113 protein-coding genes and 1 other annotated feature (2 of these 114 running past the window's edge) are annotated in these 115,343 nt (G+C 27.6%); of the genes, 16 read left to right on the top strand and 97 right to left on the bottom strand.

Annotation, left to right across the window (positions count from 1 at the left end; genetic code table 11):
- From BTM21_RS08950 to BTM21_RS08990, 9 genes are all read right to left on the bottom strand, one after another.
- Window positions 1–260: the start of an ABC-2 transporter permease gene (locus BTM21_RS08950; protein WP_161493083.1), read on the bottom strand. It extends 388 nt beyond the left edge of the window; 260 of the gene's 648 nt are visible here — the first part of the coding sequence; the start codon lies at window positions 258–260; its stop codon lies off the left edge, out of view.
- Window positions 253–1,092, bottom strand: coding sequence for an ABC transporter ATP-binding protein (locus BTM21_RS08955; protein ID WP_021875031.1), 840 nt, complete (start codon window positions 1,090–1,092; stop codon window positions 253–255). Before BTM21_RS08955 ends, BTM21_RS08950 begins: the two co-directional genes overlap by 8 nt.
- Before the next feature lie 2 nt (window positions 1,093–1,094).
- Window positions 1,095–1,469: a GntR family transcriptional regulator gene (locus tag BTM21_RS08960; RefSeq protein ID WP_021875030.1), complete on the bottom strand. Its 375-nt coding sequence runs from the start codon at window positions 1,467–1,469 to the stop codon at window positions 1,095–1,097.
- A 106-nt stretch (window positions 1,470–1,575) separates the two neighbouring features.
- A complete protein-coding gene (locus BTM21_RS08965; protein WP_021875029.1) occupies window positions 1,576–2,016 on the bottom strand; it encodes a GNAT family N-acetyltransferase in 441 nt (146 codons plus the stop codon).
- Between the two features lie 75 nt (window positions 2,017–2,091).
- A complete protein-coding gene (locus BTM21_RS08970) occupies window positions 2,092–2,298 on the bottom strand; it encodes a heavy-metal-associated domain-containing protein (protein WP_021875028.1) in 207 nt (68 codons plus the stop codon).
- Between the two features lie 42 nt (window positions 2,299–2,340).
- Window positions 2,341–4,776, bottom strand: a complete 2,436-nt coding sequence (locus tag BTM21_RS08975; protein WP_079481169.1) for a heavy metal translocating P-type ATPase — start codon at window positions 4,774–4,776, stop codon at window positions 2,341–2,343.
- 35 nt (window positions 4,777–4,811) lie between these two features.
- A complete protein-coding gene (locus tag BTM21_RS08980; protein WP_021875026.1) occupies window positions 4,812–5,078 on the bottom strand; it encodes a metal-sensing transcriptional repressor in 267 nt (88 codons plus the stop codon).
- A gap of 121 nt (window positions 5,079–5,199) precedes the next feature.
- A complete protein-coding gene (locus BTM21_RS08985) occupies window positions 5,200–6,513 on the bottom strand; it encodes a sodium-dependent transporter (RefSeq protein ID WP_021875025.1) in 1,314 nt (437 codons plus the stop codon).
- Between the two features lie 367 nt (window positions 6,514–6,880).
- On the bottom strand, window positions 6,881–7,063 hold the full coding sequence (locus tag BTM21_RS08990; RefSeq protein WP_021875023.1) for a hypothetical protein: 183 nt from the start codon (window positions 7,061–7,063) through the stop codon (window positions 6,881–6,883).
- 185 nt (window positions 7,064–7,248) lie between these two features.
- Here BTM21_RS08990 and BTM21_RS13790 point away from each other — a divergent pair, with 185 nt between their 5' ends.
- Window positions 7,249–7,395, top strand: a complete 147-nt coding sequence (locus tag BTM21_RS13790) for a hypothetical protein (protein ID WP_021875022.1) — start codon at window positions 7,249–7,251, stop codon at window positions 7,393–7,395.
- A 52-nt stretch (window positions 7,396–7,447) separates the two neighbouring features.
- On the opposite strand, the gene BTM21_RS08995 is transcribed toward BTM21_RS13790, so the two are convergent.
- The 3 genes from BTM21_RS08995 to BTM21_RS09005 form a co-directional block, all read right to left on the bottom strand.
- The gene (locus BTM21_RS08995) at window positions 7,448–9,187 is read right to left on the bottom strand and encodes an oleate hydratase (protein WP_021875021.1); all 1,740 of its coding nucleotides are present in this window, start codon (window positions 9,185–9,187) and stop codon (window positions 7,448–7,450) included.
- 159 nt (window positions 9,188–9,346) lie between these two features.
- Entirely contained in the window at window positions 9,347–10,408 is a 1,062-nt protein-coding gene (locus BTM21_RS09000) for a hypothetical protein (protein WP_079481168.1), read from the bottom strand.
- Window positions 10,409–10,473: 65 nt separating this feature from the next.
- Window positions 10,474–11,163, bottom strand: a complete 690-nt coding sequence (locus BTM21_RS09005) for an early set domain-containing protein (RefSeq protein WP_021875019.1) — start codon at window positions 11,161–11,163, stop codon at window positions 10,474–10,476.
- A 225-nt stretch (window positions 11,164–11,388) separates the two neighbouring features.
- Between BTM21_RS09005 and BTM21_RS09010 the strand changes: the two genes are divergently transcribed.
- Window positions 11,389–11,949, top strand: a complete 561-nt coding sequence (locus tag BTM21_RS09010) for a class IV adenylate cyclase (protein ID WP_021875018.1) — start codon at window positions 11,389–11,391, stop codon at window positions 11,947–11,949.
- A 44-nt stretch (window positions 11,950–11,993) separates the two neighbouring features.
- Here BTM21_RS09010 and BTM21_RS09015 read toward each other — a convergent pair whose 3' ends face one another.
- The 7 genes from BTM21_RS09015 to pheA all read right to left on the bottom strand — a co-directional run bounded on the left by BTM21_RS09015 (window position 11,994) and on the right by pheA (window position 19,069).
- The gene (locus tag BTM21_RS09015) at window positions 11,994–13,385 is read right to left on the bottom strand and encodes a hypothetical protein (protein WP_079481167.1); all 1,392 of its coding nucleotides are present in this window, start codon (window positions 13,383–13,385) and stop codon (window positions 11,994–11,996) included.
- A 169-nt stretch (window positions 13,386–13,554) separates the two neighbouring features.
- The gene (locus BTM21_RS09020) at window positions 13,555–14,970 is read right to left on the bottom strand and encodes a spore germination protein (RefSeq protein ID WP_021875016.1); all 1,416 of its coding nucleotides are present in this window, start codon (window positions 14,968–14,970) and stop codon (window positions 13,555–13,557) included.
- 127 nt (window positions 14,971–15,097) lie between these two features.
- On the bottom strand, window positions 15,098–16,111 hold the full coding sequence (gene aroF, locus BTM21_RS09025; RefSeq protein WP_079481166.1) for a 3-deoxy-7-phosphoheptulonate synthase: 1,014 nt from the start codon (window positions 16,109–16,111) through the stop codon (window positions 15,098–15,100).
- 15 nt (window positions 16,112–16,126) lie between these two features.
- Window positions 16,127–16,552, bottom strand: coding sequence for a type II 3-dehydroquinate dehydratase (aroQ, locus tag BTM21_RS09030; protein ID WP_079481165.1), 426 nt, complete (start codon window positions 16,550–16,552; stop codon window positions 16,127–16,129).
- A gap of 23 nt (window positions 16,553–16,575) precedes the next feature.
- Complete coding sequence (locus tag BTM21_RS09035; RefSeq protein ID WP_079481164.1) at window positions 16,576–17,070, bottom strand: shikimate kinase; 495 nt, start codon at window positions 17,068–17,070, stop codon at window positions 16,576–16,578.
- 13 nt (window positions 17,071–17,083) lie between these two features.
- Window positions 17,084–17,890 carry a shikimate dehydrogenase gene (gene aroE / locus BTM21_RS09040; protein ID WP_021875012.1) on the bottom strand — a complete coding sequence of 269 codons (807 nt, stop codon included), beginning with the start codon at window positions 17,888–17,890 and terminating at the stop codon, window positions 17,084–17,086.
- A gap of 51 nt (window positions 17,891–17,941) precedes the next feature.
- Window positions 17,942–19,069, bottom strand: coding sequence for a prephenate dehydratase (pheA, locus tag BTM21_RS09045; protein WP_021875011.1), 1,128 nt, complete (start codon window positions 19,067–19,069; stop codon window positions 17,942–17,944).
- A 178-nt stretch (window positions 19,070–19,247) separates the two neighbouring features.
- Here pheA and BTM21_RS09050 point away from each other — a divergent pair, with 178 nt between their 5' ends.
- On the top strand, window positions 19,248–20,687 hold the full coding sequence (locus tag BTM21_RS09050; protein WP_079481036.1) for a DDE-type integrase/transposase/recombinase: 1,440 nt from the start codon (window positions 19,248–19,250) through the stop codon (window positions 20,685–20,687).
- 150 nt (window positions 20,688–20,837) lie between these two features.
- Here BTM21_RS09050 and aroC read toward each other — a convergent pair whose 3' ends face one another.
- From aroC to BTM21_RS09105, 11 genes are all read right to left on the bottom strand, one after another.
- On the bottom strand, window positions 20,838–21,917 hold the full coding sequence (aroC, locus tag BTM21_RS09055; RefSeq protein ID WP_079481163.1) for a chorismate synthase: 1,080 nt from the start codon (window positions 21,915–21,917) through the stop codon (window positions 20,838–20,840).
- A complete protein-coding gene (aroA, locus tag BTM21_RS09060) occupies window positions 21,895–23,190 on the bottom strand; it encodes a 3-phosphoshikimate 1-carboxyvinyltransferase (RefSeq protein WP_096145413.1) in 1,296 nt (431 codons plus the stop codon). Before aroA ends, aroC begins: the two co-directional genes overlap by 23 nt.
- Window positions 23,191–23,227: 37 nt before the next feature.
- Entirely contained in the window at window positions 23,228–24,274 is a 1,047-nt protein-coding gene (aroB, locus tag BTM21_RS09065; protein WP_021875009.1) for a 3-dehydroquinate synthase, read from the bottom strand.
- A 261-nt stretch (window positions 24,275–24,535) separates the two neighbouring features.
- Window positions 24,536–25,963, bottom strand: a complete 1,428-nt coding sequence (gene cls / locus BTM21_RS09070; RefSeq protein ID WP_021875008.1) for a cardiolipin synthase — start codon at window positions 25,961–25,963, stop codon at window positions 24,536–24,538.
- Window positions 25,964–26,106: 143 nt separating this feature from the next.
- Window positions 26,107–26,649: an NADH peroxidase gene (locus BTM21_RS09075; protein ID WP_079481162.1), complete on the bottom strand. Its 543-nt coding sequence runs from the start codon at window positions 26,647–26,649 to the stop codon at window positions 26,107–26,109.
- 228 nt (window positions 26,650–26,877) lie between these two features.
- A complete protein-coding gene (locus tag BTM21_RS09080) occupies window positions 26,878–27,270 on the bottom strand; it encodes an arsenate reductase ArsC (protein WP_021875006.1) in 393 nt (130 codons plus the stop codon).
- Between the two features lie 75 nt (window positions 27,271–27,345).
- Window positions 27,346–27,888: an NADH peroxidase gene (locus BTM21_RS09085; RefSeq protein ID WP_079481161.1), complete on the bottom strand. Its 543-nt coding sequence runs from the start codon at window positions 27,886–27,888 to the stop codon at window positions 27,346–27,348.
- A 287-nt stretch (window positions 27,889–28,175) separates the two neighbouring features.
- Entirely contained in the window at window positions 28,176–29,009 is an 834-nt protein-coding gene (locus tag BTM21_RS09090; protein WP_021875004.1) for a deoxyribonuclease IV, read from the bottom strand.
- Between the two features lie 150 nt (window positions 29,010–29,159).
- The gene (locus tag BTM21_RS09095) at window positions 29,160–29,522 is read right to left on the bottom strand and encodes a YccF domain-containing protein (RefSeq protein WP_021875003.1); all 363 of its coding nucleotides are present in this window, start codon (window positions 29,520–29,522) and stop codon (window positions 29,160–29,162) included.
- A gap of 76 nt (window positions 29,523–29,598) precedes the next feature.
- Window positions 29,599–30,372, bottom strand: coding sequence for a TMEM164-related integral membrane acyltransferase (locus BTM21_RS09100; RefSeq protein ID WP_079481160.1), 774 nt, complete (start codon window positions 30,370–30,372; stop codon window positions 29,599–29,601).
- A gap of 137 nt (window positions 30,373–30,509) precedes the next feature.
- Window positions 30,510–30,869, bottom strand: a complete 360-nt coding sequence (locus BTM21_RS09105) for a CoA-binding protein (protein WP_021875001.1) — start codon at window positions 30,867–30,869, stop codon at window positions 30,510–30,512.
- A gap of 149 nt (window positions 30,870–31,018) precedes the next feature.
- On the opposite strand from BTM21_RS09105, the gene BTM21_RS09110 reads away from it, so the two are divergent.
- On the top strand, window positions 31,019–31,531 hold the full coding sequence (locus BTM21_RS09110; protein WP_021875000.1) for a hypothetical protein: 513 nt from the start codon (window positions 31,019–31,021) through the stop codon (window positions 31,529–31,531).
- A gap of 41 nt (window positions 31,532–31,572) precedes the next feature.
- Here BTM21_RS09110 and BTM21_RS09115 read toward each other — a convergent pair whose 3' ends face one another.
- A complete protein-coding gene (locus tag BTM21_RS09115) occupies window positions 31,573–33,018 on the bottom strand; it encodes a bifunctional metallophosphatase/5'-nucleotidase (RefSeq protein WP_021874999.1) in 1,446 nt (481 codons plus the stop codon).
- 11 nt (window positions 33,019–33,029) lie between these two features.
- Entirely contained in the window at window positions 33,030–33,380 is a 351-nt protein-coding gene (locus tag BTM21_RS09120; RefSeq protein WP_021874998.1) for a DsrE family protein, read from the bottom strand.
- A gap of 152 nt (window positions 33,381–33,532) precedes the next feature.
- Window positions 33,533–33,760: a binding site (T-box leader), on the top strand.
- Between the two features lie 50 nt (window positions 33,761–33,810).
- On the opposite strand from BTM21_RS09120, the gene leuS reads away from it, so the two are divergent.
- Window positions 33,811–36,261, top strand: a complete 2,451-nt coding sequence (leuS, locus tag BTM21_RS09125) for a leucine--tRNA ligase (RefSeq protein WP_021874997.1) — start codon at window positions 33,811–33,813, stop codon at window positions 36,259–36,261.
- 65 nt (window positions 36,262–36,326) lie between these two features.
- Here leuS and BTM21_RS09130 read toward each other — a convergent pair whose 3' ends face one another.
- Together BTM21_RS09130 and BTM21_RS09135 are read right to left on the bottom strand one after the other, a co-directional pair.
- A complete protein-coding gene (locus tag BTM21_RS09130; RefSeq protein ID WP_021874996.1) occupies window positions 36,327–37,031 on the bottom strand; it encodes a TIGR01906 family membrane protein in 705 nt (234 codons plus the stop codon).
- Between the two features lie 43 nt (window positions 37,032–37,074).
- Window positions 37,075–37,815: a polyamine aminopropyltransferase gene (locus tag BTM21_RS09135; RefSeq protein WP_021874995.1), complete on the bottom strand. Its 741-nt coding sequence runs from the start codon at window positions 37,813–37,815 to the stop codon at window positions 37,075–37,077.
- A 250-nt stretch (window positions 37,816–38,065) separates the two neighbouring features.
- Between BTM21_RS09135 and BTM21_RS09140 the strand changes: the two genes are divergently transcribed.
- Window positions 38,066–38,398 (top strand): HesB-like protein, encoded by a 333-nt coding sequence (locus BTM21_RS09140; protein WP_021874994.1) that lies wholly within the window; start codon window positions 38,066–38,068, stop codon window positions 38,396–38,398.
- 39 nt (window positions 38,399–38,437) lie between these two features.
- On the opposite strand, the gene BTM21_RS09145 is transcribed toward BTM21_RS09140, so the two are convergent.
- The 15 genes from BTM21_RS09145 to yjbM form a co-directional block, all read right to left on the bottom strand.
- Window positions 38,438–39,307, bottom strand: coding sequence for a methionyl aminopeptidase (locus BTM21_RS09145; RefSeq protein ID WP_021874993.1), 870 nt, complete (start codon window positions 39,305–39,307; stop codon window positions 38,438–38,440).
- A gap of 80 nt (window positions 39,308–39,387) precedes the next feature.
- Window positions 39,388–40,236: a MurR/RpiR family transcriptional regulator gene (locus BTM21_RS09150; RefSeq protein WP_079481159.1), complete on the bottom strand. Its 849-nt coding sequence runs from the start codon at window positions 40,234–40,236 to the stop codon at window positions 39,388–39,390.
- Window positions 40,237–40,276: 40 nt separating this feature from the next.
- On the bottom strand, window positions 40,277–41,179 hold the full coding sequence (locus tag BTM21_RS09155) for an ROK family protein (RefSeq protein ID WP_021874991.1): 903 nt from the start codon (window positions 41,177–41,179) through the stop codon (window positions 40,277–40,279).
- Window positions 41,180–41,244: 65 nt separating this feature from the next.
- Complete coding sequence (locus BTM21_RS09160; RefSeq protein ID WP_021874990.1) at window positions 41,245–41,697, bottom strand: NanQ anomerase/TabA/YiaL family protein; 453 nt, start codon at window positions 41,695–41,697, stop codon at window positions 41,245–41,247.
- 18 nt (window positions 41,698–41,715) lie between these two features.
- The gene (locus tag BTM21_RS09165) at window positions 41,716–43,212 is read right to left on the bottom strand and encodes a sodium:solute symporter family protein (RefSeq protein ID WP_021874989.1); all 1,497 of its coding nucleotides are present in this window, start codon (window positions 43,210–43,212) and stop codon (window positions 41,716–41,718) included.
- Between the two features lie 39 nt (window positions 43,213–43,251).
- A complete protein-coding gene (locus BTM21_RS09170; RefSeq protein WP_021874988.1) occupies window positions 43,252–44,121 on the bottom strand; it encodes an N-acetylneuraminate lyase in 870 nt (289 codons plus the stop codon).
- A 65-nt stretch (window positions 44,122–44,186) separates the two neighbouring features.
- Complete coding sequence (locus BTM21_RS09175) at window positions 44,187–44,858, bottom strand: N-acetylmannosamine-6-phosphate 2-epimerase (RefSeq protein WP_021874987.1); 672 nt, start codon at window positions 44,856–44,858, stop codon at window positions 44,187–44,189.
- Window positions 44,859–45,312: 454 nt separating this feature from the next.
- Window positions 45,313–46,116 carry a MurR/RpiR family transcriptional regulator gene (locus BTM21_RS09180; RefSeq protein WP_021874986.1) on the bottom strand — a complete coding sequence of 268 codons (804 nt, stop codon included), beginning with the start codon at window positions 46,114–46,116 and terminating at the stop codon, window positions 45,313–45,315.
- Window positions 46,117–46,242: 126 nt separating this feature from the next.
- Window positions 46,243–46,887, bottom strand: a complete 645-nt coding sequence (locus tag BTM21_RS09185; protein ID WP_021874985.1) for an N-acetylmannosamine-6-phosphate 2-epimerase — start codon at window positions 46,885–46,887, stop codon at window positions 46,243–46,245.
- A gap of 66 nt (window positions 46,888–46,953) precedes the next feature.
- Window positions 46,954–48,444 (bottom strand): PTS transporter subunit EIIC, encoded by a 1,491-nt coding sequence (locus BTM21_RS09190; RefSeq protein ID WP_096145414.1) that lies wholly within the window; start codon window positions 48,442–48,444, stop codon window positions 46,954–46,956.
- Window positions 48,445–48,749: 305 nt separating this feature from the next.
- On the bottom strand, window positions 48,750–49,400 hold the full coding sequence (locus BTM21_RS09195) for a hypothetical protein (RefSeq protein WP_079481157.1): 651 nt from the start codon (window positions 49,398–49,400) through the stop codon (window positions 48,750–48,752).
- Window positions 49,401–49,492: 92 nt separating this feature from the next.
- Window positions 49,493–50,830 (bottom strand): vWA domain-containing protein, encoded by a 1,338-nt coding sequence (locus BTM21_RS09200; RefSeq protein WP_021874981.1) that lies wholly within the window; start codon window positions 50,828–50,830, stop codon window positions 49,493–49,495.
- Window positions 50,831–50,862: 32 nt separating this feature from the next.
- On the bottom strand, window positions 50,863–51,948 hold the full coding sequence (locus BTM21_RS09205) for an AAA family ATPase (RefSeq protein WP_021874980.1): 1,086 nt from the start codon (window positions 51,946–51,948) through the stop codon (window positions 50,863–50,865).
- 27 nt (window positions 51,949–51,975) lie between these two features.
- Window positions 51,976–52,749, bottom strand: coding sequence for a hypothetical protein (locus tag BTM21_RS09210; RefSeq protein WP_079481156.1), 774 nt, complete (start codon window positions 52,747–52,749; stop codon window positions 51,976–51,978).
- A gap of 204 nt (window positions 52,750–52,953) precedes the next feature.
- Complete coding sequence (gene yjbM / locus BTM21_RS09215; protein WP_021874978.1) at window positions 52,954–53,748, bottom strand: GTP diphosphokinase; 795 nt, start codon at window positions 53,746–53,748, stop codon at window positions 52,954–52,956.
- 221 nt (window positions 53,749–53,969) lie between these two features.
- Here yjbM and BTM21_RS09220 point away from each other — a divergent pair, with 221 nt between their 5' ends.
- Together BTM21_RS09220 and BTM21_RS09225 are read left to right on the top strand one after the other, a co-directional pair.
- Complete coding sequence (locus BTM21_RS09220) at window positions 53,970–54,740, top strand: DUF2225 domain-containing protein (RefSeq protein WP_079481155.1); 771 nt, start codon at window positions 53,970–53,972, stop codon at window positions 54,738–54,740.
- Window positions 54,737–55,705 carry a methyl-accepting chemotaxis protein gene (locus BTM21_RS09225; protein ID WP_079481154.1) on the top strand — a complete coding sequence of 323 codons (969 nt, stop codon included), beginning with the start codon at window positions 54,737–54,739 and terminating at the stop codon, window positions 55,703–55,705. The genes BTM21_RS09220 and BTM21_RS09225 overlap by 4 nt, the downstream gene beginning before the upstream one ends.
- Window positions 55,706–55,760: 55 nt before the next feature.
- Here the strand turns inward: BTM21_RS09225 and BTM21_RS09230 are convergent, their stop codons facing one another.
- The 18 genes from BTM21_RS09230 to BTM21_RS09305 form a co-directional block, all read right to left on the bottom strand.
- Window positions 55,761–56,714, bottom strand: coding sequence for a beta-channel forming cytolysin (locus BTM21_RS09230; RefSeq protein WP_021874975.1), 954 nt, complete (start codon window positions 56,712–56,714; stop codon window positions 55,761–55,763).
- A gap of 220 nt (window positions 56,715–56,934) precedes the next feature.
- On the bottom strand, window positions 56,935–57,231 hold the full coding sequence (locus tag BTM21_RS13965) for a sensor histidine kinase (RefSeq protein ID WP_341429551.1): 297 nt from the start codon (window positions 57,229–57,231) through the stop codon (window positions 56,935–56,937).
- Window positions 57,201–57,530 (bottom strand): sensor histidine kinase, encoded by a 330-nt coding sequence (locus BTM21_RS13970; RefSeq protein ID WP_242969943.1) that lies wholly within the window; start codon window positions 57,528–57,530, stop codon window positions 57,201–57,203. The genes BTM21_RS13965 and BTM21_RS13970 overlap by 31 nt, the downstream gene beginning before the upstream one ends.
- Window positions 57,531–57,616: 86 nt before the next feature.
- Window positions 57,617–57,835: a hypothetical protein gene (locus BTM21_RS13975; protein WP_242969944.1), complete on the bottom strand. Its 219-nt coding sequence runs from the start codon at window positions 57,833–57,835 to the stop codon at window positions 57,617–57,619.
- A 25-nt stretch (window positions 57,836–57,860) separates the two neighbouring features.
- Window positions 57,861–58,610: an ABC transporter permease gene (locus BTM21_RS09240; RefSeq protein WP_079481153.1), complete on the bottom strand. Its 750-nt coding sequence runs from the start codon at window positions 58,608–58,610 to the stop codon at window positions 57,861–57,863.
- A complete protein-coding gene (locus tag BTM21_RS09245) occupies window positions 58,603–59,526 on the bottom strand; it encodes an ATP-binding cassette domain-containing protein (RefSeq protein ID WP_021874972.1) in 924 nt (307 codons plus the stop codon). The genes BTM21_RS09240 and BTM21_RS09245 overlap by 8 nt, the downstream gene beginning before the upstream one ends.
- A gap of 91 nt (window positions 59,527–59,617) precedes the next feature.
- The gene (locus tag BTM21_RS09250) at window positions 59,618–60,316 is read right to left on the bottom strand and encodes a response regulator transcription factor (protein ID WP_079481152.1); all 699 of its coding nucleotides are present in this window, start codon (window positions 60,314–60,316) and stop codon (window positions 59,618–59,620) included.
- A 139-nt stretch (window positions 60,317–60,455) separates the two neighbouring features.
- Entirely contained in the window at window positions 60,456–62,906 is a 2,451-nt protein-coding gene (locus BTM21_RS09255; RefSeq protein WP_079481151.1) for a CoA-disulfide reductase, read from the bottom strand.
- A 144-nt stretch (window positions 62,907–63,050) separates the two neighbouring features.
- The gene (locus BTM21_RS09260) at window positions 63,051–63,329 is read right to left on the bottom strand and encodes an ArsR/SmtB family transcription factor (protein ID WP_021874969.1); all 279 of its coding nucleotides are present in this window, start codon (window positions 63,327–63,329) and stop codon (window positions 63,051–63,053) included.
- Between the two features lie 130 nt (window positions 63,330–63,459).
- Window positions 63,460–64,254, bottom strand: a complete 795-nt coding sequence (locus BTM21_RS09265; RefSeq protein WP_079481150.1) for a histidinol-phosphatase HisJ family protein — start codon at window positions 64,252–64,254, stop codon at window positions 63,460–63,462.
- 99 nt (window positions 64,255–64,353) lie between these two features.
- Entirely contained in the window at window positions 64,354–65,043 is a 690-nt protein-coding gene (locus tag BTM21_RS09270) for a metallophosphoesterase (RefSeq protein ID WP_021874967.1), read from the bottom strand.
- An 8-nt stretch (window positions 65,044–65,051) separates the two neighbouring features.
- Entirely contained in the window at window positions 65,052–65,315 is a 264-nt protein-coding gene (locus BTM21_RS09275; protein WP_021874966.1) for an EscU/YscU/HrcU family type III secretion system export apparatus switch protein, read from the bottom strand.
- Window positions 65,316–65,361: 46 nt separating this feature from the next.
- Window positions 65,362–67,425 (bottom strand): hypothetical protein, encoded by a 2,064-nt coding sequence (locus tag BTM21_RS13705; RefSeq protein WP_096145415.1) that lies wholly within the window; start codon window positions 67,423–67,425, stop codon window positions 65,362–65,364.
- Window positions 67,426–67,623: 198 nt separating this feature from the next.
- Window positions 67,624–68,844 carry a tyrosine--tRNA ligase gene (gene tyrS, locus BTM21_RS09285; protein ID WP_079481149.1) on the bottom strand — a complete coding sequence of 407 codons (1,221 nt, stop codon included), beginning with the start codon at window positions 68,842–68,844 and terminating at the stop codon, window positions 67,624–67,626.
- Between the two features lie 204 nt (window positions 68,845–69,048).
- A complete protein-coding gene (locus BTM21_RS09290; protein ID WP_021874963.1) occupies window positions 69,049–69,462 on the bottom strand; it encodes a hypothetical protein in 414 nt (137 codons plus the stop codon).
- Between the two features lie 17 nt (window positions 69,463–69,479).
- Window positions 69,480–70,628 (bottom strand): AlbA family DNA-binding domain-containing protein, encoded by a 1,149-nt coding sequence (locus BTM21_RS09295; protein ID WP_021874962.1) that lies wholly within the window; start codon window positions 70,626–70,628, stop codon window positions 69,480–69,482.
- Window positions 70,629–70,760: 132 nt separating this feature from the next.
- Window positions 70,761–71,879 (bottom strand): Ger(x)C family spore germination protein, encoded by a 1,119-nt coding sequence (locus BTM21_RS09300; protein WP_079481148.1) that lies wholly within the window; start codon window positions 71,877–71,879, stop codon window positions 70,761–70,763.
- Window positions 71,857–73,290, bottom strand: a complete 1,434-nt coding sequence (locus tag BTM21_RS09305) for a spore germination protein (protein WP_021874960.1) — start codon at window positions 73,288–73,290, stop codon at window positions 71,857–71,859. The genes BTM21_RS09300 and BTM21_RS09305 overlap by 23 nt, the downstream gene beginning before the upstream one ends.
- A 104-nt stretch (window positions 73,291–73,394) precedes the next feature.
- Here BTM21_RS09305 and BTM21_RS09310 point away from each other — a divergent pair, with 104 nt between their 5' ends.
- The 5 genes from BTM21_RS09310 (at window position 73,395) to BTM21_RS09330 (ending at window position 77,459) form a co-directional block, all read left to right on the top strand.
- Window positions 73,395–74,486 carry an endospore germination permease gene (locus tag BTM21_RS09310; protein WP_021874959.1) on the top strand — a complete coding sequence of 364 codons (1,092 nt, stop codon included), beginning with the start codon at window positions 73,395–73,397 and terminating at the stop codon, window positions 74,484–74,486.
- 203 nt (window positions 74,487–74,689) lie between these two features.
- Complete coding sequence (locus BTM21_RS09315; RefSeq protein WP_008677523.1) at window positions 74,690–74,845, top strand: zinc-ribbon domain-containing protein; 156 nt, start codon at window positions 74,690–74,692, stop codon at window positions 74,843–74,845.
- A gap of 125 nt (window positions 74,846–74,970) precedes the next feature.
- Complete coding sequence (locus BTM21_RS09320; RefSeq protein WP_079481147.1) at window positions 74,971–75,150, top strand: hypothetical protein; 180 nt, start codon at window positions 74,971–74,973, stop codon at window positions 75,148–75,150.
- A gap of 137 nt (window positions 75,151–75,287) precedes the next feature.
- Window positions 75,288–76,298 (top strand): tryptophan--tRNA ligase, encoded by a 1,011-nt coding sequence (gene trpS / locus BTM21_RS09325; RefSeq protein WP_021874957.1) that lies wholly within the window; start codon window positions 75,288–75,290, stop codon window positions 76,296–76,298.
- 222 nt (window positions 76,299–76,520) lie between these two features.
- On the top strand, window positions 76,521–77,459 hold the full coding sequence (locus BTM21_RS09330; protein ID WP_021874956.1) for a 5'-nucleotidase, lipoprotein e(P4) family: 939 nt from the start codon (window positions 76,521–76,523) through the stop codon (window positions 77,457–77,459).
- Window positions 77,460–77,561: 102 nt separating this feature from the next.
- On the opposite strand, the gene BTM21_RS09335 is transcribed toward BTM21_RS09330, so the two are convergent.
- The 28 genes from BTM21_RS09335 to galE form a co-directional block, all read right to left on the bottom strand.
- The gene (locus BTM21_RS09335) at window positions 77,562–78,671 is read right to left on the bottom strand and encodes an ABC transporter ATP-binding protein (RefSeq protein WP_021874955.1); all 1,110 of its coding nucleotides are present in this window, start codon (window positions 78,669–78,671) and stop codon (window positions 77,562–77,564) included.
- 183 nt (window positions 78,672–78,854) lie between these two features.
- Entirely contained in the window at window positions 78,855–79,724 is an 870-nt protein-coding gene (galU, locus tag BTM21_RS09340; RefSeq protein ID WP_021874954.1) for a UTP--glucose-1-phosphate uridylyltransferase GalU, read from the bottom strand.
- 158 nt (window positions 79,725–79,882) lie between these two features.
- Complete coding sequence (locus BTM21_RS09345) at window positions 79,883–80,710, bottom strand: LicD family protein (protein ID WP_021874953.1); 828 nt, start codon at window positions 80,708–80,710, stop codon at window positions 79,883–79,885.
- A gap of 51 nt (window positions 80,711–80,761) precedes the next feature.
- Window positions 80,762–81,313 (bottom strand): hypothetical protein, encoded by a 552-nt coding sequence (locus BTM21_RS09350; protein WP_021874952.1) that lies wholly within the window; start codon window positions 81,311–81,313, stop codon window positions 80,762–80,764.
- A gap of 66 nt (window positions 81,314–81,379) precedes the next feature.
- A complete protein-coding gene (locus BTM21_RS09355) occupies window positions 81,380–82,375 on the bottom strand; it encodes a glycosyltransferase family 2 protein (RefSeq protein ID WP_021874951.1) in 996 nt (331 codons plus the stop codon).
- 64 nt (window positions 82,376–82,439) lie between these two features.
- The gene (locus BTM21_RS09360; RefSeq protein ID WP_021874950.1) at window positions 82,440–83,549 is read right to left on the bottom strand and encodes a glycosyltransferase family 4 protein; all 1,110 of its coding nucleotides are present in this window, start codon (window positions 83,547–83,549) and stop codon (window positions 82,440–82,442) included.
- A 1-nt stretch (window position 83,550) separates the two neighbouring features.
- Window positions 83,551–84,906, bottom strand: a complete 1,356-nt coding sequence (locus BTM21_RS09365; protein ID WP_079481145.1) for an O-antigen ligase family protein — start codon at window positions 84,904–84,906, stop codon at window positions 83,551–83,553.
- A 42-nt stretch (window positions 84,907–84,948) separates the two neighbouring features.
- Complete coding sequence (wecB, locus tag BTM21_RS09370) at window positions 84,949–86,073, bottom strand: non-hydrolyzing UDP-N-acetylglucosamine 2-epimerase (RefSeq protein WP_079481144.1); 1,125 nt, start codon at window positions 86,071–86,073, stop codon at window positions 84,949–84,951.
- Between the two features lie 20 nt (window positions 86,074–86,093).
- The gene (locus BTM21_RS09375; RefSeq protein WP_021874947.1) at window positions 86,094–87,203 is read right to left on the bottom strand and encodes a polysaccharide biosynthesis C-terminal domain-containing protein; all 1,110 of its coding nucleotides are present in this window, start codon (window positions 87,201–87,203) and stop codon (window positions 86,094–86,096) included.
- Between the two features lie 63 nt (window positions 87,204–87,266).
- Window positions 87,267–88,322: a polysaccharide biosynthesis protein gene (locus BTM21_RS09380; RefSeq protein ID WP_021874946.1), complete on the bottom strand. Its 1,056-nt coding sequence runs from the start codon at window positions 88,320–88,322 to the stop codon at window positions 87,267–87,269.
- 37 nt (window positions 88,323–88,359) lie between these two features.
- A complete protein-coding gene (locus BTM21_RS09385; RefSeq protein WP_021874945.1) occupies window positions 88,360–89,301 on the bottom strand; it encodes a glycosyltransferase in 942 nt (313 codons plus the stop codon).
- Window position 89,302: 1 nt separating this feature from the next.
- A complete protein-coding gene (locus BTM21_RS09390; RefSeq protein WP_021874944.1) occupies window positions 89,303–90,016 on the bottom strand; it encodes an acylneuraminate cytidylyltransferase family protein in 714 nt (237 codons plus the stop codon).
- Between the two features lie 23 nt (window positions 90,017–90,039).
- Window positions 90,040–91,437: an oligosaccharide flippase family protein gene (locus tag BTM21_RS09395; RefSeq protein WP_341429552.1), complete on the bottom strand. Its 1,398-nt coding sequence runs from the start codon at window positions 91,435–91,437 to the stop codon at window positions 90,040–90,042.
- A gap of 21 nt (window positions 91,438–91,458) precedes the next feature.
- On the bottom strand, window positions 91,459–92,544 hold the full coding sequence (locus BTM21_RS09400) for a polysialyltransferase family glycosyltransferase (RefSeq protein WP_021874942.1): 1,086 nt from the start codon (window positions 92,542–92,544) through the stop codon (window positions 91,459–91,461).
- 2 nt (window positions 92,545–92,546) lie between these two features.
- Window positions 92,547–93,653, bottom strand: coding sequence for a glycosyltransferase family 4 protein (locus BTM21_RS09405; protein ID WP_079481143.1), 1,107 nt, complete (start codon window positions 93,651–93,653; stop codon window positions 92,547–92,549).
- Between the two features lie 23 nt (window positions 93,654–93,676).
- A complete protein-coding gene (locus tag BTM21_RS09410) occupies window positions 93,677–94,579 on the bottom strand; it encodes a glycosyltransferase family 4 protein (RefSeq protein ID WP_242969945.1) in 903 nt (300 codons plus the stop codon).
- Window positions 94,580–94,704: 125 nt separating this feature from the next.
- Window positions 94,705–94,881, bottom strand: a complete 177-nt coding sequence (locus BTM21_RS13980) for a hypothetical protein (protein ID WP_242969946.1) — start codon at window positions 94,879–94,881, stop codon at window positions 94,705–94,707.
- A 14-nt stretch (window positions 94,882–94,895) separates the two neighbouring features.
- Entirely contained in the window at window positions 94,896–95,495 is a 600-nt protein-coding gene (locus tag BTM21_RS09415; RefSeq protein ID WP_021874939.1) for a sugar transferase, read from the bottom strand.
- Between the two features lie 63 nt (window positions 95,496–95,558).
- A complete protein-coding gene (locus BTM21_RS09420) occupies window positions 95,559–96,701 on the bottom strand; it encodes a DegT/DnrJ/EryC1/StrS family aminotransferase (RefSeq protein WP_021874938.1) in 1,143 nt (380 codons plus the stop codon).
- A gap of 18 nt (window positions 96,702–96,719) precedes the next feature.
- Window positions 96,720–98,585: a polysaccharide biosynthesis protein gene (locus tag BTM21_RS09425; RefSeq protein ID WP_079481142.1), complete on the bottom strand. Its 1,866-nt coding sequence runs from the start codon at window positions 98,583–98,585 to the stop codon at window positions 96,720–96,722.
- A 250-nt stretch (window positions 98,586–98,835) separates the two neighbouring features.
- Window positions 98,836–100,125 carry an O-antigen ligase family protein gene (locus BTM21_RS09430; protein WP_079481141.1) on the bottom strand — a complete coding sequence of 430 codons (1,290 nt, stop codon included), beginning with the start codon at window positions 100,123–100,125 and terminating at the stop codon, window positions 98,836–98,838.
- 29 nt (window positions 100,126–100,154) lie between these two features.
- Complete coding sequence (neuC, locus tag BTM21_RS09435) at window positions 100,155–101,318, bottom strand: UDP-N-acetylglucosamine 2-epimerase (protein ID WP_165489631.1); 1,164 nt, start codon at window positions 101,316–101,318, stop codon at window positions 100,155–100,157.
- Window positions 101,315–102,313 (bottom strand): N-acetylneuraminate synthase, encoded by a 999-nt coding sequence (gene neuB / locus BTM21_RS09440; protein WP_079481140.1) that lies wholly within the window; start codon window positions 102,311–102,313, stop codon window positions 101,315–101,317. The genes neuC and neuB overlap by 4 nt, the downstream gene beginning before the upstream one ends.
- Window positions 102,310–102,945 carry an acetyltransferase gene (locus BTM21_RS09445; RefSeq protein WP_021874933.1) on the bottom strand — a complete coding sequence of 212 codons (636 nt, stop codon included), beginning with the start codon at window positions 102,943–102,945 and terminating at the stop codon, window positions 102,310–102,312. The genes neuB and BTM21_RS09445 overlap by 4 nt, the downstream gene beginning before the upstream one ends.
- Before the next feature lie 216 nt (window positions 102,946–103,161).
- The gene (locus BTM21_RS09450) at window positions 103,162–105,111 is read right to left on the bottom strand and encodes a hypothetical protein (protein WP_079481139.1); all 1,950 of its coding nucleotides are present in this window, start codon (window positions 105,109–105,111) and stop codon (window positions 103,162–103,164) included.
- Window positions 105,111–106,067, bottom strand: coding sequence for a glycosyltransferase family 2 protein (locus BTM21_RS09455; protein ID WP_021874931.1), 957 nt, complete (start codon window positions 106,065–106,067; stop codon window positions 105,111–105,113). The genes BTM21_RS09450 and BTM21_RS09455 overlap by 1 nt, the downstream gene beginning before the upstream one ends.
- 155 nt (window positions 106,068–106,222) lie before the next feature.
- Window positions 106,223–107,740, bottom strand: a complete 1,518-nt coding sequence (locus BTM21_RS09460) for a lipopolysaccharide biosynthesis protein (RefSeq protein WP_021874930.1) — start codon at window positions 107,738–107,740, stop codon at window positions 106,223–106,225.
- Between the two features lie 75 nt (window positions 107,741–107,815).
- A complete protein-coding gene (gene galE, locus BTM21_RS09465) occupies window positions 107,816–108,847 on the bottom strand; it encodes a UDP-glucose 4-epimerase GalE (RefSeq protein WP_079481138.1) in 1,032 nt (343 codons plus the stop codon).
- Window positions 108,848–109,083: 236 nt separating this feature from the next.
- Here galE and BTM21_RS09470 point away from each other — a divergent pair, with 236 nt between their 5' ends.
- From BTM21_RS09470 to brnQ, 3 genes are all read left to right on the top strand, one after another.
- Entirely contained in the window at window positions 109,084–110,070 is a 987-nt protein-coding gene (locus BTM21_RS09470; protein WP_242944833.1) for an LCP family protein, read from the top strand.
- A 12-nt stretch (window positions 110,071–110,082) separates the two neighbouring features.
- Window positions 110,083–111,033 carry an LCP family protein gene (locus BTM21_RS09475; protein ID WP_021874927.1) on the top strand — a complete coding sequence of 317 codons (951 nt, stop codon included), beginning with the start codon at window positions 110,083–110,085 and terminating at the stop codon, window positions 111,031–111,033.
- 289 nt (window positions 111,034–111,322) lie between these two features.
- Window positions 111,323–112,594: a branched-chain amino acid transport system II carrier protein gene (brnQ, locus tag BTM21_RS09480; protein ID WP_079481137.1), complete on the top strand. Its 1,272-nt coding sequence runs from the start codon at window positions 111,323–111,325 to the stop codon at window positions 112,592–112,594.
- A 42-nt stretch (window positions 112,595–112,636) separates the two neighbouring features.
- Here the strand turns inward: brnQ and BTM21_RS09485 are convergent, their stop codons facing one another.
- Together BTM21_RS09485 and BTM21_RS09490 are read right to left on the bottom strand one after the other, a co-directional pair.
- Window positions 112,637–114,865 carry a bifunctional diguanylate cyclase/phosphodiesterase gene (locus tag BTM21_RS09485; protein WP_021874925.1) on the bottom strand — a complete coding sequence of 743 codons (2,229 nt, stop codon included), beginning with the start codon at window positions 114,863–114,865 and terminating at the stop codon, window positions 112,637–112,639.
- Between the two features lie 207 nt (window positions 114,866–115,072).
- Window positions 115,073–115,343, bottom strand: the 3' portion of a protein-coding gene (locus tag BTM21_RS09490; protein ID WP_079481135.1) for a SpaA isopeptide-forming pilin-related protein. 1,877 nt of this gene lie beyond the right edge of the window; only the last 271 of its 2,148 coding nucleotides appear in the window; its start codon lies off the right edge, out of view — the gene reads right to left on this strand; it ends in the stop codon at window positions 115,073–115,075.

Here is a 115,343-nt window from a genome sequence, read left to right on the forward strand (position 1 = left end):
ATTGAAAAAATATACTTGCTATATATAACATCTTCTCTTTTTAATGGCATACTCAAAATAAACCTATCACTTTTATTTTCATAATCACAATAAAAAGTATTTACTACTATAAAGTAGGTTGTAACTATAGGTAAAAATCGTGGTATATAATAATTTATCATTGGTAATAAAATAAAACTCAAAAAAATTATTATTAATACTGATTTTACAGATATAATCCTTAATGTATTTATAAAATCCTTTTTTATTAGATTAAACATTCCCATCCCCCTTTAAATAATGATACATTATATCATCAAGAGTCACTCTTTCTGATTCCTCTATATCTTTATCAATGTTGTTAATAAAAAATCCTTCATAAAAATAAGGAGTTTTCTTTATATTAATAAAGTTTATATTCTTACTTTCTAATTCTTCCTTTGTTCCTCTAATTATCCTATACTTGTCTTTTATACTTTCCATATCCCTTGAGAAAATTAATTTCCCATTATTAATGAAAGTAATATAATCTGCTATTGAATCTAAATCAGAAGTTATATGTGTTGATAATAAAACACTTACATCGCCATCTTCTATAGCCTCCTGTAAAATATTTAGAATATCTTTTCTTACTGCTAAATCTAATCCTGCTGTTGGTTCATCTAATATTAATAACCTTGCATTATGTGATAAAGCATTCGCTAACATAAGTCGCATAGATTCTCCCTTTGACAAAGATCCTATTATAGACTTCTTACTTATATTAAATCTTTCTAAATAACCATTAAAAATACTTGAATTAAAATTTATATACATATTTGATATAAGTTTTTCGAAATCCTTTACTTTTAAATTACTATAAAAATTTAAATCATCATAAACAAAGCCTATGTTATTTTTCACCATAATTTCATCATCTAAAATAACTTTTCCATCAAATTCAATACTACCTTTATAAGGAATTAATAATCCTAAGATGCTTTTTATTAAAGTTGTTTTTCCAGAACCATTAGGCCCTATTAATCCCATAATAAATCCATCTTTTAATTCAAAAGAAATATCATCTAAAATAAAATCTCCCACTTTCTTCTTTAAACCCTCTACCCTTAACATACCTACTCTCCTTCATATAATAAATTAATAATATTAATTACGTCTTCCTTTTTAAGCTTTATTGTTCTTGCAGTTTTTATAACTTCATCAAGTTTATTTTCTATTTCCTTTAACTTTTCTTCATATATAAGTTCTTTGTTGAAATAAGAAACATAACTTCCTTTTCCGCCTACAGTTTCAATAAACCCTTGCTTTTCTAGTTCATCATAAGCTCTTTTGCTTGTAATTACACTTATATTTAAATCTTTTGCTAAAGATCTTATAGATGGAAGTTTTTCATTTGCTTTTATTTCACCCTCTATTATCCCTTGCTTTATTCCATTTACTATTTGCTCATAAATAGGTAACTTAGATGAATTACTAATTACTATTTTCATTTTTTACACTTCTCTCTTAATTTAGTTAATACTGTATATATATAGTATATACAGTATTAACATATATGGTCAAGATTTTTTCTAAAAAAAATAAAACCTAGGTGTTTTACCTAAGTTTTTTTCTCATTGTAACCATATTTTCTATACTATCAAAGCCTCTTTTTTTATAGAACCCTTCAGCCTTTTCTGATTTAGTAGTTAATAATGTAATTTCATCTATTCCTCTACTTTTTAATCTACTTGTAAATTCCTCTAGTACTATACTTCCTAATCCTTTACTTTGAATAGTTGTATCTACACAAAACTCTTTTATATTAAATTGCATTCCATTATAGTAGTATTCATGATTTCCAAGAATCACCCCTACAGGTTTATCTTCTTCATAAGCTACCATTCCATAAAACCCCTCACAATTTACCATTTGTGTTAATCTTTTTATTACAGTTTCTATAGTCCACTTATCATTCCACGGCTCTCTATTAAAAGCATTTATATATAGTTCTGTTAAAATCTCTATGTCTTCTTTTTTCATTTCTTCATATCTCATATAATTCTCTCCTCTAACCTTTAATATAATAAAAATCAGCGAGCTTTATTCTTATTAAAACTCACTGTTTTTTTATTATTCTACACTTATTACATCATATCCTTCTTCTTCTATAGCTTCTTTTAAAACTATATTATCAACTACTTCTGTTTCAATAGTTGCATACTTTCCTTCCAAGTTAACATCTACTTGTGATACTCCCTCTAAAGCTTCCAACGCTTCTTTAACATGAGCTACACAATGGTTACAACTCATTCCTTCAATTAAAATTTTCTTTTTCATAATTAACCCTCCTAATACTCTATTTTATTAACCTTTTAATATCTAAGCCTTAAATCTTCTAAGTCTTAGAGCATTTAAAAGTACTGAAACCGAACTAAAACTCATTGCAGCAGCTGCTATCATTGGATTTAATAGTGGCCCTCCAAATATATGAAGTACTCCCATAGCTACTGGTATTCCAAGTATATTATATCCAAATGCCCAACCTAAATTCTCTTTTATATTTTTTATTGTAGCCTTACTTAATTTAATAGCTGTAGGAACATCCATTAAATCACTTCTCATAAGTACTATATCTGCTGATTCTATGGCTACATCTGTACCAGAGCCTATTGCTATACCTATATCAGCTTGAACTAATGCTGGTGCGTCATTTATACCATCACCAACCATTCCTACTTTGCTACCATCATTTTGAAGTTTTTTTACTTCATTAGCTTTATCTTCTGGAAGAACTTCCGCTAAAACTATATCTATCCCAACCTCTTTTGCTATTGCTTTAGCCGTTTTCTTATTATCACCTGTAATCATAGCAACTTTTATTCCCATATTATGAAGGGTTTCTATTGCTTTTTTACTACTTGGCTTAACAGTATCTGCAACAGCTATAATTCCTGCTAAAATACCATCTATAGTTATATACATAGGTGTTTTTCCTTCATTAGCTAATCTATCTGATTTTTCTTCCATAGACACTATATCTATTTTCTTTTCTATCATTAATTTTTTGTTTCCTAAAAGGATATTTTTATTATTAATTTCAACTTCAATACCCTGTCCTGGTATTGCATTAAAAGCTTGAATTTCTTTTAATTTTAATCCTCTTTCTTCTGCTCCTTTAACTATAGCTTCTCCTAGAGGATGCTCTGACCCCTTTTCTGCACTTGCAGCCAAAGTTAGAATTTCATCTTCATTTAAATTGTTAGTTATTATATTAGTAACCTTTGGCTTACCTTCTGTTATTGTTCCTGTTTTATCAAATACTATTGTGTTTAACTTATAGGTAGTTTCTAGAGCTTCTCCACCTTTAATTAAAACACCATTTTCAGCCCCTTTACCTGTACCAACCATAATTGCTGTTGGAGTTGCTAAACCTAAAGCGCAAGGGCAAGCTATTACTAAAACTGCTATAAAAATCGTTAATGAGAATACTGTACTTTCACCAGCTATTAACCATGATACTGCTGCTAACACCGCAAGTCCTATTACTATCGGAACAAAATATGATGCTATTACATCTGCAAGCTTTGCTATTGGTGCTTTTGTACCTTGAGCTTCTTCTACTAATTTAACTATTTGTGCTAAAGCAGTATCTTTACCAACCTTTGTAGCTCTATATTTAATAAAACCTGTCTTATTTATACTAGCTCCTATTACGGTACTACCTATAGTTTTTTCTACTGGTATGCTTTCTCCTGTAAGCATAGATTCATCAATAGATGTATTTCCTTCTGTTACTTCACCATCAACTGGTAATTTTTCTCCTGGTTTAACTACAATTATGTCATTAACTATAACTTCATCTAAAGGTACTACTATTTCTTTATCATCCCTTATAATAGTCGCATTTTTAGGCGCTAATCCCATTAATGCTTTAATAGCTTGAGAAGTTTTTCCTTTTGAAATAGCCTCTAAATATTTCCCTAAAGTTATTAATGTTAAAATTACTGCTGCTGATTCGAAATATAAGTGCATGGCATAACTAGAATCACCACTAATTATTTTATATATTGCGAATATACCGTATATAAAAGCTGCTAATGTTCCCATAGAAATCAAAGAATCCATATTAGGACTTAATTTGAATAAATTTTTCAAACCTACTTTGTAGAATTTATATCCTACTATCATAACTGGCAATGTTAATGCAACTTGTATTAATGCAAAATTTAATGGATTTATCATTGGATCAATAATCCTAGGAAGATACATTCCTCCCATATGTCCCATACTTATTACTAGTAATGGTATAGTAAATATAATTGATGCTATAAATCTTATCATTAAAGCTTTTGATGGATCTATCTTTTTATTTTTTTCATTATTTAACTTTTCTTCTTCTCTAATAAGCTTGTATCCTGCTTTATCTACAACGGCTTTTATATCACCAAAACCTAACATATCTTCATTATAAGAAATAGTTAAGCTTTCTGTTGCAAAATTCACAGCCGAAAGTTCTACCCCTTCTAATTTTTTAGTAACTCTTTCTACTCTATTAGCACATGCTGAACATGTCATTCCCTCTATTTTAAAAGTTGACGTTTTTATATTCTTTTTTATTGAATATCCAGCTTTAACTATAGCTTCTTCAATTTTATCTTTTGTTAATTTATTTTCATCAAAGGATACATTTAGAGTTTCTGTTGCAAAATTTACATTTGCTTCATTAATTCCATCTAGTTTACCTAGTACTCTTTCAATTCTATTTGCACATGCTGAACATGTCATTCCTTCTATATTAAATAATTTTTTTTCCATTTCTCCTCCCTCTTTAATTAGCAATTCTATCTTACTTATTTAGAAAGTATTTTTTCTAATATTTTGTTTATCTCATCTATTTTTTCATCTCTATCATTGTTATCACAAGCTTCTTTAACACAGTGATTTAAATGACTTTTTAATATCATTAAATTAGCTTTTCTTAATAATGATTGTACTGCTAATACTTGATTTGAAACATCAATACAATATCTATCATCCTCAATCATTTTTATGATTCCTTCTAGTTGACCTTTAGCTATTTTTAATGGTTGTAATGCTTCTTTTTTATCCTTATTCACAACTTTCCTCCCCCCACCCTAGGGGGTATATTCAATTTCATTATATATCTTTATTTTCAATTGTCAATCAATTCTTAATATTTATTAGACTATGACTTTTTATACTTAACTAAGTTTATTTTTAGCCAATACCACCATAAATTACTCCTAAAATTATTATAATTATAGTAGCTGGAACAAATACATATTTACCAAATTTCATAAAATACATACCTAACTTTTTATATGCACCTTTGTTTAATCCTTCTAATGCTTTATCTGCATCTATCATATAATAAAAAACAAAGGCTGTTATTACAGCACCTATTGGCGAGAATATTATTGTTATAAAATTTGTAAACTTATCAAATATATCTCCACTTAAGCTTAAAGGAATTGCTAAAATAAATGCTACAGTAGCTATAATTATAGTAGTTTTTTTCCTATTCCATTTCTTTAATGACATTACCGCTTCTACAGGTCCTTCTAGCATTGCTATTGATGATGAAATTGATGCAAAAATAATACTTAAGAAAAATAAAGTACTTATTAAATTCCCTAAATGCATAGTTTGAAATATACTTGGTACTGTAACAAATAATAATGCAGGTCCTGCTGTAGGACTTAATCCTAAAGCAAATACTGCTGGCATAATCATAAATGCTGCTAGTAATGCTGATAATGTATCAAAAAGAGCTGTACTTATAGCACAACTAGGTATATCAAATTTATCATTTGCGTAACTACCACAAACAACCATACAACATCCTGTAAGTGATACAGTAAAAAATGCTTGTCCCATGGCCATTACCCAAGTTTTTGCTTTTAATAAATATGTCCAATCTGGTTTTAAAAGATATTTTATTCCCTCTGAAGATCCTGGTAAACTAAGAGATTTAAAAATTAAAACTATAAATATTACAAATAATAATGGAATAATTATTTTATTAATTTTCTCTATTCCTTTAGATACTCCAAAGCTAACTATTATTAATGTTATTATTACTGCTAATGCATGCCAAAATACAGTACTATTGCTATTTGTGAAAGCTGTAAAATAAGCTTCTGTATTTATATTGCTTATTTCACCTGTTAAACTTATAAAAAAATATTTTAATACCCAGCCAATAACAACTGTATAAAACATAAATATACCTGTTAACCCCAAGGTTGGTATTACTGATATTATCCTTCCCCCTTTTAGATTTTTTTCTTTAAATACTTTTCTTATAGCTCCTAATGACCCTTTTTTATATTGTCTTCCAAAAGAAAATTCAGTAATTAGTCCAACAGTCCCAAGAATAAGTACAAATAGAAAATACGGAATTAAAAATGCTGCTCCTCCATTTTCCCCAAGTTTATACGGAAACATCCATATATTCCCTAGCCCTATTGCTGCTCCAACACATGATAATACAAATCCTAATTTACTAGAAAAACTCTCTCTTTTTGCCATTATAAATTCCTCCTAGAATTTTATTTCTTATAAAATAAAAAAGCCCTATAGCATATGCTATAAAGCTTTAAACCTAGGATAATAAAAGCCTCATAGCATTACCTATGAGGCTTAATTTTACTCAATCACAAAAATCCTTAGCCATCATAGATACAAAACACTTAGTCTGTGTGGTTTGCATCTATGACATTTAATAATACAATAAACACAAACCCTATCTAAAGAAGCTAAAGAAAAAGTTATTATTCAATTTTGAATTATTTAAAACTCTTTTTATGTTCATAATATTATCTCCTGTTTGTAGATTTTTAATTATAATAACACTTCTTTTTTCTACTGTCAATATATTCCTGTTAAATTTATGATTTTACTTATTTTCTTGAATTACTTTTTTTAATTTATTTTGTACTAGCCACAATTTTTTTTGCTTTCTATTGCAAGCTACCATTTGGTTTTTATTATTTTTATTTGCATCAATTAATTTTATATAATGCTCATCAGCAATTTTTAATGCATCCTCTATTACTAAAAGTTCTTCTTTAGTAAACATACTATCCCTCCGTTAAGCAATTTATAGATAATATTATAACATAAATTTAAATATCATCATCTAATAAATCTTCACTTCATTTATTTTTCCATTTAATTCTACCATAAGAATATATTTTTTCCTTAATATTTTTAGATTATATGTAAAAACTAATACAGAAAATTTATTATTTTAGGAGGATTATTATGAATAGTAAGGGTTGTTATAATTCACATGAAAAATCATCCCCAGATCCAACATCAAATAATTATGAAAAAGAAATAAAAAATAAAACAAAAGCTAAAACCCCTTATGGAGAAGATGAACCATCTCCTCGTACAACATATAAATAATTATAAAATTATAGCCTAGAGTATAAATTTAATATTACTCTAGGCTATATTATTATCTATAAGAAGTCTTTAATGCTTCCTTTAAAATCTTAGGATCTTTTTTATATTGAGTTACAGGAATCACTTTTTTATGTTTAACATTGAAAAGAGTATAAATAGCAATTCTTGCTGCACGTACAGAATATTCTTCTGTAAACACCATATCTTCTGGAATTTCAACAAATTGACTAATCATCGCAAAGTTTGTTGACCCTTTTGGTATTACCTCTGGTCTATCACTCATTTTACGAGGTTGGAATTGAGCATCTATATAAGGCATCATACATGGAATAACATTTACTATAGTATCTTTTATTTCATCTAACTTATCTTCCATATGTAAATGATGTAAAAGTTCTATTAAGATTTCTTCACCAGTACAATCACGCATAGGTTTTTTTACGTAATCTCCAATATTATTTGTGTATAATCCATATCCCCAAAAAATTGTTGTATCTAAAGGCTGATTTTTAAAGTGTGGTTGAGCTGCCACAACTATACTCATCAACCAACTTGAATCTTTAAAGGTCATTAATGCTCCACTTCCTGGAATATTCCCTGAAAATTTCTCTATTAACTTTAATAATTTATTTCCTTTGCAAGTTACAGTAAAGCTTTCCCAATTTGTTTCTTCTGGATTTCTAAAGAAAGGTTCTGGATTACCAAGACCTATTTTCTTTTTAGCTATCTTACTCCAAAGATTACTTGATATTGGATTATCAGGTCTATATTCTGGAGGAGTATTAAAGTCTCCTAATGTTGTACTGTCAGTCATACATCCATTAGTCATTATACAAACATCTTCTTCTTTTAATTCTATAACTTTTTCGCCTTCGCTATCTTCTAAATGTATTGCTGTTACTGTTATTCCTTCTGATGGTTTAAAATCTAAATCTGTTACAGTTGCATTAATACTAAAGTCAACATTAAATTTATCTAAATATGCTTTTAATGGAAGTATAACAGATTCATATTGATTGTATGGAGTTCTAGTAACTCCTTCTAAAGTTTCAATACGAGAAAACTCAAAAATCATACGTTCCATATAACGCTTGAATTCAAATAAACTAGACCATTTTTGAAAAGCAAAAGTAGTTTGCCACATATACCAAAAATTAGTTTTAAAGAAATGTGGAGTATGCCTAAACCATTGTTCTATAGTCATATTATCTAATTTTTCTTCTGGAGTAATAATTAATTTACCAAGTGCCATACGATCTTCATTATTAAATCCCATACTAGTTACATCTTGAATTATTCCATATTTATCAACTAAACGTGCTTGTGCATGAGTTGGGTGTAAATGATCAAAGTTTAATATTTCTTCTGTAACACTTTTATTAGGATAATCTAAAGATGGGATACTTGAAAATAACTCCCAGAAATTTTCATAGGTTTCTTCATTTAACATTCGTCCCCCACGACATATAAATCCATTTTCAGCATCACCACTACCATCATTGCTTCCACCTAAAATATGCATACCTTCTATAATATGAATATTTTCACCTTTAAAATTACAATCTCTTATTAAGTAAGCAGCTCCTGCTAAAGATGCTAATCCTCCACCTATAAAATAAACTTGCTTGTCCCCGTGATCCATATAAGTAAATGGTAACGTCTCTATTTCTGCTTTGTGTTTTATCTTTTTTGTGGCTATTGTAGCTATTGTAGCTGCACTTGCTACTGCTCCTACAGCAAGTAAGATGTTCTTATTATTAATTTTTGAATTATTTTTTGGTTTATTCCTCATAAAACATGCCTCAACTTTCTGCTGATTATTAGTAATTTTTATTACTTATTCTATAGTGTTGCTATATTAAATTAATTTATACAACTTTATTTTTTATTTCCAACTAAAAAAAGACTAAAGCTAGAATAAACTAGTTTTAGTCTTAAGTTAAAAGTAATTTTATGCAAATGCTATGTCTCCAAATTCATTTCTAACTATTTCATCTGCTTCATTATAATCTCTTTTAATGTTTCCATAACCTTCTTTTATTGCATTTACACTATTTTTTATACCCTTATCTAATGAATCAATAACTTCAGTTGTAGCATCTGCTATAGTTGTTTTTAATTCACTAGCTGTATTTTTAATATCTGTTGCTATTGTTTTAACATTTTCTACTACAGCTTTACTACATGTAACTACTGTCTTTGCTGTTTCTTTACATAAATTAACTGATGATTCTACTGCTGTTATAGTCTTCTTATAATCTTCTGAAATAGATTTATATCCAGTTTTTAAAGATTCACTAATATTTTCAATACCTTCTTTTGCAGCATAGAATCCTGTTCCTATAGCTGAAGCTGTTCCTGTTACCTTCCCTATTATTCCAATTGATGGATCTGAAATAGTAAGTTTTATAGTTGCTACACTTGCACCTATTTTAGTTGCCATTTTAGTTGCTTCTTTTCCTACTGTTACAGCTGTCTTAACTCCAGTACTTACCATAGATGTTACTGAATTTTTAATTTCTAATACAGAATCCTTAAGTTGGGCGGCAGTAGTTGTAACTTGTTTTACTGTAGCTGAAATTTTCTCTGCTGTATCTGTTACCCTAGCTTCTACTGATTTAGCTAATTTCATTGTTTTTTCAGTAACTTCATTAAATGTATCCTTAATTTTAGTACTTACTTTAGAAACTGTATTTTTAACATTTTCGCTTACAGTAACAACTGTCTTCTTAACATTATCACATACAGATGTAGCAAATTTAGTAATTGCACCTCCAACCTTGTTAAATTTGCTTAATATAGATGACTTAGTATTTGCAACAGAAGTACTTACAGCATCATTATCTTTTTTATTATTAACTGATATATTGTTAATAACATCCTCCTTATACTTATCTACTTCTGTCTTAGTATTAGTAACATTTAAATTATTTTTAGTTTTCACTTCAGAATTTTTATTACTAGTACCTTGTAAATTTCCTAAATTCATTCCTACACTACATTTTGTTATCATAGTTATCTCTCCTTTTTAATAAAATTTATTTATATAAACATCTTTAATGATGTATATACCTTATTTTAATACCTGGCTTGTCCATAACTTGAATATGAATTTATTTTTCCTAAAACAAACTCATCTTCTAAAACAAATTCTCCATCTACAAATAATTTTATTGCCCACTTTCCACTTGGATAATTTCTTTTAGAATTTTGTAACTCAATCCAAAACCAAATATCTATAGGCTTATTTTCTTCTCCTTTAGGAGTAAATAAGATATTTTCTGAACTATCAAAAATTTCTCCATTTGGTGTAACCCATATAGCTGTAACAGCATGTATTCCTGTTACATTAGTAAATTGAAATCTTGTTACTACTTTTTTATCCATTGTTATATCAAAATCTTTTTTATTTATAGGCACATATTGATCATATACATTTGCTGTAATATTATATTTTTCTATGTTAACTGTATATTCAGTATTGTTATATAATCTATCATCATTCTCATTAATCATAATTACTGAATATATTTCATCATTTACATGCGGTAAATATATATTAGCTGTAGGATCATTTAATTTTAGCCTATCATTGATAATAAACTTATAGTAATGCTCTCCTGATGATAAATTTATATCTAATACCCATTTATCATTTTCTTTTTTCATTGCTCCTGAATTAACATCATAATTATTAAATGAACCTATTACTGAAACTTTATTAATAATTAAATCCCCATTATCCTTATATTCAAACCTTATATTCATATATAGCCTCCTTTTAAAATAATATTTTATTTGATTATATACTTTTATTAAAATTTTGTAAATATTTGACTTGTTTTGTTGTTTTTTTAATTTTCAAACAATATTAAGGTTTTTATTCCACATTATTAATTTATAAGCACATTAATTATCTACTTATAAATAATTAATTTTTCTCTATTATGATATAATATTTTCATATAATAATTTAATATAAAGGAGATACTTATGAAAGAATTAGAAACTAGAATAGTTGATATAGACGTTGAAGCTATAAGAAAGAAACTTACTTCATTAAATGCTAAAAAAGTTAAAGAAGAATATCAAATAAATGATATTTACGACTTCTCTGATAGAAGACTTTTAGATTCTAAAGGCTATGCAAGAATACGAACTATTGATGATAGGCTTAATAATAAAGAAGTAATTTATATGACAACAAAGAAAATGTTAAGTCAAGGAACCTTTAAAGTTATGGAAGAAAATGAAACTATAATTTTAGATAAGGAAATGGCTAAAAGAATTTTCCTTTCATTAGGCCTTGTTCTTCAAGAATCAATAAAAAAATATAGAGAAAGCTATAGCTTAAATGGCTCTTTAATAGAAATAGATATAAATGATAAAAGCTTTTGTCCTTTCCCTTACTTAGAAATCGAAACTTCCTCTGAAGAAAAACTTCAAGAGATATTAGATGTTCTAGGATATACTATTAATGATACAACTTCCAAAACAATATATGAACTTTTAGCTGAAAGAGGTATTACGCCTTCTAACGGTAAAGGACTTTAATAAAAAAAGCCCAAATAGATAAAATTCTATTTGAGCTTTTCTTTTTATGCTAGAAATATTACTGCATATATTAATGTTATAAATAATCCTACTGTAACTGGTATTAAATTTTTTCTAGCTAAATCAAAAGGAGAAACATCACAAATAGCCGCTACTGGTATTAATGCCCATGGAATTAAAGTTCCTCCCCCTATCCATATTGTACAAATTTGTCCTAGTGCTGCTAATGTTGCTGTATTTATTTCCATTGATGATGAGAAAAGCATAGCTGAAGAACCTACTAAGGATAATCCTGAAAATCCTGATCCATCAAGTCCTGTTAAAATACCAACCCCTGAAACTGTTGCTGTTGCTATTGCTTTATTTAAAGGAACTGAATTTGCAAGAGCTGTTCCTAAGTCATTAATTATGCCTTGAGAGTTCATTGGTAATGCTGCTCCAATTATATCTTGGAATCCACTACCTCCAATATAGAAAAATGTTGCAACCGGAATAACTGCTCCAAAAACTTTAAAGGCAAATTGAAATCCATCTGTTATATATGGTGTTACTTGTTGTACACTATTAAATTTAAAGCTACCAAGGAAAATTATAATTAATAGTAATAATGTTGTTCCACCTACTAAAGCTGTTGCATCTCCACCTTTTATTGAACATGAGCACATTAAAATCACATCAAATAAGTACCCTAAAAATACTAATGCAGCATAAAACCTCTTCTTTTTGTCGGTTAGCTTATTTACTGGTTTACTATCAATAATATCTTTTTTAGATTCTTTATTTTCTGATATCATTTTTTTATTTTTTATATCTCTCATAATTAAAAAGTAGGCTAAAACTGTAGTAGTTAATCCCATTACTATTTCTAATGGAATTAACGAAGCATTAAGTTCACTAATTGATATTCCTGCTGCATTTGCTGTTAGCTTAGATGCTCCTTGTATTATAATGTCACTAGATAATGCTATTCCGTGTCCAAAAAGATTCATTGCCATAGCTGTTGCTAAACTAGGTAACCCAGCCTTTTTAGCTACTGGAATCAATACTGCTCCTATAAGTGCAACTGCTGGAGAAGGCCAGAAAAACCATGAAATTATCATCATTGATATACCGATTATCCAATATGCTAATGTCTTATTTTTTATTAACTTAATTAAAGGCTTAATCATCATTTCATTTATTTCTGTTACAGAAAGTAACTTACTAAATGCAGTTATTATTGAAATTATCAAAATTACAGGTAATAACTCAACTATAGCATATGAAAACCCATTAAATACAGCCATTATTGATTGAGGTACTGATCTAGTTCCCCATGCTGCCATAGCAATTATTCCTATGATACAGATAATAGTTATATCTCTTTTTCTAAATATTGATACTAAAATTAAAATCGTAAATATTATATAAATAAAATGTATAGGGGTTAGTGTCATATTTTATGCTCCTAAGTTATTATTATTATTATAAAATATGAACTTTTTAAACTTTATGTGCTAATTTTAGAAATTCTATGACTTAACTCCATTCTATTCATTTATTTTTTCCCCATTTTTGTTTCCTTTGTTTTAAAGTAATAAAAAATAAGCTAGAAAAAATTCCAGCTTATTTTTTTGCTATTTGCTTTTTATATCTAAATATTAGCTTTTTTAAAGCCTTCCATTTAAAAGGTATTAATGGATATAAATATGGTTCCCCTAAAACAGTTTTTGTTGAAGCCATAATTATCAAGTTTATTATTATTCCTATAACAAATCCCCATGTACCAAATATACCTGTAAGTATAAGTAATAATATTCTTGTAAACTTAAATGCAAATCCTAACTCTATACTTGGTTGTGTAAAACTTGAAAGTGCCACAATTGCCATATAAAGTATAGTTTGAGATGTAAACCACCCTGTTTTTACTGTATAGTCTCCAAGTATTAATCCACCTATTATTGATAATGAAGTTCCTAAAGTACTTGGTGTATCTAAAGATGCTAATTTTATTCCATCTATAGCTATTTCTGCAATTATAAACTGAAGAAATATTGGAATATTATATGGGTCTTTAGGTAATAAAAAACTAAAATTCCCACTAAGCCAACTAGGATTATCTGTTAAAAGCACGTATACAGGTGTTAAAAATAAATTTGCAATTAACACTATATATCTTATGAATTTTAAATAATTCCCTGTAAAAACCGGCATATAATAATCATCAATAGATTGTAAAAAATCAAAAATATTTGATGGTAAAATTAATGCTGATGGTGTATTATCTATTAAAATAACTATGCTACCTTCCATCATTTGAGCCGCTACAACATCTGGTCTTTCTGTATATCTTACCTTAGGAAATGGATTAAGCCATGATTTTGAGTTTATAACTTCTACTAAACTTTGATCCCCTAAAGTTAATGCCTTTATATCAAGGTCATCTATTAGCTTTTTAAGCTTGTTTAATCTCTTTTCATCTACTTTATTTCCTAAATATCCTACTGCTATATCTGTTTTTGAAATACTCCCTATCTTATACATTTTAAAAACTAACTCAGGATCTCTTATTCTTCTTCTTATAAGAGCTGTATTAAAAACTATTGTCTCAACAAATCCATCATGGGAACCTCTTAAAACCTTTTCTTTTTCTGGTTCTTGTACTCCTCTTGCAGGATAAGTTCTGAAGTCTAATAAAACTGCTTCATTATAATTTGGTCCTAAAAGTGCTGTTTGACCTGATAAAACTGCTGTTATTATCTTATCTAAATCATTTTCCGTCTCTGCTTCAATAGAACTTAATGCTTTTTCAATTAACTCCTTAGCAGTTTTAATTGTTTGAAAATCTTCCTTTTTTAAATTATAAATATCGCGACGTACATACTCCATGTTTGTATCTTTAACAAATCCATCTAAATAATATAAGTAGAACTTAGTATTATGTACATCTATTACACGCTCTATAATATCAAAACTTTTACCTAAATTAAGTTTAACTCTAATATTATTTATATTTTCTTGCAAATTATTAGATAATATCATTAAAAATTCTCCCTTCTAGCAAAATCTTAAAGTCTATCTTATTATTTACAATATGTCATAAAATATACTTAAGCGCTATTTTACTAGAAGGATTTTTAAAACACTTTAAATTATAGTTTTTCTCATTTTATATTTTTTTACCTTCTATTGTTGCTAGAACTTTTATTTTATCCATCATCGTCTTAAATGATTCTGGTTTAATAGACTGTTGACCATCACTTAATGCACATTGAGGATTATTATGAACCTCTATCATAAGACCATCTGCCCCTGCACTAATTGCTGCCTTAGCTAATGGTTCTACTAGATACCAGTATCCAGCCGCATGACTTGGATCAACTATAACTGGAAGATGTGAAAGCTTTTTAACCATTGGAATAGCGCTTAAATCTAATGTATTTCTTGTGTAAGTTTCAAAAGTTCTTATCCCTCTTTCACATAAAATTACATTTTCATTTCCACCAGCCATTATGTACTCAGCAGACATTAACCATTCTTCTATAGTTGAAGATAATCCTCTTTTTAATAAAATAGGTTTATTAGTTTTTCCTAATTGCTTTAACAAATCGAAGTTTTGCATATTTCTTGCTCCAACTTGAATTATATCAACATCTTCTGCAAAATTATCTATATAATCTGTAGACATTATTTCTGTTACTATTGGAAGCCCTGTAGCTTTTCTCGCCTTTTTTAATAATTCAAGTCCTTCCAACTCTAATCCTTGAAAGCTATAAGGTGATGTTCTTGGCTTAAATGCTCCACCTCTTAAAAATGTTGCTCCTGATGACTTTACACTTTTAGCTATTTCTATAATTTGTTCTTCACTTTCAACTGAGCAAGGTCCCGCCATAACAGCTAAATTATTTCCACCTATTAAATTTCCATTAACATCTACTATAGTATCCTCTGGTTTAAATAATCTATTAGCTTTTTTAAAGGGTTCTTGAACTTTTAAAATTTTATCTACTCCTTGAAATCTTAAAAGTTTATCTGAATCTAAATCTCTAGCTTCTCCAACTACTCCAACTATACAGTATGTTTCTCCTTGGGATAAGTAAGTTCCTAATCCAATACTCTCAACCTCACTCTTAACCCTCTGCACCTCATCTTCTGTACATTTTGAATTCATTACAATAATCATTTGTGCCCCTCCATTTTAATTAATTAAAGCATCTATTGCCATTATATATCCATACTCTTTAAATCCACATATTTGTCCTATACATGCTGAAGCTGTTACTGATTTATGTCTAAATTCCTCTCTAGCATGAACATTTGATAAATGTACCTCTATAGTTTTTATATCAACTGCTTTTATGGCATCTAATATAGCATAACTATAGTGTGTATATGCCCCTGGATTTATTATTATTCCATCATATTTTTCATAATATGCTTTATGAATAGCGCTTACAATTTCGCCCTCAATATTACTTTGAAAAAGTGTTATTTCAACACCTCTTTTTTCTCCTTCTTCTTTAATATATTCACATATATCATTAAAGTCTTTAACCCCATATATACTCTTTTCTCTAACCCCAACCATATTTAAATTAGGTCCATTTATAACCATAATTTTCATTCAAATCACCTTCTTTAGGTTAGTTATTTAATACATTTTTTAATCTCTAAAACTACATCTTTTATAAACCCATCGTTTATTACTTTTAGATGGCTATATTCATTATAAAGCCTATATCTTTCTTCATATAATTTATATAATTTTTCTTTACCCTCTGTAAGTAATGGTCTAGTACTTGTATTTACATCCTTAAGTATATTTTCTAAAGGTCTATCAATAAATATTATTATACTATTATCTTTAAATAAATCTATATTCTTTTTTCTTTTCACTACTCCTCCACCAGAAGATATTACCGCCATCTTTTTTTTACAAAGCTCCAAACAAGCCTTGGTTTCTATATCTCTAAAGTTTTTCTCACTTACCTTAAAGATTTCCTTGATATTTTGTCCTGATATTTTTTCTATGTATTTATCCATATCATAAAAATTATAATTAAGTTCATTTGCTAAAATTTTTCCTATAGTTGTTTTTCCACATCCAGGCATTCCTATCAGTAATATGGATTTTTTGTTCATAAAGCACCCTCCTTTATTTAACATTTAGTCCATTATAAATTTTAGTTATTACTTCTTTATTTATTTTCATATTTTGCCATATTTCTTCAGCTTTAACAGCTTGACCTACAAGCATATATAAGCCACCTACTGTTACCTTATTTAAAGCTCTACCATAGCTTAAAAATTTTGTTTCTAATGGATTATATATTAAATCTACTAAAACACTAAAACCATTAATTATATCACTACTTACAGGAGATTCGTCTACCTTAGGATACATCCCAACTGGAGTAGAATTTATTAATATATCTCCCTTTATTTCTTTTAATTTTTCATATCCTATTACCTTAACTCTATTTTCTTTAAATTCGTTATTAGCTTTTGGATCTCTACTTACTATATAAATCTTGCTTATTTTATTATCTAACAAATAATGAAGAACAGCCTTAGTAGCTCCTCCATTACCTAAAATAACTGCTATCTTATTATTTATATCAATATTATGCGCATCTAACATATATCCAAAGCCATAATAATCAGTATTATACCCATAAAGCTTATTTTCTTTTAAAACTATAGTATTAATAGCACCTATTCTTAAAGCTTCCTTTGATATATTATCTAAATATTTCATAATATCTTGTTTATAAGGTATTGTAACATTTACCCCTTTTATCTTTAATACCTTTAACCCTTTAGAAAAATCTTTTAAATTCTCTCTTTCTACTTCAAAAAGCTTATATGCTCCTTCTAAATTTAATTCATCTAATATTAATTTATGTATTTTAGGAGACAAACTATGAGAAAGCTTCTCTCCTAATAATCCGTAAAACTCCATCTTAATATCTCCTCTTTAAACTACCCCAAGGGATTTAATTTTAATATTAATTTAACACTTTGATTTTTTATAACTTCCTAGAACTTTAAAATAGCCACTATTTTTTTCTATTAACTCTAAAGAACTTTTAACTTCTTTATCTTTTATATTCCCCTGAAAGTCTACATACAACAAATACTTCCATGACTCATGTTTATTAGGTCTTGACTCTATTTTAATAAGGTTTATATTATTATCTGCAAAATATCTTAAAAGTTCATATAAAGTTCCTGCTTTGTCTTCTAACGAAAATACTACTGTTACTTTATTACACCCCTTATTAACCTCTAAGTCTCTCCCTATTATAATGAACTTTGTATGATTATCCTTTTTATCATTTATTTTTTCTTTTAATATTTCTAAATTATAAATTTCAGCAGCTCTTTTGCTGGCTATTGCTGCCTTTGACTTATCTTTTAAATCTGATATTAATTTAGCGCTTATAGCTGTGTTGTGATATGGAATAAGCTTTAAATCATGATTATGACTTAAAAACTCCCTACTTTGTTCAAAGCCTTGTGGATGTGAATAAACTTCCGTTATATTCTCTATAGTTGAACCTTTAATTCCCATTAGATGTTGATCTATTTTTATACATTCTTCACCTACTATATAAAATCCGTATTCAGCTAATAAATCATAAACTCTTGTTATAGCTCCAGTACAAGAATTTTCTATTGGTAATATTCCATAATCTATTTCTTCATTTTTTAATGCTTCAAAAACTTCCTCAAACTCCTCATAGGATTTTGAATTATTGCATATACCAAAATATTTTATTAAAGCTTCTTCACTAAAGGAACCTCTTACCCCTTGGAAGCCTAATTTAACACTATCTATATCTACCTTATTGTTTAATTCCTTACTTTTTTTAAATAAAAGATTCTCTTGAAGGCTTCTACTTAGCTCCATTAAGTTATTGAAAAACTTTCTTGTTAAATCTGCATAACTCTTTTCCTTTAAAATCCCTATATTTTTTTCTATAACTTGTTTTTCTCTAGCTTCATTAAATATAGGAAGATTATTTTTCTTTTTATACTCTGCAACTCTAACTGCAATCTTCATTCGCCTTTCAAATAAATCAACTAACTCTTTGTCTATTTCATCAATTTCCTTTCGGCAAGCTTCTAACTCATTCATTATTATCTCCCCTTTATTAAATCGTTAGTGTAAAGTTTTTTACACTACTTTTCTTTTTAAATCTTTATATATCAAGGTTTCGCCAGTTTTTTTGTATAAAAAAATAACGCCCCCCTAATTTCATGTTAAAATTGAATCTCTAACCAAACAAAATCACACATGAAAGGATGTCGTTATTATGGATTCAATTATAACTTATTTAATTACTTATAATCAATATTTAATTGCCATTATCGGTCAATTACTTTTATTCATCTCAAAACATATTCCACTTAACCAGATGATATTTGATGATTCTAATAGTCCAGAATACCAAAAATTCAAAGTAGATAAGCTACCCACAATTATTAGATTTGAAAAGGTAGACTATATATTACTTTTAGCTTATTACAAACATAAATATAACAAGACCGTAAAACCCGTCCAAAGACGGAACGGGAAGTCTATCCCTAAAAAAACTAAATGTCCTAAGTGTGGTGCACCACATGAATATATATACGATAACAATGGCAGTAAAGGACAGTTTCAATGTAAAGTTTGTGGTCTTACATTTAAAGAAACTAATCACACAACTAAACCAATAGTATTTATATGTCCTTATTGCGGTGCTACGCTTACGGAACAAAAGCAACGCAAGCACTTTAAAATACATAAATGCAATAATTCTAAATGCTTATACTATCAAAGAAATCTTAAGAATCTTCCAAAGAATATTGATCCTTGTGATAAATACAAGTATAAGCTTCATTACATATATCGTGAATTTAATATTAACTTCTTTAAAATGGATCTATATCCAATATCAAAACATGCTACCGGATTTAGTTTTAAGAAGTTTAGCCCGCATATAATGGGACTATGCTTGACTTATCACGTTAATTGTAAAATGTCTACAAGACAAACAGCTCATGTTTTAAAAGAAGTTCATGGAATAAAAATTTCACATAGAACTGTTGCTAATTATGCTCTAACAGCAGCTGCTGTTATTAAGCCGTTTGTTGATACCTTTGATTACAAACCCTCTAAAATACTTTCTGCCGATGAAACTTATATAAAAGTAAAAGGCATTAAGCATTATGTCTGGATTGTAATGGATGCTTGTAAAAGGTCTATTCTAGGTTATCAAGTATCTGATACAAGAGATACTGGCCCTTGTATACTAGCAATGCGTATGGCTTTTGATAAGTTTAAAGACTTCCCTGGAAAAGCTTTAAACTTCGTTGCCGATGGTTACAGTTCATATCCGTTAGCGAAGCAACAATTTGAATTAGAAAAAAATAAAGAATTTAATCTAACTCAAGTTATCGGACTTACTAACGATGATCCAGTATCTGAAGAATTTCGTTGGGTTAAGCAAGTTGTAGAGCGTTTAAACCGTACCTTTAAATCTTCCTACAGGGGTACCTGTGGTTATGGAAGTGATGAAGGTGCTCTTTATGGCTTCTCCCTTTGGGTTGCTTATTACAACTTCTTACGCCCGCATCCTTACAATTACTGGCGTCCTTTAAACGAATTAAAGCAACTAGATGGTATTGACAATATGTCTGCAAAGTGGCAAATTCTTATCAGTCTCGGTCAACAAACCATATTACATATGCAAGAATCACAAACTTCTTGATAAATCATAAAATCAAATATTGATTAAGTTTTTGCCTCCGTTACCGAAGGTCTTTTTAGCATATTCAATTTTAAAATTTTCTTAGATATTATAAAGATATTTTTAACTATTATTCCAAATTAGCCATAAGCTATTTTTTCATACGAAACTTTACACTATCATTAAATCAACTAAAGCTATTGCTGTTACTGCTTCTATAACTGGAAGAGCCCTTTGTACTATACAAGGATCATGTCTTCCTTCTATTTTTAAAGTAGTATTTTGTTTATTTTTAATATCTATTGTTTGTTGTTCTTTTATAATAGATGGAGTTGGTTTTATAGCCACTTTAAATATTATTGGCATCCCATTTGTTATACCACCTAATATTCCTCCATTATTATTGCTTTTAGTTTTAATTTTATTTTCTTCATAATAGTATTCATCATTACATTCTGACCCATTCATATTTGCCATTTCAAATCCTTTTCCAAACTCTATTCCCTTTACAGCTGGAACTGAAAACATTAAATGAGCAAGTGTTGATTCAACAGAATCGAAAAATGGATCTCCAATTCCTGCTTCTATACCTAAAACAACACATTCTATAGTACCACCTACAGAATCTCCTTTAGCTTTTGTCTCTAAAATAACTCTTCTTATATCTTCTTCTATTTCTTTATTTATAAGAGGCACCTCAAAATTTTTAAAGTCTAATAAATCTTTTTTATCTATCTTTGCAAAGTCTAAAAAACTTTTATCTTTAATATTAGCTATAGAGTTTATATGTGCACCTATAAAAATCCCTTTCTCCTCTAATATTTGCTTACAAATAGCTCCTGCAAATACTAATGGTGCTGTTATTCTTCCTGAAAAATGCCCTCCACCTCTATAGTCATTAAAGCCCTTATATTTAATATTACCTGTATAATCTGCATGACCTGGTCTCATTAAATCTTTTAATTTACCATAATCTTTAGATTTAGTATCTCCATTTCTTATCATTGCACAAAGTGGAGTACCTGTTGTTTTACCTTCAAAATAACCACTTAATATCTCTGGTTTATCACTTTCTTTTCTAGCAGTTGATATAGAGCTTTTTCCTGGTGCTCTTCTTCCCATCTCTATCATAATTTTATCTATATCTATTTCAAAGCCAGAAGGAAGTCCATCTATGGTTATTCCTATACCTGATCCATGAGACTCTCCAAATATAGATACTTTTAAATTATTTCCCCATATTCCACTCATGTACATCTCCTCCTAACATTTTAAAGTCCTCAAAGAATTTAGGGTAAGATTTTGCTACACACTCAAAATCCTTAATTATTATAGGCTCTTTACATCTAGTAGCTGCTATTGCTAAAGTCATTGCAATTCTATGATCTTTAAAACTCCAAACTTCTACTCCTCCTTGAAGCTCCTCTTTTCCCTCTATAATTAGTCCATATTCTCTCTCTTTTATATCTGCTCCTAATTTAGATAGTTCTGATGCTACTGCCTTTAATCTATCACACTCTTTAATTCTAAGTCTTCCTGCATTAATTATTTCTGTAGTACCTTTACTTAAAGATGCCACCGCAGCTAAAATTGGAATTATATCTGGACATTGAGAACCATCTATTATAGTTGATTTTAATTCATTCTTAACTTCTCCTATTAAAGCATTCTTTTTACTTTTAAAGATTACATTCATTCTTTCTAAAATATCAACTACTTCCTTGTCTCCTTGAAGGGAGTTTAAGTCTAAATCATTAACTAATACTTCACTACCTAAAGCATCTGCTGAAAGATAAAAGGCTGCTTGTGAATAATCTCCCTCTACTTTATAATTTCTTGATTTATAATTTTGATTTCCCTTTATTATAAATTCTTTATAATTTTTATTTATAATTTCTACTCCAAAATCCTTCATACATGAAATTGTTAGGTCTATATAACCCTTTGACTCCATTTCAGTTGTTATTATTATTTTAGAATCTCCATTTAATAAAGGTAAGGTAAACAATAATCCTGTTATAAATTGAGAGCTTACATTTCCTAAAACTTCAAATTCGCCAGGCTTTAATTTGCCTTCTATTAAAAGATCTAACTCACCCTCTCTTCCAAAATACTTAATCCCTTGTTCTCTAAATATTTCAAAATAAGTTGTTAATGGCCTTTTACCTAAATTCCCCTTTCCAACGAACTTGCTCATACCATTAAATAACAAGGAAATTGGAACTAAAAATCTTAATGTTGAACCTGATTCATTACAATCTATGGTTCTAAAAGAATCTATTTTAATTCCATTTGAATAAATCCCTATAACCTCTAAGTAATCTTTATGCTTATTAATTTTAGCTCCTAAAGCTTTCATTCCTTTAATAGTTGCTATCATATCATCTGAATAATCTATATTATTAATTCTACTAACTCCATTTCCTAAGGCTGCACAGATAATAGCTCTATGGGCCATACTTTTAGATGGAGGTACTTTTATTTCACCTTTTAATTTGGAGTTACCTATTCTTAAGTTTGCCAAAATAACACCTCTTCTATATTTATTCTATAATTTAATATTAGCAGAAAAACTTATTGTCTGTTTTATAAATAAATGACTCTCCTATTTCCTTTAATAAAATTAGATTTAAAATTTTCCCTAAATTCTTCTTATCTAATGAAATTGCATCTAATATATCCTCTATATTTACATCTAATTTATAAGGAAGGTTATATTTTATTAAAATTTCTTTTATTTCTTCGCTACTACCCTTTTTAGTTATTCCTTTTTCTTCACTAATCCTAGTAATCTCATACATTCCTATAGCCACACCTTCACCATGTGTGTACTTTGTATAGTTATAGTATTGTTCTATTGCATGACCAAGAGTATGCCCAAAATTTAATAACATTCTCTCTCCCTTATCCTTTTCATCTTTTTCCACAACTATTTTCTTAATTGTGCAACAATTGTGAATTATATATTCAATATTGTTGATAACATCAGTTTTATCTTTATAGGATTTTAGTTTATTAAAAAACTCTCTGTCTTTTATACATCCATATTTTATTACTTCACCCATGCCATCTTTAAAAAATCTTTCTTCTAAAGTATTTAAAACATTAGGATCTATAATTACCGCTTTAGGATGATAGAAACTACCAACAAGATTTTTTCCTCTATCTAAATCTACTCCTACTTTACCACCTACGCTACTATCAACTTGTGCTAATAATGATGTAGGACACTGTATAAAATCAATCCCTCTTAAATAAGTAGATGCAATAAAGCCACCCAAATCTCCAATAACACCTCCACCTAGAGTTAATAATAAATCACTTCTCGTAACTTTAAAATCTAATAACTCATTATATACCCTAGGTAAAGTACGGAAGGCTTTAGTTTCTTCCCCTGGTTCTAAAGAAATTTTCTTTACTTCATATCCTTCATTTACTAAAGATTTCTTTACCTTTTCTCCATAAAATTTATCAACATTTTTATCTGTTAAAATAACAACCTTTTTACCTTTAAAAACCTTATTTACTTCTAAACCTATATAATCTATTAATCCTTTTTCTATAATTATGTTATAGCTTTTATCTTTTAAATCAACTGTTAAATTCAAAGTAACACCTCATCTTTTAAATTTCACGTCCTACTGCCTTAGCTATTGCTTTTAATTCATTAACTAAATTTCCAAGCACTCACTAATAACTCTTCTATTGTAGCAGATAAACCCCTTTTGCTTCTAACTCTTCCTTTAATTTTTTAATCTCTTCTTCTCTAGTTTTTGGTTTTAAAATAATTACCATAAACTTTGCCCCCTTTATTTATAAAAAAGTCTTATTTTATTTGATTTAAATAAAATAAGACTCTTCATTTATTTTTATAATATAGGTGATACTAACCTTATAACTGCTTCTTTTATTTTTAAACTTCTACTTCTATTTTGATACTCTTCAATAGTTACAAGTTTACAATCTTCTTCATCATTAAAGAATATAGCTTCTTGCTTTTTTGAAAATTCTTCATCATATATAACAGCATTTATTTCAAAGTTTAATTTAAAGCTTCTTATGTCTAAATTAGCTGTTCCTATACTACTTACCTTTCCGTCTGCTACTATTGTTTTTGCATGTATAAATCCTTTTTGATATCTATATATCTTAACCCCAAATTCTAATAAATCTCCAATATTTGAACTTAGCATCCATTCCATAAAGAAATGATCTGGTTCTCCTGGAACTATTATCCTTACATCTACTCCTGATAATGCTGCTATTTTTAACGCTTCCATCATAGGCTCATCCGGCACTAAATATGGCGTTTGAATATATACACTTTCCTTAGCATTATTTATTATCTTCATATAAGCATTTTTTATATATTCTTCCTTATGGTCTGGTCCTGATGATACTATTTGCATACCAACATCACCATAGGATTTTTGTTTTGGAAAATATTTTGTATAATCTTTTATTTCTTCTTCTGATGCATAATCCCAATCCAATATAAATCTCTTATTTAACTCATTTACAGCTTCACCTTGAACTCTTATATGAGTGTCTCTCCAAAAATCAAATTGTGTTCCTCTATTTATATACTCATCACCAACATTAAAGCCGCCTACATAACCCACTTCTCCATCTATAACAACAATCTTTCTATGATTTCTATAATTTATACGTACATTTAAATATGGCAAGATCCCTGGAAAAAATATAGAAAACTTTATTCCTAAGCCTTGTATATATTTTATATGTTTACTCCTTATATTTTTAGAACCCATTCCATCAACAAGTAATCTAACTTCTATACCTTCATCCACTTTCTTTTTTAGTTCATCTAATATAGTATTACCTAATCCATCCATTCTGAAAATATAATATTCTATATGTATAAACCTTTTAGCATTTCTTATGTCTTCTAAAACATCTTTAAATTTATCTTCTCCATTTATATATGTTTTTAATTTATTTCCTGTTGTATAAAGAGATCCTGAATGATTATAATTCATCTTTATAAGGTCAACATATTCTTCTCTTATTTTATGAGCTTCACTTGCTTCATTAAACTTATCTCTAAGCTCTTTTGCTTTTCTTTCATCTATAATCTTCTTTTCTCTAAATATTTTTTGCCTACTTAAATTTTGACCCAATGTTAAATAAGCAATAAACCCTATACCTGGAAGTACTGCTAATATTAAAAGCCATGCCCAAGTAGTTGTTGGTTCCTTTCTTTCAATAAAGATAAGTGATACTGAACAAATTATATTTATAATATAAATTATCGTTAATATTATGGTTATACTCATATAATTCTTTACCTTTCTAATTTTTAATTATCTTACTTATATATTACTTTAATTATTTCATTATATACACCATTTTTTATTAATGCAAATCTATAAAATTAAAAATAAAAAAAGCTCGCTATTTAAGCGAGCTTTAATATATATTAGTTAAAAAATCTCTTTAATAATCCTGCAAAAGCCATTCCATGTCTTGCTTCATCTTTGCACATTTCATGAACTGTATCATGGATTGCATCTAAGTTTAATTGCTTAGCTAATGTAGCTAAATCTTTCTTTCCTTGACATGCCCCATGTTCTGCATTTACTCTTGCTTGTAAGTTAGCTTTTGTATCTGCTTCTACCACTTCACCTATTAATTCAGCAAATTTAGCTGCATGTTCTGCTTCTTCCCAAGCTATTCTCTTATATGCTTCTGCAACTTCTGGATATCCTTCTCTATCAGCTTGTCTAGCCATTGCTAAGTACATTCCAACTTCTGTACATTCTCCCATAAAGTTAGCTTGTAATCCTTCCATTATTCTTGGATCTACGTCTTTAGCAACTCCTACTCTATGTTCATCAGCCCAAGTTAATTCTCCACTTTGTTCTATAAACTTATCAGCTCCTACTTGGCATAGTGGGCACTTTTCTGGTGCTGCATCCCCTTCATGAACATATCCACATACTGTACAAACAAATTTTTTCATAATTAAAATCCTCCCTTTATTTATATCCACATTTAATTTTAATTTTCTTTAATACATTTACTTTTAATTCTTTGTAAGATGTTTTTATTTCTCTTCACCTTACATTTATTATTATATAATAATTATTATTAGTTGTAAACACCTTTTTTAATTTTTTTATTTCTTTTTAATATAATAAAAAAATCTCCCAGTACTCTTTAAAATTACTCTAGTATTATGGAATATATTTTATTTATTCAATCGTATTGCTAACTTTTTTATCTTTTCTTCTATTATTTGAATTGTCTTTATAAATTCATCATCCGATTTTCCTGTTGGATCCTCAAGTCCCCAATCCTCTACTTCTTCTGCTGGTAAATATGGACATACAACATTACATCCCATTTTTATTACAATATCTACTTTAGGTATATCACTTAGCAATTTAGATTTTTGTGTTTTGTTCATATCAACATCATATAAATTTTTAACTATTCTTACTGCATCATGATTTATTTCTGATTTAATTTCAGTTCCAGCTGAATAACTTTCAAAAATATCTCCTGCTAATAAATTTCCTAACGCTTCTGCTATTTGTGAACGACATGAATTATGTACACATATAAATGCTACTTTCTTCATAAAAATCTTCTCCTTTATATTTACCAATATTTTTTATAGTAAAAAAGCTCGCTATTTAAGCGAGCTTAATATATCTTAATTAAAAAATCTCTTTAATAATCCTGCAAAAGCCATTCCATGTCTTGCTTCATCTTTGCACATTTCATGAACTGTATCATGGATTGCATCTAAGTTTAATTGCTTAGCTAATGTAGCTAAATCTTTCTTTCCTTGGCATGCTCCATGTTCTGCATTTACTCTTGCTTGTAAGTTAGCTTTTGTATCTGCTTCTACTACTTCACCTATTAATTCAGCAAATTTAGCTGCATGTTCTGCTTCTTCCCAAGCTATTCTCTTATATGCTTCTGCAACTTCTGGATATCCTTCTCTATCAGCTTGTCTAGCCATTGCTAAGTACATTCCAACTTCTGTACATTCTCCCATAAAGTTAGCTTGTAATCCTTCCATTATTCTTGGATCTACGTCTTTAGCAACTCCCACTCTATGTTCATCAGCCCATGCTAATTCTCCACTTTGTTCTATAAACTTGTCAGCTCCTACTTTACATAGTGGGCACTTTTCTGGTGCTGCATCCCCTTCATGAACATATCCACATACTGTACAAACAAATTTTTTCATAATTAAAATCCTCCCTTTATTTATATCCACATTTAATTTTAATTTTCTTTAATACATTTACTTTTAACTCTTTGTAAGATGTTTTATTTCCCTTCACCTTACATTTATTATTATATAATAATTATTATTAGTTGTAAAGACCTTTTTTGAAATTTCTCTTTTTAAACAATAATTATCTTAGGTTAATTATACCAAATTAATTCAAATTATTACATAATTATTTTTATTTTTTTATTCTTTTTAATATAATGTAAAAAAAAGCACCTTTTTTACAAAGATGCTTTTTATTATCTCTTATATTTACTTCTTAATAGCTTAATTTCTTCTGCATATCCATCCAACTCATTTGGAGTTTCTAAAAAGAATGGAATATTTTCTAATTTAGGATGATTTATTATTCTTGTAATAGCATCAACACCTATAAATCCTTCTCCTATTTTTTCATGTCTGTCTTTATGACTTTCAAATGGATTCTTGCTATCATTTAAATGTATTGCATATAATCTATCTAAACCTATAACTCTATCAAACTCATTTAAGACTCCATCTAAATTATTAACTATATCATATCCAGCATCATATATATGGCACGTATCTAAACATACTCCTAAATGTTCTTTTAACTCTACTCTATCTATAATTTCTGCTATTTCTTCAAAAGTTCTACCTACTTCCGTTCCTTTTCCAGACATTGTTTCTAATAAAACTTTAGTTGTTTGATCTGGTTTTAATACTGAATTAAGCATATCTACTATATATTTAATTCCAACTTCACTTCCCTGTTTTACATGACTACCTGGGTGAAAGTTATATAAATTATTCGGTAAATACTCCATTCTAGCTAAATCATCTTCCATAGTTTGTATTGCAAACTCTCTTGTTTTTTCATCTGCTGAACATGCATTTAATGTATATGGTGCATGAGCTAATATTTTAGAAAAATTATTTTCCTTCATAATTTCTAAAAGTTCCTTAATATCCTCTATATCAATTTCTTTAGCTTTTCCCCCTCTAGGATTACGAGTAAAAAATTGAAAAGTATTAGCTCCTATTTTAAGAGCTTCTATTCCCATATGTTTGAATCCCTTTGTTGTTGATAAATGAGATCCTATATTTAACATTGCTATATCCTCCCTTGTGCATTAATTTAAATATCATAATACATATTTAAATCAATTATTGCAAGATGTTTTTATTATTTAATAATTATTATCTTCAAATTCTTTATTAATTATAAAAAAAATCATAGCCCTTTGCTATGATTTTTTACATTATCTTATTTCTTTTCCAAAAGGCATTAAAGATAGTTTAGCTAATTTTAATGATTGTGCCGCAAATGGTATCCCTACTATAGTAATACATAAAGCTACTGCACTTATTAAATTAGCAATACATAACTCTAATCCACCAAAAATTAACCATATTATATTTAATAATAAACTACTATCACTATCATCTACAGTTATGACTTCTTTACCAAAAGGTGCTAATTGGAGAGATGCCATTTTAAAACATTGAAGCCCTATTGGAATTCCTATTATTGTAATGCACCAAAGAAATCCAGATGCTAACCAAGCTATAGCATTAAATAAGCCACCAAATATAATCCAAATTATATTTCCTAAACAAGACATAAAACATTCTCCTATCTTTTCTTTACAGTTTATAATATTATATACTCTTAAGTTTGTTTACTGTTTAAAGTTTTATCTATTTCATTGTTATTAAAGTTATTGAGTTTTCATCTTCTATATTTTCTTCTATTATTTCTATATTTGATAACTTCTTAATTACAATATAGCTTAATATTATAGCTACATTGAAAACCATCATAGCTATAAAGGTATATAAAAATTGTGGCATTATAGCTAATGTTATAGGTGATTTTATTAAATAGCAATAATTAGCTCCTATAACATTATCCACAAAGAATACAATTATATGATATATATTTGTGAATATTAATATTCCTTCTAAATTCTTTGCTGATAACTTTAATTCATCTACTGATAAAACATATATTACTCCCCAAATTAAAAACATATGTCCAATAAAATACGATATTTTTGTATAATGCGGAAAAGCAAAGGGATCTGTACCTGGTAATAAAAGTGCAAATACAGCTCCAAAACCTCCCCAATAAACTGCTAAAGTTTTTAATTTTTTATTATTTATTAAAAGTCCTATCGCTAAACATATAATAGAAACTCTACAATTATATAGTGGCAATCCTTCTTCTAACACTCTATAACCTGATACCACATACCATATATATAAAATAACTTGTTGCATTATTAGAGTTATTGCTATTGTATTTTTAACTCTTGTTCCCAACTTCTTATTTTCTTTCAAATCTTTTTTAAAATTTATTATTAAAATACACACTAATATAGATATCAATAATATAGATATATGTGCCACACCAAATTTTACAAACGTTTGTCCATCTGGTTGAGTCCTAAATATTTCTCTTAATAAATCCATATTTTAACATTCTCCCCCTTTATGCTCTTGTATCTATTCTCGTACTATCATCTTACTCAATAAATCCTAACTTATCAACAGTAAAATCCTTATAAATTTGTAAAAAAACAAAAAGAGATTCGGAATAATCCGAATCTTTATAGTTGAACTAAAGCACAATTTTCTATAGATGCTATCCCATTTTCTCTACAATATAATAATATTTCATCACTTTCTGCACCTGGTTGAATCAAAACATTCTTTATTCCAAGAGAATTTGCTTCTTTTAATATTTCTAATCCCAATTTTGGATTTACACATAAATCTATTGCATCTATTTTATAAGGAACTTCTGTTAATGTTTTGAACACATTCTCTCCACCCTTTGGATGAACTCCAGATACCACATAACTTTTGCTTTTAAATTTTTCTAATATTTTATATGCATACTTACTAGTATTAGTAACATCTCCAACAACTACCCAATTTTTTAACTGAATCATTTCTTTTATATTCATTAGCTTCCTCCTTAATATATTCCTTTTCAATATATAATATTATTTTTTTCTATTTTTAGCAATAATATTCTATTAACACATTATTTTTTCAGTATAAATATAGTATAATTTAAGTATACTAATTAAACCGCTTCTTAGGGGGACATAATATGAAAATTGCTTTAAAAATACTATTTTTTTTACCGACTATTATTTTTTCACTACTTATAATTCTTGATTTATTTGATTTTACTTATAAACTATTTAAACTAAAAAAATCATCTTCTAATTTAAAGTTTAAGTATATATCTAAAATTAATATCCTTAATAAAGTTTCTTTAATTTGTGGAATTATAATAGTTTTAACTACTATTCATTCTAGACATATTGATTTTTGGAGTTTAGCAGGTTTATATCTTGTAGAAACTACTTTAATAGATTCTTGTACTGTTTTTAGTGATGACTTTATTTTTATACAAAAAGTAAAAATTCCTTATACTACTATAGAAAGTCTTTTGTGCCAAAAATCTGATATTTCTAAATCAAAGAAAAGAACATTACTTATAAGAAGTGAAAACAAAAAAGAAATCACATTATTCACAAATAAAAAGAATTCAGATTTTTTAATTTCCTATCTTAAAGATAAAAATGATAAAATATCAGTTAATTTTGAACAACTTTAATAAAACCCAACAGGTAATATTCATATCTGTTGGGTTTATTTTTATATAACAACAAAGGTATTTAAGTATTCTTCTTCTATTGGTCCCTTATCTCTAAGATATCTCTTCATAGCCTCAATTGCTGTAACTTCTAATTTTTCTCTATTTTCTCCTAAATATTTAGGAACTGCTTGCTCTGTTATATAGCTTACACTATATGACTTTTCTGCGTTTAATTCTTCTCCCTCTACAAATAATTTTTGTATTCTATGACCTTTTGGATTTTCTATAAGAATATATGCTTTTATCCCAATTGCTCTTGGCATAAATCCTCCTATTTGACCAAAAGGATTTTTACTATACGTTTGTTCTATCATAGTTTCTAAAAGTTCTACTATTTCATAGCCCTTTAAGGTTACATTTATTATTTTCGGATTCATAGGAACTATATTAAACAAATCATTTACTGTTATTTTTCCTGGTACTATAGGTGTTCCATATCTCCATCCATGAGAAAAACAGATTTTATTTCCTGTTACATTAGAAATAGATTTTAATAGGAAATTATCCATAGTAGACTCCATAGATAAATCTCTATTTAATACACTATTAGTTTCTCCTACTACTACATCTAATTCCTCTTTATATGGCTCATAAGCATTTTCTATAAGAGTTTCTATTTCTTGATTTTTTTCTATATTATCTGAAATAGTAATAAGTTCATGAGTATAATCTATTACTTTTCCATCTAAAATATCTAAATCTAATCTTCCTATAAAAGAGCCATGACATCCAGATTGTATAAGTATAGTATCTCCTATTTTTATAGGAGAATTTAGTCTATTATGAGTATGACCACTTATACATATATCTACATCATTAACAGTTTGTAATATTTCATAATCTGTTGGCATTCCAAGATGTGATAATAAAACTATAACATCTACCTTATGCTTATTTTTAAGTTCTACAACTGTTTGAGGTATTTCTTTATATTCTGGTGACATATATATTCCTTGACTAAATTTTTGTGGAAAACCTTGCACTACATGTTCACAAGCCATACCAATGATACCAATTTTTAAGCCATCAATTTCTTTTATTATATATGGATCAAATAATCTCTTCTTTTTATCATATACATATGTATTAGCAGATAGCATGGGGTAATTTAATCTTCTTGAAATTTCAGCTAAATGAGATGGTGTATATGCAAAATCCCAATGAGCAGTCATTGCATCTATACCCATTTTATTCATAATAGGAATTATTGCATTTCCTTGAGTTTGAGTAGTTATAAAGGTTCCATGGAATGTATCTCCACAATCTAAAACTATAGTATTAGGATTTTCTTGTTTTATACTATCTATTACAGTTTTTATTCTTGAATATCCACCGGCTTCTTTTATATTTATACCATTAGCCTCAAAAAAAGCTTCATTGTGAGGCTTTACATGTCCATGAACATCATTTATTTGTATTATTGTAAGTCTTTTCTTTTCTGTCATTACCCTTCTCCTTATGCCTTAATATAGCAATATCCTTCTTCATGCTTTTCAGCAATGGTTGCTACTCCACATGGCACTATTTCTACAAAAGAACATAATTCCTCTTTAGTTATTGTAAGTTTCTTTAATGCATTATGACATGCCATGAATTTAACATTTTCCTTAGCTAATTCATCAAACTTTATATACATTTTAGAATTAACAGCGATTTGTTCTTTTAAATCTATTACTGCAACGCTATTAACTAATATGCCTATTTCGAAAGTCTTTCCTGATTCCTTTCCATACTTAACCATATTTTTTACATTTTCTACTGTTAACTTCCATTTACTTGGGTTATCAATGTGATATAATACTTTCATTTTTCTGTCTCCTTACTTAAGTCGTATTTTCATTTAGTATTTTCCCCCAAAAGTATATATGTATTCTTATTTTTTTAACAAAAATTTGTACCTGTTGACTTTATAAGGATAGATAATATATAATAATTTATGATTAATTAAAAATTTAATATTTTATTGCATTGAATAGGAGTAGTACTATATCCTTATATCTTTAGAGAGTTACTGTTTGGTGAAAAGTAACGATATAAATATAGGAACTTGCCTAGGAGCTTACTTGTCAAAAGCAAGTACGGGATATTCCCGTTATTTATTTAAGCGAGAAATTTTACTTAGGTATATTTATCTAGTATTTTTTCTAATAAGAGTGGTACCGCGAAATAATGTCTTTCGTCTCTTAAATAGAGATGGAGGACTTTTTTTTATAAATAAAAATATAGGAGGACTTAAAATGAGTAACTATGGAACTGCTATTGATAAAAAATGGCAAGATAAATGGGAAGAAACTAAACTTTATAAATTCGACCCTAATAAAGAAGGGGAAAAACTTTACGTATTAGAAATGTTCTCATACCCTTCAGGTAGCCAATTACATGCTGGTCACTGGTTTAACTATGGACCTGTTGATTCATGGGCTAGAATGAAGAGAATGCAAGGATATAATGTATTCCAACCAATGGGATTTGATGCTTTCGGCTTACCTGCTGAAAACTTTGCAATAAAAACTGGAATCCACCCTAAGGATTCAACTGATAAAAATATAGTAAACATGGAAAAACAATTAAAAGCTATGGGTGCTATGTTTAACTGGGAAAATGAAGTTGTAACTTGTAACCCTGATTACTATAAATGGACTCAATGGGTATTCTTAAAACTTTATGAAAAAGGCTTAGCTTATAGAAAGAAAGCCCCTGTAAATTGGTGTCCATCATGTAATACAGTTCTTGCAAATGAACAAGTTGTTGAAGGTGCTTGTGAAAGATGTTCAACAGAAGTTACAAAGAAGGATTTAACTCAATGGTTCTTAAAAATAACTGATTATGCCGATGAACTTCTTGAAAAGCTTGATACTTTAGATTGGCCTGAAAAAACTGTGGCTATGCAAAAACACTGGATTGGTAAATCTACTGGTGCTGAAGTTACTTTTAAGGTTAAAGATTCCGATCTTAAATTCGATGTTTTCACAACAAGAGTTGATACTTTAAATGGAGTTACATATGTTGTTTTAGCTCCTGAAAACCCATTAGTAGATAAACTTACTACTGCTGAAAATAAAGAATCTGTTGAAAATTATAAAGATGAAGCTAAAAAGCAATCTGATATAGAAAGACAATCTCTTTCTAGAGAAAAAACTGGTGTATTCACTGGTTCTTACGCTATTAATCCAATTAACGGAAAAGAAGTTCCTGTTTGGGTTGGTGATTATGTATTAGCAACTTACGGAACTGGTGCTGTTATGGCTGTTCCAGCTCATGATGAAAGAGACTTTGCTTTTGCTACAAAGTTTAATCTTCCAATTGAAAAAGTTATAACTAGCAAAAATGGTAAAGAAGTAGAACTTCCTTATTGTGAATATGGTGTTTTAGTAAACTCTGGTGAATTTGATGGATTAACTACAGAAGAAGCTAAAATTAAAATAGTCGAGAAATTAGCTTCAATGGAATTAGGCTCAGCTAAGGTTAACTATAGATTAAGAGATTGGTTAGTTTCAAGACAAAGATATTGGGGTGCTCCAATTCCAATGATTCATTGTGAACATTGTGGAACTGTTCCTGTACCTGAAAATCAATTACCTGTAGAGCTTCCTTACAATGTTGAGTTTGCTCCAGATGGAAAATCTCCACTTGCTAAATGTGATGAGTTCATAAACACAACTTGTCCAAAATGTGGTAAACCAGCTAAGAGAGAAGCTGATACTTTAGATACATTTGTATGTTCATCATGGTATCAATTAAGATATCCTGACAACAAGAATTCTGAAAAAGCCTTTGATAAGGATTTAGTTAATAAAATGCTTCCTGTTGATAAATATGTTGGAGGACCTGAACATGCTTGTATGCATCTTCTTTATGCAAGATTTATAACTAAAGCATTAAGAGATATGGGTTATTTAGATTTTGATGAACCATTTAAATCATTAACTCACCAAGGTTTAATATTAGGACCAGATGGATTAAAAATGAGTAAATCAAAAGGAAATACAATTTCTCCAGATGATTATATATCTGAATATGGTTCTGACGTATTTAGAATGTATTTAATGTTTGGTTTTGCATACACTGAAGGTGGTGCTTGGAGTGATGATGGTCTTAAGTCAGTTGCTAGATTTGTAGATAGAATTGAAAGATATTTAGAAATATCTAGAGAAGCTATTAATAGTTCTGAAAATAATAAAACTACAATGGATAAACCTGAAAAGGAATTAAACTTCTGGCTTCATAATGCAATTAAGGGAGTAACTGAAGATAGCGATAAAATGCAATTTAATACTGCTATTGCAAGAATGATGGAATTTGTTAATGCCTTCTCAAAATATCTTCAAGAAGATACTAAGAACTTAGAATTCTTAAAAAATACAATAAAGGATTTCTTAAAGATATTAGCACCTTTTGCTCCTCACTTTGCAGAAGAACAATGGAGTTTATTTAATCTTCCATTCTCAATCTTCAATGAAGCTTGGCCAAAGTTTGATGAAAAAGCTTTAGTTAAGGATGAAGTAGAAATAGCAATTCAAGTTAACGGTAAAATTAAAGCTAAAATAAATGTTCCAACAGATCTTAATGATGAAGGAATAAAAGAAGCTTCTTTAGCTGATGAGAAAGTAATTGCTGCTATTGATGCCAAAAATATAGTTAAAGTAATTGTTATAAAAGGAAGACTTGTAAATATAGTCGTAAAATAATAATTAAATAAAAACACTCTATATCAAATTACCTATAGTAATTAATGATATAGAGTGTTTTCTTATTATATATTAAATCTTTTTATTATTTGGTGTGGGCTTTTTATAGGTTTACTTTTTATATAAATCATCTTAAAGGCTATAACCTGAACCCCTAAAAGAACTATTATAATTATTGCATATACTAAGAATAACTCTTCTGGTAATGCATTAATTACTGGATCTGTTTTAGGATCGAAAATCCAATAATTATTATTGAAAAATAGTTTATGAAATAAAACAAATGTCTTAGAAAAATTTATTCCCATAGAAGCCATAACAAATCCAAATGTTATTAAAATTATATTTGCTGCATAATTTACTACCTTTGGAAATTCAATATTCTTAGCCAAAGCTTTTACTAACTTAAATGTTATAAATATTAATAAAGCTATTATAACTATTATATAAAGCTTCATAAAAATATTTTTAACTTCTTGAAAATGAATTTCTCCTGTTCTACTCATAGAAAAATCTTCAAATTCTAATTGTTTTATAAAAGGATTATTTAAATACTTAATCATCCCATTATAGTTAAACATTAATTTTTCTTTCGATAAACCTGTAATCTTAACTAAATTAAATTTATCTATAGCTATTTTATATACTATAGTTAAGTTTAACGTTATGATTACCGAAATTCCAACTGCAAATATACTGGTAATAAAGCTTAAAAACATATTTAAAGCAGTATTACTCCTCCTACTTCCTTGGTTCTTACTTAATTTCATTTAGTCGTCTCCCCTTAACCCCTTAACACTAAAAGATTATTAATTATTCTAATGCAATTTTAAAATCAGCTAATACATTACTTACAAGCTTTGACTCTAATTTTTTATAGCATTCTAATAAATTAGAATCTTGAAGTGCTTCAAATATATATCTACTCATTTCCATCCAGTTTTCTGGTATAAATACCCAGACTATTTCTTCATATCTACAACTTAACATAAAATGTTCCATTCCCCAAAATGAATACTCTTCTATATTATGAAGTTTATTAAAGCTTTGGTAATCTTCAACTACCTTTTTAGTTAACTTATATTCATAAATGTCAACATAAAAGAAATCAAAATCTTCTCTCTTTGCTTTAAAAGCATCTTCATGCTTAATTTTTATTTTTGGGTTTTCTTTAAAATTTTTATTATATAAGTCTATAACATCCTTATTTATCTCATAGACAATTACTTCGTCAACCTTATCCTTTTTAGCCATTTCTTGTGCTACATATCCAAGTCCAAGACCTACTACACCAACTTTCCCCTTAGCTCTTTTAATTGGCATATATGAACTTTCTATTTCAAGAGGTGTCATTCTCATCCATATGTTTTTAGGTCCATGTAATTCAAGTATATCTAAAGCTATCTCGCCTTCCTTTTCATACATATACCCTTTAATTATTCCTTTTAACCCGTCTATTTTTTTAATCTCAAAGTCACCTATTTTACCTAAATTTATTTTTTCATTATATTCTTGAATTTTTTCTATTACATAATCGCTTTCGTATGGCTTCAAAATTAACCTTTCCTTTCTGTATTATATTTTATTTTACTGCGTATAATATGGATATCACCACTTGGTATTTTTCTTTTATAAATATAATTTAATATTTATATTTATAATTATATTGGTAATAAATTGAAAACACAACACATATTTATTACAATTTTATTATATGTAGTTAATCAAAATTTTACTTGCTATTTAAAAATACTATGCTATACTAGTGATATAAATTATCAATTAAAGAATAGAAGGTGTTTGTATGGATAAAATAATAATCAGCGAAGAAGCTTACAAAGAGTTTAAAGCTTTCTTAGATGAAAATGAAATCGAAAAATACAGTATAAGAATTAACTTAGCTGGATTTGGTTGTAGCGGTCCTGCATTTAACATAACTGTTGATGAAGCTAAAGAAGGAGATATGACTGAACAAGTTAACGAAATTACTTTCATAGCTGAAGAAAAATTAGTTGAAGAGTTCGGTGGTTTCAAAATATTATCAACAGAAGAAAACGACGGTAGAGGTTTATCATTAAGACCTGTAATCGAAGTTGAAGGTGGATGTGGTTCATGCGGTGGTGGATGTCACCACTAAGAAATAAAAAAGAAGCGTTAAACGCTTCTTTTTTTATTTCTATTTTGCTAAGATTTCAATACCATCTTCTGTAACTAAAATAGTATGCTCCCATTGTGCTGAATATCCACCATCTTCTGTTATTGCAGTCCAATCATTATCTTCATCTACGAATAATTCATAACCACCTTGGTTTATCATAGGCTCTATCGTAAATACCATACCTGGTACTAAAATCATACCTTCACCTTTTTTACCAACATGACTTACAAAAGGATCTTCATGGAAGTTTATCCCTACCCCATGGCCTCCAAAATCTCTAACTACTGAATATCCATTTTTTTCAGCATGCTTTTGAATAGCTTCTCCTATATCTCCTAAAAATCCCCATGGCTTAACAGCTTCTACACCTTTTAGTAAACACTCTTTAGCTACTCTTACAAGTCTTGCATCTTCTTCTGACACATTTCCAATCATAAACATTCTAGATGCGTCTGAAAAATATCCATTATAAATAGTTGATACATCTACATTTACAATATCTCCATCTTTAAGTATTATATCTTCACTAGGTATTCCATGGCATATTTCATCATTTATTGAAGTACACACACTCTTTGGAAAACCAGAATAATTAAGTGGAGCTGGTATAGCCCCTTGTGATACAGTATAATCATGAACTATTGTATTTATTTCTTCAGTACTCATTCCTAATTTTATTTTTTCTGAAACTAAGTCTAAAACAGCATTATTTATCTTAGCACTTTCTCTTATACCTTCTATTTGTGCTTTGTTTTTTATTATATTTCTTGGAGGAACAATAAACCCTTTTGCTTGTAACCCATGTATTTTTTCTTCTATTTCCATATGGCACTTTTTATACTTAAGTCCACTTCCACACCAACATTTTTCATTTCTATCACAATTCATTCTTTTCTTCCTTTCTATTATACTTTTTCATGTATAACTTTAATTTCTTAATTATATAATAACATACTTTCCATATTTGGTTATACATTTCTTAATTGGTCTATGGCTTCAGTAGTTCTTACCTTTCTTTCTATTGCTGTAGTATCCATATCTTTAACTACTTGTGTATAAACTAAATCTATTAAATATATTTGTGCTAATTTTGATGAAACTGCTCCTGTTTCAAATATACTTTCAGCTGAAACATAAGATAGATTTATATCTGAAACGTCCTTTAATCTAGATGGTTTATCTTGTGTTATTGATATAACTTTACAACCATTTTCCTTAACTAAGTTAACAGCTTTTATTATTTCGTCTGTTTCTCCAGTATGAGATATAGCTATAACTAAATCATCTTTATTTGCTATAGATGCCATCATCATTATAGTATGACTGTCTTGGTAACTACAGCTATTAACACCTATCCTCATAAATTTATAATTTGAGTCTAATGCTATTATTCCTGAGTATCCTATTCCAAAGAAATACACCCTACTAGCTTCTTTAATATATTCTGAACAAATATGTATATCTTTAAAATTAATTAATTCGTTTGTTTGTTGTAATACATCTATATTACATTGTAATAGTTTCTTAGAGGTTTCTTCTACACTTTCATTATTATCTATATTATTATTAATAATTCTTTTTGTGCTTTTATTTGATATTTCTGTAGCTAATGTTACTTTAAAATCTTGAAATCCTAAAAACCCCATCTTTTTTGTAAATCTAGTTACAGTTGCTTCTCCTATATTATTGTCATTTGCTATTTCTGAAATAGACTTATAAATAACAGCTTCCTTATTTTCTTTAATATATTTTATAAGCTGTCTATCTGATTTTGTTACCTTAAATTCTGGAAAGTTAAGTTGCTTAAGTATATTCATTATTTTCACCCCCTTGTAATTTACCTAAAAGAATACTCTATTATACTTCTTTTAATAGTTTTTTATTTCTTTGCAATAAATTAAATAATGCTCCAAGCATCCCTGCTTCATTATCTCCCTTAGCAAATTCTAATCTTGTATTTTTATATACACTTTCTATAAGCTTTGTTTTTAAAGCATTGTCTATTCTATCTTTTAGATATTCCCTTTGAGCCATTATTCCTCCCCCAAGAACAACAACTTCTGGATTTATAACATAAACTATATTAGATACTCCTACTGCCAATATATCTACTATTTTATCTATTTCCTCTATACATATAGCATCTCCCTTTTTAGCTAAGTCAAATATAATTTTCCCATTTATATCTTTTGAATTTATATTATTTCTTTTAGCTACATTTCTAACTAATGCACTTGTTGCTGCTAATTTTTGAAATTCACCACCATTTATATTCATATAGCCAACTTCTCCTGCACTATTGCTATGACCATGTAAAACAGAATTATTTAAAATAATGCAACCGCCTATTCCTGTTCCTATGGTTAAACAAACACAAGATTTGCATCCCTTAGCAGAACCTAACCACATTTCTCCAAGACCTGCACAATTAACATCATTTTCAACTTCACATCTTATATTAAATTCCTTTTCTAATTCTTTTTTAATTTCAACTCCTATATAATTAGGAATTAAATTTGATGCATAAACTATTTTTCCTTCGTTAGGGTCAACCATTCCTGCAGTAGAAATCCCTATTCCTTTTATATCGAAGTTATTTTTATGTTTTTTAACTATAAGCTTAATTTTTTCTAATATATTTTGTCCACCCTTATACGCTTCAGTATCTATTTGGTCTTTCAAGATAAAATTTCCATTTTCCTCTAAAACTCCATATTTAATTGAAGTTCCACCTACATCTATACATATATATTTATTCATTTAAACCCACCTCTAAAAAATCCTTGTAATATATTTTAAGGGAGTATATCAATACTCCCTTATGTCTACTTAATTATAACTTTAAAAATCGCCTTTTTAATTTTTTCTTTATTATCTACTTTTATTGCAGTCATATGAGCATCTTCTGGATAACATATTAAAAAATCACCTTTAGTTAAAGTTACACAACCACTTTCTTTACCTTCTAATGGTACAAAATCATTTTTTTCTTCATATTCTTTAATATCTAAGTTATCTATTAAATTAACTGCTATTTTTTCTTTTCCATCAAACATTAGATGTATGTCAATATATTTTTTGTGAGCTTCCCAAAATCTATCTTCTTTATTTTGAGTCTCATACTCTACAACATTTACAAATACATTTTCTTCATCTATTTTATAAGTTCCTTTTTCAACCTCTGCTAATTTTTTTTCTATAGCATATTTGAAACAATCAATTATTTCTTTATCTAGAAAACTATATTTATCCATATGCTTTAAATTTCCATATATCATATAAATTTCCCTCCTTTTTTATTCAAAATATATAGTTGTTTCTTTAGCTGTTTCAAATTTACTCTTATTTACTTTTCTTTGAATTGTACTTACCACTGATCCAACTATTAATGATAATACTATTGAAATTAATGAGTATGACCATATGCTTACACTTGAAAGATTATATTTTAATATTATAACTACTACAGCTGATACTATAAATGCTGCATATGCTCCAAGGCTTGTTGCTTTTTTAGTAAAGGCTCCTAGAATAAATATTCCTGCTAATACTCCAAGTACTAAGCCCATAAAGCTATTAAACCATACATAAGCTGATTTTATTTGACCTGCTGCAAGAACCATAGATATAACAGTTGCTAATACACCTACCCCTAAAGATATATATTTAGCTATCTTTGTTTGTTTTTCAAAACTTAAATCCTTAGAAATTACTGTTTGTATGTCTAAAGTCCAGCTTGTAGCTACTGAATTTAATCCTGTTGATAATGTTGATTGTGATGCTGCGTATATTGCTGCAAGAAGTATTCCTGTTACCCCTACTGGTAATTGGAATGCTATATATGATGCAAATATTTGGTCTTGTTGTGCTGTTTGTAATAATGAAGGATTTTGATTATAAAATACATATAACGCTGTACCTATTAAATAAAATATTGTTGCAATACCTATTGATAATATTCCATTTGCATAAGTCATTTTCTTTAATTGCTTTATATCTGTTGTTGTTGTAAATCTTTGTACTATATCTTGACTTGATACATATGAAGATAATGTATTAAGTCCTGCTCCTACTAGTATTATAAATACACTATCTTTAAAAATAATTGGATCAAATAATACTTCATTTGAAGCTATAAATTTTCCTGCTGAAAGTGAATCCCATATTGCACCGAAACCACCATTAATATGAGCTACTAAATATATCAATGCAAAAGCTACTCCAAAAATCAATACCATACCTTGTATAAAATCTGTCCATAAAACTGATTTCAAACCACCTGTATATGAGTAGATTATTGCTATAACTCCCATCGCTATTATAAGGATATTTACATTTATTCCTGTAAGATTTGCTAAAACAACTGATGGTAAATACATTATTATAGACATACGTCCAATTTGATATATAATAAACATTAAAGCTCCGATAATTCTAAGTCCTTTGCTGTTATATCTTAACTCTAAATATTCATATGCTGTATCAATATCTAATCTACTATATATAGGTAAGAAATATTTTATTGTTATTGGTACTGCTATAAAAATTCCTAATTGAGCAAACCACATTATCCAAGTACCTTGGTAGGAGTTTCCTGCTAATGATAAGAATGATATTGGACTAAGTAATGTTGCAAATATAGAAACTGATGTTACCCACCAAGGAATAGTTCCATCACCTTTGAAGAACTCTTTTCCCTTCATTTCTTTCTTTGAAAATGCTAAGCCTGCAAATAATACTACTGCTAGATATACAACTAGAACTACCATATCAACCCATGTAAAACCTTGCATGTCAAATCCCCCTAAAGTTTTAATTATTATTAAAATTTACTATTTAAAATATTTGTTATATATTTCTTTAGCTTTAGCTCTCATTTCTGGAGTAGCTTCCTTCATTGGTTGTCTACAATATCCTGCTTCAACTCCAAATTCTTCTAATAATAATTTCAATGTTTGATATAATCCATTTTCTAAAACATCTGTAATAAAGTCGTTAGTTATATGTTGAATTTTTAATGCTTCTTCTATATTTCCCTTTTTAGCCTCTTCAAATATTTGTTTTGATCTCTTTCCATTTACATTAAATGTTGAACCAATAGCTCCATCAACCCCTAAAACAGTAGCTGGTAACATCATTTCATCAAATCCTGCAAATATTAATTTATTAGGGAATGTCTTACGCATTCTTTCTAATAAATAAAAATCTGCTGCTGTAAACTTAACTCCAATAATCTTATCATTTTCAAATAACTCAGCAAATTGATCTAAACTCATATTTACTCCAGTTAAGAATGGTATTGAATATATTATTAGCTTATTATCTACTGAATTTATTATTGTTTCATAATAATGTTTTATTTCTTTGAAATCGAATTTATAATAAAATGGTGTAACTGCTGAAATAGCGTTATATCCTAAATCCGTTGTAAATTTTGCAAGTTCTACAGCTTCCTTTAAGTTTACTGATCCTACTTGAGCTATTAGTTTAACTTGATCTTTTGCTTCATCCTTTGCAATTTCAAAAATTTTCTTCTTTTCTTCAGTTGAAAGCATAAAGTTTTCGCCAGTGCTTCCACCTACATACAAACCATCTACTTTACAATTATCAATATTATGTCTGATGATTTGTCTTAACCCCTTTTCATTTATGTTCCCTTCCTTGTCAAATGATACTAATAATGCTGAATAAATACCCTTCATTTTGATTCCTCCTCAATGATGTTTTGTATATATTTTAAAAATTAAATATATTCTGAATTTATTAGTTATAAGTTTTCTATTACTTTTGTAAATTTCTTAGTTATTTGTTGTGGTCTTGTTATCGCTCCACCTACAACACATGAATATGCTCCATTTTTATATGCTTCAAGCAAATCTTGTGGTGTGTTTATTCTACCTTCTCCTATAACTGGTATTTTTAATGTTTCACTTAAATCCTTTATTAATTTAAAGTCTGGTCCTTCTAATTGTCTTGAATATGGTGTGTATCCTGATAATGTTGTAGATATACAATCAACTCCTAATTTTTCAGCTTCTATAGCTTCCTCAAAAGTTGATATATCTGCCATAACTAAAACATTATGTTGATGTATATAATCAATTAAATCTTTTACATTTTCATTATTAGGTCTCTTTCTTTTAGTAACATCTAACGCTATCATTTCACATCTAGTTATTAATAGCTCGTCCACTTCCCTTTTAGTAGGAGTTATATATATTTCAGAATCATTATAATCTCTTTTAATTATTCCTATTACTGGTAAATCAGTAACCTCTTTAATTTCTAATATATCCTTTACTCCTTGAGCTCTTATACCGGATGCTCCACCTTCTTTTGCTGCTTTAGCCATTCTACCCATTATAAATGAACTATGCAAAGGTTCATTTTTTAATGCTTGGCATGAAACTATTAACTTCCCTTTAACCTTTTTTATCATAGTGTATCCCTCCAATTTAAATGGAATTTATTTTCATTTTTGTAACTTTATAATATCATGAAAAAGTTTACTTTTCAAGTTTTTAGTAAATTTATTTTAATAATTATAATTTAGTTAAAATTATTTGCCTTTAATTAACAATTTAATTGTTTACATAGATTTTTATAGCTTTATTTTCAATTTTCAGATTATTCTTTCTGAAAATTACTTTCTTTTTTAAATCTATATTAAGCATTATTTTTTATAATTAATTTTATTTTATTATATTTAAATGTTTCAGAAAAATTAGCTGATAGATATTTTAAAGGGATTTTTTTAGCTCAAATGATTTTTTCACCACTTATAGCTATTCCAGGTATTGTGAATTTTTTGTTATATGACAAAAACGAAAAAATTTATAATAAAAAATATAACCTAAAAAAGCCTCTTAAATTTAAGAAGCTTTTTTTATTGATTATACTGATTCTTTAGTTATTGCATCTATAGTTCTTTGCATCTTAGCACCTAACTTTTCTTCTTCTAAAAGTACCATTGAAATTAAATCTATTAGATACATAGCTGAAAATTGAGAGTTTATAAATCTTTTTTTATCTACAAATAAGGCATTATAAACAATGAAGTTTACATCGCCAATATTTGTAATATGACTTTCTTCAAAACTAGTTATAGAAACAACCTTAGCACCATTATTTTTTGATATCTTTAATGAATTTATAACTTCCTCTGTTTCTCCTGAAATAGATATCCCAATTACTAAATCTTTATCTGAAACTATTGAACTATTTATTATCATCATATGTGGATCTGAAACACTATAAACATTAAAGCCCATACGTAATAATCTTTGCATCATTTCAGTAGCTGTAAGTCCTGAACTTCCAACTCCATATATATATATTTTATTAGCCTTTTTTATTTCCTCCACAACTTTTAATATTTGCTCTTTAGAAATTGATTCTCTTGTTTTTTCTATAACTTTTGTATAGTAAGAATATACCTCTGATAATACTCCTTTATTTTCTGCATCATCTTTTCTTTTTAATGAGCTTAATTTTATTTTCATATCAACAAAACTATCACAAGATATTTTTTTACAGAATCTTGTTATGGTTGCTCCTGATGTCTCTGTCACCTTGGCTAATTCAGTTATATTTATGTTGTTAATCGTTTCCTTTTCTTTTAATATATAATCTGCTATATTTTTTTCCTTATCAGAAAAGCCATTATACTTTTTCTGAATTTCATATAAAATATCCACTTCTATTCCACCTCAACTTATGTTCCTATAATTATATAATAATATATTTTTAGTATCAACTTTAAATTCATAAACAATAAAAAAGGTGGAAAACTTAATTATGTTTTCCACCATTACTATTCTTTCTTAGACAGCTTTTTCTATCGCTTCTGCAAACTTCTTTGTTATTAATTGTGGTCTTGTTATAGCACCACCAACAACTACCGCAAAAGCTCCCATTTCCATTGCTTTTTGTGCTTTTTCTGGAGTATCAAAGTTACCTTCTGCTATTACTGGTTTTTTACAATCCTTAATTAAAGCTTCTAAAACTTCAAAGTTATTTAATCCTTTTGAATGCTCTGTATAACCAACTAAAGTTGTTCCTACATAATCAAAACCTATTTCTGCAGCTCTTAACCCTTCTTCTACAGTTGATATGTCTGCCATAAACTTTTGATTTGGATAAAGCTTCTTTAAAGATTTTAAAAATTCTATATCTTGATTTATTGTAGCATCTACTGCTAGTACATCTACGCCTGAATTTACTAATGCTTCAACTTCCTTCATAGTTGGTGTTATGTAAGAAATCATGCCTTCATAATCTTTCTTTATAATTCCTATTATAGGTAAATCTACTTCTTCTTTTATTGCTTTTATATCTTCAACAGTATTTGCACGAATACCTATAGCTCCACCTTGTTTTGCTGCTAATGCCATTTTACTCATTATAAATGAGCTATGTAATGGCTCATTATCTAATGCTTGGCATGATACTATTAGTCCTGAATTCATAATGTTCCTCCATAAAATTAAATTATTTATCTTAAGATATAGGAGAGCCTTTGGCTCTCCTTATATTTATTCAGCTCCAATTATTTCATTGATTCTTTGTTTAATCGGATCTGCCATAGCTCCAAATATTGCTTGTACGCCACCTTTAACTTCTAGAACTGCTGTAGCCTCTAAAGATTTGATAGCATCTTTATCAACCTTACTTACATCTTTAACTGAAACTCTAAGTCTTGTAATACAAGCATCTACGTCTTCTATATTTTCTTGACCACCTAATGCAGCTAATACTTGCACTGCAGTTTCTTTTATTGTTTCTTTTGTAACTACTTTTACTTCTTCGCCATCTTCTTCACGGCCTGGTGTCATTACATTAAATTTAGTTATTAAGAATCTAAATGTTACATAATATAATACTGCCCATACTGCTCCAACAGCTAAAACTAATATCCAATTTGTTTTTGCATTACCTTGTAATACACCAAATAATGTAAAGTCTATAATTCCACCTGAGAATGTATTACCTATTGATATGTTTAATATGTCAGCTATAAAGAATGATAATCCATCAAATATAGCATGTACTACATATAACCATGGTGCAACGAATAAGAACATAAATTCAATTGGTTCTGTTATACCAGTAACAAATGAAGTTATTGCAGCACCTAGGAATAATCCACCAACTAATTTTCTCTTTGCTTTTGGTACACAATGATACATTGCTAAACATGCAGCAGGTAAACCAAACATCATAGTTGCAAAACGTCCTGCAAAGAAACGAGTTCCTTCTGTAAATAATCCAACATGATTTGGATCTGCTAATTCTGCAAAGAATATGTTTTGAGCTCCAACAACTGTTTGACCTGCAACTGTTGCAACTCCACCTAATTCAGTCATCCAGAATAAAGGATAAATCATATGGTGTAAACCAACAGCTCCTGTTAATCTTAATAAGAACCCATAAAGGAATGTTCCAAATGCACCTAAGCTAGCAATTGCTGTACCTGCACTTGTTAACCAACCTTGGAATGTAGGCCAAATTAAGAAGAAAATACCACCAATAAATATTGCTGAGAATGAGGATACTATTGGTACAAATCTTGAACCACCAAAGAATCCTAAAACAGCTGGTAATTGAATATTATGATATCTATTATGTAAATATGCAACGATTGAACCTATAACGATTGAACCAACAACCCCTGTATCTATAGATGTTACATCTGGATTAAAAGCTCCAATCATACCTTTTATAGAAGCATTCATAACTAAGAATGCAACTGCTGCTGCTAATGCTGCAGTTCCTTTATCTTTTTTAGCTAAACCAACAGCTAAACCAATACACATAATAAGTGCTAAGTTAGCAAAAACTACATCTCCTGCTGAAGACATAATTTTGAAAATGCCTTGTAACCATGCAATATTTAAAAATGGGTACGCATTGATTGTGTTTGGGTTAGATAATGCTCCACCTATTCCTAGTAATAAACCTGCAGCTGGCAAAATAGCTATAGGCAACATAAATGATTTACCGATTTTTTGTAAGCTTTTGAACATTTTATTACTCCCCTTTATTATATCTTTAGTATTTATTTTTTCTTTTGGGAAATTCTAAGATATTTTACATAAGTATAATAACGTTTTCATAGGTTCTATAAAAAAATCTCTTAGTTTCTCCCATTGGTTTAAAATAGTTTTTATTTATTTTGAAAATTTCAAAATAATTTTCTTTTCACATAAAGAATATCACATAAAATTTATTTTGACAATACTTTTTTTAAAGAAAATAATTTTCATACCGATTAATTTTTACTTGCATAAAAAAAGCTTCACTTTAATGTGAAGCTCAAGTATTAAATAGATTAATCTATTGTAAAATCATAATTAATATATGGTTCTATTGTAGTATTTATTCCTTTAAGAACATCTATCCAATAATCTTTCTTTATAAACTTGTCCTTTTTTTTATTTTCATCATCCGTTTGTATTACAGTATCATTAAATTCTTTATAGAATTTTTCTAAATCCTTAGACATATCTTGCATTACCTTAAAATCTTCTAATATTTTATCTTTTAGAACTAATTTATTATTTAATGTTTCCATTTCTAAAGTTAAATAGCCAAATATTAAATTCTCAATTCTTTCACAAATTTCATTTGGTTTAGTATCTTCTATTTTCTTTTTACTTAATGAAATAATACTTTGATTTGAGTAATCACCATATTCAGACCATAAGTCTGTCATAGATTTTGATATAGAACTATAGTTTTTATATAATTTTAATAGTTCTTCATTAGAAATACTTCCAGATTTAATTCCTTGATCTAAGATTAATGATATGCTTTCATTTCTATGCCTTATTTGTTCTATATTATTGTATGATTGTTTTTTAGCTTCATATCTATAGCTTGAGTTTACAACGGACATATAAACGTTTACTATTAGACTTATCAATAAAACACCAACTATAAAAAGTATGCTGTTATTCTTGCTAAATTTAAAAGCTTTCATAAAACACCCCCATGCATATCTTTAGTATATCACATTTCCATAAAAAACTCTATAGTAGGTTTTCTATGGAAATTATGATTACTTTTTTCCCACTATCTAGCCCAATCGTGTTGTAACTCTCTATACATTTCTAAGCCAGTATTTCCACCTTCACCTTTTTTAGTTCTACCTGCTATTCTTTTAATTTGACCATAAGGATAGATTAATGATAAGTCCTCATCACCAGTTAACACCCAAATTGTATTAGCATTAATAGGCCTTATTTCTAATTCTCTTTCCCCTACCCCATCAGTAAAATATATAAGTACATGGTTTCTAAGATTATTTTCTTTTATATACTTAAAAACAGGTGAAAATTTTGTTGATCCTGTATTTGTTAATCTCTTTTTTATATCGCCTTTAGATTTTATTCTATACACTCTTCTAATATCATTATCACATTCAATAATAGTTATCTTATTAGATCTAGTCTTTGTTATTTCTAAAATTTCTACCATTATTTTATGTAACTCATCATCACTCATAGATGCACTTATATCTATAGCAACTAATATTTCTGGTACACTATTAGGTAAATTTCCTCTTAAGTCTAATCTTTCTGGTTGCCTTCTATTTCTTCTTGTTATAGTTTTCTTTTCCCCTGCTCTTAAAGATGGTATAAGTTTTTTCAATGCCTTTTGCCAAGATATTTCTGCTTTTTCTGTATATCCAATAATTATCTTTTCTATATCCTTTGGGGCTTTACCTTTAAAAGAATTAGTAGCAGTTTTTCTTGTCATATCTTTAATTGCATCTTTGTTTAATATAGCCTCTGCCCATACATCATGAGCTTTTGAAATATCTATAACTCTTGCAATAGAATCATTTCCTTTACTATCTATTATATGGTTTAATTTATTATTTATTGCTTTTTCTATTTCATATGCATATATTTCTGCTGGCTTGTCATCTTTTAAATCTAAGCTAAGCTCTCTATTTACTCTTTCAATTTTATATGAATCCATTGGCAAATTCTTTATAAATTGATTTATTGAAATATCTAAGGCTAAATTTACAGACATAGTCTTATATTTATTTTTAAGATTCTTTTCTAATTCATAATGATTGTACATTATATGATATATTTCATGTTTAAATAAAGCATTCATTTCTTTTTTATCATACATCAAAAAAAGTATAGGATTAAAATACATTTTAAAACCTTCCATTTGAGGTATAGTAGCTAAAGGATATGTTATATCTAAGCGTATTTCTCTTTTTATTTTAGTCATAAATTGACCAAAGAAACTATCATCTTTTTCTAACATATCAATTATCACACTCTCAACTAACGAAAAAAATCTTCTACTAAAATCACTTTTAATATCATTTTTCCCCTCAAATTCTAATGCTTCTTTTAAAAGCTCATCTCGCTTTTCATCAAAAGACATACTATCCCTCCTTTAATATATTTATAATATCTTTATTCATAAATATTAAAAAATGCATCTAAGAAGGACTCTTCTTCTAGTAAAGCTTTATATAACTCTTTACTTTCATCACTTTTTATCTCTCTCATTATTCCAAGTCTTAAATCCTTTGGATAAAGCTTTAATAACTCTCCAAACAACTTTAAGTTTTTCGATTCTTTATTATCTTCTAAATATCCTAAAGAATTTTTAGCTAATATATATAATCTTGAGTGACTTTCTCTTTGAATATCCTCTTTAAATTCAAAAGGTAAAATATTATATTCAAATAAATCCTTTGCCTTAATTAAAGGATTCTTAGTGTTCTTTATATAATTTATAAAATCTGTTGCAATACTTACTCCTACATTTCCTTTTACTACATTATAAAAAGTATCTAGTGAAATATTGCCTTTATTTTTTTGATATACTTTATAAGATTTCCCTATTCTTTCCCAACTTCTTGGACTTGCTTTTATATTTTCTCTTGAATTAGGAGTATTTAAATACTCTGGAAAAGTTGATAGAAATTCAACTATATGCTCATGAACCTTTACTTCCTTACTCATTGCCCATTTAATCCATTCTTTTATATCTGAGTCCATTTCTATCCATACAAATCTATCTTCTTGAGCTCTATCCATATCTACAACTTGATAATCACTATCTTCAAATCCTTCATATTTATTAGAAGGATTCATTGCTGCTACAATCCTTACTTCATTGTTTAAATTGTATCCATTTATCTCTCTATTTAAAATTAAGTTCATTAATTCCTGTTGAACTGCATGCTCACATCTATTAAGTTCATCTATAAATAATAATACACCTTTATATTTTAAGTTACTTAAAGCCTCTTCTACCTCTAAAAGCTTGTAATGAGTCGCATATATAGTTTTTTTATTTTCAACTATAGGTAATCCCCCTATTTCTCCTTCTTTTAAAAGATTAGCATCTATAGTTACTAAATAAAGTTCTTCTTTTTTACATAAATTTTTTACTAATGCTGTTTTACCTATACCAGCTTCCCCTATTATTAAAGGAACATCGCCTGAGGCTAAAACTAACTCTATTGTATTTATAGCTTCTGAAAATTTCATATTAATTCCTTCTTTCCTAACCTTATGCTAACTTAACTTATAATCAACTAATAAGATTTTAGCCTTTTTACTTCCGTATTCTCTAATAAAATTTATTTTATCCATTTCTAAGATTTCAAGTTCTAAAAAGTCCTTTATATATTTTTCATCTACTTTATTTGTTTTTACCTTATCAATTAAAACATCTACTACATTTTCTACATCTATAGAATCATAAACATATTTAACTATATTAATATTTTCACTAATTAATATTTTTAACTCATCTATATCATAAGAAATATAATTTATCGCTTCTTCATCTTCTTTTACTGCTTTTTTTCTTACCTCTAAACTAGGGTTTTCAATAAATCTAATTGCACCCCAATAATTATTTATAGCTGCTAACTGAACTTCTTCTGATGGATTTTTTATATATTTAATGGCATCATAATCTTTAGTAACAGCTAATAACTGTATCTCTTCTGATGGATTTTCTACAAATTGTATCGCCCACCCTTTTGTTTCTACAGCCTCTTTTATTACCTTTTCTGATGGATTTTTTATGTACTTTAATGAATTCCATAAAGCTTTTACTGAAAATATAGCAAGTTCTTCATCTAGATCCTCTATATATTCTATCGATAATGGATTATTTTCAATTGCAAGCTTTTTCATATCAAAGCTTTGATTTTGTACATACCTTATTGCCATTCCATTTTTCTTTAAGGCTTCAAATATTAATTGTTCATCCGGATTTTCAATGTATCTTATATATAAAGGATTATCACAAATCTTTTTAAAATCACTTTCTTTCAAAATTCTTCCTTCTTTCTACTTTATTTATAATTATCTTAAATATATTATACAACTTCTAATTGATAATTACTATTATTAAATATTGTATATCTTGTATAATGTATTATCTATATGAATTGATTTTTTATATAAACTTATTTTAAGTAAAATTCTATAATTTATATAAATAAAAAATGGTAACTAGAGCAAATTCTAGTTACCTTTATACTAATTTTCTTTATATTTATTAATATCTCTTTTTATTGATGCAAGTAAATTATTTAATTCCCAAACTTCTCCTTCTTCAATTAACTTATTTAAAGAAACTTGGTATCTACTTGCTTCTGCTACTTTTCCTATAGATATAAGTGTTAATATGCTACTCATTATATTGGATATTATATCGGATTTAATTTCAAATAATTTTTGTGCATCTTTAATTTCATCCTTAATATCTAACATTTGTTCATCTAATTCAAAAGCTGCATCTGCTGCCTTTTTTAATTTACCTTGTATTTCTATAGGTATTTGCTTTTTATATTTGTAATTTAATGAATGCTCAATAGTTGCCCAGAAATTCATAGCTAATGTTCTTATTTGAAATTCTGCTAAAATTTCAGTTGGTCCTTCAGCCATATTTATAGGATATTTTATAATCATATGATAACTTCTATATCCACTACCCTTTACATTTCTTACATAATCCTTTTCGTATAATATTTGCATGTCTTTTCTTCCTCGTAAAAGTTCTACTACTGTATCTATATCGTCCACGAATTGACACATTATCCTAAGACCTGCAATATCTTCCATTTCATATTTTAATCTATCTAAAGGAATTTGAAACTTATTAGCTTTTTCTAAAAGGCTTGAAACTTCTTTTACTCTTCCTGTAACAAATTCTATTGGTGAATATTCATTTTTCTTTCTATATTCTTTTCTTATACTTCTAAGTTTTACTTTTAGTTCATCTACCGCCTGCTCATAAGGCATTAAAAAACTTTTCCAATCATGAATTGCCATTTTAACTCACCCTTTTTAAATCTCACCTTATCTATTATATCAAAAAATTTAAAATGTGTAATCAAATTATATAAATTATAAGTTTTTTTATTTTTTCTGAGTATTAAGTATAAATTTTTTCATTTTTTATACGATTATTATATTTTAATATGTTATATTTTACAACGAATAATTTATATGTTATATTTTACAACGAATAATTTGTTGGAGGTGATTATTTAATGTCCAATATTTTTGATGGCTTAGAAGCTTTCGGTTTTGATAACATTAATAGTACGAATTTATTTAATTTACATAAAGACATTAACTTAAAAAATCCAGATAAAGAAATAAATCATATCTTCTTAAAGAAAGTCCATTGCCCTGTGTGTGAAAATACTTTCGGTACTCCTGCAGTTAAAGTAAATTCCCCTAGAATTTTATCTAAAGATTCTGATTTTTTCGTACGATATTATATAATAAATCCATATTTTTATGAAGTGTGGGTTTGTCCATACTGTGGTTATTCTGCTATGAAAGTAGATTTCCCCAAAATACGTAATTACCAAATAGAACTAGTTAAAGAAAAGGTTTTATCTAAATGGAAAAATAGAGAATATGGTGATATTTTTACTCCTGAAATTGCAATCGAAAGATATAAACTAGCACTTTTAAATGCTATGGTAATGGAAAGTAGAAATAGTACTAAGGCTATGATTTGTTTAAAAATAGCTTGGATGTATAGATTGCTAGAAGATTCTAATAATGAAAATACATTTCTTAATCAAGCATTAATAGGTTTTACTGAAGCCTTTAGTACTGAAGGATTTCCTCTTTATGGATTAGATAGATTTTCTACTATGTTTTTATTAGGTGAGTTATGCAGAAGACTTCGTAAAGATTCCGATGCATTACTATGGTTTTCAAAGGTTATTACATCACGAGGAGCTTCTAATAAAATAAAAGAAATGGCTCGTGACGGAAGAGATAAAATTAAGGAGGCAATACAATGACTTTACTTTCAATTTTTAAAAAGAATAATGTGGTCGAAGCTGAAAAAATCCAAGAGGATATATCTGAAAAAACAATTGATAACAAATTAGATATATCTGATAATGTTAAATCTCAAATTAAATCTTTAAGTGAAAATAGCTCTAATATTTCATCAGCTATTCAAGAATCTAGTAAATCTTTAACTAATCTTACAAATGTCACAATAAAGCAATCAGAAGAAATTAATAGCGCAACTTCTGTTTTATCAGAATTCAATTCTTATATGAACGATCTTGCTTATAATATTACAAACGTACATATATCAATACTTGATGCTGATAAGCTTGCAAATACAGGACTTAACACTTTTTCAGATTTAAATTCATCTTTAAGTTCTTTAAGAGTATCTTTTAATACAGTTACTAACACTGTAAATTCTTTAATTACAAAATTAGAATCTATAAATACTATTACAGATTCTATAAATCAAATAGCTAACCAAACTAACTTACTATCCTTAAACGCTGCTATAGAGGCAGCTAGAGCTGGTGAAGCTGGAAAAGGGTTCTCTGTAGTTGCTGCTGAAGTAAGAAAACTTGCTGAAAACTCTAAAGATTCAGTTGAAAATATTAGTAATATATTAGAAGATATTAAATCTGATATTTTAAGTGTATCTGATGCAATGAATATCAGTAATACTGCTATTGATACTCAAGATAAGACTTTAAATGGTACAAAAGATAGTTTAAATAATATTAAATCTTCTATTAGTGATTCTGTAAATGAAATTAATAGTTGTATTGTAAACCTAACCACAGCATCTTCTCAAAAAGATACTGTTATCTCTATGATGAAGGATGCGTCAACAATTTCTCAAGAACACACAGCTCTATGTGAAGAAATTGCTGCTAACATAGATATTCAAGCTAGAAATGTTGAGATATTTGATGAGTCAATTTCTAAATTAGAAAATGAACTGAATTAATTATAAATAAAAAGCTATAGACCTATTAAAGATCTATAGCTTTTTGATTTATGTATTAATATCCTGCATGCTCAACAGTATGGTTTTTCCAATTAAGTATGAAAGACTCACTTGAACTATCTATTCTAGAATTTCTATTATTTTCTCCATACCATTCAGTTCCTGACCATCTTAATCTATATTGATCATTAAAACGATTATATTCAACTTTAACTGTTGATTCTTCAGTTCCTTTTGGTGCTGTAAGAGCAATTACTACTTTAGGAGAAAAACCACCAACTATTAAAGAAGATAAATTGTTATCTGTAGTTAAATTATTTATTCCTGTATTATATAATCTATATCTCATAAATAATTGATTTCCATAGATACCATGATAAGAATCTCTATCATATCCATCTTTAGTTGCATTAAAAGCAACTTCCCAAGATGCACTATTTACACTATCTTTCATTAATAATGTTCTATAATCTGGTTGATCATATGTTACACTTCTTTGAGCAGTGTATGATCCATTTATTCCTCCCCCTGCTTTAGGGCCTTCTTTTCCATATTCAATTGATAAGCTTCCACCAATGCTATAACCCATAGTTTCCGATACTGATACTGTATCTATTTGATTAGTTGGGATACTTTTAGTTATTTTTACTCTATTATTTCTATCATAAGTTGTTAATGTTGTGTAATATTTTGATGGCCAATACATATCAGCTTGATAATACCCACCAACACGTGATAATCCTGATGGAATAAATGATCCTTCTGTTGATACAAGTGCTGTAAGTTGATTATTGTGTTGATCTTCAATAAATGTAACTGATAAGTTAGTCTTAAAGCAATTATAATCTGCATAAGCAGTATCTGAAGATGTAAAAGTCTTTACTCCTTCACTTGGTGTTTCAACTATACATGTATTTTCTTGAGCTTGTACAGCTTTATAGGAAAAAGGTAAAGTTAAGCTAAATATAGTTGTTGTTGCTAAAGCAAGCATTAATATTCTTTTTATCATATTGTCCCTCCCCATTTTATATTAATTAGTATAAACAACTCATAAACGTTTACTTATTGTTAATATTATATTAACATATTTTCAATATTTTTTGAATATATTTTTATAATCAAAGTACTTTTTTTACACTTTTATTTAATTTTTTTAATTTTTTTATTAAAATTCTTTTTATTTACATAAAAAAATGAGTATATATTCAAATATACACTCATTTTTATGGTTATAAATTCCATTTAATATTTATTATAATTTTATTTTTCTTCTTTTCTGCCCAAATTTTGTGTCCTTGTTTTTCTACTAAAGTCTTTGTTATAGCAAGACCTAATCCTGTATTTCTTCCAGTTCTCATTCTATCTACTGTAAAAAATCTATCAAATAGTTTTTTCACATCATCTTCTGTTAAATCTTTAGCCTCATTTATAAATTGAGAAATTATAAAATCGTCCTTCTTCTTTAAATATATTTCAAGACTTCCTGTTGCATGTTTTAAAATATTTTGAATAAGATTATTGAAAATTCTTTCTGTAGCTTTTTATCACCATTAACTAATTGAATATTTTCATCTATTTCAATAATTGGATTAAGATTATTTTTTTCAAATTCATCATAAAAAGCTGCTATGGTATTACAAAGCATAACACTTATATTTATTTTTTCCATATTAATTTCATATTCATTTGCTTGTAACCTTGATAAATCATAAAAACTTGAAATTAATACTTTTAAAGATTCCGCTCTCTTCTCTATTATTGATATATATTGCTTCTTTTCCTTTATTGATATGCTATCATCTTCAAGAAGCTGTATATATCCCATTATAGATGTTAACGGTGTTCTTAGGTCATGTGATATATTAGCAATCGCTTGTCTAATTTCTAAGTCTGCCTCTTTATACTTATACTCTATTTCTTTTTCTCACTTATTAATATATTTATTTCTTTTATTAATTTTTCAATATCTTTATTACATGATAAAATCCTAATGCTTTTATTAGTATCTATCTTATTAATTTCACTTAAGCTGCTAGTTAAATTTCTTATTTTACAATTTGTTAAAAATAGAAGGATTATAGTAATACAAAGTAATACTAATAGACCTCCTATTATTGTATTTTGTATCATATAATCCCTTCCTGTAAATAAAGCTTTATTTTACTTCTTGTCTATTTATTAAAATTATTCCTATAATTAAACATACTACTATATATATTATTGAAATAACTAAAGATTCACGTATAGCATTTATAGATGGATATGGCATCTCTACTTTATTTAAAGCTGTTGTTAGTAAATATGATTTTATTAAGCCTATCTTATCTGAAACACTAAAAGATAATATGTCTATAGCTTTTGGAACAAAAAGTATTGTAATGTAATATATTATTGCATATACTCCACTTTGCTTAAATAATACTATAAATATATCTCCTAATGCTATTCCAGCCATATATATAGGTATAGTTATTAAAAATCTAACTAAAAAATCTGTTGCTATCTTTTGAGTGTATCCATCTCCCTTTTTAATTAGAGAAATTGCTATAAAAAATACACCTAAGCATATTGCTGATAAAACCAAGCCTAATATTACTTGTACTATATACTTTCCTATATAAATCTTTGTTTTCGATGTATTTGATACTATAATATTTTTAAATGTTTTATCTTTATATTCTTCCTGTAAAACACTACCTAAAATCATTAAAAGCATTAATATTGCATTAAAAGCTGCTCCTGCTGAATTGTAAATAAGGTTCCTATCAATATATATAGCCCCTAACTCCCAACAATTTGCTAGTATAGGTAATAGTAAAATTGTTGCTGATAAACATCCTGCAAAAACATACATATATGGTCTTTTTTTATATTTATATAGTTCAGCTTTTATTAAATTAAGCATTTTGATTCCCCCCTACTAATTCTAAGAAATAGTCTTCTAAGCTACTTCCTGTTCTTTCTAAAGAATAAACTTTAATATCGTTCTTTACTAAATTACTGTTTACTAAATAAGGTTCATCTAAATACTTATATACTTTAATTATACCATCATTTAAAACTTCATATTCCTCACAATTTAGATCCTTCTCAAGTATTATTGAAGCTTTTTCAACATTATCAACCTTTATAGATAAACAATGTTTGCATCTTTCTTCTAGCTCTTTAGATGATATTTCTTCTATTAATTTACCATCGTTTATAAATCCATAGTGAGTTGCTAATTGAGAAAGTTCTCCTAAAATATGACTTGAAATAAGTATAGTTACATTCTTAATTTTATTTAACTCTAGTAATATTTCTCTAATGTGTTTAATCCCCATAGGATCTAACCCATTAATAGGTTCGTCTAATATTAAAAAATCTGGATTACCTAAAAGGGCTAAAGCTAATCCAAGTCTTTGCTTCATACCTAACGAGAAACCTTTAAATTTTTTCTTACTTAAATTGTCTAAACCTACTAATTTAAGAGCCTCATCTACTGATTCCTTTTCCATAATCCCTCTTTGGATTCTATAGTATTCAAGATTTTGCTTTGCAGTTAACCCTGGAAAAAAACTAGGGGTTTCTATCATAGCTCCTATTCTTGAGTGAGTTAATATTCTCTCTTTTTCTGTAGTTTTATTAAATAGCTCAATTTCACCTTCTGTAATATTAGCTAATGACAAAGCCACTCTAATTAAGGTTGTTTTACCTGCACCATTTCTTCCTACTAAACCATAGATATTCCCTTTTTTAACTGTAATATTAACATCATCTAGTACATTTGATTTTCCATACTTTTTATATAACTTTCTCGTTACAAGAATATTTTCATTCATTAATCTTTCAATCCTTTCAAATATCTTTATGTGGTTATTATAGAATATAACTAACAAGATACCTTAAAGAAAACATTAAGAAAGTATTAAGTTACTCTATAAATTTAAATCCAATTCCCCAAACTGTTTTTATATATTCATTTTCTTTATCTATAGCAGATATTTTAGATCTTATATTGCTAATATGAACATTAACTGTATTATCATCACCTAAAAACTCATCTTGCCATACATGTTCAAATATATTTGCTCTAGTAAATACTTTTTTAGGGTTACTCATAAGCAACTCCATAATTGCAAACTCCTTTGCTGTAGCTTGTATTACTTCACCTTTAACTTTTATTTCTACTTGATCTTTATCTAACTGTACTTCCTTATAAGTTAAAATATTGGCTTCCTTATTTTCATTACTTGAAAATTTAGTATATCTTCTTAATTGTGCACCAACTCTAGCTACTAATTCCTTTACATTAAAAGGTTTTGATACAAAATCATCTGCTCCTATTTCTAGTACATTTATCATATCTTCTTCATTGGCTTTAGCTGAAATAACTATTATAGGCATATTTTTTTTCATTCTAACTTCTTGTATTATTTCTTCTCCTGTCATACCTGGTAACATTAAATCTAATAGTATAATTTGAAATTCCATCATATCTAAACACATCTTAGCTTCTGTTCCAGAAAAGGCTTGTCTTACCCTATATCCTTCCTTAGTTAATATTTTATATAATAATCCATTTATATCTGCATCGTCTTCTACAATTAGAATATTTATATTATCTGTCATAATAAACCTCTCCCCCATAACTTTACGTTAATTATATAATAAAATTATAGTTTTTTATATAAATCACCATATTTTTTTAAACCTAATGCTAAAAAGGAGAGGTATAAATCCTCTCCTAAAAAAATATCTTTTAATTTAATTATATAAATAAATTTACATTTGATTCTTCCGCTTCACCTAAATAATAACCTACACCACCATAAGTTATTCCATCTATAAGTTCCTCTTTTTTTATTCCCATTACATCCATAGACATAGTGCAGGCTACTATTTCTACGCCATTATCTATTGCTGCTTGCATTAAATCTTCTAATGATTGAATATTTTTATTCTTCATAACCCCTCTAATCATTTTAGAACCCATTCCACCCATATTCATTTTTGATAAACCTAATTTTTTGCTACCTCTTGGCATCATAATTCCAAAGGCTTTTTCTATAATATTTTTAGATACCGTTACTTTTTCTGGTTTTCTTAAAATGTTTAAGCCCCAGAAGGTAAATAGCATTGTTACCTTTTTCCCCATAGTTGCAGCTCCATTAGCTATTATAAACGAAGCTATTGCCTTATCTAAATCTCCACTAAATACAACCATTGTTTGACCATTCTTCTCGCTTATATTTGAAGTTGTAATAGCTGCTTCACTAGCAGTTTGACCTAAACCTTTTTTAATTTTAGCTTCAATTATCCCCTTATTTTTATCTATATTTATTAACTGATTTCCTGTTCTTTTTGTCCATGCTGCAATATCTCTATAGAATCCTTCGTCTGATACTTTCACTTTTAATATATCACCATTATTCATATTATCCATAGTTGCTTTTACTTGCATTAAAGGCCCTGGACAAGAAAGCCCTGTAGCATTTAATTCTTTAACTACACCTGTTTCTATATCATTATTTACCATACAACTATTTCCTTTATCATTATTTTTTATTTCTTTTGCTCTATATTCATAATTTGAATAAGTTTTATATCCACCATTTAAATTTTTAACTTTAAATCCATTATGAGTTAATATTCTTCCTGCTATATACCCTCTTATTCCTACTGCACAGTAAATTAATATTTCTTTATTCTTATCTAATTTACTTATATTTTTTCTTAAGTTATTTACAGGTATATTTATAGCTCCTTTTATAGCTCCATTTATAACTTCCTCTTCATCTCTTACATCTAGAAGTATGCTCTTTTCTGGATTGAAATCCTTTAGCTCATCTATGTTGATGACATCTATTAAAGATTTACTTTGATTTTGTGCCATAAAACCAGCCATATTTGCTGGTGATTTTGCTGATAAAAATGGTGGTGCATATGCAAGTTCTAATTCTGTTAAATCATCCATAGTTCCACCAAATTTAATTGTTGTTGCTATTACATCTATAAATTTATCTACACCTTCATACCCTAATGCTTGTGCTCCTAAAATTTTCCCTTCAGCATCATATATAACTTTAATTGTTAATGGTGTTGCATTTGGATAATATCCAGCATGACTCATTGGGTGTAAATAGACCTTATTATATTTTATTCCATATTTATTTAAAGTTCTTTCATTATTTCCTGTAGATGCAGCTACCATATCAAAAACTTTTATAATAGAAGTTCCTAATGTCCCTTTATATTTTGAATTAATATTTGCTATATTGTCTGCAACTATTCTTCCTTGTCTATTTGCAGGTCCTGCTAATGGTATAAAGGTTTCATTGCCATTTACAAAATCTTTAACTGAAATAGCATCTCCAACTGCAAATACACCATCTTTATTTGTTCTCATATGCTCATCAACTTTAATGTGACCCTTTTCTCCAAGATTAATTCCTGATCCTTTTATAAATTTAGTATCTGGAGTTACCCCTATAGCTGAAACAACCATATCGCAAACTATCTCTTTTCCACTTGAAAGGTTTACTTTAATATCTACTCCACTATCATTAAAACTAGTAACTCTATCTTCTAATATTATACTTATACAATTTTCATTTAACTCTTTTTCTACTAGAGCTGAAAATTCTGAGTCTAGCGGTGCTAATATATGGGGAGCTGCTTCTATTAAAGTAACGTGAACTCCTCTTTCTTTTAAATTTTCAGCCATCTCTATGCCAATAAATCCACCACCAATGACAACGGCATTTTTAACATTTTTATTATCTACATAATGCTTTATTTTATCTATATCTGGTACATTTCTTACTGTAAAAATTTTATTACTTTCAATACCTGGTAAATTAGGTTTTATTGGTTTTGCTCCTGGTGATAAAACAAGATAATCATAATTTTCTTCATATTCACCATCAAATCTTGAATTAACTTTAACTGTCTTTTTATCTGCATCTATACTTATAACTTCACTGTTTATTCTTACGTCAATATTAAATCTTGATTTCATTTTTTCTGGTGTTTGAAGTAATAATGCATCTCTTTCCTTTATTGCTTCTCCTACATAATATGGTAAACCACAATTTGCAAAGGAAATATATTCACCTTTTTCGAAAACAACTATTTCAATATTTTCATCTAATCTTCTAAGTCTTGCTGCTGCTGAAGCTCCACCTGCAACTCCTCCAACAATTAAAACTTTTTTCTTCATCATTTTCCCTCCAATAACTTTCTTCTTATTAACATAATAATAGTTTATTTTTATTTATCTATATATTATGTTTTAACGATATAGTGTGTAAAAATATATAGTTTTAGATAAAGCTAATAAAAATATTAACTTCATCTAAAAACTTTATAAATTTAATGCTCTTAATATTTTTTCTACTCTAGAATCTGATATTTTATATACTATTTCAAGTCCATTTCTTTCGCCTTTTATAATTCCGACACTTCTTAATTTTTGTAGGTGTTGAGAGATAGTAGACTGAGGCATTTCCATACAATTTTGCATGTTACTTACGTTGCAACATCCCTTTTCTAAAAGTCCTCTAACTATACATAATCTAACTGGATGAGCTAAAACTTTCAAAAATTCTGCTACTTCTTCGTACTGTTTGTAATTATTATCCATATCCTCACTCCTTTCTCTACTCAATATCATTATATTCAAATATTACGATATAGTCACTAAAAAATCAATATTTTTATTTATTATTTTAAATGTTAAAAATGGATATTTTTATCAATATCCATTTTTACTATTATTTAATTTTATGTGCAATTGCCTTTCTTTCTTCAAAAGTATAGATATTTTCAAAACCAAAGCTCTTTAATAAATCTAAAGCTTCTCTTATTCCTTCTCCTACATCTGTAGTACAATGTGCATCTGAACCTACAGTTATTATCTCTCCACCTAATTCTTTATACATTTTTAAAGCATCAATAGAAGGCATTGTTTCATTTATTTCACTTCTTAAAGTAGATGTATTAACTTCTATTCCTTTACCTCTTGAAATTATATTTTTAAGTATTTCTTCTATAATTTCTTTATGAGTATTGAAATCATATTTTCCGTGTTTTACAAAGGCATATCTTTTCATTAAATCTATATGTGCAACTACATCTATAAATGGTGATGTAGAAATTTTATTTACCTCTTTAAAATAATCTTCATAGCTTGTCTCTTTTTCATGAGCTCTCATATATGTTGATAATCCTGTATGATCAAAATTATGAATTGACCCTAATATAAAGTCAAAGGGAATATTTGATATAGTATCTCTAAGTTCACTTTCTGTCTCATGTGGTTCACATATTTCTAAACCCGCTTTAATTATTAAGTTGTTTTTAAATATTTCTTTGCAAGTGCTTATTTCATCACTGTACTTTTTCATATTTAAAGTTCCATAAGTCTTTAACCCTTCTTTTAAAGAAAAATGATCTGTAAAGCAAATTTCATTTAACCCCTTCATTATTGCAGCTTCACATATTGAAGTTACACTATCCTTCCCATCGAAGGAATTATTTGAATGAATATGATAATCCATCATATACATATCTGTCACCATCCTATTCTTTTGTTTCTAAATTTATTTAACGTAAATTAAGTGATTCTAAGATTTTATAAGTTAATGTAAATCTTAGAATCACTTCCTTTACTCTAAAATCAGTTTCGGATCAAAATTTATATAATCACAAGATGTCATAATATATTCTATGCCATCTCTTTCTCCATTTATTACATTTCTTAATGATGGTCCATGAAGATGTCCATATATAACTTTTTCTACTCCATACTCTTTAAATAATTCAGTAAAAGCTGAATCCTCATGTTTTTCATTTGTTGGTGGATAATGTATCATAACTATAAACTTATTGTATCCTGAATTTTTTGCTGAATCTAATGATAGTCTCAGTCTTATAAGCTCTCTTTCATATATTTTTCTATCTTTTTCTGTAAATCTATCTGTTCCTGGACAAATCCAAGCTCTTGATCCACAAATAGCATAGTCTTTATATGTATAGAAGTTATTTTGAAGGAATTTTGTATTTTCATACATTTTATTTAGTTTTGTTATTCCTTGCCACCAATAATCATGATTTCCTTTTGAAATTATTTTTTTTCCTGGCAATGAATCTATAAAATCTAAATCTACTTTACTATCTTCAGCTTTCATTGACCAAGAGATATCCCCTGCAATTAAAACTAAATCCTCTTCTTTAACCTTCTCCATCCAATTTTTCTTTATTTTTTCATCATGCTGATACCATCTTTCACCAAATATATCCATTGGTTTATCTGTGGTAAAAGCAAGATGAAGATCTGAAATAGCATATAAGGCCATTAAATTACTCACCTTTCTATAATTCTATCTAAATCTGTGACATAGGCAATAATATGTGCCACTGCTTCATAAAGCTCTGATGGAATTTCTGATCCAACATCTACATTACAAAGTAAGTCTGTCAATTCCTTATTATACACTATAGGAAGATCTTTTTCCTCTGCTTTTTCAATAATCTTATCTGCAATAAACCCCATTCCACTAGCTGTAACTACTGGTGCAATAAGATTTTCTTCGTATTTTAATGCTACAGCCTTTTTTCTTTGGCTCATGTTAACACCAACCTTTTTAAGCTTTCAATAAAGTAGTTTACCCTAATTAAACCTTAATATCAATTGATGCTGTATTATTATCATTGAAAAATTCTCTACAGCTTGTTATTGATACTTCATCCTCTTTCTTGCTTACTTTAACTCCTACTGTAAAGCCTAGACTTTGAATGTTTTTTATAAGTTTTTCTTTAGCCATATCTACTACTTTTAAAGCCTTTTCTTCGCATTTTAAATCTACACTTATCTTTTTATCTAAAACCTTTATATATCCATCAACAGTACCTAAATTAATAGTTTTTACTGTAACTACTAATTTTACATTTGTACTATCTATTTTTTTACCATCTTTTCTATTATCTTTAACGATTAATTTGCATGGATAGTCTCTTTCTCTTATATTTACAGGTATATCCATATAATAATATTCTTGACTTATTTTATTAAAAAGCTTTATATCATTTATACTATTTTTTAATATATTGATTATTTTGGTGCTATTTTCATTATCACCTTTAACTTGAGATAAAACTTCTTTTATTATATTTTTACCTTCTTCACTTTTAGTAACTATTGAATCTTTTATTACTTCTTGAGAAATAGGTTTATCTTTTATTATTTCTTTTACTGCTTCTTTTACTAGAATCTCTTCTTTTGCTTGACCTACTATATCTTTATTTGATAATTCATCTTTTACTTCTACTTTAGTATTAATATCTTTATTATTAATATTTGCTTCTTCGATATTTTTACCTTCTAGTTTTATTATATCATTTAGCTTTAAAAATTCTTCTTCTGTTAATTTAATTTCTTTTCCTAAAAATGATGAAATAGTTTTATCTAAAGCTTCTTTTGTAAATTCATTTTTTGTAATATTTAAATCTTTAGTACTTTTATTATTGTCAGACTCCATACTCTTTTGTAGTGCCTTTAAAAAATCATTTCCTTTTGAGTTATTAGTTATTTCTTTAAACTCTAATAGGACATCTTCAGTGCTTAGTTTATCAAGTTTTGATGATATCTCTTTAAATTCATTAGTTGTAAATTCATTTTTTCTATTATTTAAAATTTCCTTAAGTCCTACTATAGCTGGTTCTTCACTTTTCCCTGACATTGATTTTAATATTCCAAGAATATTTATCTTACTATTAGCCTTGCTATCTTGCTTTTCATAAATCCCTTTTGCAATATTACTACTAACTTTATCTACTGAATCTTTTTCTTCATTGTTTATATTTTCAGCTCTAGGTATATTTACTTTTGTATCACTTTTGTTTTCTATACCTTTTTCAGTTATTTTAGCTTTTAAACTATCTAACTTACTATCTAAAGCTTCTCCTTTAGGAATATTTTCTTTTGTATTAACAGTATCCTCTATACCTTTCTCTGATACTTTTACATCAAAATTATCTAATTCCTTCTCTAGATTTTTAAGTATGCTCTCTAGACTTTCACCTTCTTTAAATAACTTTGTATATCCATTAATATTTTCAGTTGTAAAGTCTATATCATTTTCTAAAAATAAAAGTATATCTTCTTTAGACATATTTTTAAAAACATCTAAAAACTCTTTTAATTCTTTAGTTATAGCTTCCCCCTTAGATGAATTTTGTTCTATTCCTTTACTTTGTAAATATTTTTCTATAAATACATCTATTTCTTTTGGGTTGTCTACCATATTTTCTTTGAAATTTATAAAACTTTTAATCTTTCTTATATTATCTTTAGTTAGTGGAATATCAAACTTAAGCATTTCTTTAAGTAATGTTTCATCAGCCTTTTCTAATCCTTCTTTTGATAAAATATTAGATAGCTCTGAATCTTTCCCACTTTCACTGCTAGTATCCTGTTTAATAAGCTTTAATTTTATTTTTCCGTCTTTAAAGTCTTCTACTTGAAACTTATTAAATCCTTGATCTAAACTGTCTATATCCCCATCTATTTCAGCTTCAAATTCCCATCCATCAACTAATTTTATAGTTGCAGTATTTCCTTCGCCTTTTTTTATAACTTTACCTGAAAATTTCTCTCCTGTATTAAAAGTAAGCTTACTAGATATTTTCTTGCTGTTACTTATATTATAGGAATTATTCAAATTTAAAATCTCTGGCATACTATCACCTCCCGTAATTATATTGTTTTCATTATTTATAATATCGTAGAGAATTGATAATAATTAATAGAATTCCCTTCAATAGCCTCTACGGTTATTAAAAATAGGTTGTTTTAGCAAAATAAAAAACTGAAAAAGATATAACTTTATCTCTTTCAGTTTATTTTCATATTCTTAGCTTTATTTAATAATTAAAAATTATTCTATTACTATTTTGTTGTAATTTTTCTTTCCTCTTTTAATTAAAGCTGAACCATCTTCTAAATCTGATTCTTCAAGAGTTCTTGCTACTTCTATAACCTTAACTCCATTTAATGATAATCCACCTTGTTGAATTAATCTTCTACCTTCAGCTTTTGATGGTACTATTTTGTTTTCAGCCATTATATCTAAAATAGTTTTTCCTATAGCTTCTTTAGTTAATGTTACTGTTGGAACATTACTCATATCTACTCCACCAGCAAATAATGCTTCTGCTGCTGTTTTTGCTTTAGTTGCTTCTTCTTCTCCGTGAACTAACTTAGTTACTTCGTAAGCAAGAACTGTCTTAGCTTCATTTATAGCTGCACCTTCTAAGCTTGATAATCTTCTTACTTCATCCATTGGTAAGAATGTTAATAGTGCTAAACATTTTTCTACGTCTGCATCATCAACGTTTCTCCAGTATTGATAAAAGTCAAATGGTGATACCTTATTTGGATCAAGCCATAATGCTCCTCCAACTGTTTTACCCATTTTTTGACCTTGACTATTAGTTAATAATGTACAAGTCATAGCCATTGCTTGACCTTTTGATTTTCTTCTAACTAGCTCAACTCCAGCAATCATATTTGACCACTGATCATCTCCACCTAATTCCATCTTACAGTTATACTTTTTATTTAATACGTAGAAATCATATCCTTGCATTAGCATATAGTTAAATTCTAAGAATGAAAGGCCTTTTTCTAATCTTTGTTTAAAACATTCAGCTGAAAGCATTCTGTTTACAGAAAAATGAACTCCTACTTCTCTTAAGAAATCTACATAATTTAAGTCTAGTAACCAATCTGCATTGTTTACTAATATAGCCTTATCATCTGAGAAATCTATAAATCTTCCCATTTGCTTCTTTATTGAATCAACATTATGTTGAATTTCTTCTTTAGTAAGCATCTTTCTCATATCAGTTTTACCACTTGGATCTCCTACCATAGCAGTTCCACCACCAAGTAATGCTATTGGTCTATGACCAGCTCTTTGCATATGTGCCATAAACATCATTGCTATAAAGTGTCCAACATGTAAGCTGTCTGCTGTTGGATCAAAGCCTATATAAAAAGTTATTTTCTCCTTCTCTAGCAATTCTCTTGTTTCTTCTTCATGAGTGAATTGCTTTATGTATCCACGTTCTAATAACTCATCTAAAACACTAGCCATTTCCTTTACCTCCTAAAAATAGTTACTCTTTATAGTATAGCCATAAAAATCTATATAATCAACCTTTATTAATATCTACTAGAAAATGCTTTCATACTTATTTATAAAAATTAAGTATGAAAAATAATTAAGGAACTAAAAGCAAAATATAAACTTTCTTTGCCTTTAATTCCTCATTACTTTTTAACTAATTAAACTTTTTAATTAAGCTACATATTCTCTTATGAAATCTGGTAAATCTTCTGTATTATCACAATTTACGTTTATATATAAATTAATACTAAATTTATTGGCAAGTTCTTTTAGTTGTCCAAAGAGTTGTGTTGACTCTGAAATTGGGCAGTTAACAATATTAGATAGTCCATCAATATAAATATTTTCTATATCATAGTTTTGAGAAATAAGTCCACAAAGTAACCCATAAAAGCTTTTACAATCTTCTACTTTAAAGTCCTTTGTAGTGACAAATCGTATGCTTCTTTTTAATAATCTCATTGGTCTTGAATCATCGTCAATATAAACTGAATCACCTTTTGAATTATTCACATGGCTATTTGCAAGGTCTATTAACCTTTTTGTTTTTCCAGAACCTCTTCTTGCACAAAATACTTGTATCATTGGGAACACACTCCTTTTCAATAAAACTTTATTCCTGGTAATATTACTTTGAATGAATCATCAGCTTTAGAATTAATAAATTTAACTTTACCTTTTCCTTTAAAGGCATTCCTCATTCTTGTAAATCCTTTTCCATTATTCAAAAGTCGTTTGTTGTTATCTAAGGTCATAAGCTTTTCGTAAATCCACATATTTCTCTTATTATAATTAATTTTTTGTCCCCTTATATTTTCTTCTATCATTTGACCTGGGCTAATAATTAATATACTATTATATGAAATAACAACTTCTATAATTTTGTTTATAGATGAGTATTCTCTATATAATACTGCATTTTTTATGCCCTCTACTACTGCCTCTACTGGGTATTTACTAGGAAGTATCTCTTCTAATAATTTTTCTGACTTGTCTATCATATCCAAAAGATTACCTTGGATAACGTTTACCGAAAGTGTATCTTTGTTTATTTTATCTATTATCCTAATCATATTTTGAGGGATACAGATACTATTGTTATCAGAAAATACTAAAAGACCTCCTATAGTACATTTTTCTTCACCACTCTCCTTATCAATATAAGTTATACCTGCACTTTCTAAAAGGAACTTTTTATTGTCCTTATTTATATATATTCCTTTATTTTCAAAATATTTACTAACTATATCCATATTTAAAAATTCTATATTACTTTTAATCATAGGGCATGTCTCAATTGAAAAATCAAGACTTTCTTCAAAGGCTGCTACAAGTTCCTGTTTTCTCATTGTATCTGTAGTAGAACCCCTTCTTATATAAAAGGATCCTGTTTCTCTGATTTGATAAGGTTTTTGGTCTCCATCATATATTGTTATTATACAAATTTCTTTTTCTTCTATATTATACCTATCTACTGATATTGGAATTGGCGGTTCACAGCGTGATGATATTATTTGTTGTACTTGTTCTTCTGAAAATAAATCCGCTTTCTTAATTCCAACTATTTTCTTCGTTTTATCTTGTACACCAACAACTATATATCCTCTCCCCCCGTTTGAGTTAGCTATAGCACATATATCTTTTGCTAATTCTTTTTTACCACTCTCACAGTTTAAAGATAATTTTAGTTTAAAATCTAACTTTGTTCCTTCTTCTTTGCTTATAATGGATATTATTTTCTTTTTATCCATCCTTACCACCTCTTACACCCCTATAATATTATAATATGTTTATTTATTTTATTAGTGATTCATTGACCCTACAATAAAATAAGTAGTAATCTATATCTTTCTTTAAGATTATAAATTACTACTATTTTATAATTATAAACTATCTCTAACTATTTCTGTTCCATCTATAGTTAATTGTACATGAATTTCTAAATCTGTTATTTTCATAGGATCTTCTATTTTTTCTTTAGGGTAATTTATTTCTAGCAACCTTTCTATGTAAAATACATCTAAATCCTTCTTTTGATATTTTTTAAATATATAATCTAAGTGTCTTTTTATTTCTTCTTCCTTCTTTGCTTTTATGTAATTTAATAATTCATTATCTACCCTTAGTTTTCCTTGCGCTTCTCCTAATGATACTTTCATTTCAATATTTTTTACTAAATTTATCTTATTACCATCATACTTTAAGTCGCTTCTAGTTTTGCTTTGTAATATTTCTAGAGTTATAAAATCTTCTGGTGATTGAGGATTTGACATTTCTAACGTTCCACCTCTTACATTATCAGTTAAAAGATTATAACTTAAAGCATCTTTTAATTCTATTCTTTCTACTAAAACATCATCTTTAAAGACACATCCTCCTGATATTTCTATTTTTTTGTCTAATGCATCTTCTTTTATTTCAATAGCTCCAGTTACATTAGTGTTATTTGCCATTAATGATGTACTTAAATAATCATTTATATTTATTTGCATTGCTCTAGGATTTTTTCTATTTTTACTTACTAAATCCTCTAGATATAGCCCTAAATATTCTTCATCGCTAGATGTTACCTTTAACAAATCCTCAACATCACCAAAATAAACAAATACACTTGGTTTTATTTGAAACTCTTGATTATTATTTATTAAATCAAGATAATTTCTAATTCCACTTCTTGCTGCTTTTTCTGTAAATATATATGCTCTATTTTGACTATAATTTAATTCAAAGCTTGATGCTAAATTAATATCTTTTAAAGCTTCTAAAGCTGTTTTTCCTATACCTTTATAAATTATACGTCTTCCTTTATCTGAGCTTTCATTTGTACTTCTATAAGGCTTTATACAGTCTAAATATACTACTGCATTTCCAAAATCATCTGTATCAAAAATAATACTTGTTGAAAATGTAACCTTATTTATATCTTGATAACTAAAACAACCTCCAAGAAGTAATGGAATTAAAAGTATTATAATACATTTACTTATTTTCTTTACTTTCATCCGCCTTACCTCTCTTTATTATATTTTGAGATATTCTACTTAACTCTCCTCTTAATACAACATCTTTAAATTTATACTCATTTACACTTCCTATTGGGAATAAAAATGGATATCCTACTGTTTCTAATTCTGATAATTGCATTAATAATAACAATGCTCCACATAAGAATCCTGGAATACCAAATAAAGCTGAAAATACAACTAAAATTATTGCCCAAAAAGATACTGCTCCATATAACTTAGGTATTAAGAAGTAACTAAGAGTACTTAAAGCCACTACTATTATAGTAATTCTTGATGCTATACCTGCACCTACTACTGCATCACCTAATATAAGCGCTGAAACTATACTCATGGCTCCACCTATAGGCTGTGGCAACCTAAGTCCAGCTTCTTTTATAAATTGAAAGGCTAGCATCATAAGTATAACTTCTACAAAGGTTGGAAATGGTACTCCTGCCCTAGATACTGCAAGCCTAAACATAAATAATGATGGTATCATTGAAAAATGATAAGTTATTAATGCTACATATAACCCTGGTAATAATGCTGCTACAAAAAACGCCATCCATCTTAATATACGATTAAAATTTGTATAATACCTATTTACATAATAGTCATCTGGCATTTGAAAATTTTCTAAAAAGAAATATGGAACTGTAAGTACAAATGGTGTACCGTCAACTATTACTGCAACTCTACCTTCTAAAAGTTTTGCTGCTACTTCATCTGGTTTTTCTGTATAACCTACTGTATCAAAAAAGCTTTTTTGCCTCTTTAATGCATCTTCGATATAGTTAGTATCTAATATAAATCTTATATCTAGATTTTTCACTTTTTCTTTTATTTCATTTATTAGTTCCTTTGGAGCTACACCATCTATATAGCTTACAGCCACTGCTGTTTGTGATTTTTCGCCAACTATAATAGCTTCAAATTTTAAATTAGGATTTTTTATTCTTCTTCTAATAAGAGCTACGTTATTTACTATTAATTCATTAAAGCCTTCTCTTGGTCCCTTTAATACTGATTCAGTTTCAGGGGTTCCTACTCCTCTTACTGGAAATCCTTTTGCTTCTACATAGATAATTTCATCAAATTCATCAAATATAACTATAGGGTCTCCTGATAGCACATGTGTAATTGCATCATCTTTGTCTTTAGCTATACCTGCTGCATTTATATTTAATACATTATCTATGACTTGTTGTAATGTTGTAATCTTCCCATTACTAGGTTTAATTTCTCCAAAGCCTCTAAGTGGAAAAACTACGTTGTCACTTATTAATTCTGAATTGCATAAGTCATCTATAAATACTATGGTTGCTTTGCCTAATACAGTTTGAATACTTCTGTACTTGACATCAAAAGAGTTTTTAAGTTTCTCTTTAACATAATCTAAATTATTCATAATCATCACCTAAACATATTATCTCTAACTTTTAGGTTTAATATTCACATCTTTTGCTAATACTACCTTTAAAGGAATTAATAATTATAATCAGAGGTGGGAGAATGAATAAACTTTCTAGTAAACATTTTGTATTATTTATAATTGGAGTTACCTTTATTTCTATAAAGACTTATCCATCATTATTTATAAATATAGGAGGTAGAGATGCTTGGCTATGTGCATTAATAGCTTCTTTAGTATTTATGGCTTATGTTTATTACATAACAGGAATTTGCAAAAGCACTAATACATTTGATATTAATTTGATTTTTACCTCATCTGTATCTAAGTTTTTAGGTAATATACTATTATTTATTTTTGCTATAAATTTATTTTTATCAGCTTTAGAGTCTGCTTCTGTAGAAGCCAATGCTCTTCATTCAACATTTTTTATAGAAACTCCTGTATGGTATGCACTAATATTCTTTTTGTTGCCATCTATATTTTTGCTTAATAAAAATATAAGAACTATTATTATATTTACTTTAGTAAGTGTTGGATTTTTAGTTGTAAATTCTATTACATTTATACTACTAACTCAAGGTTATAAAAATATGGATTATGTTTTACCTGTACTTGGAAATGGCTTAAATAAAGATTTCTTTATAACTATAGCTCTGATGCTAGGTTCTTTGAGTTCTTTTGCTGTAGCAATTCCATTTATGAATTACATGATTAAAAGAGAACATGTTAAAACTCATAGCTTCTATGCTAGTTCTATTACTTCTATTATTATAGTAGTTTCAATATTAGGAATTATAACCTGCTTTGGTCCCCTTAGATCAGGTAATATATTTTATCCTGAATTTGTTTTAGGTCAAAGAATTCAAATAGGTGGTTTTTTAGAATTTGGAGAATTATTTTTCCTATTTCAAACTGTTGTAGGATTTTTTCTTAAATATCTTTTAGCTACTTATGGAATACTTCTAATATATAGCAAATTTTTCTCTAACAAAAAATTATTTATAATAATTTATACCTTTTTAATGTTTGTATTTGCAAGCTTTATAGGTAGAAGTAACTTTATATTATTTGAACTTTTAAACTACTATCAAGTAATAAACTTAATAGGATTTTTTGTAATTCCACTTATAGTATTTACTATTTATTACCTACGCTTTAAAAGTAAATGTAAAATTAAAAGCAGTAAATAAATTTAATATTTTGAATAATAATAATTTTACTCCAAATATTAAGTAAAGGATTGCATTTTTCTATAAATATGTTATAATTAATTTGATTTTAAATAATAGGCACGAGTCTAAGATAATTTCACCTTTACCCTTGAAATTCAAAAGGTTCTAAGGTCTCAAAGTTATCAAGATTGTACCCTATGAATTTTAAGGAGGATTTTAAAATGGAAGATAAGAAAATAATTTGTAAAGATTGCGGTAAGGAATTCGTATTCACAGTTGGAGAACAAGAATTCTACAAAGAAAAAGGATTCGATAACGAACCAGTAAGATGCATCGATTGCAGAAGAGCTAGAAAAGCACAAAACAACAGAAGATAGTTTCTGTTTTAAAGGTTAATCATTAATTTGATTAACCTTTTTTCTTTTTTGAATAATTTATACATAAATGAGAATACTAATTATAGCTAACTTACAAATGATAATTTTACTTACAGGAGGTTAATATGAACTTCTCAAAATGGTTACTAACAGTAATAGTATTAACTCTTTTAATGGGTTTATTATTTACATTTACTACTACAGCACTAAACATAATAATATTACTTTCCTTTCTATTTGTATTAATTGATATTTTTGTAGATAGCAATAGTTTTCATAAAGGTAAAATTAAACATAATCTATAACATTTTAAGGTATGAGAATCTAGATTATAGCTAATCTCATACCTTATTTTATATGTGTCTTTTTAGTTGACATAAAAATTTGGAAATTCTATAATTAAATTATTACGTAAAGTGCAGCGTGAAAGGAGTACTTTTATATGGAAAATAATACATCTGAAAAGAAAAAGGTTATCTTTAGTGGTATACAACCATCTGGAGATTTAACTTTAGGAAATTACTTAGGAGCTATTAAAAATTGGGTTTCTCTTCAAGATGAATTTGATTGCTATTTTTGTGTAGTTGATTTACATGCAATTACTGTTAAACAAGAACCTAAGGATTTAAGAAGAAGAACTTTAGAACTTCTTGCAATATATATTGCTTCAGGAATTGTTCCTGAAAAGAACACTTTATTTATACAATCTCATGTACCAGCTCATAGTGAATGTTCTTGGCTTTTAACTTGTAACACTTATATGGGTGAACTTGGTAGAATGACACAATATAAAGATAAATCTAAAAAATACGGTGACTCTATTGGAGCTGGACTATTTAACTATCCAGTTTTAATGGCAGCTGACATACTTTTATATAACACAGACTTAGTACCTGTAGGTCAAGATCAAAAACAACATTTAGAGCTTGCTCGTGATATTGCTAGTAGATTTAATAATACTTATAGTCCTACATTTAAAATCCCTGAGCCTTATATTCCAAAGCTAGGGGCTAAGGTTATGAGTCTTCAAGATCCTTCTAAGAAAATGTCTAAATCTGATGAGAATCCAAATTCATATATTTTAATTATGGATCCTCCTGAGGTTATTAGAAAGAAGGTTTCTAGAGCTGTTACTGATAGTATAGGAATCGTTAACTATTGTGATGAACAACCAGGCGTTAAAAATCTTATTAATATTTTATGTGCTACTAAAGGTTCTACTCCTGAAGAGCTTGTTGAATATTATAAAGGAAAAGGCTACGCTGATTTAAAGAATGATGTTGCTGAAGCTATAATTGCTGAGCTAGAACCTGTTCAAAATAAAGTAAAAGATATTCTTACAGACAAGAAATACTTAGAAGAAATCTATAAATTAGGAGCTGAAAAAGCTTCTTATAACGCAAATAAGATTCTTAGAAAGATGCAAAAAAAGATAGGATTTATTCCTAGATAATATTATTATTTTAAGAGGCTAAATTAAAAGTTTAGCTTCTTTATTTTTTATCCTAAAGTACCTCTCCCCTATTCTTAATGAATCAAATGGAATCATTGACATTTTATGTAAAAAGGAGTATCTTTAAATTAGTTCCAATCATTTATTCTTAATTACAATTACTACTTGTTTTACTTATAAAAAATAGATAATATTTTAAAATATTTAGTATGGGGGATTATTATGTTAAAAAAATATGGACATGGCTTTAAATTTTTACTTGCAACTTTTTTAATAATATCTTTTAGTACATTTGGAATAGGATGTAGTACAAAACCAAGTGACGAAAAAGAAGAAATTACAAATAATGAAGGTTCTGTTACAAATGATTGGAGAAAAGAATCTTATATAAATGGTATTCTTTATCAATTATCAGCCGAAGTTAAAGGTTTACAATATCAAGCATTTAAGCTTGCAACCTTACAGCTTGATAAAAGAATTGCTGAAAGAGAAGCTGGTATGTATAAAAAACCACTTGCTATAATTTCAGATATTGATGATACGTTAGCTTCAGACTGTAATTATATTGCTGGAATAGTAATGCAGGATGAAAAATGGGACAATGGTCCTTGGGATGGTTACTATGATTCAATTGCTTCTACTTCAAATGTTGCACTACCAGGTGCTGTTGAATTTATGAACTATGCAGCTAAAAATGGCATAGAAACATTCTATGTTACTAATAGAGAACATAATCAGCTTGATTTATCAGTAGCTCAACTTGAGCATTTAGGTTTCCCTAATGCCGATAAAGAACACGTTCAAGTTTGTAACGAAAATGGCTCTTCAGATAAAACAGAAAGAAGAGAAAATATTCTTAAGGATTATGAAGTTGTTATGTATTTAGGAGATAATATTGGTGACTTCACAGAAGATTTTGCAAGAGAATTAGGTACAGTAAATAGAAATGAACTTGCTTCTGATCCTAAATATAAAGATCTTTGGGGAGATAAATGGATAGTACTACCAAATTCAACTTATGGAAACTACGTTGGATCAGTATGGGATAACAAAAAAGATTTAACTGAAGCTGAAAAAGTTAAAGCTATTAAAGAAGTCTTAGATAATTATAGTTATACAAATACTGATAAATATGAAAAATGGTATAAACCTGTAAATTAAACTGGTTTTATATAAAAGTAGTATTTGTAGTAATGATATTTGATTTAAAGACATAAAAAAGTAAAGAGGTTTTGAGCCTCTTTACTTTTTTATGAAAAAATTTTATAAAATTGCAAGTTCATTTTCCTTATCAAAAATATGAATAGCCTTAGTATCCATTGCAAACTTAGCTGTTTGATCTGTTTGTAATGCTGTGCTTCCATTTACTCTAACTGTCATTGAAGTGCCATCTTTAGTTATATAGATATAACTTTCTGCACCCATAAGTTCTGTAACTTCAACTTTAGCTTCAAATACACCATTTGGATTTGCTGTTATATATTCTTTATCATCATACATATCTTCTGGTCTTATTCCTAATACTACAGTCTTTCCAACATATCCTTTAGCTTTAACTATTTTAGCCTTATCTTCTGGAAGTTCTATGGATTCATCTCCAAAGTTTAATGATAACTTTCCATCCTTTTCAATTACAGTTGCATCCATAAAGTTCATTTGAGGACTTCCTATAAATCCTGCAACAAACATATTAACTGGATTAGCATATATTTCTTGTGGACTCGCTACTTGTTGAACAACCCCATTCTTCATAACAACAATTCTTGTACCCATTGTCATAGCTTCTGTTTGGTCATGTGTTACATATATAAATGTAGTTTGTAACTTTTGATGAAGTTTAGCTATTTCTGTTCTCATTTGAACTCTTAGCTTAGCATCAAGGTTTGATAAAGGCTCATCCATTAAGAATACTTTAGGTTCTCTAACTATAGCTCTTCCTAAAGCAACTCTTTGTCTTTGACCTCCTGATAAAGCCTTTGGTTTTCTATCTAATAAATGTTCTATATCAAGTATTCTAGCCGCTTCTCTAACTTTAACATCTATTTCTGCCTTTGGCATTTTTCTAAGTTTTAATCCAAATGACATATTTTCATATACTGTCATATGTGGGTATAATGCATAGTTTTGGAAAACCATTGCTATATCTCTATCTGTTGGTGGTACATCATTTACTAATTTATTATCTATATATAATTCACCTTTTGATATCTCTTCTAATCCAGCAATCATTCTTAAAGTTGTTGATTTACCACAACCTGATGGTCCTACAAAAACTATAAATTCTTTATCTTCTATTTCTAAGTTAAAATCCTTAACTGCTGTAACATCTCCTGGATATATTTTATAAATGTTCTTTAATGATAAATTTGCCATTTTTCTTCCCCCTCAAATTTCCCTCTTTATTAAGATTAAAGTTCATAACTTCTAACTGTCTTTATTGTAACCCTTTTCTATTTTTCAGTCTATTCACATTATTCACAAAAACCTTTGCACTTATTTGTGCAAAATGTATATAAGTTATAAAACAAAAAGGAAGCCCTAAAGCTTCCCTTTAATTTATCTTTCCCATGGTTTTGAGTTTAAATACTCTATAAATGGTTCTCTTAATTCTTCTCTCTTTAATGCATATTCAACTGTTGCTTGTAAGAAACCTAACTTGTCTCCAACATCGTATCTTCTTCCTTCAAAGTTATATGCATACATAGCTTCATTTTCAATTAAAGTTTTTAAAGCATCTGTTAATTGAATTTCATTTCCTTTACCAGGCTTAGTACTTTCTAATATTTCAAATATTTTAGGAGTTATTATATATCTACCTAAAATAGCTACATTACTTGGTGCTTCTTCTATAGCTGGTTTTTCAACTAAGTCTTTAACTTTATATACTCTGTCTTCTATATGAATACCATTAACTATTCCATACTTATTAACATCTTCAGGATTTACTGTTTGAACTCCTAATATTGATGTTTTATATTCGCTATAACAATCCATTAATTGCTTTAAACATGGTTTTTGTGAATCTACAACATCATCTCCAAGTAATACTGCAAAAGGCTCATCCCCTACAAAGGCTTTAGCACAATAAATTGCATGACCTAATCCTCTTGGTTCCTTTTGTCTTATATAATGTATATCTACCATGTCTGATATATCTCTAACTAGTTCTAATAATTCTTCTTTATGATTTTTAGCTAGTTCCATTTCTAATTCTACAGATTTATCAAAATGGTCTTCTATACATTTTTTATTTCTTCCTGTAATGATAAGGATTTCTTCTATCCCAGATTCTATTGCTTCTTCTATTATATATTGTATAGTTGGTTTATCAACTATTGGAAGCATTTCTTTTGGTTGCGCCTTAGTTGCTGGTAAAAATCTTGTTCCTAATCCAGCCGCAGGTATAATGGCTTTTTTTACTTTCATTACTTATCCCTCGCATTCAAAATGTAGTTTTTACATAATATAAACTATATTACCATATTAACATAAACAATATATTTTTCAATATTATTTTACATATTTTGTAATAGCAAATTAGTATTTTCTCTAATTTCTTTATAATTTCTTAAAAAAAGGCTAGTCTAATTTGAGACTGCCTTTTTTTCCTCTATATAAATATCATCACTATGTGATGGTATTCTTTTATCCTCTGGTGGAAGTTCATTCCAATTTCCGTAGAATACCTCAAGAACTCTTTCAGAATTATTTGGTATAGGGAATTCTATACCTTCAAATTTTCCTGTTTTTAGTGGCATAACATCATTATAATCTAAAACTTTTTTATCAAAAACTTCTATTCCATACATTATTTTTCCAGTTTCTTCTCTATCTACTTCAAAACCTTGATAATACATTTTTTCTATTACCTTTGTGTATGAAATAAACTTATATACTATTTTGTTTACTTTACACAAAGCTATTATTGTATTTTTAGAAATATTTTTTATAAAGGGTTTCTTAAATGTTAAATCACTAAACCACTTAGTTAATATTATGAAAGTGTTTTTCTTTTGCATCTTCTCATTCCTAGGTGTATAACTATCATATGGGAATACATCTACAAATAATCCTCTAAATTCACCGTAGTTATTTACAGATTTTATTTCACTATTAAGATCTCTAATTTTAGTAAATGCATTTTGAGTTAGCTTATCTGTTTTAGGTGTTTGACATGCATATCCTTCACCTAACTCATCTTCAACTATTTCTAAAAACTTTATATAATCTTCTCTTAACATACCAACATCTAAATCATCATCCCATGGAATAAACCCTCCATGTCTCAATGCTCCTAATAAAGTTCCTGACTCTAACCAATACTTTATATTGTGTTTTTTACATACTCTATCTATTTCTATTAATATATCAAGCATTCTTAATTGTGATTCCCTTATATTAGCCTTTTTCATACCCAATCCCCCTAAGTCTTATGCTTTTTAAAATCCTATAAGTTTTTATATTTACATATCGTCTTCAGTAATATCTTTTATAAATGGTTCTTTAATCTTAAAGTCTTTATCAAATCTTAACTTATATGCATTTATATAGTCTTTTCTATTTCCCTTAACATTATCTTTTTGTTTATATTCAACCCAGAATGAGAATCTTAATCCTTTATCATCTATCTCTATTCTTAGGTTATTTGTTTCTTTTAATTTTATTTCTATTTCTTCATTTTTTATTTTTTCTACTGTTTCTTTTGCAAAAGTTTCAGGATTAATTCCTAAATACTTTATACCTTCTTCATCTAACATATTTACAAATTCATTTATTCTATCTTCTGTTACATCTTTATAGCTAAGATCTGTATATAAACACTTAACTATTTTATTACCTATCTCAAAACACTTTTCTTTTTCTTCTGCTGTTACATTTCCTACTACTTGTATTTGTCTATCCTTATCCATATTTTTTAACTTTTTACGAACTACCATCTTATATTGTATAAAAGTAAAAGATGTTATTAATACTAATAAAAGTAGGATAAGTCCTTTAAAACTTTTTCTATTCATATTTCTTCCTCCTTGACCACTAATGCTAATATATCATGCTAATATTTCATTTTCAATAATCTTAAATTAAACTTTTTCCTCAAATTTATTTCTAAATAAGGTAGCATAAACTAAATAAAGCAAATTTAATTTAAAAAGCATATATCTTACTTTAGACATTAAACTTAAATCTTTATTAAAAAGTATAAATGGTATTGTTATTTTGCTTTTATATTTTTTAATCTTTTCTAAAAAATCTCCATATCCCATTAACTTGGTATTATGTTTTTTAGAGTAAATCTTATTATAACAATAATGTGAATAACTTTCACTTAATGTTATTAGCATATATATTTTTTCTGCTTCTGAAAATTCATTATCTATATCTTTATGTATATACTCTACATTTTTAAGTAAATCCAAAGAAGCTTCTGGTCTATTTATTTTTGTTAATGATCCTGGTCTTTGTATATAATCATATAAACTTTCCTTCACGAAAGATATTTTATTGCAAAGTTTATATAATTTATATATAAAAATAGAATCTTCATATAATTGATCTGTAAATCTTAAGTTATTATCTTTAAATATAGAAGTTTTATATAGTTTCCCCCATACATATCCATTGGTTTTGTATTTTAAAAATAATTTGACTGCTTCATTTCCTGTAATAGATTCTTCCTTAGATACAATAACTTCTTCTATAGTTTCCATTTCTTCTGTGCATTTTCTAAAACCACAAATGGAAACATCTGAATTATTATTCTTTAAATTCTTATATAGCTTTTCAAACATATCTTTTTTTATTAAATCATCAGAGTCTACAAAAGCTATATATTCTGTATCACAATTTTCAATAGCCACATTTCTAGCTGAGCTTACCCCTCCATTTTCTTTGTCTATAATGGTAACTCTATTCTTAAATTTTTCTTTTATAATATCTCTTGAATTATCTTTAGAGCCATCATTTACAGCTATTATTTTTATGTCATTAGATATTGTTTGGTTACAGATGCTTTCTAAGGTTGATTCTATATATTTTTCACAATTATAAACCGGAACTACGACTGTTATTTTTTTCAATTTATATCCTCCTTGGATATGAAAATTTAAATAGAGAGTGGATATGTATCCACTCTCCACCTAATTATTCTGTAACTCTCTCATATAAATTTAAATACTCTTTAGCCATATTATTTCCGTCAAATTTCCCAACAAAGCTTTCTTCTGCTTTTTTTGCCATAGTTTTTAATTGTTGTTTATTATCTAATAGATACTTTAAACTATTATAAAGCTCTTCTGAATTTAAATCTTTTAATAATAACCCATTTTCTTTATCTTTTATAACTTCTGGAATTCCTCCTACATTAGATGCAACTACAGGGATCCCTTGTGAAATAGCTTCAAGAATAACCATAGGTAATCCTTCACTTTCTGATGGTAATGTTAATATATCAAAACGTGGCATAACATTTATGTCAGGTCTCTTAACAGCGCCCATGCAAACTACCGTATCTTCTAAGTTGTATTCTTTTATTTTTTCATGTAATGTAGACTCATCTTCTCCATCACCTACAAATACAACTTCAAAATCGTCTCTTACTTCTCTTAACTTCTTTGTAGCTTCTAAAAGATAATTCCATCCTTTTGGTCTAACTATAGCTCCAACAAATCCTATAACTGTTTTTTCTGTAGCTATTTTTTCAGCAGTAACTTTTTCTATACCATTATAAATAGTTATTACTTGCTTCGGATCTATTTCTACTTCTTTAATAGCATACTCTCTAGTTTCATTACTTACCCCAACAAATGTTATATTTTTATTTCTACTAGCCTTTGCTGAAAGTTTTCCTAATGCTAAGGATTTGCTATTTGGTATAAATTTAGCATGTATTGTGCATACTATTGGAGCCTTTATTCTTCTTATATAGTTTACCAGTCCTATAGATGCTACACTATGACCGTGAATAATTACTTTTTTATCTGGATGCTTACTCTTAATTGTCTTTAGTACCTTTTTAACAGGAAGACCAAAGATAGCAAAATATCCTGAATATCTATTTTCACATTCTACAGGAATTAACGTAACACCTAGTTTTTCTAATTCCTTCATAGCTTTTTCAGATTCCTCATGTCTATAGTAGCATACATAAACTTTTATGCCTTCACTAATTTGGTTTTTTATTAAGTTATTTACAACTGTAAAGATACCCCCAGAATAATTTATAAGGTTATGAACTACAACTAAATCTTTCATACTATACCTCAATCTTTTCTGAACTACTATAAAAACACATAGCTAATGCTATTGGAATCCAAAGTGTCTTATCTCCTGTTGCTGAATAGAATGTACCACATATTAATACACTAACTGTACCCATAAGTATAGAATATGCTATTGGATTATTATTCTTCTTTATAAAACTTCCTAATCTCTTAATAACTGTTCCAAATAATGTTAAGAATAAACCTAATGCTATAAAGCCTCCAGCTGTTAAGAAATCAAAGAATACACTATGGTTCATAAACTCCATTTTTTCTCTAAAGTTAGCTATTCCATATCCAAAAATAGGATTTTGGAATCCAAATTTTAATGCATTAGTATACAGAATAAATCTTACATCCTCTTTAATTGATCCACCAAAATCAAATAATCTTTCAAAAATAACTGAATATTTATGGAAAATTATATTCTTTATTGTTCCACCAAAAACAAGTAAGATAACAGCCATTATAGCTATAACTGTGCTTAATATTATTACCTTTTTCTTAGTAAAGTTTATTTTTCTCTTTATTTTTGTTCCCCTAAATATAAATAACATTATAAATAGTCCACCAGCTATTCCTACTAAACTTCCTCTTGAAGCTGTTTTAAGAGTATAGTTTAAGCTAATTAAGAATGGTATCAATAATATAAGTTCTTTTTTTAATAAAGTTTGAGTTCTAAACCTATATAGTAAATATGCTGCAATCATAATTACTAAGCATGTATATATTAAACCTAATGAATTAGCATCTCCTCTTACAAAAGCTAATCTGTTTAAATATCCATATACTTTATATCCAAGCATCTTATTTATTGACATATATCCTAATATTAATGAATGTCCTAATCCTAATGTATAATAACCAAAAAATCTTTTTACAGAAATTATATTATTAGTAATTAATATATATATAAATATAATTGTTATTAATGCTGTTAATACTGGTTGTATAAGTGATAAGTCAAACTTATGAACAACTGAACATATTGCAAGCCATACTAATAATATTGCACATATAATAATTTCTCTTTTTTTACATACTTCTATAATTGAATCTTTAATTTTCCACTTAACTGTGTATATGGTACTTAACATTAAAGTAACCATAATTATTTGGAAGGGAGAAATCCCCCACATTACCGGAATAAAATTACTAGTACCTAGTAAAATAGCTATAAATCTTATATCTGAAATAGCAAAAACCAACATTGTTAGTAATATTACAAATCTTAGTGATGTAGCCATAACCGGAGAGCAAATATACACATTTAAAATTATGAAAAGAATTAAATGTGTTACATCATTTGCTAGAATCTTATTAAAATCTATTTTCTTCATCTTCTCCATTTACAATAAATCTCCTCTAATAATCCTGTAAACTTCTGTTTATTATTTTCCCCAAGTTACTTTATTTATTATCTTAGTAAAGCTTTGTATTATCTTTACAACTTTAACTGATACATTTTCATCATGATAATCTATTGCTAATAATGCTGGTTCTTTATTTTCTTGCATTGCTTTAGCTAAATCTATAGATTGAAGTATATCATTTTTCTTAATTCCTCCAACTATTACAGATCCCTTATCAAGAACTTCTGGTCTTTCAGTACTAGTTCTTATTAATATTCCTGGGAAATTAAGCATTGCTGATTCTTCACTTAAAGTTCCGCTATCTGAAAGTACACAGAATGAATTCATTTGAAGTTTATTATATGCCATAAATCCAAATGGTTTTAATTGTCTTACTAATGGATGGAACTTAATTTGTTTTTCTTCAATTCTCTTCCAGCTTCTTGGATGAGTTGAATATATTATTGGCATATTATATTGTTCTGCAACTGTATTTAATGCTTCTACTAATCCAAATAAGTTTTCATCATTATCTATATTTTCTTCTCTATGAGCACTTACTAATATATATTTTCCTGATTCTAAATTTAACTCTTCAAGTACATTTGAAGCTTGTATTTTATCCATGTTTTTACTTAAAACTTCTTTCATAGGTGAACCTGTTACATATATATGTTCTTTTCTAAAGCCTTCACTTAAAAGATATCTTCTACTATGTTCTGTATATGTTAAGTTAATATCACTTATATGATCAACTATCTTTCTATTTATTTCTTCTGGAACATTTTGATCAAAGCATCTATTTCCAGCTTCCATATGGAATATTGGCACTTTAAGTCTCTTAGCTGAAATTGCTGCTAAACAACTATTAGTGTCTCCTAAAACTAATATTGCATCTGGCTTTACTTCTTGAATAATTCTATAGCTTTCAGCTATTATATTACCCATAGTTTCTCCTAAATGATTTCCAACTACTCCTAAGAAATGATCTGGCTTTCTTAATCCTAATTCTTCAAAGAATATATCATTTAAAGTGTAGTCCCAGTTTTGTCCTGTATGAACTAATACATGATCAAAATATTTATCACAAGACTTAATTACTTCTGAAAGTCTTATTATTTCTGGTCTTGTACCTACTATGGTCATTAGTTTTAATTTTTGCATTTTGTGCCTCCTCTATACATCTATACTTCTAAAAAGAAAGTATCTGGTTTTTTTTGATCAAATATTTCGTTTGACCAAAATAGTGTTATTACTTCATCATTACCTATATTAGTAATTGAGTGAGTATAACCTATTGGAATATCTAAAACTGTTGGATTTTCTCCATCTACAGTATAAGTTATAACTTTATCTTCATCAATTTTTCTAAACTTTATTTCTGCATTTCCTTGAATAACTAAGAATTTCTCAACCTTAGTATGGTGATAATGGTTTCCTCTTGTTATTCCTGGTTTAGTTTTAGATATAAATATTTGTCCAAATTCTTTTGACTTAATTAATTCTGCAAGCCATCCTCTATTATCAACTTTTTTATCTAAAGTATAAGAAAAATTATCTTCTTCTAAATATGATAAGTATGTGCTATGAAGTACTTTTGTAAATTCATCAGCAAAGTTTGGAATAATACTTGTCTTTCTAATAGCTTTGAATGCATTTAAACTGTCTACTATTTTACCTAAAGTCGCTTTATGTACTACATCAACTTCTTTAAATTGTAAACCCTTATTTTCTTTTTCTTCTAATTCGTTAACAAAGCATCTTATTACATCATCTATATAAACTAACGTCATTTCTTTAGTAGGATCTGAAATCCAAACTTCTTCTCCTCTTGCTATGTTATGACAGAAAGTTGCAACTGCTGAGTTATAATTTGGTCTGCACCATTTACCAAATACATTTGGTAATCTATATATAAGAACATTTGCCCCTGTTTCTTTATTATATTTTTCTAATGCTTCTTCTGCATACTTTTTGCTCTTTCCGTATGCATTATCTAGTTCTGCTTGTATTGAAGAAGTAATTAATATCGGAGTTGTTTTATTAGCTTTAATTAATTCATCTACTAAAATAGTAGTTAAATTAGAATTTCCTTCAAAAAATTCTTTATCATCTTTTGGTCTATTTATTCCTGCTAAATGAAAAATAAAATCTGCTTCTAAAGCTCCTTTTACTAATTCTTCTGTTGTATTTTCTTTATCTATTAATATTAAATCATGGTTACTTGTTTCTTTTAACTTGCAAACTAGATTTTTACCAATAAACCCATTAGCTCCTGTAATTAAAACTTTCATTTTGTAAGCCTCCGTAATAATATTTAAGCTAAGGAGAAATAAATCCTCCTTAGATATTTTACTCTATACCAATTCTGTTAAGTTAGCTTTATCTGCTTCTCCATTATTTAATTCATATTGAATATATGGTAATTTAAGAAGCATTCTCTTAACTTCTTCTACATTTACTCTGTTTGTATTATCTGAATTATATTCTTCATCAGCTCTAAACTTTTCATTACCTTCTGTTACGTACTTAGCATAATTTAAATCTCTATTATCTGATGGTATTTGGAAGTAATTTCCGTGATCAATCGCTTGAACGAATTCTTCTTTAGTTAATAAAGTTTCATAAGATTTTTCTCCATGTCTAGGTCCTATAATCTTAATTCCTGCATTTGAATTAAAGACTTCCTTTACAGCTGTTGCAAGTTCTAGAACTGTACATGCTGGTGCTTTTTGTACAAATATATCTCCTTGTCTTCCATGCTCGTAAGCATATAAAACTAGATCTACTGATTCTTCTAATGACATTAAGTATCTAGTCATATTAGGATCTGTTACTGTTAAATCCTTACCTTCTTTTATTTGTTTTATAAATAGCGGAATAACTGATCCTCTTGATGCCATAACATTACCATATCTAGTAGCACAGAATACTGTTGAATTTTCTCCACTTTCTCCTGCTTCTCTTGCTCTTGCTATCATAACTTTTTCAGCTAAAGCCTTTGACATTCCCATTGCATTAACAGGATAAACAGCTTTATCTGTACTTAATAATATAACCTTTGATACCTTATTTTCTATTGCTGCTTTAAATACATTATCTGATCCTTGTACATTTGTTTTTATAGCTTCCATAGGATAGAACTCACATGAAGGTACTTGCTTTAAAGCTGCTGCATGGAATACATAATCAACACCTCTCATAGCATGATTTATACTTTCAAAATCTCTTACATCTCCAATATAATACTTAACCTTTTCACTTTTTATATAAGTTCTCATATCATCTTGCTTTTTTTCATCTCTTGAAAATATTCTTATTTCTTTAATGTCTGTATCAATAAATCTCTTTAGAACAGTATGACCAAAAGATCCTGTACCTCCAGTAATTAAAAGAACCTTATCTTTAAACATATTACTCGCCTCCGTATTTTACCCTTAATGTTTTTCTTTAATTATTTAACAAATTGTTAGCTTTTTTATTTATATTAAATATTTTTTTATACTTTTCATCTAATATTACTGATGATAAAAAGTATAATTTTCTTAATAAGCTGTTTCCATTTGGATATAAATCCATTCCACTTGTATAAAGTTTATCTGCTAAAGCATGAAGTTTAGTATTGTCGTTTTCTATTCTTCTCTTTAATTCTTCTAAAGAAAACTTATCATCTTCTCCTCTTAATCTCATTTCATGCATTTCACTAATATATAAAGATGATAATATTTGATTTTTCTTATTAGTGTTAGTTACACTAGTTTTTCTTACTCTATATTTTAATAATACTTCATTAATATTAGAAATACTATATCCAGAGGTTATAAATCTTGAAACTAAATCATAATCTTCTGCATATAATACATGTCTATAGTTTCCGATTTTTATTATATCCTCTCTTTTAAACATCATTGATGGATGTACCATACAATTTCTATATCTAGATATTTCTTTAATTAACTCTTTATCAGTTACAATGTCTGTTGATTCTTCTATAATATTATCTTCCTCATTTATGCAAATTATATTAGTACCTATCATAGAAATATTTTTATTTTTTTCTAGAAAATTAAATTGCTTTTCTAATCTAGTTTCTACAGATATATCATCTGCATCCATTCTAGCAATATACTTACCTGTTGCAAGGCCTATACCTTTATTTAAAGTATCTACTAATCCTAAATTTTTTTCATTTATATAAAATCTAATTCTAGAATCCTTTTTTGCATAATCCTCAATTAAATTTTTTAAATCAATATTATTTGGATTGTCTAGTATTATAATAAACTCAAAGTTTTTAAAGGTTTGATTTAATATAGATTCTATACATTTTCTAACCCATCTTTCTTCTTCATTATAAGCCCCCATTATAATAGATATATCTACCTTATCCATCCTAATCCTCCTTAGACTTTTCACAATCCTTCATAAGTGCTTTAGCTACAATTAAATCCACAGGTTCATCTATATCAATTGAACTCGCCCTATCCATTATATACGCTTTGCTCTTATCTTCATAGAAACTTTTTGTAATTTCATAATTTTTTACTCTACATATATATATAGCACCATTTATTCTATAAAATGTGCCTAATTCTTGTCTTCTTTTAAGATTATTCTTATTAATAAAATCTTTTAATGATAAATCACTCGGTAATGTATTTGATAGTAAAGGTGAATGATCCATTTCACATACGCTTACTACTGAATTTAATTCCTCATCAATTATAAGATTTGCAGCTTTAATAATATCTTTATTAGTTCTTAATGGAGATGTTGGTTGAAGTAATACAAAGTAATCATATTCCTTACCCATTTCTCTTAATCTTTTTATTACATCTAATAAAACTTCCTCTGTTGAGGAGGTATCCTTTGATAAATTCTCTTCCCTTAAAAAAGGAACCCAAGCTCCAAAGCTTCTTGAAATATCTGCATATACATCTGAATCTGTAGATACTATAATATCAGTAAATATATTACTTTTCTTTGCATTTTCTATTGTATGTGCAATTAATGGTTTTCCATTTAAATCAATTATATTTTTATCTTTAATCCCTTTAGATCCGCTTCTAGCAGGGATAATTGCGAGAAATTTCTTTTCTCTGTACATTGTATAACACCTCTAAAAATATATTATTTTATAACCTTTTTAAGATTTACTAATACTCCTGCAATTATTATAATGATTAAAGCCCATCTAACTAACATCATATCTATAAATACATAATGGAATATCATAACTACTAAAATAGCTGCTAATGCATATATGTAATATACGAATGGGAAATCCTTTCTCTTTAATACAAGTCTTACTATTATCTCATGGAATACAAATAATAATGCATAAGAAATAGTTGTTGCTATAGCAGCTCCTAGTCCTCCTATTTTAGGAATTAATAAAAAGTTAATTACAATATTAACTATAGCCGCTAACATGGTTCCTGTAGATATTAACGTACTTTTCTTTCTGTAAAATTCGTAATTTACACCAAATGTATATAAAAATACAAAATAATATGCTAAAACAACCATAGGTATTATTCCTATACCAGGCCAGAAAACTTTACTTGCTAAAAACTTCATCATTTCTGGAGAAGCTAAAGTAAATAATCCTGTAAAAATTGTAAATACAATTATATATATTTTAGCTTTTTCTTTTATTTCTTTATCTAATTTATCTCTTTGCGCATCAAAATACCAAGCTACCCATGCACTATTTATTGACATTAATATTATATTTACTATCATACCAATGTTATAAGACATATTGTATAATCCAACTATAGAATCCGTAGTATATTTTTGAAGCATTACTCTATCAGATTGTGTTAATATCATATGTGAAAGGTTATGTACTATAAGAGGTAAAGCTATTGGCAAGCAGAACTTCCAATGTTTTAAACTTATAAATACCTTTCCTTTTCTCATCATATTTATATAAACAACTATTCCAATTAAGACACTTGCTATAACACCAGCGTATATTCTTCCTAAATATTTTTCATTATTTAGTGATAATATTATAACTATTGAAACTCCTATGTTTAATAAAGTTGATATAGCTGAAATTAATAAATATTTTTTATAGTCTTTTTCAAAAACTAATCTACTTGAATTAAATCCTCCAACAAAATCAAAAAATGCCTGTATTACCATTAATATTATTAATGGTACTGCTAATTCAGTAAATTTTGATATTGGATTTCTAAAAAATATTGTAAGAAGGAAAACCCCAAAGAAGCTTAATGTTGATAAAAACAATGTACTTGATATATATCCATCATACTCATCTCTTGGTAAGTTGGCCCTAGCTGTTCCTAATGTTCCATTAATTCCAAGTCCTATAAAAATAGAAATTATACCTAAATATGTAGAATAAATACCTGTAATTCCATAATCCGCAGTATCTAATCCTAATAATTTAGTATAAAGTGGCATTGTAAAAAAGTTAATTCCCTTTAAAAGAAAAGTACCTACCGTGTACCATGTTGCTGCAGAAATCAGAGAATCTCCAGTAAATTTATTTAATATTTTTTTAGCATACTTTTCTCCTTACACCTTAATTTTGTTTAATTCGTCCGTAAATTCTAAAATACTATTTGGCATCTTTACTCCTAAGTCCTTTAGTATTTCTATATATTTTTTATTAACATTCATATTCATAAGCTTATACATAGCAAAATATTTGTTATCTGATATTACAGGTACGGTTAAATATATAGTGCTTAACCCACTTCCTATTATTATATTCCCCTTACTTCCAACTAAAATTTCTTCTAAAGCTTTATTAGACGGTAATATTTTTATATTTTCATCTATCATCTCATTTAGATAAAAATTTTCTTCTCGTGGATGATACTTTAAATATATTTTTTTATTATCATCCCTTAAATTTTTTATAATTTCCTTATATGAATTGTAGGCTTTTTCAGAATATGTTTCTAAAGTTAGTATATAACTATAGTTTATATTACTCTTATCCTTAGTTGATGAATCTATTACCTCTTTAAAATATTGCCTTTTTATTTGAATTATATTTTTAAATTTAAATTCTTCTCTTACATACTTAGGATAAAGAACATAATAATTAGACACCTTTTTAGATGTCCCATAAACAGCTATTTCTTCATATTTGTTATAAAAGTTAAAATACATTGCTGGTATTGCAACTGGCCTTAAAAGTAAATAATCCTTTGCTTCTAACTTTTTCTTTGGCAAAATTGTATCTACATATGCTGCTCCCCCATCTTCTATTGCTGATATAGTTGCACCATTTTTAGATAATCTATCTACCAATATCTGCACCATAATAAAAGTATCATTAAATATAAATATTTCTTCAACACCTTTATTAAGTACATCATTTGTAATATTCCTTATTAATTTACAGTTATCTAATGTAAGCTTTCTTTCATTTATTTTTGTTCCATCATTAGCTAATACTCTCTCATCAAATTGGCTACTTGGAATTATATATATTTGTGAAAAATATTTATCTAACCATTTGTATTCTTCTTCTCTATAGTTAAAATGCTTAAATAAAATTAAAATATTTTCTTTTTTATTTTTTTGTAATGCTACACTAGAAGAAAGTAATATATGGTATGGAGTATGTGCAATAAAAACATTAGATTTCATTATTATTTTCCTTTCTTTAAAAAGTTCTCTACTCTTGTCACAAAGGATTTTGAACTATAGTTATCCATAGCTATTTTGTAATTACTTCTTGCAAATTTTTCATAATCTTTATTTGCTTTTATAATTGATTCTGAAATATCTTCCTTTTCCACTTTACATAGTACTCCGTTAATATTATCTTCAAATATATCACAAATTCCACCTTGATTAGTAGTAACTACTGCTGATCCTGATATCATAGCTTCTAAAATTGAAATTGGCTGTCCTTCATTAGGATAGTATGTTGGTAAGCAAAAAATGTTTGTATTTCTTAAAAGTTCTTTCTTTTGCTCTCCCTTTACTAAACCATGATATGTTACATTATTATCTAATTCTTTTAATAACTTATCTAAACTTTCTTTTATCTCTTCTTCTATAGCTCCAGCTAGATCTATATGGAAAGGAATATTCTTTTCTTTTAATATTTTTCCAGCTTCTAACAATTCTAATATTCCTTTAGTTTTCATTAAATTACTTAAATATAAAACTCTTATTTCATTATTATCTTTGAAATAATTTATTTTATCTTCTAACTGTTTTTCTGAAATTAAGTATTCTTCTTGAACACCATTTTCACATACTATAACTTTTTTATCATCTAAAATTCCATGGAACATAGTTCTTAAAGACTCCCCTAAAACAACTACTCCATCACACATTTCAAAGTATCTCTTAAGTGTAGCTTGTTTCTCTTTATCTACTGAATCGTACATTTGTCTTACAAAACCACCATGAAAATGAATATAACAAGGCTTTTTCTTGGATATAGCTGCCTTAATAAAAGGTGTATATTTCATAAAACCTAAATAACTTTGGGCTGGTGTTATATATATGGCATCAAATCCCCCAAAAATTATTTTAGATACACCTTCTATAATTGGCTTAAAGCTTGCAATTATTTTTGTTATTTTCACTTTTCCTTGTGATTTTAAATCTGCAAATTTTTTATCTGTATCTGTATTTATATAAGTAACATCATTATTTTTTAGTAACCCTTCATATAACATTTTATTTGCTATAGTCATTCCGCTAATTTGACCTGGAAATGGTCCTATCATTAAGATTTTCATAAGCTCCTCCTACAAATAGATGTCTAAAATCTATTAAGAATAATATCTGAAGAGTGTTTTACTGTGTAGTTATTCTCTAAATACTCTCTTCCCTTAATTCCCATATCTACTAATGATTCTTTTTCTGTAATCATTTTTTTAATACATGTATTGAAAGCTTCTATATTTCCACTTTCACACCAATATCCAAATTTTCCATTTTCAATAACAATTCCTACATCTGTGTTTTTATCTGTTGCTGCAAGTACTGGTATTCCAACCTCCATATAACTTAAAAGTCTTGATGGGAAGTTTGGAATTGTAAATCTATTATCTAAAAGTATAAGTCCAATATCACATGCTTTAACTAAATTATCATAATCAGCTTTTGGTAATAAAGAATATAATGCTGCATTTATACCTTGATTGTCATCAAACCAAGCTTTTAGCTTATTATACTCTGTTCCATTGCCAACAATTAAGAAAAATACTTCTTTATTATCCTTATTTGCCTTAAGAATTTCTATTAAAAAGTTTATTCCTTGTGGTCTTCCAAGGTTTCCTCCATAAACAATTACTAAGGCATCTTTAGGTATTTTATATTTATCTCTTAAAGCTATTTTTTCTTCTAAGTTTAATTTAGAAAATGGTAATGGGTCTATGCTATTTGGACATACTTCCACCTTTTCTTCTCTTAACTCTTTATTATGTTCTAATAAGTACTCTTTATTTTTATCTGACATACATCCTATATAGTCTGATGCTGCATATAGTTTATTTTCTTTTTTTCTGAAATACTTATAAATGATGCTACTTTCTTTCATCATTTCAATATCCACTGCATTTTGTGGGAAAATATCTTTAAGTAAAAGATATGACTTAGCTCCATCTCTACTTTTTATATAATTAATAACCTTTTCAAAAGTTATAGGTGGAGTAGAATACATAACTAAGTCAAACTTTGTATCGTTTAAATATTTTTTTATTGAATTTACGAATTGATTTTCGATTAATAAGGTACTTAAACCTTTTTCTATTATATTTGTTTTTTGTATATTTCCTGTTTTAACCCTTAGAACTCTAATACCGTCTTCATAACCAATATAAGTTTCTTTTTTTGTCTTCTTTCAATAGGGGTAACAACTGTTACATTGTTACCTCTATTTTTTAATTCCTTCATTAAATCTATATAAATTCCTCTACTGTTACAATCCATAGGATATACTAATGTTAAAAATAATATGTTCATAGATATTCACCTTTCTAATTCTTCCCGTTAAACTTCTCCATGGTATTATCTTCTGATTGATTTATATCTGATTTCTTTAAAACTTTAGAAATTGTTAAAAAGAAAATTTTAATATCTAAAGCAAATGACCAGTTTTCTACATACCATACATCTAGCTTGAATTTTTCTTTCCAAGAAATAGAGTTTCTACCGTTTATTTGAGCCCATCCAGTTAACCCTGGAAGAACTTCATGTCTTCTTAATTGCTCTTTACTATATAAAGGCAAATACTCTACTAATAAAGGTCTAGGACCAACTAAACTCATATCTCCTTTTAATATATTAATTAATTCTGGTAATTCATCAATACTTAAACTTCTTAACTTTTCACCAAAACTTGTTAATCTCTCTTTGTCGGATAATAAGTTTCCATTTTTGTCTTTAATGTCTTTCATAGTCCTAAATTTTATCATATTAAAAACTTTATTATTTTTTCCAACTCTTTTTTGGACAAAGAATACAGGTCTTCCAAGCTTAATAGCTATTAAAATTCCAACTACTAAAAATATTGGTGATAATACTATTAATGCTGACAGTGAAACCAGTATATCCATTAGTCTTTTTAATACTCTCATGGTTACCTCACATAAAGCATAATTTATTGGGGTTTTAAACTTTACAACGTATTTCCTATGCTTTTATACAAATAATTTTTTTATAATGTCTGTTACACGATTTAAATCTTCAGTCTCTAGTTTAGTATCTGAAGGTAAACATATTCCTCTTTCAAATATATCTTCACTCACACTAGTTCCGTTATCATTATGTGAGAAGAATTTATAATCTTTATAGAAAGGTTGCATATGCATTGGTTTCCATATGTTTCTTGACTCTATATTTTCTTTTTCTAGAGCTAAGATTATATCTAGTGGTTTGACTTTACTATCCTCTGTTAGAGTAATACATGTTAACCAACAGTTTGAATCACCATAATCACATATAGGCATCATTTCTATTTCTTTTATATCCTTAAAGGCTTCTTCATATACTTTATATATTTCTCTCTTCTTTGCTACTCTATCTTTTAGCACTTCCATTTGCCCTCTACCAATACCAGCAGATATGTTACTCATTCTATAATTATAACCTAATTCTGAATGTTGATAATGTCTTGCTTGATCTCTTGCTTGTGTAGCCCAGAATCTTACCTTTTTTATAGCTTCTTCATTATTTGATACAAGCATTCCCCCACCTGAAGTAGTTATTATCTTGTTTCCATTAAATGAATATATTCCAAACTCTCCAAAAGTTCCACTAGCCTTACCTTTGTAAGTTGCTCCTAAAGATTCCGCTGCATCTTCTATTATTGGAACATTGTATTTGTTACATAATTCTATAATCGGATCCATATCTGCACTTTGACCATATAAATTAACTACTATAACCGCTTTAGGCATAGTTCCATTCTTTTCACATTCCTTAAAAGCTTTTTCTAATGCTTTTGGTGACATATTCCAAGTTTCATAATCTGAATCTATAAATACTGGTATTGCATGTTCATACATTATTGGATTGCAACTTGCTGCAAAAGTTAATGAAGAACAAAAAACTAAATCACCCTTTTTTACTCCTACTGCTTTTAATGCTAAGTGTATTGCTGCTGTTCCTGCTGATAATGCAGCAGCTGCTTTAACTCCAACATAGTTAGCTACATCTTTTTCAAAATTATCAACATTTGGACCTAACGGTGCAATCCAATTTGCTTCAAAAGCCTCATCTATATATTTTTTTTCATTTCCTCCCATATGAGGTGAAGATAAAAATATCTTTTTGTTACCCATTTTAATCACTCCAATTTATTATTTATTTTTTGTAACTGCTACTTCATCTAAGGGTGTATAACTTGGAACTATCTTCTTTAATCTCACTCTTATTTCATTAGCCTTATTAGCCTTACTTATATCTACTATGTCTGATATATTTTGCATTAATGCATCATAGTCTATATCAGCTGGTTTTTCTATAAATATTTTTTCATGCTTCGTATTGCTTAATTCATTTTCTGCCATAAGAAGTTCTTCATATAGCTTCTCACCTGGTCTTAAGCCTACTACTTTTATATCTATATCTTTGAATGGTTCAAAGCCTGAAAGCTTAATTAAATCTACTGCTAAATCATAAATCTTAACTGGTTTACCCATATCTAATACGAATATTTCTCCACCTTTAGCATAAGCGCCTGCTTGAAGTACTAATTGTGCAGCTTCTGGTATAAGCATAAAGTATCTTGTAATATCTTTATGAGTTAATGTTACAGGTCCACCTGCTTCAATTTGCTTTTTAAATAATGGTATAACTGATCCATTACTTCCTAAAACATTACCAAATCTAACTGCTACATATTCAGTCTTGCTTCTTGCATTTATAGATTGAACTATCATTTCACATAATCTCTTTGTAGCTCCCATTACATTTGTAGGGTTAACAGCTTTATCTGTAGAAATAAGAACAAATTTTTCAACACCAAATCTATCTGCACATTGAGCTACATTTAAAGTACCTTGTACATTGTTTTTTATTGCTTCTGCAGGGTTAAATTCCATTAATGGTACATGCTTGTGTGCTGCTGCATGGAATACTACATTTGGCTTATATTTTTCAAATACATCTGCTAATCTCTTTTTATCTCTAATAGATGCTATAACAACCTTTTGATTTAACTCTGGCATATTTCTTTGAAGTTCCATTTGTAAATCATAAGCTGTATTTTCATATATATCTAATATTATAAGTTCTTTTGGTGCAAACTTTGCTATTTGTCTGCAAAGCTCAGATCCTATTGATCCTCCACCACCAGTAACTAAAACTCTCTTATTTGTTAAGTAGTATGAAATACCTGACTTATCAAGTTCTATTTCTTCTCTTCCTAATAAGTCTTTTAAATCAACATTTCTCATTTTTTTAATATCTATTTCACTACTATCAACTAATTCATTTATTCCTGGCATAATCTTAATTTGAGCTGTAGTATTTTGACACTTTTTAATTATTTCCTTTTTGTTCTCTGCGGATAAGCTTGAAATTGCTAAAACTATAAGATCTACATTTTTATTTTCAACAATTTCTTCTACTTCATTTGTATTTCCTAATACCCTTACACCACTTAAATAAGTTCCTTTTTTATTATTATTATCATCAACTAAACCTACTATTTTGTAAGCTCCATTGCTTTTTTTTCTTAATTCTGATATTGCAATTTGTCCAAAAGCTCCTGCTCCAATGATAAGTACTCTCTTTTTAGTTTCTCCATTTAAAATATTTTTATATAATTTTACTCTTTTATATATTCTCATAGAAAGCCTTACTGTCATTGTAAATAGGATTACTAATACACCCGATGTTATAGTAACTAAATTAGGAATTCTTAAAGGCACCACAAACATAATAATTATGTTTAATACTATACCTAAAATTCCTCCACCTATTCCCCATAAAAATTCATCTAATCCCGCTATAGTCCATAAACTACTATACATTTTCATAAAATAAAATGGGATTATGTATAATAATACAATTAAAGGTAAAAATCTTAAATATGCTATTACATAATTATCTGGTACATCCGAACTAAATCTAATGTAAAAACTGCATACATATGCTAAATTTATAAAGATTATATCTAGTAAAAGTAGTATTAGACCCTTTACTTTATTACTTTTAACCATTTCTTACTGCCTCCTGCTTGCTACTTAATCAGCTATATTGGATTCTTTATTGTAAAATATAATACTATATTCTACTTAAAATACTATCATTTGTATAATATTATATCATAATTTGTGGCATTAATAGTTAACTTTCCCCTCAAATTATTTTCACTAATTTATTATATCACTATTTTTTATATTGTTTAATTTTTTATATAAAAAGGAAGACATATTAAGAAAATCTTAATATATCTTCCCCTAAAACTCCTCATCCTATGTTCTTTTCTTTATAATTCTTAGTTATAACTAACATAATCCAAAAAGTAATTAGAGGGAAATTTAAATCTCCAAATAGAAGACTTTCAGGAATATTAGCAAAAAGCATTGCAATTAAAAAGCATATTAATAAACTTTTTATTTCTATATCCTTACCATATAACTTTTTGCGTTCTTTTACGGAATTTATAATTACATATGCTATATATGCCATTATAAGTAAAAATACTATAATTCCATTTGCAAGCATAACACCTAAATACCCATTATGCGTCCCAAGCTCACTAGTTGGATTTCCCATAGCTTGTGCTATAAGCTCATTTGAATTTTTAATTCCAACACCAAATAATAAATTTGACTTTATTATATTTATAGCTGCCGTCCAAATTGCTATTCTTCCGCTTGTAAAATCTGCATTAGTTATTTTATTTATAAAAGCTGAATCTTCTGGTAGTACTCCTAACTTTAATGCTGCTATTCCCATTACCCCTAGAAGAACTAGTAATATTATTGCATATTTTTTATACTTACTTCTGAAAAAGAAAATAAAATAACTCATTATAAATACAGCTATTATTAATATTGAGTTTCTACTTCCTGTTAACATTATGTTATATGTTTGAAGTAATATATTTACTATTAAAAATTCTTTATAAACTTTTTTTTCTTTAATAACAAATAAAATTATTGAAAGCATTATTGACATTGCACATAATAAAGCATATGAATTAGGATTAACCATAATTGAAATGATTACCTTCCCAGTTGTATAATAATCCGCTATACCATAAAATGATTCTCCTATAAAAACAGTTGTATTATTTATATAACAATACAAACCAAATACACCTGCAATAAATGAAACAACTACAAAACATAATAATATGCTTGATAGTATTTCTCTTAAATCATATTTTGATATTTTATTTCCAACATAACAAATACCTATAAGTATAATAATTACCGAATACAGTTCTCTAAATCCAAGACCTCTACTTATAATTCCTGCAATTACATAACTTATCATTGTAACAATAATCCATATAAACTCTTTATTATCGTTATCCTCTAGTAGTCTTTTTGAAAAACATTTTTCTTTTTTATTTTTTAGTAATTTCCATATATCTTCGTTTAAAAAACATATAGCTGCATATATAAGTGTCATTATCATAATCGGTGCCATAAATATTAGCATGCCTTTAATAGATACTACTGAACTTGTATAAAATATACTAAACAATATAAGTACATTAAAATATATAATGCCTTTCCACTTATTCAATTAAACCCCTCCTAAATTAAGAATCCTTACTATAAATCAAAAAACTTCTTTTTTAAAGAAATAGGTTCACTTAAAGTCTTCTTAATTTCCTTCATTATCTTATCTGATGTATTTCCATCCCCATAAGGATTAATAGCATCTTTTATATTTTCTTTAAATTCTTTGCTTAGCCCTTTATTCATTGCATCTATGATTTTTTCTGCAACTGGTTCACAATTTATAACTGTAGTTGCTTGTACTCTTCCCTTTTGTCTGTCCCCAATATTTATAGTAGGAATATTAAATGATGGTGTTTCTATTATTCCACTTGAAGAATTTCCAACTACCATACTACTATGCTTCATTGCACTTAAATATTTAATTTGACTCATAGATACAAATTGAACGCATCTATCTTTATTTTTTTCTACATATTCATCAATCAAACTATTTATTATTCTTCCATCACTATCTGAATTTGCTTTAGTTATTACAAACTTCATGTCTTTAAAGCTGTCTATTGCTTTTAATAATTCTTTAAACTGCTCTTCTGAAGTACTTTCTTCTAAGGTTACTGGGTGGAATGTTACCATTGCATAAGGTTTATCTAATTTAAAATTAAACTCCTTTTCTACTTGTTCTTTTTCCATAAGATTTAATTTTTTTATGTTTTCTACCCCAATAGCTCCAACATTAAATACTCTACTTGGATCTTCGCCTAACTGTATAACTCTTTTTTTATACTCTTCTGTACTTGTGAAGTGTAAAAAACTCATTTTTGTTATTGAATGTCTTATTGATTCATCAAAAGCCCCTTCTGTAGTTTCTCCTCCATGAAGATGAACTATAGGTATCTTAGCTATCATTGCGGCTGATGCTGCCATAAGTATTTCATACCTATCACCTAGAATAATTACTAAGTCTGGCTTTAATCTATTTAACGTTTCACTAAAACTTATAATAGCTAATCCCATAGATTTTGAAATACCTATAGCTGTATCTGATCCTAATAGCATTTCTATTTTTTCATCTATTTCAAAACCATCTTTTTCTATTTCTTTATAGGTTAATCCAAATTCATGAGATAAATGCATTGCTGTTGCAATAATTTGAAGCTCTAGTTCTTCATCTTTATTTATTTTTTCCATTAAAGGTCTTAACAACCCATACTCTGCTCTAGTTCCTGTAATTACACAAATTTTTTTCTTAATCATATTTCAATCAACTCATCTTTTTCAAAATTTCTTTTAGCTTTTGTACCTATTACTTTATCCCAAAGTTTAGGTGAAACTCCTGTTCCTGGTCTCTTTATACAGATGTTTTCTTCTGTAAGTATTTCACCTACCTTAATAGGCTTTAAGCAAACTAAGCTTTTCCTAGCTACTTTTACATTTTTAATTTCTGATAATGTTAAATCTTTAATGCCATTTCCTAATGCTGTTTCTATATTTCTTATAGATTTTACCATTTCCTTTAGTTCTTTAGGTTCTAAGCTAGCCTTATGATCAGGCCCCTCCATATTTTTATCTAAAGTAAAATGCTTTTCTATAACTCTTGCCCCTAAAGCTACAGCTGCTATAGGAATTTCAATTCCATTTGTATGATCTGAATATCCAACTTCTACTTTAAATGCATCTCTTATTGTATTCATAGCATTTAAATTTACTTCATTCATATTAGTTGGATAATTAGTATTACAGTGAAGTACTATTATATCTTTTGCTCCAGCTTCCCTTAAAACTTTTAAAGCAAACTCAATATCAGATAAATTGCTCATACCTGTTGATATAATTATTTTCTTTTTTGTCATAGCAATTTTTCTTAGATAAGGAACATTTTCTATTTCTCCTGATGGAACTTTAAATATTTCTATTCCTAAGTTATCTAATAACTCAATACTTTCTAAGTCAAAAGGTGATGATAAAAACATTATTCCCTTTTCATTACAATATTCCATAAGCTCTTTATGAACATCGTAACTTAATTCTAATTTTTTTAACATCTCCAATTGTGATGTCTCTTCCTTTAAGTTCTTTACTTGATATTCAGCTTGCTTTGCAGATGTCGTAACTAAATTAGCTGCCTTAAAGGTTTGAAACTTAACAGCATCTACTCCTGCCATTACTGCCTCATCTACTAATTTTTTTGCTAATTCTAAACTTCCATTGTGGTTAACGCCAGCTTCAGCTATAATAAAAACTTTTTTCATGCCTTCATCTTCCTTCCAGGATTTCCACATACCTTTGAATTATCTTCTATATCTTTAACTATTACGCTTCCTGCTCCAACAAGAACATTTTCGCCTATATTTATACCTTGTATTATAGTGCTATTAGTTCCAATATGTGAATTATCCCCTACCACTACAGTTCCACTTAAGGTAGAACCTGGCGCAAGGTGTACAAATTCTCCTATTTTACAATCATGATCAACTATAACCCCTGTATTTATAATAGCTTGTTTTTTTATATAAGCATTTGCATTTACTATTGCACCTTTTCCTATAAAAACTCCGTCTTCAATAGTAGCATAAGGTGAAATAATAGAAGTTAAATCTGAAATAACTGGAAAACTATATCCTATATTTTTTATTTCATTATATAATCTTTTTCTTACAGAAGGATCCCCAACACTTCCAACACAAATAAACGCATTTTTAACACCTTGACTATACAGCTTTGGTAGTTCCTCATTTCCGCCTAGGATTTCTACCCCTAAAATTTTTTTACCTTTGTTGTTAATATCAATAATTCCTACAATTTCAAAGTTACCTTTACTTTTTATAGAATCAATAATACTTTTGCAGTGTCCACCACCACCCATTAATATTATCTTCTCCATTATCTTACTCCTAACTTGTTCATTATTTAATTTAATTACACAATAAATTACTGCGATATTTTTTATATGATATATTAATTTATTTTAGTTTTAATGCTTATGTTAAGTGACTTACTATAAATCTTTTTAACATAGTAATTCATCCTAACTATTCCAATTGATACTTTTTCTATTATATCACAATATTCTTGTCTCCCTAAATAACTTCACAATAAGTTAACTTAATTTATATATAGCTATATCTCTATTTTCAAATACTTTTTCTCCAAACTCTCTATTTAATTCGAAATTAGTATTTATTAAGTTTGACCTTATAATATATGTTACTCCATCTTTTTTAACTTTTTCTATAGCTTCTTTTTCATTGTTATATACTCTATTGCAAAGATCTACTCTTTCATCGATTACATAACTTTCTTCTTTTGGTATTCCTACATAATCGAATCCTTCTACGTACATTTTACGAGTTGAAAAAGTACTATAATAAAAGAATCTTTCAGTTTTATATCCTCTTTCTTTAGTTACATAATATCTATCCGTTAAGATAATATCTTCAAATGTAGTATTTTCTTTTAACCATTGCATTCCTTCATATTCATACCTCGTTATACTATTATAACTAGGAAGGTTGCTATCACTTTCTAGTTTAGAATTTTTGTAATTATTTATTCCTTTAATACAATTTTCAGAGTAATTTATAGTAAATTCTTTTACCCCTAAAAATAATAAAAGGAAAAATAAAGGTATTAATATTACTTTACCTATTTTAAACTTCTTAGCTTTTATCACATATTTATTTGTAATATTAAATGTAAATAGCATCATAAATGGAATTGATGTAAACATAAAATACAACTCCGAAAACCCCTTATGAGCAAACACATTTGTTGCACAAATACCTGCTAATGATATTATAAATAATATAGCATCTTTATAGTCTAATCTTTTAATGTTAAATACCATTATTAAAGATGATATTGCAAATGGTATTGATATAACTGGTAAGAAAAATAATATGTATAATATTACTGTTAGTATTAGTGAAGTTTTATATGCTATTCCTGTTACTGCAAATTTATTTATTTGAATCTTTCCAAAACCAGAGTTTTTAACTAAGTGTCCAAACTCCCCCCATATTTCTTGCTCTCCTCCTGAGAAAACAATGAAATAAAATATTACAAATGTAAATAAAAATAACATACCTACAATAATATAATTAATTTTCCTTTTTGATTTAAGAAACATAATAAAGCATCCTGCTAATATACCACATAAAATAACTGCCGCCACTGGCCCTTTAGCTGCTAATGATGCTACAAAAAATATTATCCCTAAAGATATGTACTTTATATCTAGGTTATCCAACTCAAATTGTTTAAATACAAAATATATACAAAGAATAGCCATAGCAAAAGACATAGCTAAACCAAAAGGTGTTGCATATAAATGATTAGTAAGTGGAATCATGTATTGAGCTAATGACATAGTAAAAAATAGTGATACAACTCCAATTACAGTAACAAATTTATTCTTCACTATTCTATATAGTAAAATTGATACACTATAAACCAATAATATATTAGATCCTATAAATCCATAGATCGTATATATAGGAAAGCTCTCTATTCCTGTAACCGCCCCCATTACTGCTAAATGTATATGCATAAAGTAGTGATATTTAAATGGAAAGCTTGCAAATCTTATATCTGTTATTGGAAACTCTTGTTGAATGGAGCTTACATTACCAACATTCCATAATATATCTTGATAATATGTCCCACCCCCTAATAATTCTGGTGACAAATTATTAAGTGTAAATGAACAGAACGTAATAATAGCTACTATTGTAGATATAATTAATGTTGAAATACTTAAAGTAAATTCATTTTCTAAATCACCTATATAGTTGTATTTTTTTATTAAAATACAAATTGAAATAATACCTATAATTATAATAGCTATAGGCAATAATTTACTTATTCCTAAAGAATAAAAAACATAGTATTCTACAACGTTTAATACTATTCCTAAAGCATAAGATATCACAAAAAATTCTGTTCTATTTATTTTTTTTAAACATAGCAAAAGCATGATAGCAATTCCAGGCAACATAACCCCAAATGCCTGGAAGTAAAGGAATTTTAATACCTCTGAAATTTCTATCACTAGTTTTCCTCCCTAATTAATAACTTTTCAATTATAAATTTAGGTCTATTCTTTGTTTCATTATATATTTTACCTATGTATTCACCTATAATTCCTAAAGATAATAGTTGAATTCCTCCAATCATCCAAATTGAACAAACAATTGTAGTCCAACCTGCAACAGCCTTACCCATTATTTTTATAACTAAGAAATAAAATAACATAAGAATACTTATTGCAAGTATTCCAAAACCAAGACTTGTTATTATTCTAATTGGTTTTATACTAAATGAAGTTATTCCATCCCAAGCAAATGCAAGCATTTTCTTTAAAGGATATTTAGATTCTCCTGCAAATCTTTCATGTCTTTCATAAGTTACAACTGAGCTATTATATCCTATAAGTGGAACTATTCCTCTTAAAAATAAGTTAACTTCTTTAAATTCTGCTAACCCTTCTAATGCTCTTTTACTCATTAATCTATAATCAGCATGATTCTCAACTATATCTACGCCTAAAGCTTTCATAAATTTATAGAATCCAACTGCAGTACTTCTTTTAAAAATAGTGTCTGTTTCTCTTGAAGATCTAACTCCATAAACAACATCATTTCCTTTATAGTACTCCTCTACAAACTTATCAATTACATCTACATCATCTTGAAGATCAGCATCAAGGGATATAACCATATCAGCTTTTTCCTTTGCAGTCATAAGCCCTGCTAATAAAGCATTTTGATGACCTTTATTTCTTGATAGCTTTAATCCTACAATCATAGACTCTTTAGCATTTAATTCCTCTATTATTTCCCAAGTTTTATCTTTAGAACCGTCGTTTACAAACATTATTTTACTTCTTTTAGATATTCTCTTACTGTCAATTAATACGTTCATTTTTTCTACTAGTCTTTTACTTGTTTCATGAAGAACTTTTTCTTCGTTATAGCAAGGTACAACTAAATATAATACTTCTTCCATTTTTCTCCTCCGTAAATAACGTATATTTAATTAGTAATTTTACATACTATCATCCATTATATCAAAATAATATACTCACTACAATTAATTACAATATTTTATAGCCTTTATATACAGCCTTAATTATCCACAAAAAGATAAAAAGACATTCTATATTAAGAACGTCTTTTTATAACCGTAAATATTAAGTTTTTAAAGTAGTTGAACTCTTCAGTTTTATAAAAAATTACTATATAAATTACATTGATTATAACTACATTTACTAAGCAATTTAATATGAAATATATTAAAGAGCTACTTCCTCTTAAATTAGTTGTACATATAGTAGTTATTACAAATGGTATTAAACCTATTAATAAATATTTGAAATACATTTTAAAATAATCTAATAAATTCTTCTTAAATACATATTTATACACAATTTTAGGCTTTACCCAAAATACAACTGTAAAATTACTTATTAAAGTTCCTATAAATACTCCTGGCAACCCTAAAATCTTAACTAATATAATTGATGCAACAAGATTTACTGCTGATTCTATAATTGCTGCATATCTATCTTGATAATATTGTCCGCTACCTTCTTTAAATTTATCTACAGATGATCTCATTAAAACAAAATAGAAGTTTATAAGCAGTACAGTTATAGTTAATGTATCTATTCTCTGAGTTTCACCCATCCATATAGTAATAAATTGATTTATTGTGTTAAATAACGATATTGTTATAAAAGAAACACACCAAAAACTTAAGAAAAATAATCTTTTATGAATTATATATGCACTATCATCATCTTTCTCTACTAATAAATTTCCTATACTTGCTGTTATTCCTGAAAAGGCATTATTTATTACATTTTGGAAAATATTCAATACCATACTATAGTTATTAAATTTTGTTACTGTTTTTAAATTTATAAAGGCTGATATTATTAAATTATCAGTACTAAACACCATTAACGCCCCAACTTTATGAAGAAATAATGCTTTAACATTTTTAATTAAAGAGTTTTTTTCTTCTTCATCAAGTTTTCCATCTACAGTATTTAACCATGAATACTTCTTATTAATATACCAATTTATTCCTATATAATAAATTAACTGAACTAATACTTGAATAATTATATATATGTAGAAACTTGGATAAATCATTAAGAATATAATTTGTAATACCGAAATTGTAAACTTAGATATACATGTTGCAATTGATACTCTATATCCTTCTTGAGCTACATTTAGTATACATATTTTATAAGAAAATAAATAACTAAAAAATGTATCTAATAAGAATATTAAGAAGTATATCCTTGCATCAACCATATTTATCTGACCCTTAATAAATATATTAAGGAAGAACATCAATCCTATTCCTAAGCCAAGTACTATAAATCCTATTATTCTATATAGTCTTCCATAGTACTTTAAATAAGCCTTAATCTTTGATTTATTTCCTTCTGCATATGGTTTATATAATGAGAAAACTATGGCTGACCCAATTCCCATTTCTACCACTGATAGCAAGCTTATTATATTATTATATAAAGAGTTTACTCCAAGTAAATTATCACCTAAAGTGTTTAAAAATATTTTTCTTACTATAAATGTAGGTATAAATATAAGTATATATGTAAGTATATTCACTCCTACATTTATGGCTGCTTTTTTTGTTCTCATATCTGTCCATCCTTAATATTTATATTTATAAATTGCAACAAACTTCAGTTTCAAAAACTGAAGTTTGCTATACTGTTAAATCCTATTTGTTTCATATCCTTTAGGATTTTTACTTTGCCATCTCCAAGAATCTCTACACATTTCTTCAATGTTTTTTTCTGCCTTCCAACCTAACTCTCTATTAGCTTTGGAAGAATCTGCGTAACATACAGCTACATCCCCTGGTCTTCTTTCTACTATTTTATATGGAATTTCTCTTCCACTTGCCTTTGAAAATGCTTTAATTAATTCTAAAACACTATATCCATTTCCTGTTCCTAAATTATATGTAATAAGCCCTGAGTTAGTATTTAATTTATCTAAAGCTTTTATATGTCCCTTAGCTAAATCTACAACATGAATATAATCTCTTACTCCAGTTCCATCTATAGTATCATAATCATCTCCAAATACACTAAGTTCTTTTAACTCTCCTACAGCTACCTTAGTTATATAAGGCATTAAATTATTAGGAATTCCATTTGGATCTTCTCCTATAAGACCACTTTCATGAGCCCCAACAGGATTGAAATATCTTAAAATTGCAATATTCATAGAGTCATCAGCTTTATATAAATCTCTTAACATATCCTCTATCATAAGTTTACTTCTACCATAAGGGTTTGTAACTCCTAAATAAGCTAATGGTGTTTCTTCTGTTACTGGCATTTCTTCTGCTGCTCCATAAACTGTTGCTGATGAGCTAAATACAAAATTTTTAACCCCATACTTTTTCATAAGCTTTAACAATACTAATGTACTAGTTAAGTTGTTATGATAATATTCAATTGGCATAGAAACCGATTCTCCAACTGCCTTAAAAGCTGCAAAATGTATAACTGAATCTATATTATTTTCTTTAAATACCTCTTCTACTTTTTCTTCATCTAATAAATCTATTTTATGTAACCTTACATCTTTACCTGTAATTTCTTTTATTCTATCTTTTACTATTTCTTTACTATTAGAAAGATTATCTATAATTACAACTTCATGTCCTTCATTTAAAAGTTCGATAGTAGTATGACTTCCTATGTATCCTAGCCCTCCAGTTATTAATACTGACATAACCATTCATCCCCTTTACTATTATCTAAATAATTTTTATCTATATTATACTATAAAATTCATATTAAAATAACTTTTATTGATTAAATCATTTTAACACAATCTATATTTAATAAAAATTAAAATTTTCTTAATATATATATTTACTGCCCATTTTTGCTATATTATGTAATACCTTCGTCTTTACACTATTTTTTTTAAATGTTAAAATTTAATATGTGAAAGGATGTGGAATTTTGGATAAACATGCAAAAAGAAAGAAAAAGTCATCTCCTACAAAAATAATACTATTAACTATTTTAGCTTTAGTAGTTTTAATATTGGTAGGAGCTTCTATCTATGGCTTTAATTTAGCAAATAAAGTTGATAAGATTGAAACTACTGAAGAGGATATTGGAATTAAAAAAGAAAATACTGAAGAATTATCTAAATATAGTAATTACGATAAAATTATAAATATCGCACTATTTGGTATAGATGCAGGAGAAAATGAATTTGGTCGTTCTGATTCTATAATGATATTAACTATAGACCCTGTTCATAATAAAATGAAGGTTTCTTCTGTAATGAGAGATTCTTACGTTAATATTGAAGGTCATGGAATGGACAAGCTTAATCATGCTTTTGCCTTTGGTAATTCTGTACTAGCTTTAAAAACACTAAATGATAACTTTGGATTAAATGTAAATAGCTTTATTTCAACTAACTTTAGTAATCTACCTAAAATTATAGATAAATTAGGTGGTGTTGAATTAAATATTACATCTGATGAGCTTCAATATATAAATAAATATATTGATAACTTAAATGGAATAAACGGTACTTCTACTCCTTATGTAGCTTCACCTGGAAAACAACTTCTAGATGGTACTCAATGCCTTGCTTATTCTAGAATAAGATATACAAATGGTGGAGACTATGAAAGAACCTCAAGACAAAGAACAGTATTAAAGGGAGTTTATGAAAAAGTAAAGAATACTAATGTATCTGATTTCCCTACATTATTAAATGATTTCTTACCTTTTATACAAACCAACTTAAGTACTACTGAACTATTAAATATTGGTTCTACAATAAGCAAAATAGGAAGTTCATCTCTTATAGAAGATAGATTCCCAAGAGATGGCTACTGTGAAGGTCAAATCATTGATGGAATTTACTATTTAACCCTTGACCTTGAAGCTACAAAACAACAAATGAAAGAATTTATATTTGAAAATTAAAGGAAATATATTATGAAAAAAAAATTATCTTTATGGAAAAAAATATTAATAACTATACTTATACTTATTCTATTATGTATCTTAGGAATAGCATCTTATGCATTCCATTTATCTAACAAAGTAACTAAAGTAGAAATGGATAGAGAAGCTGTTACAGATACCGGAAAAGAGCTTCCAAAGAAAGCTGAAGATGTTACAACTGTTGCTTTATTAGGAACTGACTATTCAGGTAATGAACATGCCGCTTCTGATTGTACAATGATTTTAGCTATTGATAAAAAAAATAAAAAATTAAATCTTTGCTCTCTTATGAGAGATATTTATTTAGATTTACCTGATGGCGGAAAATCTAATTTAAATTACACAATGTCTAGTGGTGGTCCTGAGCTTCTTTTAAAAACAATAAATTATAACTTTAACTTAAAGGTTGATAAATTTGTAGAAGTAAATTTAAGACAACTTCCTACTGTTATAGATAAACTTGGTGGTGTTGAAATAGATATAACAGAAGATGAATTAAATTATATAAATGGCTATATTCAAAATATAGATGACAAAAATGGTACAAAAACTTCACCAGTAACTTCAACTGGCAAGCAACTTTTAAATGGTACACAAGCTTCAGCTTATTGCAGAATAAGATATACTGAAGGAAGGGATTTTAAAAGAACAGAACGTCAAAGAGATGTTTTAACAGCTTTATTTAATAAAGTTAAGGATATAAATCCTACAGAAATTCCTGGTATAGTTAGCGATTTATTACCATTAGTAAGTACAAATTTATCTAATGCAGAAATACTTTCAATAGCTTCAGATGTTGTAGGCATGAATGTAAATAACATAAATCAAGGAAGATTTCCTTTAGATGATGATCTGACTACAGAATGGACAGATATGTATCATATGATTATCGATGTAGATAAAACAACTAAAAATATTCATAATTTCTTATTTAGCGAGTAAAAATTTAACAATTTAGAAAAGTGGGTTCGTTTAGAATTCACTTTTTTTGCAATTTATTAAAAAATCTTTAAGTATTTTATTAATTGTTCATATCTTGACCATTTTTTCTATTATTTTTCTTAAATACTTTATTGAATATATTTAAATTTCGTGATAATATAGACAAGTAATTATTTAATAGATATTTAATTTTATTATATATCTATTAGTAATTTATTATCGTTTTCAAGTTTAAATTGTAAATTTATTGTCGTAAAATATATTAATACTTTGTAAAGGAAGGAACATTATGAAAAAAAATACTAAAGATTCTATTGTTATAGGCTTTGCCTTATTCTCGATGTTTTTTGGAGCTGGAAATCTAATTTTCCCTGCTTTTTTAGGACATACTTTAGGAAAGGAATTCTTTCTTGGAATTATAGGTTTTATAATAACTGGAGTTGGTTTACCTCTACTTGCTATACTTGCTTGTTCTAAAGGGGATGGTACTTTTGAAACATTAGCTGGAAGAATTGATAAAAAATTCGCTATCTTCTGTACCGCAATTTTATTTATCGCTATAGGACCAATGCTTGGTATTCCAAGAACTGCTGCAACAACTTTTGAACTTACTATACATCCATTTTTCCCAAATATATCACCATTTGTTGCAATGACAGTTTATTTTTTAATTAATTTATTCTTTGTATTAAGAAGTTCTTCTGTAATAGATACAATCGGAAAATATTTAACACCAGCATTATTAATTATATTAACAGTAATAATTATAAAAGGTATATTTATGCCTATTGGTAATATAGTTGATACTAATGTAACATCTGTTTTACCTTCTGCTTTATTAGAGGGATATCAAACAATGGATGCTATTGCTGCATTACTCTTTGCAGGTATTATAACAACTTCTTTATTGGCAAAAGGATATAAAGAAAAAGAAATGCCATCAATGATTTTAAAATCAAGTTTAGTTGCTGTAGTTGGACTTGCTTTTGTATATGGTGGATTAATGTTTATTGGTGCTCAAACTGTAAATTTAGCTCCATCTGATATAGGTAAAACTGGATTGCTTTTATTAATTGCTAAAAGTATCTTAGGAAATATTGGAACTACACTTATAGGTGTTGCTATGGGACTTGCTTGTTTAACTACTTCTATAGGACTTTTAACTGCTGGTTCTACTTTCTTTGAAAAAGTTTCAAAAGGTAAACTTCCATTTAAGTTAAATTCCATTGTACTTGCAGTTATCAGTTTAGGAATAGCTTGCCTTGGAGTTGATAAAATAGTTGTTTTATCAGAACCAATACTTCATGTCCTTTACCCAGTTTCAATAACACTTATAGTAACTACTTTATTATCAAAATATCTTACAAACATTAAAGCTGTAAGACTTGGGGTTTATACTTCATTAGCTTTCGGATTGCTTTTTGCTATACCAGGACTTAATTTAAGCTTTATTCCACTTGCTAACCTAGGTTTTGGATGGGTATTACCTACACTAATTGCTATATGTTTAGGATATGTAATTTTTTCTGTCGAACCTAAAATGGAAATAAATGAGATATAAAAAGAGAGATAGGGTAATTAAATATTACTCTATCTCTCTTTACTATTTATGTATAATTTTTTCAAATTCTGATATAGCCATAGGTTTTGCATAATAATATCCTTGAGCTATATCGCATCCAGCTTCCCTTAAACTCTTTAACTGTTCTTCCGTTTCTACACCTTCTGCAACAGTAAATAAATCCAAATCCTTTGCCATATGTATTATGTTTTTTATAGTCATATTTACCTTTTTATCCTCTGAAGCCTTTTCTAGAAAAGCTTTATCTAACTTAATTATATCTGCTGGCAAATCATTTAATAAATTAAGTGAAGAATAACCACTTCCAAAATCATCAATAGATATTTTAAATCCGATGTCCTTTAATTTATTAAGTGTATTTACTAATATCTTTTTATCTTCAAATACTATACTTTCAGTAAGTTCAAGTTCTATATTTTTTGCATCTACATTATATTTTTCAATAATTTCTTTTAATGTATCTACAATCTTTGTATTACCTAAATCTACTCGCGAGATATTAACTGATATAGAAACTATTGGTTCTGTTAACTTAAGTTTATTCCATTTACTAATCAAAATACAGATTTCTTCAAATACATATTTATCTAACTTTTGTATAAATCCATTCTTCTCAAAGATAGGAATAAAATCCTTAGGACTTAAAGCTTCTCCATTTGGTTTTATCCATCTTATCAATGCTTCAGCCCCTATTATTTTTTCATCTTTTATTCTATATTTGGGTTGAAGATACACTTTAAATTCTTTATTCTTCAGTGCCGATTCCATATTGTTTTCAATTTGCTTTTCTCTTAACATAACCGCTCTTAATTCCTCTGTGTAAAAAGCATAATCTACATTAAGCTTATCCTTTATAGATCTTTTAGCCATATTAGCTCTGTCTTCTAAAACAGATATATTATATTTTTTATTATATACCTTATGTATTCCAAAAGAGATTTTAATGACATATGAATTATTAAATTTATTTATATATCTTTTTATTTCTTTAACTCTATCAATGAGATTTTCATCATCGCAATAACTAAGTAGTATAACAAAATTATCTGCGGAAACTCTACAAAAACTTTCATTCTTATGTATAAAATCATTTAAAAAATTTGCTATGTATTTTAAAATTTCATTTCCTCTATCATATCCGAATATATCATTTATCATTTTAAACTTATCTATATCAAAAGCTATAATAGCATAATTTATATTATGATTTTCATTTAAAATTTGTCTGCTTTCTATCTGAAATTTTTTCCAATTAGAAAAACCTGTTATTTCATCTTGAAAAGCTAATCTCTTTAATTCCTTTTTTCCTTTTTCCTTAATTATTAAAATATGTAAGACAAGTATTCCAAAAAGTATAATAGTTAATACAGATAAAAATAATGTATTAGATATAGTATTTTTTATTTTAAAATATGCTATATATGTAGGAACAATTTCTATTATATACCAATCATTTATCCCTAGCGTTTCATAATTCATAAACTTTTTAACACCATTTATTTCATATTTAATTTGACCTGATTGTTCATTACGAAAGTCTTGTTTTATATTATTTATTGTTATTTTATTATCTATTTTACTATCTTTCAAACTACTAAAAATATTATTAAATTCTTTTACACTACTTGGAACATTAGATTTATAAATAAAATCCCCCTTTTTATTTATAATATAAGAATAGCCCTCTCCTTGAAAACTTAATGAGTTTAACTTTGATTCATTAAGTTTTGTTAATTTAGTTGCATAAAGTACTGCCTCTATTTCATCATCTTTATTATAAATAGGAGTTGAGTAAACATTAATTAATTCTCCATCTATTTCATCTACTATAGTATCTGAAATACTTGTTTTTCCTTCATAAGCTTTTCTTAAAAGAGTTTCATTTTGAAAACTAAACTTTACCTTTCCAACATTAGCATAAATGTTATTATTTGAAATTATAGACATTCCTTTAAAGGAATTCTCCTCCATTTCTTTTTGTAAAATATATTCAAGATCTTCTAATTGCAAATCTCCTTTATTTCCTATAAAATTAGCAATTGATTTTATTGTATGAAAATCTCCCTCTATTTGAGTCTTTATAATTTCGGCATTTTGTTTAGTAACTTCTGAAAGATATGTATAAGCATCTTTTTCTACATCTTTCCTCACTGTATCTCCATACCAATATATATATCCTGAATAAATAAGTGTTATGCTAATTATAATTACAACGGATTGTTTTCTTAACTTTACAATGTTAGCATTCATAAAACACATCTCCTAATAATGCTATTTTTTGTTCATCCATTTAGAATTGTACAATAACTACTATATTAAATCTACTGATTACCCTCTATTATTATAATTATTCTAACTAAATTTAATTAATAAATTCTATATTAATAAAAAGTACAGGATACATAATGTACCCTGTACCATATTAATAGGTGAATAAGACTTTTTCTAATTTAGTCTTTAAAATTGTCTTGGGCAATAGCAATTGTTAATCTTCCTATCTCTTGATAAAACTTCTGCTAATTGTCCACTTTTTACTGTGATATACGTTCTCGTCCTACAAACTCCATATCCATTTGGTGCCTTAGTCTCTACTACCCAATACTTTCCTGCTGGTAATTTAATTTTTGCAATACCTTTATTATTTGTTGTAATTGTTCCTACAACTTCGCCATTCATATTTTCAATTTCAAAAGTTGCTCCTGCTAAATTCTTTCCTATATCACAAAAA

Source organism: Clostridium chauvoei (assembly GCF_002327185.1).
Lineage (GTDB): Bacteria > Bacillota > Clostridia > Clostridiales > Clostridiaceae > Clostridium > Clostridium chauvoei.

What these genes read in the sequence shown, in the direction of transcription:
- aroE (WP_021875012.1), bottom strand. Translation starts at nt 17,890, where the DNA reads ATGGAGTTTTACGGATTATTAGGAGAGAAGCTTTCTCATAGTTTGTCT.
- BTM21_RS09205 (WP_021874980.1), bottom strand. Translation starts at nt 51,948, where the DNA reads ATGAAATTTTCAGAAGCTATAAATACAATAGAGTTAGTTTTAGCCTCA.
- BTM21_RS09100 (WP_079481160.1), bottom strand. Translation starts at nt 30,372, where the DNA reads ATGGATTTATTAAGAGAAATATTTAGGACTCAACCAGATGGACAAACG.
- aroC (WP_079481163.1), bottom strand. Translation starts at nt 21,917, where the DNA reads ATGAGTGGAATATGGGGAAATAATTTAAAAGTATCTATATTTGGAGAG.
- BTM21_RS09345 (WP_021874953.1), bottom strand. Translation starts at nt 80,710, where the DNA reads ATGAAAAAGGCTAATATAAGGGAATCACAATTAAGAATGCTTGATATA.
- BTM21_RS09315 (WP_008677523.1), top strand. Translation starts at nt 74,690, where the DNA reads ATGGAAGATAAGAAAATAATTTGTAAAGATTGCGGTAAGGAATTCGTA.
- BTM21_RS09270 (WP_021874967.1), bottom strand. Translation starts at nt 65,043, where the DNA reads ATGGCCTTATATGCTATTTCAGATCTTCATCTTGCTTTTACCACAGAT.
- BTM21_RS09385 (WP_021874945.1), bottom strand. Translation starts at nt 89,301, where the DNA reads ATGGATAAGGTAGATATATCTATTATAATGGGGGCTTATAATGAAGAA.
- BTM21_RS09475 (WP_021874927.1), top strand. Translation starts at nt 110,083, where the DNA reads ATGAAAAAAAAATTATCTTTATGGAAAAAAATATTAATAACTATACTT.
- BTM21_RS09010 (WP_021875018.1), top strand. Translation starts at nt 11,389, where the DNA reads ATGAAAGAATTAGAAACTAGAATAGTTGATATAGACGTTGAAGCTATA.
- BTM21_RS09160 (WP_021874990.1), bottom strand. Translation starts at nt 41,697, where the DNA reads ATGATATATGGAAATTTAAAGCATATGGATAAATATAGTTTTCTAGAT.
- BTM21_RS09460 (WP_021874930.1), bottom strand. Translation starts at nt 107,740, where the DNA reads ATGAGAACAAAAAAAGCAGCCATAAATGTAGGAGTGAATATACTTACA.
- BTM21_RS09020 (WP_021875016.1), bottom strand. Translation starts at nt 14,970, where the DNA reads ATGATATTATCTAATAATTTGCAAGAAAATATAAATAATATTAGAGTT.
- BTM21_RS09000 (WP_079481168.1), bottom strand. Translation starts at nt 10,408, where the DNA reads ATGATAACAAAATGTAGTGTAGGAATGAATTTAGGAAATTTACAAGGT.
- BTM21_RS09380 (WP_021874946.1), bottom strand. Translation starts at nt 88,322, where the DNA reads ATGTTTAAAGATAAGGTTCTTTTAATTACTGGAGGTACAGGATCTTTT.
- BTM21_RS09225 (WP_079481154.1), top strand. Translation starts at nt 54,737, where the DNA reads ATGACTTTACTTTCAATTTTTAAAAAGAATAATGTGGTCGAAGCTGAA.
- BTM21_RS13975 (WP_242969944.1), bottom strand. Translation starts at nt 57,835, where the DNA reads ATGATACAAAATACAATAATAGGAGGTCTATTAGTATTACTTTGTATT.
- BTM21_RS09175 (WP_021874987.1), bottom strand. Translation starts at nt 44,858, where the DNA reads ATGATAAAAAAGGTTAAAGGGAAGTTAATAGTTTCATGCCAAGCATTA.
- BTM21_RS09075 (WP_079481162.1), bottom strand. Translation starts at nt 26,649, where the DNA reads ATGAAAAAATTTGTTTGTACAGTATGTGGATATGTTCATGAAGGGGAT.
- BTM21_RS09080 (WP_021875006.1), bottom strand. Translation starts at nt 27,270, where the DNA reads ATGAAGAAAGTAGCATTTATATGTGTACATAATTCATGTCGTTCACAA.
- BTM21_RS09200 (WP_021874981.1), bottom strand. Translation starts at nt 50,830, where the DNA reads ATGTCTTTTGATGAAAAGCGAGATGAGCTTTTAAAAGAAGCATTAGAA.
- tyrS (WP_079481149.1), bottom strand. Translation starts at nt 68,844, where the DNA reads ATGGCTAGTGTTTTAGATGAGTTATTAGAACGTGGATACATAAAGCAA.
- BTM21_RS09050 (WP_079481036.1), top strand. Translation starts at nt 19,248, where the DNA reads ATGGATTCAATTATAACTTATTTAATTACTTATAATCAATATTTAATT.
- BTM21_RS09265 (WP_079481150.1), bottom strand. Translation starts at nt 64,254, where the DNA reads ATGTATATGATGGATTATCATATTCATTCAAATAATTCCTTCGATGGG.
- BTM21_RS09015 (WP_079481167.1), bottom strand. Translation starts at nt 13,385, where the DNA reads ATGACACTAACCCCTATACATTTTATTTATATAATATTTACGATTTTA.
- BTM21_RS09350 (WP_021874952.1), bottom strand. Translation starts at nt 81,313, where the DNA reads ATGAATAGAAAAAGTTTTAAAGGACTTATCCTACTTTTATTAGTATTA.
- BTM21_RS08995 (WP_021875021.1), bottom strand. Translation starts at nt 9,187, where the DNA reads ATGAGGAATAAACCAAAAAATAATTCAAAAATTAATAATAAGAACATC.
- BTM21_RS09300 (WP_079481148.1), bottom strand. Translation starts at nt 71,879, where the DNA reads ATGAAAGTAAAGAAAATAAGTAAATGTATTATAATACTTTTAATTCCA.
- BTM21_RS09455 (WP_021874931.1), bottom strand. Translation starts at nt 106,067, where the DNA reads ATGGAAGAAGTATTATATTTAGTTGTACCTTGCTATAACGAAGAAAAA.
- yjbM (WP_021874978.1), bottom strand. Translation starts at nt 53,748, where the DNA reads ATGGCAATTCATGATTGGAAAAGTTTTTTAATGCCTTATGAGCAGGCG.
- BTM21_RS09250 (WP_079481152.1), bottom strand. Translation starts at nt 60,316, where the DNA reads ATGACAGATAATATAAATATTCTAATTGTAGAAGACGATGCAGATATA.
- BTM21_RS08960 (WP_021875030.1), bottom strand. Translation starts at nt 1,469, where the DNA reads ATGAAAATAGTAATTAGTAATTCATCTAAGTTACCTATTTATGAGCAA.
- BTM21_RS09005 (WP_021875019.1), bottom strand. Translation starts at nt 11,163, where the DNA reads ATGAATATAAGGTTTGAATATAAGGATAATGGGGATTTAATTATTAAT.
- BTM21_RS09445 (WP_021874933.1), bottom strand. Translation starts at nt 102,945, where the DNA reads ATGGAGAAGATAATATTAATGGGTGGTGGTGGACACTGCAAAAGTATT.
- BTM21_RS09195 (WP_079481157.1), bottom strand. Translation starts at nt 49,400, where the DNA reads ATGAAAGCTTTTAAATTTAGCAAGAATAACAGCATACTTTTTATAGTT.
- BTM21_RS13970 (WP_242969943.1), bottom strand. Translation starts at nt 57,530, where the DNA reads ATGGGATATATACAGCTTCTTGAAGATGATAGCATATCAATAAAGGAA.
- neuC (WP_165489631.1), bottom strand. Translation starts at nt 101,318, where the DNA reads ATGATTAAGAAAAAAATTTGTGTAATTACAGGAACTAGAGCAGAGTAT.
- BTM21_RS09095 (WP_021875003.1), bottom strand. Translation starts at nt 29,522, where the DNA reads ATGTCTTGTTTAGGAAATATAATTTGGATTATATTTGGTGGCTTATTT.
- neuB (WP_079481140.1), bottom strand. Translation starts at nt 102,313, where the DNA reads ATGAAAAAAGTTTTTATTATAGCTGAAGCTGGCGTTAACCACAATGGA.
- BTM21_RS09220 (WP_079481155.1), top strand. Translation starts at nt 53,970, where the DNA reads ATGTCCAATATTTTTGATGGCTTAGAAGCTTTCGGTTTTGATAACATT.
- BTM21_RS09230 (WP_021874975.1), bottom strand. Translation starts at nt 56,714, where the DNA reads ATGATAAAAAGAATATTAATGCTTGCTTTAGCAACAACAACTATATTT.
- BTM21_RS09335 (WP_021874955.1), bottom strand. Translation starts at nt 78,671, where the DNA reads ATGGCAAATTTATCATTAAAGAACATTTATAAAATATATCCAGGAGAT.
- BTM21_RS09145 (WP_021874993.1), bottom strand. Translation starts at nt 39,307, where the DNA reads ATGAATTGTGATAGAAATGAAAAATGTTGGTGTGGAAGTGGACTTAAG.
- BTM21_RS09485 (WP_021874925.1), bottom strand. Translation starts at nt 114,865, where the DNA reads ATGAATGCTAACATTGTAAAGTTAAGAAAACAATCCGTTGTAATTATA.
- BTM21_RS08965 (WP_021875029.1), bottom strand. Translation starts at nt 2,016, where the DNA reads ATGAGATATGAAGAAATGAAAAAAGAAGACATAGAGATTTTAACAGAA.
- BTM21_RS09360 (WP_021874950.1), bottom strand. Translation starts at nt 83,549, where the DNA reads ATGAAAGATTTAGTTGTAGTTCATAACCTTATAAATTATTCTGGGGGT.
- BTM21_RS08955 (WP_021875031.1), bottom strand. Translation starts at nt 1,092, where the DNA reads ATGTTAAGGGTAGAGGGTTTAAAGAAGAAAGTGGGAGATTTTATTTTA.
- BTM21_RS09240 (WP_079481153.1), bottom strand. Translation starts at nt 58,610, where the DNA reads ATGCTTAATTTAATAAAAGCTGAACTATATAAATATAAAAAAAGACCA.
- BTM21_RS08990 (WP_021875023.1), bottom strand. Translation starts at nt 7,063, where the DNA reads ATGTTTACTAAAGAAGAACTTTTAGTAATAGAGGATGCATTAAAAATT.
- wecB (WP_079481144.1), bottom strand. Translation starts at nt 86,073, where the DNA reads ATGCAAAAATTAAAACTAATGACCATAGTAGGTACAAGACCAGAAATA.
- BTM21_RS09085 (WP_079481161.1), bottom strand. Translation starts at nt 27,888, where the DNA reads ATGAAAAAATTTGTTTGTACAGTATGTGGATATGTTCATGAAGGGGAT.
- BTM21_RS09320 (WP_079481147.1), top strand. Translation starts at nt 74,971, where the DNA reads ATGAACTTCTCAAAATGGTTACTAACAGTAATAGTATTAACTCTTTTA.
- pheA (WP_021875011.1), bottom strand. Translation starts at nt 19,069, where the DNA reads ATGAATGAGTTAGAAGCTTGCCGAAAGGAAATTGATGAAATAGACAAA.
- BTM21_RS08985 (WP_021875025.1), bottom strand. Translation starts at nt 6,513, where the DNA reads ATGGCAAAAAGAGAGAGTTTTTCTAGTAAATTAGGATTTGTATTATCA.
- BTM21_RS09090 (WP_021875004.1), bottom strand. Translation starts at nt 29,009, where the DNA reads ATGTTAAATATAGGATCTCATTTATCAACAACAAAGGGATTCAAACAT.
- BTM21_RS09290 (WP_021874963.1), bottom strand. Translation starts at nt 69,462, where the DNA reads ATGATACAAGTATTTTGTGCAAGAAGAGGTTCTGGAAAAACAAAAAGG.
- BTM21_RS13705 (WP_096145415.1), bottom strand. Translation starts at nt 67,425, where the DNA reads ATGCCAGAGATTTTAAATTTGAATAATTCCTATAATATAAGTAACAGC.
- BTM21_RS09410 (WP_242969945.1), bottom strand. Translation starts at nt 94,579, where the DNA reads ATGTATTCTACTCCACCTATAACTTTTGAAAAGGTTATTAATTATATA.
- brnQ (WP_079481137.1), top strand. Translation starts at nt 111,323, where the DNA reads ATGAAAAAAAATACTAAAGATTCTATTGTTATAGGCTTTGCCTTATTC.
- BTM21_RS09170 (WP_021874988.1), bottom strand. Translation starts at nt 44,121, where the DNA reads ATGAAGGGTATTTATTCAGCATTATTAGTATCATTTGACAAGGAAGGG.
- BTM21_RS09365 (WP_079481145.1), bottom strand. Translation starts at nt 84,906, where the DNA reads ATGGAGAAGATGAAGAAAATAGATTTTAATAAGATTCTAGCAAATGAT.
- BTM21_RS09120 (WP_021874998.1), bottom strand. Translation starts at nt 33,380, where the DNA reads ATGAAAGTATTATATCACATTGATAACCCAAGTAAATGGAAGTTAACA.
- BTM21_RS09150 (WP_079481159.1), bottom strand. Translation starts at nt 40,236, where the DNA reads ATGAATATACTTAAGCAACTTAACTTTCCAGAATTTAAGGTAACAAAA.
- BTM21_RS09130 (WP_021874996.1), bottom strand. Translation starts at nt 37,031, where the DNA reads ATGAAATTAAGTAAGAACCAAGGAAGTAGGAGGAGTAATACTGCTTTA.
- BTM21_RS09295 (WP_021874962.1), bottom strand. Translation starts at nt 70,628, where the DNA reads ATGGATAAAAAGAAAATAATATCCATTATAAGCAAAGAAGAAGGAACA.
- BTM21_RS09330 (WP_021874956.1), top strand. Translation starts at nt 76,521, where the DNA reads ATGTTAAAAAAATATGGACATGGCTTTAAATTTTTACTTGCAACTTTT.
- BTM21_RS08975 (WP_079481169.1), bottom strand. Translation starts at nt 4,776, where the DNA reads ATGGAAAAAAAATTATTTAATATAGAAGGAATGACATGTTCAGCATGT.
- BTM21_RS09400 (WP_021874942.1), bottom strand. Translation starts at nt 92,544, where the DNA reads ATGAAATCTAATGTTTTTATTGCACATACTCCATACCATATATTACTT.
- BTM21_RS09110 (WP_021875000.1), top strand. Translation starts at nt 31,019, where the DNA reads ATGAAAATTGCTTTAAAAATACTATTTTTTTTACCGACTATTATTTTT.
- BTM21_RS13980 (WP_242969946.1), bottom strand. Translation starts at nt 94,881, where the DNA reads ATGAACATATTATTTTTAACATTAGTATATCCTATGGATTGTAACAGT.
- cls (WP_021875008.1), bottom strand. Translation starts at nt 25,963, where the DNA reads ATGAGTATAACCATAATATTAACGATAATTTATATTATAAATATAATT.
- BTM21_RS09255 (WP_079481151.1), bottom strand. Translation starts at nt 62,906, where the DNA reads ATGAAGAAAAAAGTTTTAATTGTTGGAGGAGTTGCAGGTGGAGCTTCA.
- BTM21_RS09375 (WP_021874947.1), bottom strand. Translation starts at nt 87,203, where the DNA reads ATGAAAGTTTTAATTACAGGAGCTAATGGGTTTATTGGTAAAAATCTA.
- galE (WP_079481138.1), bottom strand. Translation starts at nt 108,847, where the DNA reads ATGTCAGTATTAATAACTGGAGGGCTAGGATACATAGGAAGTCATACT.
- BTM21_RS09420 (WP_021874938.1), bottom strand. Translation starts at nt 96,701, where the DNA reads ATGGGTAACAAAAAGATATTTTTATCTTCACCTCATATGGGAGGAAAT.
- BTM21_RS09390 (WP_021874944.1), bottom strand. Translation starts at nt 90,016, where the DNA reads ATGTACAGAGAAAAGAAATTTCTCGCAATTATCCCTGCTAGAAGCGGA.
- BTM21_RS09190 (WP_096145414.1), bottom strand. Translation starts at nt 48,444, where the DNA reads ATGTTCAAAAGCTTACAAAAAATCGGTAAATCATTTATGTTGCCTATA.
- BTM21_RS09405 (WP_079481143.1), bottom strand. Translation starts at nt 93,653, where the DNA reads ATGAAAATCTTAATGATAGGACCATTTCCAGGTCAAATTAGCGGAATG.
- BTM21_RS09260 (WP_021874969.1), bottom strand. Translation starts at nt 63,329, where the DNA reads ATGGATAATAATTACAAACAGTACGAAGAAGTAGCAGAATTTTTGAAA.
- BTM21_RS09155 (WP_021874991.1), bottom strand. Translation starts at nt 41,179, where the DNA reads ATGAATAAATATATATGTATAGATGTAGGTGGAACTTCAATTAAATAT.
- BTM21_RS08970 (WP_021875028.1), bottom strand. Translation starts at nt 2,298, where the DNA reads ATGAAAAAGAAAATTTTAATTGAAGGAATGAGTTGTAACCATTGTGTA.
- BTM21_RS09275 (WP_021874966.1), bottom strand. Translation starts at nt 65,315, where the DNA reads ATGAGCCAAAGAAAAAAGGCTGTAGCATTAAAATACGAAGAAAATCTT.
- BTM21_RS09245 (WP_021874972.1), bottom strand. Translation starts at nt 59,526, where the DNA reads ATGAATGAAAATATTCTTGTAACGAGAAAGTTATATAAAAAGTATGGA.
- BTM21_RS09165 (WP_021874989.1), bottom strand. Translation starts at nt 43,212, where the DNA reads ATGCAAGGTTTTACATGGGTTGATATGGTAGTTCTAGTTGTATATCTA.
- BTM21_RS09305 (WP_021874960.1), bottom strand. Translation starts at nt 73,290, where the DNA reads ATGAATAATTTAGATTATGTTAAAGAGAAACTTAAAAACTCTTTTGAT.
- BTM21_RS09310 (WP_021874959.1), top strand. Translation starts at nt 73,395, where the DNA reads ATGAATAAACTTTCTAGTAAACATTTTGTATTATTTATAATTGGAGTT.
- aroF (WP_079481166.1), bottom strand. Translation starts at nt 16,111, where the DNA reads ATGATTATTGTAATGAATTCAAAATGTACAGAAGATGAGGTGCAGAGG.
- BTM21_RS09105 (WP_021875001.1), bottom strand. Translation starts at nt 30,869, where the DNA reads ATGAATATAAAAGAAATGATTCAGTTAAAAAATTGGGTAGTTGTTGGA.
- BTM21_RS13790 (WP_021875022.1), top strand. Translation starts at nt 7,249, where the DNA reads ATGAATAGTAAGGGTTGTTATAATTCACATGAAAAATCATCCCCAGAT.
- leuS (WP_021874997.1), top strand. Translation starts at nt 33,811, where the DNA reads ATGAGTAACTATGGAACTGCTATTGATAAAAAATGGCAAGATAAATGG.
- BTM21_RS09115 (WP_021874999.1), bottom strand. Translation starts at nt 33,018, where the DNA reads ATGACAGAAAAGAAAAGACTTACAATAATACAAATAAATGATGTTCAT.
- BTM21_RS09415 (WP_021874939.1), bottom strand. Translation starts at nt 95,495, where the DNA reads ATGAGAGTATTAAAAAGACTAATGGATATACTGGTTTCACTGTCAGCA.
- aroQ (WP_079481165.1), bottom strand. Translation starts at nt 16,552, where the DNA reads ATGAAAATTATGGTTATAAATGGACCTAATTTAAATATGGTTGGGGTT.
- BTM21_RS09185 (WP_021874985.1), bottom strand. Translation starts at nt 46,887, where the DNA reads ATGAATTCAGGACTAATAGTATCATGCCAAGCATTAGATAATGAGCCA.
- trpS (WP_021874957.1), top strand. Translation starts at nt 75,288, where the DNA reads ATGGAAAATAATACATCTGAAAAGAAAAAGGTTATCTTTAGTGGTATA.
- BTM21_RS09035 (WP_079481164.1), bottom strand. Translation starts at nt 17,070, where the DNA reads ATGAACAAAAAATCCATATTACTGATAGGAATGCCTGGATGTGGAAAA.
- galU (WP_021874954.1), bottom strand. Translation starts at nt 79,724, where the DNA reads ATGAAAGTAAAAAAAGCCATTATACCTGCGGCTGGATTAGGAACAAGA.
- BTM21_RS09425 (WP_079481142.1), bottom strand. Translation starts at nt 98,585, where the DNA reads ATGGTTAAAAGTAATAAAGTAAAGGGTCTAATACTACTTTTACTAGAT.
- BTM21_RS09140 (WP_021874994.1), top strand. Translation starts at nt 38,066, where the DNA reads ATGGATAAAATAATAATCAGCGAAGAAGCTTACAAAGAGTTTAAAGCT.